Origin of the sequence: Martinezella rhizogenes, assembly GCF_007002745.1 — a bacterium.
In the GTDB taxonomy this organism is placed as follows: domain Bacteria; phylum Pseudomonadota; class Alphaproteobacteria; order Rhizobiales; family Rhizobiaceae; genus Agrobacterium; species Agrobacterium cucumeris.
This window is the reverse complement of sequence record NZ_SGNY01000002.1, coordinates 334959-449280: the sequence shown is the minus strand read 5'-3', so window position 1 is coordinate 449280 and position 114322 is coordinate 334959. Positions and strand designations below refer to the sequence as shown.

Genomic DNA, 114322 nt, shown 5'->3' with positions numbered 1-114322 from the left:
TCACGGCCAGTTTCGCGCCGTTCAGATCGGTATCCTGCATGATAGCGACAGCCGTCTGGCTGATGCGATGCTGGCGGGCGCCGAGGGGTCGGCGCTCACGGTCAAACGCAATGATCCCTATGGCCCGGAAGATGGCGTGACGCATACGCTGAGGCTGCATGCGCTGCCGGACGGGCTTTTGAACGTCATGATCGAGATCCGCAACGATCTTGTCACCAATGAAGGGGAGCAGGCGGCAATTGCCGGGTTCCTCCACGAGCTTATGGGGAAGGCGCTCTCATCAATTGATGAGTGAGGGAGCAAGGGCTGGCCAATGGTGAAAACACCAGGGCCGGCCACCAAACGAGACTGCCGACATTCACGAAAAGCCGGAAAGGCATGAAGCGGCAAGGGAACAGCAAGTGCGTGCGGCACAGCGCGGAAACCTTCCGCAGGTGCTGAAAACTGGGGCACAATCGGCCAATAACGGCTGACTGGCTTGTTTTTTTCTTATTCAGGAGAGAAGGGCATGGACAGTTCATCGTCAGGCGTCAGCTATAAGAAGGCTGATGCATCCTATTTCGAAAAACGCGGACTTTCCCGTTATGCGGGCGTCTGGTCGCTCTGGGCGCTCGGCGTCGGGGCGGTTATTTCAGGGCATTTTTCCGGATGGAATTTCGGCTTTTCCACCGGCGGCTGGGGCGGCATGCTGGTGGCGGGCATCATCATCGCCATCATGTATCTCGGGCTGACATTTTCGATCGCGGAAATGAGCCCGGCCTTGCCGCATACGGGTGCAGCCTATTCCTTCGCCCGCACCGCGATGGGTCCCTGGGGCGGCTTCGTCACCGGACTTTGCGAGAATGTCGAATATGTGCTGACGCCGGCGGTCATCGTCACCTTCATCACGGCCTATATAAATTCCATTCTGGGGCTCGATCCGGCCTATTCGCCATTTGTGTGGATAGGTTTTTATGTGATCTTCCTTGCGCTCAACGTTTTCGGGCTGGAGCTTTCCTTCAAGGTCACATTGGTCATCACGCTGATTTCGCTTGGTGTTCTGGTGTTCTTCTGGATCAGCGCCATTCCGAACATGGATTTCTCGCGTTTTGCGCTGAATATCGGCGTCGGTCCCGACGGCAAGGCCGTGGAACTGCCGGAGGGTGGCGGTTCATTCTTCCCCTTCGGTTTTTCAGGCGTTCTCGCCACGCTGCCTTTTGCGGTCTGGCTGTTCCTTGCCATTGAACAGCTGCCGCTGGCGGCGGAAGAATCGGTCGATCCGAAACGCGATATGCCGAAGGGCATCATTCTCGGTGTCATCACACTGATGGTTTCGGCCTTCATGATCGTGCTGCTCAACCCGTCGCTGCCGGGTGTTGGCGCCTTCCATCTCGGTTCTTCGCTCGAACCGCTGCTGGATGGCTTCAAGGCGATTTACGGTGATGGCGGCGTGGTGCTGCTCGGTCTCGTGGCGCTCACCGGCCTGATCGCCAGCTTCCATACGATCCTCTATGCGCAGGGTCGGCAGATCTATTCGCTGTCGCGTGCGGGCTATTTCCCGACCGTACTGTCGATTACCCATCCGAAATACCGCACGCCTTTTGTGGCCAACATCGCCGGTGCGCTTGTCGGTCTGGCGGTCATGCTGGTCATCTGGTTCTCGCTGGGCGCGGAACAGGGCGGCAGCATCATCGGCAGCGTGCTTTTGAACATGGCCGTTTTCGGTGCGATGTTCTCCTATATCCTGCAGGCGATTTCCTTCATTCTGCTCCGCAGGAACCTGCCGCATATCGAGCGGCCGTTCCGTTCGCCCTTCGGCATTCCGGGTGCGGTGCTGACGATCATCATCGCCATCGTCACGCTGCTTTACCAGATCCAGGATCCCAACTTCAGCAAGGGCGTGCTGTGGGTAGCGGTCTGGTTTGCCGTGGCGATCGCTTATTTCGCCTTTATCGGACGCCATCGCCTCATCCTGTCGCCGGAAGAGGAATTTGCGCTGGAGCACAAGCAGGCTGCCATGGCGGCGGCGGCTGCAAAGGCCTGATGCCCAAACAAACGGGCGGCCGTATCCGGCCGCCCGGCCAAGACAATAAAGGGAACGGACAAAATGACGAGCTACACATTCGACGCGCTTAAGATGGATGTCGCCGAGGGGCGCATCGACACGGTTCTGGCCTGCCTTGTCGACATGCAGGGGCGTCTGATGGGCAAGAGATTTCAGGCCGAATTCTTCGTTGAAAGCGCCTTTGAGGAAACCCATAGCTGTAATTACGTGCTTGCCACCGACATGGAGATGGAGACCGTTCCCGGCTATAAATCCTCCAGCTGGGAAAAGGGTTATGGCGATTATGTGCTGAAACCCGACCTTTCGACGCTGCGGCGCGTGCCGTGGCTGGAAGGCACGGCGCTGGTGCTGTGCGACGTGCTCGATCATCACACCCACGAAGAGGTGCCGCATTCGCCGCGCGCGCTGTTGAAAAAACAGGTGGCGCGGCTGGAGGCCATGGGGCTGAAAGCCTTCATGGCGACCGAGCTGGAATTCTTCCTGTTCGACCAGACCTTCGATGCGGCGCGCGCCAGCGGCTACAAGGGGCTGAATCTCGCCAGCGGTTACAACGAGGATTACCATATCTTCCAGACCACCAAGGAAGAGGACGTCATGCGGGCGCTGCGCAAGGGCCTGCAGGGCGCTGGCATTCCGGTTGAAAACTCCAAGGGTGAGGCGTCTCCCGGCCAGGCGGAAATCAACGTGCGTTATGCCGAAGCGCTGACCATGGCCGACCGGCACGCCATCATCAAGAACGCCACCAAGGAGATCGCCTGGTCCAAGGGCAAGGCGGTGACGTTCCTTGCCAAGTGGAACTATAACTCCGCCGGCAGCTCCTCACACATCCACCAGTCGCTGTGGAGCCTCGATGGCAAGACGCCGGCCTTCCTCGACAAGGATGCCAAGCATGGCATGTCGGAACTGATGCGGCATTATGTTGCCGGGCTTCTGGCCCATGCCAGCGAGATAACCTATTTTCTGGCGCCCTATATCAATTCCTACAAGCGGTTCATGGCCGGCACGTTTGCGCCGACCAAGGCGATCTGGAGCCTCGATAACCGCACGGCCGGATATCGTCTCTGTGGCGAGGGCACTAAGGGCATCCGCATCGAATGCCGCGTCGGTGGATCCGATCTCAATCCCTATCTTGCGATGGCTGCTCTTCTCGCGGCGGGCATTGACGGCATCGAAAATAAACTTGAACTTGAACCCGCTTTTGTCGGTGACGCCTATGGCGGCAAGGATGTGCGCGAGATACCCAAGACCCTGCGTGACGCCACTGCCTTTCTGGACGGATCGAAAATGCTGCGCAACGCCTTTGGCGATGATGTGATCGATCATTATGTCCATGCCGGACGGTGGGAGCAGGAAGAATACGACCGCCGCGTGACCGACTGGGAAGTGGCGCGCGGTTTCGAACGAGCCTAATCATTACGGGAAAATATCATGACCATGATCCAGAATATCTCGCCCATCGATGGCTCGGTTTATGCCGAGCGGGAGGCGATGTCGCTGGAGGCGGCGCGGGCCGCCGTTTCGAAAGCGCGCAAGGCGCAGAAAGACTGGGCTCGACGTCCGCTTGAGGACCGGGTTCAGCTGGTTCTGAAGGGTGTGGCGCGCCTCAACGAAATGGTGGCGGAGGTTGTGCCGGAACTGTCGCATATGATGGGCCGTCCGGTGCGTTACGGCGGCGAGTTCAAGGGCTTCAACGAGCGCTCCAATTATGTCGCGTCGATTGCGGCTGATGCGCTGGCGCCGCTCGTCATCGAGGAAAGCGGCAATTTCGAACGTCGCATCGAGCGCGAGGCGCATGGCGTGGTCTTCGTCATCGCGCCGTGGAACTATCCTTACATGACGGCGATCAACACCGTCGCGCCCGCTTTGATGGCCGGCAATACGGTGGTCATCAAACATGCGGCGCAGACGTTGCTGGTCGGCGAGCGCATGGTGCGGGCTTTTGTCGAGGCTGGGGTGCCTGACGATGTCTTCATCAACGTCTTCCTCGACCATGGCACGACCTCGGCGCTGATTTCCGAGGGCCTGTTCAACTTCGTCAATTTCACCGGTTCGGTGGAAGGCGGCCGTGCCATCGAACGCGCCGCTGCCGGCACCTTCACCGGCCTCGGGCTTGAACTCGGCGGCAAGGACCCCGGTTATGTGATGGAGGATGCCGATCTCGACGCCGCCGTCGATACGCTGATGGATGGCGGCACCTATAATTCCGGGCAATGCTGCTGCGGTATCGAGCGCATCTACGTCAATGAAAACCTCTATGACGAATTCGTCGAGAAGTCCGTGGCGTGGGTTTCGAACTACAAGCTCGGCAATCCGCTCGAGCAGGAAACCACGCTCGGGCCGATGGCCAACAAGCGGTTTGCCAAGGTGGTGCGGGCGCAGATTGCCGACGCCGTTGCCAAGGGCGCCAAGGCGCTGGTCGATCAGACGCTTTTCCCGGCCGATGATGGCGAGAGTGCTTATGTCGCGCCGCAGATCCTCGTCAATGTCGATCATTCCATGGAATTCATGACCGAAGAGACTTTCGGTCCCGCCATCGGCATCATGAAGGTCAAGAACGACGATGAAGCCGTCGCGTTGATGAATGACAGCAAATACGGCCTCACCGCCTCGCTCTGGACGCAGGATGCGACACGAGCCGCGAGGATCGGCCGCGAAATCGAGACCGGAACCGTGTTCATGAACCGCGCCGATTATCTCGACCCGGCGCTTTGCTGGACCGGTGTGAAGGAAACCGGCCGTGGCGGTTCGCTTTCCGTCCTTGGTTTCCAGAACCTGACCCGCCCGAAATCCTACCATCTGAAGAAAGTCACGAAATGAATATCGTCGCCAACTGGAGCTACCCCACCGCCGTCAAGCTTGGCCGTGGCCGGATCAAGGAACTGGCGGAAGCCTGCAAGACGCTCGGCATCAAGAAGCCGCTGCTCGTGACGGATCGCGGCCTTGCCAATATGGCGATCACCGCGCATGCGCTGGATGTGCTGGAAGAGGCAGGCCTCGGCCGGGCGATCTTCGCCGAGGTCGATCCGAACCCCAACGAGATCAACATGGAAGCCGGCGTGAAAGCCTATCGCGATGGCGGTCATGACGGTGTCGTCGCCTTTGGCGGCGGCTCTGGCCTCGATCTCGGCAAGACCATTGCCTTCATGGCCGGGCAGACCCGCCCGGTCTGGGATTTCGAGGATATCGGTGACTGGTGGACCCGGGCGGATGCTTCCAAGATCGCGCCGATCGTCGCCGTTCCGACAACCGCTGGTACGGGTTCGGAAGTCGGCCGCGCCAGCGTCATCACCAATTCGCAGACCCATGTGAAGAAGATCATCTTCCATCCGAAGCTCTTGCCGGGCGTCGTCATCTGCGATCCGGAGCTGACGGTCGGCATGCCGAAGGTCATCACGGCCGGCACGGGCATGGATGCCTTTGCCCATTGCCTTGAAGCCTATTCCTCACCGTTCTATCACCCGATGAGCGCCGGCGTGGCGCTGGAGGGCTTGCGTCTCGTCAAGGAATTCCTGCCGCGCGCCTATAAGGACGGCACGGACATCGAAGCGCGCACCAATATGATGGCAGCGGCAGCGATGGGTGCGGTGGCGTTCCAGAAGGGTCTCGGGGCCATTCACTCGCTCTCGCATCCGATCGGCGCGGTCTACAACACCCATCACGGCATGACCAATGCCGTCGTCATGCCGGCGGTGCTGCGCTTCAACCGCCCTGCCATCGAAGACAAGATTGCCCGCGCGGCCGCCTATCTCGGTATCTCCGGCGGTTTCGACGGTTTTTATGATTACGTGCTGGAACTTCGCAAGGAACTCGGCGTACCGGAAAACCTGACCGCCATGGGCATCAAGCCGGATCGTATCGACGAACTGGCGGCGGAAGCGATCAAGGATCCTAGCTGCGGTGGTAATCCAGTGCCGATGACGCTGGAAAATACCAAGGCGCTTTTTGAGGCTTGCTTTTAAGGAGCTACCTTTATTCATCAGGTTTGTGAGAGGTTGAGAGGGTGCTGCTTGTTTCTTCTCCCCGAGGGGGAGAAGTCCGCGGCAGCGGGATGAGGGGGCAAGCTCTCCGAAATCCGGCAAGGTTGCCCCCTCATCCGACCCTTCGGGCCACCTTCTCCCCGGCGGGGAGAAGAAACAAATGGCAACGTCGTGCCCTGCACCGGGAGCGAGCTACGTACGATCTCTAATCCAGCCCGCGACGACCCGGTCGCGGGCTTTTCGTTGCCCTGCATAACCGTTCTTAGCCTTTTATTAACCCTGTTCGTTAAGATTATGGAAAGCACCATGAGTTGCTTCGGTGCGTGAATGAGCATGAAACGGCTCTGACCAACAGGGGGTATCATGTCAGTCATCACTTTCGCCAATACCAAGGGCGGTGCCGGAAAAACCACGGCCGTGCTGCTTCTGGCAACCGAACTGGCCCGCAGCGGTCACCGCGTGACGGTTCTGGATGCCGATCCGCAATTGTGGATTTCCCGCTGGCACGAATTATCAGGCGATATCGAAAATCTTTCGGTGATTTCGCATGTGACGATGGCATCGCTTGAGGGCCATATTCGCGAGAATAAAACCAGCACCGACTGTTTCATCATCGATCTGCCGGGAGCGAAGACCCCGCTTCTGACCATGGCTCTCGGCATTTCCGATCATGTGCTAATCCCGGTTCAGGGCTGCGCCATGGATGCGCGCGGGGCCGCCGAGGTTCTGGATCATATCGAATTTCTGAACCGAAAGATGGGCAAGGAGATTGCCCATTCCATCGTGCTGACGCGGGTCAACGCCATGGTGGCGACGCGTTCGCTCCTGCTGGTCAAGATGCTGCTGGCCGAGAAAAATGTCTCGGTTCTCAACACCCCGATCGTCGAGAGAGCCGCCTATCGCGATATTTTCGACCTTGGCGGCACGCTTCTCTGTCTCGATAAGACCAAGGTGAGCAATATCGACAAGGCGGTCGAGAATGCCAGAGCATTCGCGGGCGAAGTGCTTGACTTGCTGCCGAAACGCCTGTTGCGGCTCGGTACGCCACCCGCGCGCCTTTTTACTCGTAAAGCCGCCTGAAATATTGCTTTCAATTTTCGATCCGTCTGCGGCGGTCATAACCGCAGACGGATGATGCTGCCTCGGACCATCGGCGGCCGTCAGGCTTACCGGCGTGTCAGTCGTTGCTTTTCAGCGATGGCTTCATTATTCGCTTGATTTGGAAATGATCGTTTCCTATATTTCGGCCATGAGCAATATCAGCCACAACCAGTCCGAGGAACAGCGCCATCGCGGCAGGCCGCGCGAGTTCGATATCGACCGCGCGCTCGATGGTGCGATCCGGGTTTTTTCTAGGCGCGGTTATCACGCCACCTCTGTGGGCGACCTTACCGATGCGATGGAGCTGGCGCAGGGCAGTCTTTACAAGGCCTTCAAGGATAAGAAGGCCATCTTCATCGCCACGATGGAGCGCTACAGGATCGTGCAGACCGAGCGTTTCGAGGCGGCGGTGGCGGGTTACGATACCGGTCGCGAACGCCTGCGGGCAGGGCTGATGTTTTACGCGGAACGGTCGCATGGCGGGGCCGGCTCTGATGGATGTCTGGTTGTTGGTGCCGCTGCCGATCTGGCGGCGCTGGATGACGACATTGCCGTTGTGGTCGAACGGGCCGTGAAGGCGAGGGAGCGGATCGTCGCCCGCCTCGTTGCCGAGGGGCAGAAGGATGGTTCGGTGAATTCCAAGGCCGATCCCGATGATCTTTCCCGGGCGATGCTCTGCATGATGTACGGCATGCGCGTGGTGGGAAAGACAGGGCGCAGCCTCAAGGACATGGTGGCCGTGGTGGATATCGCCATGAAGCTTGCTGAGTGATTTCGTGTCTATTTAGGAAACGTTCGTTTCCATATTGGAGAAAATGATGACGACGCGTGTAATTGAAGGGGAGGATGTTGATGCAACATCCCTTTCTCCGGCTTTGACTTTTCTGCTGGCGACAGCCTGCGGGTTGATTGCCGCCAATCTTTATTATGCCCAGCCGCTTGCCGGCATCATCGGGGCGGAACTTGGTCTCTCCGCCGGCGCTACAGGCTTGATCGTGACCCTGACGCAGATCGGTTACGGTGTCGGCCTGCTGTTCGTCGTGCCGCTCGGCGATCTCGTTGAAAACCGCAAGCTGGTGGTCGGTTCCGTCTCGATGGCGGTGCTTTCCCTTGTGGCAGCGGCATTCGCGCCGCATGCGGCCCCGTTTCTGATTGCGGCCTTCCTGGTCGGCGTCAGTTCGGTGGCAGTGCAGGTCATCGTTCCCTATGCCGCCCACATGGCGCCGCACGCCATTCGTGGCCGGGTGGTCGGCAATGTCATGAGCGGTCTGATGGCCGGCATCATGCTGGCGCGGCCGGTCTCCGGTCTGCTGTCGGAAGTCGTTTCATGGCGCGGCGTCTTTCTGACGTCGGCGGCAGTCATGGCGCTTCTTGCCGTCGTGCTTTTCCGGCTTTTGCCGCCGCGCATGCCGGAGGCAAGGCTGGGTTACGGCTCGCTGATGGCCTCGATGGGCAGACTTGCCCTCCACACGCCGATCCTGCGGCGGCGGGCGATCTACCATGCCTTCCTGTTTGCAGCCTTCAGCCTGTTCTGGACCACGACGCCGCTTTATCTGAGCGGGCCGCATTTCAACCTGAGCCAGGGTGAGATCGCGCTGTTTGCACTTGCCGGGGCTGCGGGCACCGTGGCTGCGCCAATTGCTGGGCGGATGGCCGATCGCGGCTGGACCCGTGCGGCGACTTTCCTTGCATTGGTGGCGGTAGCGCTCTCCTTCGTCGTCACGCATCTCGCGCCCGAAGGCTCGCATCTGGCGCTCGCCATTCTGGTAGTCGCAGCCATCGTTCTGGATTTCGGCGTCACCACCAATCTGGTGCTTGGCCAGCGGGCGATCTTCACGCTTGGGGCGGAATTCCGCAGCCGTCTGAACGGCATCTATATGGCGACGTTTTTCATGGGCGGCGCAATCGGTTCCGCCGTGGGTGGCTGGGCTTATGCTGTCGGCGAATGGCAAGCCGCCTCGTGGATCGGTTTCGCCTTGCCGGTGGCCGCCCTGCTGTATTTCCTGACGGAGAAGCGCGACTGAAACACCACTCAATGAAAAAAGCCCGACGGACCAAACCGCCGGGCTTTTTCTGTTTTATTCCGGTCGATCCTATTCCGCGAATTCGACCACAACGCCGGGACGGACCATCTTTGCCAGTTCGGTCGCATCCCAGTTGGTCAGGCGGATACAGCCATGGCTGTTTGTCTTGCCGATCTTCGAAGGTTCCGGCGTGCCGTGAATGCCGTAGGTCGGCTTCGACAGGGCAATCCAGACCGTGCCGACCGGGCCGTTAGGACCCGGCGGGATCTGCAGGATCTTGTCGTTCTGGCCCTGCTTGAAGTTGATCTTCGGATTATAGGTGTAGCCGGGATTGAGCGCGATCCGCTCCACCGTGTGCGTGCCGCTCGGCGAAGGCGTATCCGTAGAACCGATGGTGGCGGGATAAGCGGCGATCAGATTGCCGTCCTGGCCATAGGCGAAGACCTGCTTGATGCCCTTATGCGCGACGATGCGGGCCACCTGTCCCTTTTTCGTCTCGCCCGGATTGACCACCTTGATGATGGTGCCGGGCACCGTGAAGTCGATGCCGGGGTTCAGTTCCTTCAGATAGTTCTCATCCATATGGAAGCGCTCGGCCAGCGCCTCGGAGGTGGAGGTGAAGGACAGCGCGGGCAGCTGCGACTTCTCGGCATAGTCGTCCGGAATGGAGGCGACATAGGGGCCGGCGGCATCGGCGGCGGTGATGGTGTAGTCGACGATCGGCATGCCGCCGGAAGAGCGCAGGCGTTCCAGTATATCGTCGGAATTGTTCGGGTCCAGCTTTTCGCCGGTCATGTCCTGCCAGGCGGCAATGGCCTTGTTGACGTTGTCACCCATCTTGCCGTCGATAACGCCGGGCGAGATGCCTTCACGGTCAAGGAAAGTCTGCAGTGCGACGATCTCCTGACGGGAACGGTTGACCGGTGTCGTCACCGGTGTGTGGCGTTCGATCAGGTGATCCGGCTGCGGAACGGCGGCGGTGGTGCTTTCGCCGGGCATAGGCTGGCCGAGCGGCCCGCTTTCCACCGCGCCGGGGCCGGGAACGGAGCCGGTATAGACATTGTCATCGGAGCCATCACCGCGATATTCGCGATAATCACGCACGCTGCCATTGTCCTGATAGCCGTAGTCGCGCTGTGGTTCGCGATACTGGCCGCCGGGGGCGGGCGGATAATAGGTGGTGTCGCGCTGCTGGCGCGCCTGCTGCCGCTGCTGATAGCCGGAGGGCATTTCGGTGGCGAGCAGATTGCCGTACTGGTCGTAAAACACCGTGCGACCCATGGTATCGCGGCTGATAACGATATCGCCGCGCTCTGGCATGAAGTCGAGCACGCGACCGTCAGGTGTCACCAGCATCGTCTGCTGGTCGCCATAACGCTGCTGCGCGCCAGCCTGTAGCGGGGCGAAAGCTGCCACTACCGCGACTGTCAGACCCAGAGCTGCGTTAAGAAACTGTTTCACGATTCTGCTATCCTTGCTTCGTTCGCCCATAAACACACCGCAATCTTGACCCTATTGTGAAAAAGGTGAATTCGCGGTTAATGCAATCTTAATTTCCGTCACGACTAGTAGCGTTTCCGTGATTCATGCGTTTTTACTGCCACAGGAGAGGTTGTCTTGCGTTCGTTTCAGGCCGGCAGATCGCCCCGTATTTTCCTCGATGAAACCTCTGTTTTCGATATTGGTTCGTGTATTGTCGATGGCATCGACATCGCGCCCGGCCGCGCCATTCCCGATGATGGCGATGCGCGCATCGACCATTCGCTGGAAGGCTTTCTCTTCACCTGCGGTCCCGATCATATCCGCCATCCCGAACCGATTGATGGTGACGGCGAGGGGCGTCGATATCCGTTGCATGGGTCCTTTTCCTCGCATCCGGCAAAGATAGTCGCCTTCGACGTTCATGAGACCAATGCACTGGCGCGCGTCGAGGTTCCCGTAAAGCTTGCCGATGGCGGCGCTGCACTGCTGGAGCGGACGTGGCGCATTGATGGCGAAAGCGGCGAAGTCAGCCTTGAGGACAAGGTCGTCAATACGTCAGACCGGCCGATGCCGGTGTTTCTGATGTACCACATGAATGTCGGTGCCCGTCTGTTTGACGATGCGGTGCGGCTGGAAGGCGCAATGCTGGATGGCGGCGGCCATGGCTGGCGTTTCGGCGAGGAGCCGGGCAATGTTTTCTGTGTTCCCGCCGGTAATGATGATTGGGCGGAATTGAAGCTTGGTCCCGTCGCGGCCATTGGCGGGAAGACGCTGACCGTGCGTTTTCGCACGGAGACACTGCCCTATCTGCAGATGTGGCGCAACCAGCAGGAGCCCGCCAATGTGCTCGGCATCGAACCGGTTTCGCATCGCTGGGTGGGGCGGAGCGAGCTTGAGGCCGCCGGCGAGTTCAATATTGTCCACCCGGGTGAAAGCCGCTCCTTCGGCCTGCGTTTTTCCATCCTCTGAATGCCGTACCGAATGAGGACACCGCATCATTGACGCATGGGTTTTGAGCCCTTACATCGGATGCGGATTTCTAAGGGTGGCGAGAGCGTGCCAGCGGCGCGGATGCCGATTTCAGCGGAGGCATAAGATGGATATCAGGCGCATAGACGACGAATATTCGGTAACGGGACAGATCAGCGTCGCCGATCTGGATGAGGTCAAGGCACTCGGCTTCAAGTCGATCGTCTGCCACCGCCCTGATGGTGAAGAAGACGGCCAGCCGCTTTTTGCTGATATTGCCGAGCGCGCAGAGCAGCTCGGTATTACCATCATGCATGTGCCTGTCGGCCGTTATGGCGTCGACGCCGATGCCGTTGCCGGCATGGTGGATGCGCTTGACGAATTGCAGCGCCCGATGCTCGGCTATTGCCGTTCCGGCGCGCGCTCCACGGCGATCTACGAAAAGACCCATCACCTGCGCGGCTGATTTTTCGCGCTTCATTTTGTTTTCAAATGCCAATCAACAGGAGTTTTCCATGACCATCAAGCGTATCGAGCCGGGCAAGCGCATGAGTGGCGCCGTCGTTCACGGCAACACCGTTTATCTGGCCGGCCAGGTTGGCGAAGGCACCAGCGTTACGGAACAGAGCAAGTCTGCGCTGGCTGAAGTCGACCGCCTGCTGGCTGCTGCCGGTTCGGACAAGTCGAAGATCCTGCAGACCATCATCTATCTCTCCGACATGTCCACATTCGGCGAAATGAACGCCGTCTGGGAAGGCTGGATCGACCCGGCAAACCCGCCGGCCCGCGCCACCAGCGGTGCACCATTGGCAACGCCGGATTACAAGGTTGAGTTCATCGTGACCGCTGCTCTCTGAGCATCCGTCTGAGTTTTTAAGAAAAGGCCGGGTCGCGGAATGCGGCCCGGCCTTTTTTGATGGGAAATTCGAAACGCTCGTTTCGTCATCCTCGGGCTTGTCCCGAGGATCCACTCACGTATCACAACTGACAGGTGGCAGATGCTCGGGACAGGCCCGAGCATGACGGAAGAGAGACGATTGTCCTAGGTTTGTGAATCGTTTGCGCCATTCATTTCAGAAGCAAAGCAAGCGCCTTCTCAAACTGCTTCAGCGTCTCCACCCGCTCCGCAAACCACAGCCGCGCCAGATCATTTACCGAGGCGAAATCGATACCATCCGGGTCGATGGAGGTGATCGTCCAGCGGCCGGCCTTTGCGCCGGCGAGAACTGCCAACCGCGACGCTTCGCCCTTGATGGCGTTGAGGCGGGCGGCTTCGCTTTCCGTCGCAGCCATCAGTTCCGCCGCGCCTGAGAGATCGGTGCGCAGGTCGGCCGGGGTGATGTTGCTGGCATTGCGGGCCGGGCCGCCATTGATCTGCACACCTTCCGTCTGCAGCCGGTAAAGCCTCGTGTCGGGAAGCGAGAGATAAAGTTTTGCTTTGGGGTAACGGGCAATGTAGCGCCTGATGGCGAGTTGCGTCTCATCCGGGCCGAGTTGTTCCACCTTGCCCACCAGTGTCAGCCGCGGCAGCGTCAGCGCATCGCCCTTGCCGAAGGGCGCGAGCGTCAGCGAGACGCGCGGGTCGGCCTCCATGTTGCGGGCGTGCAGCGTCAGGCCGGCCGCGAAGAAAAACGGCGTACCGTCCGGCTCGATGCCGATATTGGTGGCGGTCGTGTAGGGATAGCCGCTGACCGGATCGAGTGTCGCAAGCGCCGCCGTGCGGGATGTGTGCAGCACATCGCGGGCCACGCGCACCGCCTCGAAAGGTGCGCCGGCCGAGGGCTCGATCTTTGCGCCGCGTGGGGTGATGACGGGAGGGGCAACGTCCGGCATGTCTTATCCTGAGTTAGTGGATGCTGAGAGAAGCGTTAGACTTCTCCACGTCATGCCCGGGCCTGTCCCGGGCATCTGCAACCGATCGATTTAACGCGACGTGGTTGGATCCTCGGGACAAGCCCGAGGATGACGTCAAGCGAGCGTCAGGATTTACACCATGCCGGAGGCATGTCCATGCGGCATGTCAGCTTTTTGTCCTGATCTGTGTCAGCGTGCGCGTTGGCGTGATCGCCTCCGGGTCCAGCTTCACCTCGATGATCGCCGGCTTGCCGCTTGCACGCGCCCGCTCGAAGGCGGCGGCGAAGTCCTGCGTTTTTTCCACCGTTTCACCGTGCCCGCCATAGGCTTTCGCAAAAGCGTTGAAATCCGGATTGACGAGATCGGTGCCGCTCACACGGCCGGGATATTCCCGTTCCTGATGCATGCGGATGGTGCCATAGGTGCCGTTATTCACCAGTACGGTGATGATCGGCAGGCCATAGCGCACGGCGGTGATGAATTCCTGCCCGTGCATCATGAAGCAGCCATCGCCGGCAAAGCAGATCACCTCCCTCTCCGGGAAAAGGTGCTTTGCGGCAACCGCTGCCGGTAGGCCGTAACCCATCGAGCCGGAGGTTGGCGCCGATTGCGTGTTGAAGCGGCGGAAGCGGTGGAAGCGGTGCACCCAGGTGGCATAATTACCCGCACCATTGGTGAAGATCGCATCCTCGGGCACATTGGCTTCGATCCAGTCCATGATCGGACCCATCTGCACCGGGCCAGGGCCGGTCTGCGGTGGGGTGGACCAATTGAGGTAAGCCGCGTGTATGGCGGCCGTGCGATCGGCCCATGCGGCGTTTGCAGGAAGCGAGATGGAGGAGAGGGCGGCGACGAAATCATCCGGCGCGGCGCAGATTGCGAGATCGGGACGGTAAACGCGGCCAAGCTCTTCGGCTTCCGGATAGATGTGGATGAGTTTCTGCGACGGGTAGGGGATGTCGAGCAGCGTATAACCGGAGGAGGGCATTTCGGAGAGGCGGCCGCCCAGCAGGACCACGAGATCGGATTCCTTGATCTCCTTTGCCAGCGCCGGGTTGATGCCGATGCCGACATCGCCCGCATAGGAAGGGCTCAGATGATCGAACAGCATCTGGCGGCGGAAGGAACAGCCGACGGACAGCTTGTGGTTTTCGGCAAATGCCCTGAAGCTCGCCACGCTTTCCTCGGACCAGCGCGTGCCGCCGATAATGAAGATCGGCCGTTTTGCCTCGCCCAGCATTTTTGCGAAGGCCGCGATCTGTGACGGGCCGGGATGCGCTTCGACTGATGTGTAGGGCTTTGCCTCGGGCGCTTCGACCTCTTCCACCAGCATGTCTTCGGGCAGCGTCAGCACCACCGGGCCGGGGCGGCCGGAGGTGGCGACAGTGAAGGCGCGGGTGACGAATTCGGGGATGCGGCGGGCATCATCGATCTCGCCCACCCATTTGGCGAATTCGGTGAAGGCGCGGCGATATTCCACTTCCTGAAAGGCTTCGCGCTCGCGGGCTTCGCGCTGCACCTGGCCGATGAACAGGATCATCGGAATGGAATCCTGCCGCGCAATGTGCAGGCCGGCCGAGGCGTTGGTGGCACCCGGACCGCGGGTCACCATGCAGATGCCGGGTTCACCCGTCAGCCGGCCCCAGGTATCGGCCATCATGGCGGCGCCACCTTCCTGGCGGCAGACCACGGTTTCGATGCCGCTTTCATAAAGCGCGTCCAGCACCGCCAGATAGCTTTCGCCCGGAACGCAGGAAACGCGCGAGACACCATTGGCCTTCAGCGCTTCGACGATCAGTTGCCCACCGGTTCTTTTCATGGCGTCGTGGTCCTTTCGATGTTTTCCAGTTCGGCCAGCACCTGCGCCTGATGTTCGCCGAGCTTCGGGCTCGGGCGTTCATAGTGCAGCGGCGTCTGTGACATTATAATCGGTGTTCGCACACCGGGGATGACCGTGCCATCCTGAGCTTCGAGATCAACACGCAGGCCGCGTGCCTGAACCTGTGGATCGGCGAACATTTCCTCGATGGAGTTGATTGGCCCGGCCGGCACGGCATTCTGCTCGCAAGCGGTCAGAAGATCGCGCTTCTGCCATTTCAGCGTTTCGGTGGAAATGATCTGCCGGACTTCGACCTTGTGCGCCACGCGGGTCTTGTTCGTCGCGTAACGCTCGTCATCCGCTATCGCGCCTATGCCGAGGATATTGCAGAGGCGGCGGAACTGGCCGTCATTGCCGACCGCGAGGATGAGGAAACCATCGGCCGTCGGCACCACCTCATAGGGGGAAATATTCGGATGGGCATTGCCAAGCCGGATGGGCGGCTTGCCGGAAATCAGGTAATTCATATTCTGGTTGGCGAGCACGGCCGATTGCACATCGAGAAGCGCCATGTCGATATGCTGGCCTTCGCCTGACCGTATGGCGTGGATCAGCGCGGCCTGGATGGCTGTCACGGAATAGATGCCGGTGAAGATATCGGCAACAGCCACGCCAGCCTTCATCGGCTGGCCATCCGGTTCGCCTGTTATCGACATGAAGCCCGACATGCCCTGCACGATATAGTCGTATCCGGCGAAATCGGCATAGGGACCGGTCTGGCCGAAGCCGGTGATGGAGCAATAGATCAGCTTCGGATTGAGCACCTTCAGGCTCTCGTAATCGAGGCCGTATTTGGCAAGCCCGCCGCGCTTGAAGTTTTCGATGACGACATCGGCGGTGCGCACCAGCCGGCGCACGAGTTCGCAGCCCTCAGGCGTCTTCAGATCGGCAATGATGGAGCGTTTGCCGCGATTGGTGGCGTGATAATAGGCGGCGGAGAGGTTTTCGCCTTCCGCGCCTTCAACGAAGGGCGGTCCCCATGTGCGGGTGTCGTCACCGCCTTCGGGGTTTTCCACCTTGATGACGTCAGCGCCCATATCGGCCAGCATCTGCCCCGCCCAGGGACCGGCCAGAACACGCGCCAGCTCGATGACGCGGATGCCTGATAGTGGCGGTTTCCTGTTCGGCATGTCGGTCATCTGTCCCCCGGTCTTTTGTGCCTGCCGGTTATAGACCGGGCGTTGCCCCGCCGCATGTGATTTTATCTCATGGACTTATTCCGTTTTGGAACGGCACTAAACTGGGGCTGACACGGCAGCTTAGACATTCGTTGTGTTTTGAGAGTCCCCTAATTCCGTCATTCCGGCTCAAGGCCGGAATGACGGGGAGGGCGTTTTACTGTCATCCACGACGAGGCCGCACCAGGCGGCGAAATCCGCCGCTACCGCCTGCCAGCCGATCTCGTTCAGGGTCTCGTGCCGCATGCCCTTGTAGATGGTGTGTTCGACATGGCTGAAACCTGCCTCCCGAAACCGCTCTGCGAGCCAGACGATCTCCCTGCCATCATTGGTCGCGGCGTCCTGATCGCCGCTGACCAGCAAAAGCGGCAATGTCTTCGGCAGGCGCTCAATGAGTTTCGGGGCGCGATAAGAGAGTTCGAAGACGTCCTGCCACAGGGAAACGCTGGCCTCGAACTGGCAGAGCGGGTCTTGCACATAGGCGTCCACTGGCAGCCTGTCATGGCTCAGCCAGTCGGCATGGGTGCGCTTTTCCGGCATTTTTGCATTCCAGGCGCGAAAGGTTGCTTTCGGCAGGATGGCGCTTGGCACATCGGAGCCTTTCAGCATTTTTTCAAGCCGCAGCACCACCTGCGCGAGGCGGCCCATGACACCGGGATTGAGATTGGAATTCCAGATCGACAGGCCATCGAAGGCATCCGGATTGCTGACGGCGGTGTTGAGCGCCACGAGGCCGCCCATGGAATGGCCGAACAGGATGACCGGCAGGCCGGGATGTCTTTCTCCGACCATGACCCGCATCGCCATGACGTCGGCGACCACTTTTTCGGCGCCATCCTTCCAGGCGAAGCGGCCGATCGGTGCGTCCGCCGCTTTCGTGCGGCCGTGGCCGCGATGGTCGTGGGCATAGACCTCGAAGCCCTGCTGCGACATGACGTCGGCAAAACGCCGGTAACGGCCCGCATGCTCCACCAGGCCATGGCAGATCATCAGCACACCGCGGGCCGGGACAAGGGCGGAAGGCTGGTGGCGAAAGGCGATGGATGCGCCGGAGGGAGCGTCCAGTCTCTGGATCTGGCTGAACGCGAAGTTATCGGTCGTCTCATTCATCATCGCACCCATCGTGTCATCACGCAGCTTGTCATAATCATGGGGTCATAATCGTGCCAGAGGTTGCCCCACGGTCCTATTTACCCTACATAGCGGCAAATTTCCCGATACGTACTCTTAAAAATCCGATGTGGAGCATTCGCTACAATGGCACGTCAATTCATCTATCACATGGCTGGGCTGAACAAGTCCTATGGCGCGAAGAAGGTTCTGGAGAACGTCCATCTCTCCTTCTACCCCGATGCCAAGATCGGTATTCTCGGCCCGAACGGCGCTGGTAAGTCGACCGTTCTGAAAATCATGGCCGGCCTCGACAAGGAATATACCGGTGAGGCCTGGCTCGCCGAAGGTGCGACGCTCGGTTATCTCGAGCAGGAGCCGAAGCTCGACGAAAACAAGACCGTGATGGAAAACGTCATGGAAGGCGTGGCGAGCAAGACGGCGATCGTCGACCGCTACAACGAACTGATGATGAACTATTCCGACGAAACGGCGGATGAGGGCGCAAAGCTCCAGGACATGATCGACAGCCAGAACCTGTGGGATCTGGAAAATCAGGTCGAAATGGCCATGGACGCCCTGCGTTGCCCGCCCGGCGATTCGCCCGTGACCGGCCTTTCGGGTGGTGAGCGCCGCCGCGTGGCGCTTTGCAAGCTGCTGCTTTCGCAGCCCGACCTGCTGCTGCTCGACGAACCGACCAACCATCTGGACGCCGAAACCATCGCGTGGCTGGAAAAGCACCTGCGCGACTATCCCGGCGCCGTGATGATGATCACCCACGATCGCTACTTCCTCGACAACGTGACCGGCTGGATTCTCGAGCTCGACCGCGGTCGCGGCATTCCTTACGAAGGCAACTATTCCGCCTATCTGCAGGCAAAAGCCAAGCGTATGCAGCAGGAAGCCCGCGAAGACGCCTCGCGCCAGAAGGCCATCAGCCGCGAACAGGAGTGGATCGCTTCCAGCCCCAAGGCTCGCCAGACGAAGTCCAAGGCGCGTATCCGCGCTTATGACGAGCTGGTGGAAGCCGCTGAAAACCGTCGTCCCGGCGACGCACAGATCGTCATCCCCGTCGCCGAGCGTCTGGGCCGTGTCGTTATCGAGGCGGAAAACCTCACCAAGTCCTATGGTGACCGGGTGCTGATCGAAAACCTCACCTTCAAGCTGCCTCCGGGCGGCATTGTCGGCGTCATCGGCCCGAACGGTGCGGGCAAGACCACACTGTTTCGCATGATCACCGGTCAGGAACAGCCCGATAGCGGTTCGGTGACTGTCGGTGAAACGGTGCAGCTGGGTTATGTCGACCAAAGCCGCGATACGCTGGCGGGTGACAAGACCGTGTGGGAAGAAATCTCCGGCGGCAACGACATCATCAAGCTCGGCAAGTTCGAAGTGAATTCGCGCGCCTATTGCGGCGCCTTTAACTTCAAGGGCGGCGATCAGCAGCAGAAGGTCGGCAATCTCTCCGGCGGTCAGCGCAACCGCGTTCACCTTGCCAAGATGCTGAAGGCCGGCGGCAACGTGCTACTGCTCGACGAACCGACCAACGACCTTGATACGGAAACGCTGGCGGCGCTTGAAGAAGCGCTGGAAGCCTTCGCCGGTTGCGCCGTTATCATCAGCCACGACCGCATGTTCCTCGACCGTCTGGCCACCCACATCCTCGCTTTTGAGGGTGACAGCCACGTGGAATGGTTCGAAGGCAACTTCGAAGACTATGAAAAGGACAAGGTCCGCCGCCTCGGCCCGGAAAGCATCAAGCCCGGCCGGGTGAGCTACAAGCGCCTGACGCGCTAATCCTTTTCCACATCGCTTCAGAAAGGCCCGCCGCAAAGCGGGCCTTTTCTCATGTAATAAGTGGACTTGATGGCGGCGCACCACAGTTTGCGCTTGCATCCAGCCCCACATCGACATAAAGATATCTTTATATGTTGATTAGCTTGCGAGGCGCGGCAGAGTGGCGTTCGGTTTAGACAAATTGGTGGATCTTTTGAAGGCGGCGGGTGAACCGACGCGCTTTCGGTTGCTGGCGCTTCTGGCTGCCGGCGACTTGACGGTTACCGATCTTACCGAAATCCTTGGCCAGTCGCAGCCGCGCATCTCCCGTCATCTGAAGCTTTTGACGGAAGAGGGGCTGATCGAGCGTTATCAGGAAGGCGCATGGGCCTATTTCCGTCTGCGGCAGGATGGTGAGCCCGCCGTTGTGGTCAGGCAGCTGCTTGGCGCTGCATCGCCCTCCGATGCCGTCCTCCAGCGTGACAACGAGCGGCTTTCTACCGTCAAGCGGGTGCGGGCGGAGCGGGCGCAGGATTACTTCAGCCGCAACGCGTCCGCCTGGGACGAGTTGCGCCGGCTGCATGTGAGCGATGAAGCCGTGGAAGGCGCATTGCTGAAGCTTGTCGGCACCACGCCTGTCGATTCGCTGCTTGATCTCGGCACGGGCACGGGCCGCATTCTCCAGCTTCTGAGCGGCATCTATCGCCGGGCGATCGGCGTTGATGCCAGCCGTGACATGCTGTCTGTGGCGCGCGCCAACCTCGACAAGGCGGGTGTGGTCAATGCGTCCGTCCGCCATGGTGATATTCTCAACCTGCCGCTGGAAGGACAGGATTTCGATCTGATCGTCATCCATCAGGTGCTGCATTTTCTTGACCAGCCGGAGATCGCGCTTTCCGAAGCCGCGCGTATGCTGCGTCCCGGCGGGCGACTGATCGTCATCGATCTTGCGCCGCATTCCTTTGAATATCTGCGTGACGAGCATGCGCATGTGCGGCTCGGCTTTTCGCATCCGTTGATGGAAGAATGGCTGAAAAAGGCCGGGCTTGCGCCTGACCGCGCCGTCGATCTTCATTCTGAAAGGGCGTCCGAGGAGTCTCTGGACGTGACGATATGGGTTGCCCGCGACCAGCGGCTGCTGATGGCAGACGATGTGGTGCAAGAGGCGGTATTACTTGGCTCCCGGAGGGCATGATATGTTGAGGTCGGAAACCGCGCGCCGTGATGGCGATATCCGGTTATCTTTCGAGTTTTTCCCGCCCAAGAATGCCGAGATGGAGACCCATCTCTGGGAAACGGTTGCCGAGCTGAAAAAATGGAACCCGGATTTCGTCTCCGTCACCTATGGCGCGGGCGGTTCCACCAAGGCGCCGACGCTGGATGCGGTGCGCCGGATGATTGGTGACAGCCATCTGCCGACAGCTGCGCATCTGACCTGCGTGGATGCCAGCCGTGACGATGTGCATCAGGTTGTCGAAGAGTTTCGCAATGCCGGCGTTCGCCATTTCGTGGCGCTGCGCGGCGATCCCTCCACCGGCATCGGCACGGCGTACAAGCCGCATCCGGAGGGTTATGAAAACGCCGCCGCACTGGTGAAGGGCCTGCGCGAGATCGGCGATTTCGAGATTTCCGTATCGGCCTATCCGGAGAAGCATCCTGAGAGCGCGAGCGAGGCGGTTGATATCGACATGCTGAAGCGCAAGGCGGATAATGGCGCAACCCGCGCGCTGACACAGTTCTTCTTCGATAATGACGTGTTCGAGCGTTATATGGAGCGGGTGACGGCGGCAGGCATCACCATTCCGGTGGTTCCGGGCATCATGCCGATCCAGAACCTTACCCAGCTCAAGCGTTTTGCCGGTCGTTGCGGCACCAGCGTTCCCGGTTTTCTGGATGAGCGTTTCGAAGGTTACGATGAAGACCTTGAAGGGCGCGCCCGCGTGGCTGCCGAAGTTGCCGCCGAGCAGATCGCCGATCTGCAGCGGCGCGGCGTGAACGAATTCCATCTCTACACCATGAACCGCGCGCCGCTGGTTGAAGCAGTGCTGGAAAATCTCGGGCTGGAACGTCTGCGCCGCAGCGCCGCCTGATTTTTAAAAACTCTATTTTCGACATGAAAAAAGCGCAGACCCGAAAGGATCTGCGCTTTTTAAATTCGTGTCATCTACGGTTCTTATCTGCGTTTGGTCTTCACGTCTCGTCAGATGAAAAGCATCATCGCTACGAACAAAAACGCCAAACCGACTGCCAAGGCATTGAGAGATTTTGTAAGTCCCATGGGTGCCTCCTGTTGTTGACAGGTTCGATAATATGACCGTTTTGTGGCAGTTGAAAAGCGGTTTCTGTGATGCAGTGCAGCACGCTTTGAGGCGGCATAAAAAAGAAGATTCTGTAATTATCTGAAAATAAAAGATTATTTCTCTTTCACGCAGTGCTTCATACGTTTAAAAAAAGTAAATGACCGGGGTGTTATCCCCAGTCATCCAGTCGAGATTAACGATTTCGCCTTGATTCCGTCGGAGAGATTAAAGGCCCGACGGCGTCGTTAAGATTGCTTAAAGCGCCTGCAGAAGTGCAGCTGACGGCCAGCCATCCGCGGGCATGCCGAGGCGCTGCTGTTCCTTCTGGATGGCGACACGGGTGCCGGAACCCAGGATGCCATCGACCTTGCCGACATTGTGCCCGCGCGCCTCAAGCTTGGTCTGAAGTTGCTTCATGGTCGCGTCATCGAAGCCCGGCTCGGGATTGCCCTTGTTGTAGACGGGAGAACCCATCAGGCGGGTGGCGAAATAGGCCGCCGACGTCGTGTAGATGAACGACTGGTTCCATTCCAGATAGATGTTGAAATTCGGATAGGTGATGAAGGTCGGCCCCTTGCGGCCCTGCGGCATGATGAGAGCTGCGGGCAGGGAGGCGAAGTTTTTGTTGCCGTCACGCGGCGTCACGCCAAGAGCGAACCATTCACCGGCGGTGAGCGGACCGCCGAGGCCGGATTTTTCCCATGGCAGGTTTTCCGGCAGGGAGACTTCCTGAATCCACGGCTCGCCCTTCTTGAAGCCGAGATGCTGGATGAATTTCGCAGCCGTCAGGATGGCATCCGGGGCGCTATCCTTGACGTTGATGTGGCCGTTGCCATCACCATCAACGCCGAAAGCAATGATATCCTTGGGCAGCATCTGCACCTGGCCGATTTCACCGGCCCATGCGCCGGTGTTGGCGGCAGGGTCGAGATCGCCATGCTGAACCATTTCAATGAGCGCCAGCAGCTGCGGACGGAAAAGTTCCGGGCGGCGGCAATCATGCGAGAGGGTCACCAGCGCGTTGCGGGTGTTGAAATCACCCTGGACGGCGCCGAAGTCGGTTTCCATGGCCCAGAAGGCGGCGATGACGCCAGCCGGTACGCCATATTCACTTTCTGCGCGGGCGAAGGTGGAGGAGAGCTCCTGCAGCTTCCTGCGGCCTATATCCAGACGGGCCTGGCTGACGGTGCGCTGGGAGAATTCCAGGAAGGTCTGGCGGAAGACGCCCTGTGCCCGGTCACGCGAAAGCACTTTCGGATCGATCTGGGCGCCGGCAAGCGCCTTCTGGATCGCGTCGGCCGGAATGCCCTTGGCCAGCGCATCGGCTTTCACGCCCTCGAGAAATGCCCCGAGATCACCGCCGCAGGCGACCTGCTTGGGATCGTCAGGCGAGGCAACGGGCGGCGTGGCAAGGGCGGAGCCAGTGGAAAGGAGCGACAAAGCGGCGGCAAAAATGATGCTGCGCGACCGGAAGGTAGACATGGGAATTTCCTCAATGGGTTGTAGGCCCGCTTTACCCATATGTTTGCGACAAAAAAACGGGTCTCGCAGCCAGACGACAGGAGAGAACGCGGTTTTTTCGAATGTGTTGCTTCTTGGCCGTGTTTATTTGGCGGAAGCGACCCATTTGCGCCAGTTTTTCTCGCTGCCGGCAAAAACATTGATGTCGGTCGGGCCGTTTACGCCGGGCACAACGCCGGTTGCCGTATATTGCCAGAAGGCCCATTGGCGTTCTTCGTAGATCTTGGCCGGATGGGCTGCGACGGAGCGCACCCAGAAATGGTAGTTCTTGAACTGGCCGACGAGATTGTCGCGGTGGAAATCGACCGACGTGTAGATGATCGGGCGCTTGCCGTAATGCGCCTCCAGGCGGTCGAGGAAACGCTGCATCTCGGCACGCACGATGCCGGGGGCGGGCCTTGTCTTGCAGGTGGGGGAGGCGGGGTTCCATTCGACGTCGAGAACCGGCGGCAGGGTGACGGCTTCCTTCGGCACGTTGCGAATGAACCAGTCGGCCTGGGCATCGGCCGTCGAGCAGAAATAATAGAAGTGATAGGGCGCGTGGAGGATATCCGCCGCTGCGGCGCTGCGCCAATGGTCGCCGAATTTCGGATCGATGCGGTCCGATCCTTCCGTCGCCTTGATGAAGACGAAGGAAACGCCTGACTTGCGGACGGTCTGCCAGTCGACATCGCCATTCCATTTGGACACGTCGATACCGTGCACCTCGTGGCGATGCGGGTTGTTCATACCGAAATCCTGCGGGTCGGTATCGGCGAATTTCGGCTTGGAAACGGACGCGGTTTCAAGCAGGTCGTAACTCGTGGACGTGCAGCCGCCGATCAATAGCAAAGCCGACAATAGTGCCGATAAACGCAGCCGCATTGGAACCCTGATGAAAGTGTTGTTGCCCATCCCGCAGCCGCAACATGGTGCGGCGCATCTCCCGATTTACCCATAACATGGTAAACAAACTGATATGGCAAGGGGCAACGGCCCTTTTAGGCTTCGCAAGTCGCTGTATTCGAAGCGATTTGTGGTGCGGTGGCGGGAATAACGGCAAAGTGCTGCAAAGGGGAAGTCGCGTTGGCGGGGGCCACACCTTCTCTTGCCAAGGTGCCGGAATCTCTTTCGAGAATCAGGCGTCCGCCAGCATCCGGCTGATTTTCGGCTGTACTTCGGCGACCGGAAGCGTGATGACGGCCCGCCACGCGTAACCGCGGGCGATCTCCTCAAACTCCAGATTACCGTCAAAGCGGCCAGCCATATTTGCCAGCACATAACGAAGATTGGCGCGTGGCGTGACGTGGAAACGGGTGAGCCACGCCTGCAGGAGGCTGCGGAACCACTTCGGCAATTGTTCCTGCTGGCCAAAATCGACAATATGCAGGGAGCCGCCGGGTTTGAGCGCCATGAGCGCCTGTTCGATCGCCTTTTCCCACTCCGGTATCATGGAGAGTGCATAGGGGATCATGACGCGATCGAAACCGTCCGGCTGGCCGAATTCAGCGGCGCGGAAGGCGGTGGCATCGGCTACACGCAGAATGGGACGCTCGGCCTTGCCGGCAAAGTTTTCCGATGCGGTCAGCAGCATTTCGGACGAAATATCGAGGCCGAAGAGTTTTGCCTGCGGAAATTTCCGGCTGGCCAAAAGCAGATTACGGCCGGTGCCACAGCCGACTTCGAGCAGCGTGCCGCCATTGGGCACATCGAGACTGGAAATGGTCCTGTCGCGGCCCAGGAGATAATATTTGCGGGTTATATCGTAGATATGCCGCTGGTGGCGATACATGCGGTCCATCAGGCCCGCATGCGCGCTGTCTGCTAGGCCCACATTCTCGCCGATGGTTTTCATGCCATAGCCCTCTGGTAGATATGGAAACCGCCGTAAATGGCCGATCGATCCATGGCGTTCAGCTCTTGCGACCGCTCTTCGAGATAGACCCACTGGTTGCGGATGTCGGTGGAGAGCCGGCCTTCGATAACGCTCTTTTCGGCAGCGGTGCGGAAGATGACGCGTGCGCCGGGAGCGGCGGTGCGACTGATCTGTGACCACAATTCGTTGAGCTGCCCGTCTGTCATCCAATCCTGCGCGTCGAGGAGAATGTATCGATCGACACCGCTTGCCGGCTTTTTGGAAAGAAGCTCGGTATAGGTGGCGTGGTGCACGGCGACGCGCGCGGTATTGTTGCGGATCGTCTCGTAATATTCCGGCTTCAGATAGGCGGGCAGGGCGCCCTCATGCGGCTCGGGATAACGGCGCGCAAAGGCCTGCCAGGCGAAATAATTGTCACTGAGCGGGAAGTTGCAGGCAAGCTTCTCCAGTCTTTCCTTGAGCACGGCGGCAACCGTGCCGTTAGAGGAAAGGCTCGCCAGTTCGTCATATTGACGGGGCGGAATACCGAGGCCGAACAGCGAGCTTTTGCGCTTCGTCAGCCAGCGCACCACCGGCTTGTCGAACAGGGGGGCGACCTTGCTGTCGAAAAACTGGCGTTGTTCGTCCAGCGTGCGGGTCTTGGCCATTTCGGTGAGTTTTACGCCGTGCAGGCGCGCCATCAGATGGCCGGCGCCGATGAAACGGCCGAGCAGGCCGGTGCGATAGATGTTCCGGTCGAACACCGAAATCCGGCGGCGGCCGGAGAGGGTGCGCTTCGACCAGTAGGCCTTGGTCGTATCGTCGAGATGGTCGGCGATGAAGCGATCGTAGCCATGGCTGTTGCTGCGCGTATTGGCGCGGCCGAAGTGACGCACGACGTCCTGATGGGCAGGCAGGTGGCGGAAGGCGGCGAGCTTCAGCTTGTTGAGGGCAATATGATGCGGGTTCAAATCCACGACATCGATGCTGGCAGGGTTGCGGGAGAGATAGGCCAGCATGTTGCAGCCACCCGAACCGATGGTGACGACACGGTGGCCTTCGCCAAGCTCCATCGCTTCCATGTCGATTTCCGGGTCTTCCCAGATTTGCGGATAAACGAGACCGGAAAAAAGAACTCCGAAGAACCGTTCGGAAAGGCCGCTTTTCGAGAGTGCCTTGTGCTGGAGCAATGCGGACTTCAGTTTCGTGTTTTTGCTGAAGCCGGTCTTGGGTGCCGCACTCGTCATATGTTCACCTCTCAGTCGATTGAGAGGCGTCTACAGCCGTGACGCTACAGTTTGATGACAGGGGCTGTGGGTGAAAGCAACGAATCAAAGAGACTGTGGGAAACCATCGGCGTCTAAGTTGCGAGCGGGACCTCGTTACACACGACGTCTTCCTCGGGCTTGACCCGAGCATCCATAATGCATTGCAATCGTGGATCCTCGGGTCAAGCCCGAGGATGACGGAGAGAAAATTTCAGGCGCTTTTGTCGCCGGCCTCGAGAAGCCGAATGAATTCAGACGGCATTCCCAATGCAGCCGGAGCTATTACTTCCGCAGAACGTGCAGCATGCCCTTGCGCTTGGCATCGTAATAATAACCGCGGGCATAAAGACGGACCGCGTTGTCGCGGTTGTTATCGGCCACCACCCATGCGCCGCTCAGATATTTGACGGCGTATTTTAGGTTGGTTTCGGCATCGAACAGACCGGAGGCAGGGCCATCAAAGCCCATGGAGCGGGCCGTGGCGTGCCTGATCTGCATCAGGCCGAAGTTGCCGCTGTTATAAGCGCCGGGATTATACATGCTTTCACGCTGCACCACGCGGTGAACCAGATCTTCCGGCACATTATACATGACGGCATATTTGGAAATCAGCCCGCTCAGCTTTTCGCGCCCGGCCGGTGCCGCTTTAAGCGGCGTCGTCATCGCTTCGTTCTGCCGGATGGCGGCAAGCGCGGCGTTGGTGGGGCCAGAGGCGTAGGCGAGAACCGTGCTGTCGGGCTTCGGCAGCGGAATGACTTTCCGCTCCGCCGTCAATTCGGTGCCGATGGAGGGCGAGCCGGGCGGCGGCGGCGCGGGCGGGAAGCTGCCCTTCACGGCAACGACCTGCGGCAGATCGGCTGCGGCATTGTGGATGGTCGGCTGTGCCGCTGCACCAGCGGTTTCAATCGCGGCTGCTGCTGGCGTGACGCCTGTCGGTGCGAGAGCCGCGACCGTGGTCGGCGCGGATGTCATCACCGCGGCTTGAGCCACTTCATTCTGCTGCGGCTGCATCTGCGCGCTGATCGCGGCCGCCGCTGCAATTTCAGAGGCCGGCGGCAGCGCCACGCGTCCGCCCTTGACGGCGACTGCGGTGGGAAGTGCTGCAGGCTGGGAAGAGGTTGCTGCATCAGCGGTCTGGGTCGCCGGTGTGGCGGCTGTTGCGCCGGGTACCGTTTCGGCTGCTGCCGTCTGCGTCGATGCCTGGGCGGGTGCCGTAGCGGGGCTGACTGTTGCGATTTTCGGGCCGTTCGGACCTTCCTTCGCGGTATATTCGACGCTGGTACAGCCGCTTAATGCCAATGCCAGACCCACGGTGGAAGACAGAAGAAGTGCACTTCTTCCGCGGAATTTGCCCGAATTTCGCATGTTGCCGCCTTCGTTATGCCTGTCTCTCGATACCCCCGCGTCAAGCGAAGCAGGCAGTGTCCCGTCGAGCCTTCATTAACCTATTGTAAGGATAGCGGCAAGCCGGGACGTGGCATCGCGGTTTTTCAGGCTGCAATGCGCCTGTAACCGGCGCTGACGGCGCGGCCGGAAATGAAGTGCGTGCGGTACTTTGGCCGGATTTTTTTCTCGCCCGACATGCGGCGCACCAGCGCCAGTGTGGAGCCGGCAAACAGCGCCTGTGCGGTGAGAACGGCAAGTGCCAGAAGCAGGATTGCGGCCTGCGCCACCGCCAGTGTTTCCATGGCGTTACCGGAGGTGGAAATGAATTGCGGCAACAGCGCCAGAAAGAATGTGAAGTAACGCGGGCGCAACGCGGCAATGGCGTAACAATCGCGGAAAATGCCACTCCATGATTTGCCCGGCAGATTGTCGTTATCGGCATTGGCCGCCTGGGCGGCGGGTGTCGCAAAAGTCCACAACAGGAACAGCATCAGCCAGCCGATGCCGGCCCATTGTACTATGCCTAAGAAGGATTGCGGCAGATAAGCCAGACCGGCCACCGGAATGGCCGAAATCGTCATGGCCGTGACGATGCCGAGCGCCCCGCCGCTGACGGAGGCGAAGATGGTTTTTTTGCCGCGGATGGCGGCATAGGAGGCGACAGAGAATACAAGTGGGGAGGGAAGTGCGAACACAACGGCACATGCTGCACAAAAAATCAGCCAGGCCTGTCCAGACATTCTCTTCCTCCTTGCCCTCCCTGTCACCGCATTAATTAGCCTATCGTAAAATTAGGCCGCTGTGAACGGTTGACCGACGTGTTCCATCACTTCGGTAAACCATTTTGCAGAAAGGTCGAAATGCTTTCCACCCTTGATACGCGGAAACTCGATGGTCCGCAATTTGCCGTTCTGGTCTTCGTCATGGCCGGTGACGCCGGAGACCTTGTTGAGCGCGCTTTCGACGGCGAGATCGACCATGCCCTGGATGAGGCGCAGATCATCGCCATTGGCCGGCGCGGAGCGGGCGAAATAGCCTGACTTCTGCACCATGGAGCGTTCTGCGCCGATGAGGCCGGCGAATTGCTTCTGGAACCAGCCACCGACATTGATGGTGTCGATCTTCACATGGCCGAAGGCGTCGCGCTTGACGGCTTCGCCCGAGGCTTCCCGTTCGGCAACGATGGAATCGAGGCCGGCACCTTCGGAAACAAACAGCGTGACGTAGCCGTGTCTGTCCATGATCGCCTTCAGGCGTTCGGCTTCCGCTTCTATGTCGAAGGCCATTTCCGGCAGGTAGATGCCGTCGATGTTCTTCATCTGCGTGTTCATCATCAGGCCTTCGACATATTCATTGCCGCTGGTCTTCTGGATATAGGCGCGGGCGGTTGCCGCCGTCAGCCAGCCGCAATGGCGGCCCATGACTTCATGGATGACGAAAGTCTTCGGCGCAGCGCTCTGTTCGTTGCTGACATTGTCGAAGAAGGCTGCGCCGACTTCGGCAGCGGTCCATGCGCCGAGAGACTGCTTGATCGGCACCACGTCATTGTCCACGGTCTTCGGCAGGCCGACGACGGTGAGGTCGTAACCATTTGCGCCGAGATAGGCGGCGAGGTCCGCGGCCGTCGTATTGGTGTCGTCTCCGCCGATGGTGTGAAGAATGGTGATGCCGTCAGCGGCCAGCCGTTCGGCGGCGACGCGAAGCGGATTGTCGCCTTCCTTGACCAGGCCGCGCTTGGCGCAATCGGCGGCATTGGTAAGCTTGACGCGGCTGTTGCCGATCGGCGAGCCGCCGTAACGGTGCAGCAACGGGGCCTTTTCACGCATGTCCCTGGTGATCTCGATGCGATCGCCCAGAAGCACGCCCTGATAACCGGAGCGATAGGCCACGATGTCGATTTCAGGCGCAATGTCGCTATAGCGCTCGATCAGGCCGCCGACGGCCGAAGAGAGACAGGGCGCAAGGCCACCCGCGGTCAGCATTGCGACTTTCTGTTTGGCCATCATGGCTCTCCTTTTTGCATAAACTCAAAGACATGTCTGGCAAATGGATGCGACAGCCGCGTGTAGGTGTAAAGTGAATTTATCAAGAAAAACGCCGATTTCTCGCGGCTTTTCAGCGGCTTGAGGAAACTGGCCGAATATAATCGTTTCAATCCGCATCGAGGCCACCGGCTGCCTGTATCCGCTTGCGGCACCTGTGGAAAACCCCGGGCGTGGTGTTTGCCCCGCTCTTGTTCCTGAAGCAAAACTGTCGCAAAGATGAATAAAAGTTAATGCCGCCGCACTGCCGGACATATTGCATTCACGGCAATATCCCGTCATGCTTGACGGCATGATGTTCGATTTTGCCTGTCTGCAAATTTCATCCCTGTGGGAGCGGCTGCTCGGCGCAATCGGCGACGCGGCAGGTAGTGCGCTTGGGCGCGTGGTTGAAGCCATCCGCACCCTTTTTGAGGGAGACCCGGAGACGCGGCGCAAGGTTTCCTTTTCCGTAGCGATTATCGCACTCTCCGCCAAGATGGCGAAGGCTGATGGCGTCGTCAACGACGCGGAGGTGCGCGCCTTCCGGCAAATCTTCGATTTCCCCGAAGAAGAAGCGCGAAACGTTGCCCGTCTTTATAATCTCGCCCGTCAGGACGTTGCCGGTTACGAAGCCTATGCCGAGCGGCTGGCCGGTCTCTGCGGTTCCGGGCACGACAATTGCGAGATGCTGGAAAGCGTCATCGACGGACTGTTCCATATCGCCAAGGCCGATGGGCTGATCCACGAGCGGGAACTGGCCTTCCTTGGCCGTATCGCCGAGATATTCCATATCACCGAAGACCACTTCGAAACGATCATGGCGCGGCATGTCCATATGGACGGGCGCGATCCTTATCGCGTGCTTGGCGTTTCGCCCTCGGACGACTTCCTGGATATTCGCAAGCGTTACCGTTCGCTGGTTGCCGAACACCATCCCGACAAGCTGATTGCACGCGGCGTGCCGATGGAATTGCATGCCGCCGCCAATGAGCGTATGGCGGCTCTCAATGCCGCCTATGCGGCCATCGAGAAAGAACGCCGCGTCGCATGAGTGAATGTCTGCCGGATTTTACCCCGGATTTTCCGGGCGCAGCCGTTGCGCCGTCGCCTAACCATGGCGAAAGACTCGATGTGGCCGGTCCCGATATCATTCTTCTGCATTATACCGGCATGACGACGGCGGACGGCGCGCTGTCGTGGCTCCGCAACCCCGAAAGCCAGGTCTCCAGCCACTACTTTGTCTTCGAGGACGGCCGCGTCATCCAGATGGTGCCGGAAAGCCGTCGCGCCTGGCATGCGGGCAAGAGCACCTGGGCTGGGAATCAAGACATCAATTCCCGCTCCATCGGCATCGAAATCGCCAATCAGGGTCATCCCGGCGGCCTGCCGGAATTCCCTGGAAAACAGGTGGCTGCGGTCATCGAATTGTGTCGCGATTGCGGCCAGCGCTGGAATATCGCGCCTGAACGGGTGCTTGCCCATTCGGACGTAGCGCCTGTCCGCAAGGTCGATCCGGGCGAAAAATTCCCGTGGGACATCCTGTCGCAGAACGGTGTCGGCCACTGGGTGGAGCCTGCGCCGATCCGCGGCGGGCGCTTTTTCCAGCGCGGTGACCACGGGCAGCCGGTGGAAGCACTTCAGTCGATGCTGTCCATTTACGGATATGGCGTTGAAATAACAGGCGCTTATTGTGAAAAGACCGAAGGTGCCGTTGCTGCCTTCCAGCGGCATTTCCGCCCGGCTCTGGTGGATGGCATCGCGGATTTTTCCACCATCGACACGCTTCACCGGTTGATTGCCAGCCTGCCGAAATTTTCGGCCGCCTGAACGCGGATTCTGGAAAATAGTTCCCCGTTTTCCGGGCGTTCAAGTCGCTTTTTTTGATGTGCCACAGTTAATCCGCATTGAGGAAGTTTAAGAACAGCACTGCATGCGGTGTCGTTCTTCAGGGGAACCAGCCGTCAATATCAATCAAGGAGACTGGACTGCGGAAGGTCGAGATCGACTTTCCGGGCGCTGAATATTTGTGTCGCTTCATTGGTTCAGTCATCCGATCTGGAGACTTTTTCTACATATGAACAGGGTTGTTGTTGCTGTTGCGGCGGGCGTTGTTATGCTCGCTTCACAGGCGGGGATTGCTTTTGCCAAAGACGAGGACGTGAAGACCAAAACCGTGACGCTGGAGACCTTCTTCCGCAAGCCCGGTTATCCCATTCCAGAAAAGAGTCTGCCTGCGTCGCTGAAGAACGACTATTCCGATCTGATCGTCAAATATGCCAAGCGTTATGGCGTTCCCACCAATCTGGCGCATGCCGTGGTTTCGGTGGAAAGCAAGTTCAACCCCAAGGCTCGCGGCAGAGCAGGCGAGGTCGGGCTGATGCAGATCAAGCCGGCAACAGCGCGCATGATGGGCTTTCGCGGCACGACAAAAGCGCTCTACGATCCCGAGACCAATATTCGCTGGGGCATGCAATATCTGGCGACCGCCCACCAGCTTGGTGGCGGGCAGGTGTGCAGCACGATCCTGCGTTATAATGCCGGCCATGGCGCCACACGGATGAACCCGGTGTCCAAGCGTTACTGCGGCAAGGTGCAGGCGCTGCTGGCCAGCTGAGGTCTGCGCGGATCTTTTCAGGAAGCATTTCCTGGAAAGGCGAAACCGGTTTTTCCGCCCGGAAATCCGACAACGCCCCCGGCTTTTGCGAAAAGCGATTCCGGTTCGTGCGGGCATGCTGTAGTCAGGGATAAATCTGATACGGAGCATGTCATGCCGGATTTCAAATATATCGTGGTCGGGGCCGGGATGATGGGTGCGGCCGCGGCGCGGCACCTTTCGGCGCAAACGGATGGCGTTGCGCTGATCGGGCCCGCCGAGCCCGCCGATCGCAAGACCCATAAAGGCGTGTTTTCGAGCCACTACGACGAAGCGCGCATCACCCGTGGGTTTGACGGTGATCCGGTCTGGGCGGAACTGGCGCAACGTTCGATCCGCCGTTATGCGGAGATCGAAGCCAAAAGCGGCATCCGTTTCTTTACCGAATCGGGCTGCCTGTTCACCGGGAACGGCAAGGGGCTTGCCGGAGATTATGTGTCGCGGGCGCTCTCCTCTGCCAACCGTCTCGGTCTTGGTGTGGAAACGCTCGGCACCGACGCGCTGGCTGGCCGGTTTCCGATGTTCTCGCTGCCCGCCGATCACGGTGGCAGCTTCGAGGCCCGTAACGCCGGCCATATCAATCCCCGCGCCTTGGTAAAGGCGCAGTGCTCGATTGCCGGGGCGCAGGGTACGCATCTGGTGCGCGAGACCGCAGCGCATGTTCGCGATACCTCCCACAGCGTCGAGGTGGTAACGCGGGAAGGTACTGTTCATACCGCTGAAAAGGTCATCGTGGCCGCAGGCGGTTTCACCAACATGGCTGAGCTTTTGCCTTCCCCGGTCGATATGGCGGCCACCGGTCGCACCATCGTATTTTTCGAACTGGATGAGGCAAGACAGGCGATATTCGGCGCCATGCCGTCGACCATCGTGCTGGCGGAGACGGAGGACGACATCGTCTATATCCTGCCGCCCGTGCGGTATCCCGATGGCAAGGTCTATCTGAAGATCGGCGGCGAAAGCGAGAAGGGCAGGCTTGAGACACTGGCCGAGGCGGTGGACTGGTTCCATTCCGACGGCACGCCGGGTGAGGTGGAATTCCTGACGAGAAAGGCCCTGTCGCTGATGCCCGAACTTGCCGGCTGCCCCGTGACCTCCGGCTCCTGTGTCGCATCCATTACCCGCAGCGGTTATCCCTATATAGGCTATACACAATCCTCCAATATCGCAGTTCTGACGGGTGGCAATTTCGTCTCCGCCAAGTCTTCGGATGAGATCGGGCGGCTCGGCGCAGTGCTGCTTGCGAGTGGTCAACTGACCGAGGATGAATTCGCGGCCGAAATGTCACCGGTTTTCGTCTGACATCCTTCTGTTAAGCGGCTACAAGGTTGCTACTGAACAGGGCGGATGAAGAGGGCAGCATGTCGGGACATTTCAACTATATCGTCGTGGGTCGCGGCATGATGGGTGCCGCCGCCGCCCGCCATCTGGCGGAAACGGTGGATGGCGTGGCGCTGATCGGCCCCGGCGAACCTGCTGATATCAAATCACATCAGGGCGTTTTCGCCAGTCACTATGATGAAGCGCGGATTACCCGCACCATCGATGGTGATGCCGACTGGGCGCTGCTCGCCAACCGCTCGATTGCGCGTTATGCCGATATTGCCGCGAGAAGCGGCGTGGAATTTTACGCGCCGGTCGGTTGCCTGATGGTGGGGCCTCAGCGGGGCGGCGACAATCCCTTTATCGATGATGTTTCCAAAGCGGCGTCGCGGCTCGGTGTTTCGACGGAGTTGCTGGATGGCGAAAACCTGAAAAGCCGGTTTCCCTATTTCTCCTTCGAACCGGGCTGCGAAGGTGTGTTCGAAAGGGACAATGCCGGATACGTCAATCCACGTGCGCTGGTGAAGGCACAGGCGGTTCTGGCGGAAAAGGCCGGCGTCACGCTGATCGACGATATCGTCGTCTCGACGCGGGAAGAGGATGGCCGCGCTTCGGTTCAGACGGCTTCCGGTGCGGTTTACACGGCAGACCGGGTGCTGGTGGCGGCCGGCGGTTTCTCGATCACGAAAGGCCTGCTGCCGCAGCCGGTCGCGCTCAATGTCTATGCGCGGACCGTCGCCTTCTTCGAGATTGATGAAGCTGATCTTGGGCAATATGCGGCCATGCCGTCGCTGATCTACGAGCCGCGCGACACCACGAAACATATCTATCTTTTGCCGCCGGTGCGTTATCCCGATGGCAAATTCTATCTGAAAATCGGCGGCGATCCCGACGACAAGGCGGTCGGCAGCGACCCGGAAATCCGGGAATGGTTCCGGTCAGGCGGACGTGAAAGCGTGCGGGATCATCTGTCGGCCATCGTCGAAACACTGGTGCCTTCCGTTGATCTCTCGCGTGTCTCGATGGCCGCCTGCGTCGTCTCCAAAACCCGGAGTGGTTATCCCGCCATCGGTTTTACCGCCTCACCGCGTATCGCGGTTCTCACCGGCGGCAATGGCACCGCGGCGAAGAGTTCCGACGAGATCGGGCGGCTGGGTGCCACGCTGCTGCGGGATGGAAAAATCGCCGATCGTGCTTTCACAACGGATTTCACGCCGGCATTTCTTTGATCGTTGATTGCGCTTTTCGGTGGCTTTCGCTCCGGAACATGGTTATGCAGCCCATGCCAGTTGGCCGGGCAGCCGCGCTTTACCAATGTCGAAAGACGGTAAGGTGAGGAAAGTCCGGGCTCCACGGAAATACGGTGCCGGATAACGTCCGGCGGGGGTGACCCCAGGGAAAGTGCCACAGAGAGCAAACCGCCATGCTTTGCATGGTAAGGGTGAAAGGGTGGGGTAAGAGCCCACCGCGCCGCTGGTGACAGTGGTGGCAAGGTAAACCCCACCGGGAGCAAGACCGAATAGGGATGACACGGGATGGGCGAAAGCCCGTTTACAGCCGGTTTCCGGGTCCGTCATCCGGGTGGGTTGCGAGAGGCGGCATGCAAATGCCGTCCCAGATGAATGGCTGCCACGTTCCGGGTCAAACCGGGGCCATACAGAACCCGGCTTACAGGCCAACTGGCGAATTTTCCTCAATATATGCAGCGATCCTCTTGGATGCCGGGTCGCTTTGACCAATGCGCGAACGTGTATGATTAAATCACATGCCGTGATATGAAAGGCGTAGGAACGAAAGGCAGAACCATGCGCACTACTCAGGCTTTCAGTATCACTCTTCCTCTGGATATGGCCGAGATGGTCAAGGCAAAAGTAGCCTCTGGTGAATATGCGACGGAAAGCGAAGTTATTCGTGATGGCCTGCGCACCCTAGTCGCACGCGATGCAGCTGTGGAGCGTTGGCTGCAGGAAGAGGTCGCAGCCGCATACGATGCTCACAAAGCCGACCCGAACCGTGCGAAGCCGCTCAATGAAGGTATGGCTGAGGTGAAGGCGCGGATCGCCAAGGGCGAAGGGCGCACGTAGCATATTTCCACTTCAACTCCTTGTTTTTTAAATAATTCATAATGAAAAGCTGCTGCAGATTTTTGCTGGAATTGCTTCAATGAAATATTACGTCGTGCGTTTGTCCCCTGAAGCGCAAACCGATCTGGTGCAAATCCATAGCTATGTTATTCGCAAATCTGGCTCAGCTGTCACGGCGGATCGGTATATTGAACGTGTTGGTGCTTTTCTCGCGTCGCTGAACGTATTCTCCGAGCGTGGCACGGTGCGCAATGAGGTACGATCAGGGCTGCGCATAATCGGTTTTGAGCGAAGTGCCAGCATAGCCTTTGTCGTAGAGCACGATGATGTGGTTGTTCTCCGCGTCTTGGTCAAAGGTCAGGAGTTCGAAGGAGAGGCGCAGAGCTTGTGGCGAGGAGAACCGGTCGCCGCTTCGCCCGATTGATTTTCGGTATTTTCGAATATTGGTGTTTGTTCTATCGCGTGGGAACGCAGAGGCGTTCATTCACACTCTTGTTTCAAAAAAGAAAAACGTCAATTTCACCGCATTTTCATGTGCCGTGAAAGCGCATCTGTGCGCCCGAAGTAAACCATTCGTTAAACTTAACGGCTTATGAATTTCCGATGCGAAGTCGGTATCGTGCCGGCTTCTCCCATTGACGCCCATAGTGTCCCATGATATCCCAAATACACACCACACTGGGTCGTGTTTTTGACCCGCAATCGCTGAAACGAGTGAGGAGCCTGCAAGGGGCTGCTGCAGGGCATGTTGCCCTGGCGCTTGGCGATGTGTCGTGCGTACCGGTGTTGTCTGTGGGGCGGATGGTTCGCCTGGCGGATTGCGGTTTGGGCGAGTTGAGTAATGGACCGCTTTTTATCGAACGTGACGAACAGGATCGACGCCAAGGGGCGCGTTTCGGTTCCGTCTCCGTTTCGTTCGGTGCTGGTGAGGCGCGGTATCCAGGAGCTTTATTGCCTTCAGGATTTCGCTTTCCCGGCAATCAGTATCGGCGGTCCGGATTTGCTGGAGCGCTACGAGCGGCAGATTGCGTCGATGGATGCCTTCTCGCCGCAAGCGAACGCGATGTCGCTGCTGGTTCACGGCGGCGGTGTCTTCATGAAGCTCGACCAGGAAGGTCGGTTGATGGTGACGGATTTCGTGCGGGAATTTACCGGCATATCCACCGAGGTCACCTTCGTCGGACGGGCGGATCATTTTCAGCTTTGGCAACCGCAGGCGTTTTTGGGCGCGCAGGCGGAAGCAAGAGCGGGGCGCGGTTTTTCGGCTGCTCGCCCCGCATAGGACGGGGACACGGAATGGCGGCGAATTCTGGTGGGCGATCTTCTGATGCCGATGGCGGACCTCAGCGTCACATCCCTGTCCTGCTTCGCGAAGTTATCGCCGCGCTTGAACCCGCATCCGGAAAGATCATCCTTGATGGCACTTTTGGTGCCGGCGGCTACACTCAGGCCATTCTCGATCAGGGTGCCAATGTCATCGCGCTCGACCGCGATCCGACCGCGATAGCCGGCGGTCAGGCGATGGTTGCCGCCAATGGCGGCAGGTTAAACCTCATTCAATCACAATTTTCCGATCTGGCGAGGCACGCGCCAGAGGGCGGCCTTGACGGCGTCGTACTTGATATCGGCGTTTCCTCCATGCAGATCGACGAGGCAGAGCGCGGCTTTTCCTTTCAGAAGAACGGTCCCCTTGATATGCGCATGTCCGCCTCCGGCGTTTCGGCGGCGGATGTCGTCAATCGCGCGAAAGTCGGCGATCTGATTCGTATTTTCGGTTTTCTCGGTGAGGAAAAGCAGCCGGGCCGCATTGCCCGCGCCATCGAGAAGAAGAGGGCGGAAGAGCCCTTCCGCACCACGCGTGATCTCGCCGGTCTCATCGAGATCGTCACGCCGCGCAAGGCGAAGGACAAGATCCATCCAGCGACACGGGTGTTTCAGGCGCTTCGGGTTTTCGTCAATGATGAACTCGGCGAGTTGGCGCAGGCGCTTTTCGCTGCAGAGCGGTCCCTGAAGCCCGGTGGTCGCCTGGTCGTCGTTACGTTTCATTCGCTGGAAGACCGCATCGTCAAGAAATTCTTCTCCGACCGTTCCGGCAAGGCTGCCGGTTCCCGGCATCTGCCGATGGTCGAAGACAAGCCGGCCATTTTCGACAATATCGGCAAGCCGATGATCGCCGCCAGCGACGCGGAGGCGGAACTCAATCCGCGTGCCCGGTCAGCCAAGCTGCGGGCCGGTCTGCGCACGACCGCGCCAGCGCGCGCGGCGGATTTTTCGATCTTCGAGCTTCCCGATCTCGCCAGCCTTGAAAAGATGGGAGGCTGATATGCTGCGCACTTTCGATGTTATCTTGATGGGGGTCATGGTTGCTGCGGCCGTTGTGACCTATTCGATCAAGCACAAGGCCGATCTGAAGCTCGAAGAGGTCCGCAAGCTCGAGGCCGAAATCAAGCTCGAGAAGGACACGATCGATCTGTTGCGGGCCGACTGGGCGCTCCTGACGCAGCCGAACCGTCTGCATCGTCTGGTCAATGCCTATCAGGACGAGCTTGGCCTTTCGCCGACGCTGCCGACGCAACTGGCGCAGCCGCGCGAACTGCCCATGCTGCGCTCGCAACTGCCGCAGCCGCCTGAGCCGGAAGGCATGAGCGTCGAGGATGTGATTGCCGCCGCCGTCAACGGTTCCAAGCCGGGCGCGACGCTTGGCGCAGCCACCAAAAAGAAATCGCCGCCGGCCGGCCAGATAGCCGCCAATGGCGCCCCGGTTCCGACGCCGAGGGCCCGCGTTTCCCGTCCCCCAGCGGCTCCGGCCGTCTCCGCCGTCGCCGGTGATGAAACCGATGACATGGATGACACGATAACAGGATCGGTGAACCGCTGATGTCTTTTCTCTCCCGCGTCATGGTTTTGAAGAGCAAGGCTCATTTTTCCGCCAGCACCACCGGTGTTTATACCGATCATGCGGCTTTTGAGGGAGCCCGCAAGAAGCGTGCTGCCCAGGCGAAAAGCCGGGTTGGCCTGATCATTTTTGGCTTCGTGGCCTTTTATGCCGTCGTGGGCGGGCGTCTCGTACAATATGGCATGGCGGAACAGGAAACCGTTTCGAGCATCGCGCCCGCAGACCGGCTGATGGCGTCGCGCCCGGACCTTCTCGACCGCAATGGCGAGGTTCTCGCCACAGACATCCGCACCGTCTCGCTGTTTGCCGAGCCGCATCGCATCGTCGATATCGACGAGGCGATCGAGAAGCTGCGCACCGTTCTGCCTGATCTCGATCAGCGCGGCACCTATCAGAAGCTCACCTCCAATTCCCGTTTCCAGTGGCTGCGCCGTCAGTTGACGCCCAAGCAGCAGAGCCAGATTCTCGCACTCGGCATTCCCGGTGTGGGGTTCCGTCCGGAAAAACGCCGGTTCTATCCGGGCGGGCCAACGGCTGCCCATGTCGTCGGTCATGTGAACATCGACAATCGCGGCGTGGCGGGTATGGAGCGTTATGTCGACAATCAGGGACTTGCCGATCTGACGGCACTTGGCATGACCAGCGATCAACCGCTGGAGCCGGTAAAGCTTTCGATCGATCTGCGCGTGCAGTCCATCGTGCGTGAGGTCGTAACCTCCGCGATCGCCAAGTTCCAGGCAATCGGTGCCGGTGCCGTGGTGCTGGACGTGCATACGGGTGAAGTTCTCGCCATGGCCTCGGTGCCGGATTACGATCCGAATAACCCGGCCGAAGGCGCAAAGGAGGGCTGGCTCAACCGCATGTCGAACGGCACGTTCGAAATGGGATCGACCTTCAAGTCCTTTACCATCGCCATGGGCCTCGATTCGGGTCGTGTGCGTCTGGGTGACAGTTTCGATGCCCGTTATCCGATCCGGATCGGCGGTTTCACCATCAAGGACTTCCATGGCAAGAACCGCGTTTTGTCGGTGCCGGAAATCTTCCAGTTTTCGTCCAACATCGGTACGGCCAAGATCGCCGACACTGTCGGTACCGAAGGCCACAAGGAGTTTCTGACGAAGCTCGGGCTTTTGACCCGCATGCAGACCGAATTGCCGGAGGTGGCGCTGCCATCGCAGCCGCGTGAATGGAAGAAGATCAACTCCATCACCATTTCCTTCGGTCACGGTGTTTCGACGACGCCGCTGCAGACGGCGGTTGCGGGCGCTGCCCTCGTTAATGGCGGCAAGCTGATCGAGCCGACCTTCCTGCCGCGCACCCGCGAACAGGCGGATCTGGTGGCAAAGCAGGTTCTGAAACCCACCACCAGCAAGGACATGCGTTTCCTGTTCGAGTGGAATGGTGTGAACGGATCGGGCCGCAATGCGCGCGTCGACGGTTTCAACGTCGGCGGCAAGACCGGCACGGCGGACAAGGTCGTTAATGGCCGCTATGTCCGCGACAAGAACTTCAACGCCTTCCTGTCAGCTTTCCCGATCGACGACCCGCAATATGTGGTGTTGACCTTCATCGATGAACCGAAAACCGACAAGGGTAATGGCGCAGCACTCGCCGGCACCTCCGCAGCGCCGATGGTGCGCGATATCATCGCCCGCACCGCAGCGGTGCTGGGCGTGAAGCCGAAGTTCGGCAAGGATGGCTCGGCCTTGCTCGTGTCTTATTGATTGTTAGAGCTTATGATGTTCCGGCGATTCGCGCCGGGGGGACAAGACGGACACAGTCGATGAATTTGCGAGATATATCCGGAAACGCGTTTCCGGAATTGAATGAATTGCTCCTGTCTGAGATCGGGGCGATCGAAATCGGGGGAATAACCGCAGACAGCCGCAAGGCTGCGCCAGGCAGCCTGTTCGTGGCGGTGGCGGGAACCAAGGCGGATGGCGCGGCCTATGTGAAGGACGCGGTTGCCAAGGGTGCGGTTGCGATCGTTTCCGCACATGCGGTGGAGGCCGATGTACCGGTTCTCGCTGTCACCGATCCGCGCCTCTATCTCTCCCTTGCCGCCGCCCGGTTCTACGGAAAACAGCCTGAAACCATGGTTGCTGTGACCGGCACGGCTGGAAAGACGTCCGTTGCCTCCTTCGTGCGGCAGATCTGGGCCTTTGCCGGCCATGCCGCCGCACAGATCGGCACGACGGGTGTCATTGCGCCCGGCCGCGAGGATTATGGCGCGCTGACGACACCCGACCCTGTGACATTGCATGCACTTCTGGCCGAGCTTGCCGACGAAGGCGTAACGCATGCGGCGATGGAGGCTTCGAGCCACGGTCTTGACCAGCGTCGCCTCGATGGCGTGAAGCTCGCGGCGGCCGGTTTCACCAATCTCGGCCGCGATCATATGGACTATCATCCGACCGTTGAGGACTATATGGCCGCGAAGATGCGGCTGTTCGATACGCTGATGAAAAAGGGTGCACCGGCAGTGATCTTCGCTGACGATCCCTGGTCGCAGCAGGCCATCCGCGCCGCTGGTGATGCGGGCCTTGATGTTCGCACTGTCGGCCGCAAGGGCGATTACCTGACGCTGAAACGGGTGGAGCATTTCCGTCATAAACAGATGATCGAAGTGCATCATGACGGCGTGATCCACGAGGTGGATATTCCGCTTGCCGGCGATTTTCAGGTGGCCAACGCGCTCGTGGCGGCCGGTCTTGCCATGTCCACGGGCGTTTCCGCCACTGTGGCGATGAAGGCGCTTGAAAAGCTGATCGGTGCGGCCGGTCGTCTGGAACTCGTAGGCCAGACGAAAAACGGTGCGCTTGCCTATGTGGATTATGCCCACAAGCCGGATGCGCTGGAAAATGTGCTGACCTCGGTCAGGCCTTTCACTTCCGGCCGTATCATCACCGTCTTCGGCTGCGGTGGCGACCGTGACAAGGGCAAGCGCCCGATCATGGGTGAGGTGGCGACGCGGCTTTCTGACATCGTCATCGTCACCGATGACAATCCGCGCTCGGAAGATGCCGCAACGATCCGTTCCGAGGTCATGGCGGCGGCGCCGGGTGCAGTGGAAATCGGCGACAGATCGCAGGCGATCCACCATGCGGTGTCGCTGCTTTCAAATGGCGATACGCTGATCGTCGCGGGCAAGGGGCATGAAGAGGGGCAGATCGTCGGTTCCGTGACGCTGCCGTTTTCCGATCATGAACAGGTGCGCGCTGCGCTGGAAGGATTGAAGATTTGAGCTGGTTATGGACAGTCGCCGACATGATCGCCATCACGGCAGGACGCCCGGTGGGCAACCTGCCGACCGGAATCACCGGCATTTCCATCGACAGCCGGACCGTTAAACCCGGAGAGGCCTTCTTCGCCATCAAGGGTGATCGGGTCGACGGCCATGATTATACCAGCTTTGCCGTTGCAAACGGGGCCGGTCTTCTGGTGGTGGCCGAAGGCAAGCTGCCGGCTCTCGGCCGGCTGACTGTGCCGATGATCGTGGTGGAGGATGTTCTCGCCGCACTCGGCAAGCTCGCGATCGCGGCGCGTGAAAGAACCTCGGCGCGCATCATCGCGGTGACCGGCTCGGTCGGCAAGACGACGACGAAGGAGATGCTGCGGCAGGCTCTGGAGCCGTCGGGGCGGGTCCATGCGGCGGTCGCTTCCTTCAACAACCATTGGGGCGTGCCGCTGACGCTGGCGCGCATGCCCGCCGATACCGAATTCGGTGTGTTCGAAATCGGCATGAACCATTCCGGCGAAATCCGGCCGCTGGTGAAGATGGTGCGCCCGCATGTGGCGATTATCACCACCATCGCTGCCGCCCATCTCGGCAATTTCAAGAACATCGAAGAGATCGCTGCCGCCAAGGCGGAGATATTCGAAGGTCTGGAGGAGGGCGGCTCCGTCATCCTCAACCGCGACAATGCCCAGTTCGAGCAGCTTGAAGAGGTCGCACAGGAGCAGGGCATAGAGCATGTTCTGACCTTCGGGCAGCATGCGAAAGCCGATTTCCGGCTTGCCGATTTCGAAAGCACACCGTCGGGTTCAACCATCTGGGCGATCCTGAACGGTGAGACCAGCGAATTGCACCTGAACGTTCCCGGTCGTCACATTGCCGATAATGCCATGGCTGTGCTTGGCGCTGTTGCCGTGACCGGCGCCAATCTCGACAGGGCTTTTGAGGCGCTCGGAACACTCGAAGCGGTGAAGGGGCGTGGCCAGCGCCACCGCCTGACGATCGACGGCGGCTCCTTCCTGCTCATCGACGAGAGCTATAATGCCAATCCGGCTTCGATGCGGGCGGCGATTGCCGTGCTGGCGGAGACCGAAACGCAGGGCCACGGCCGACGCGTTGCAGTTCTCGGCGACATGCTGGAAATGGGTGAATTTTCCGCGCAGCTGCATGAAGAGCTGGCCGGGCCGCTGCTTGCGGCGGGTATCGAACATGTCTGGCTGGCGGGAGAGGCGATGGCCGCTCTTCGCGATGCGTTGCCGGACAGCGTCACCGTCATCTGGTTCCCGACGACGGCGGAACTCACCGATTTCGCCCTGCAATGGGTGCAACCGGGAGACGCGCTCATGGTAAAATCGTCACTGGGGCTTGGTTTCGGCAAGATTGTCGCCGCCCTGCTTGACAAGTATCCGGCATTCCCCGAGACGGAACGCCAAGTCTGAAATAGCCTTTTGAAAGGGCAAATATGCTGATCTGGCTCGTCGAACTGTCGGATAAAGTTCAAGTCTTCAACCTCTTCCGGTACATCACCTTCCGGGCGGGCGCCGCAATGTTCACCTCTGCGTTGATCGTCTTCCTGTTCGGACCGGCAATCATCAACTCGCTGCGCGTTCGCCAGGGCAAAGGCCAGCCGATCCGCGCCGATGGGCCGCAGACCCATTTCAAGAAGGCCGGTACGCCGACCATGGGCGGGCTGATGATCCTTGCCGGTATTCTCGGTGGTTCGCTGCTCTGGGGTGACCTGTCGAATGTCTATGTCGTCGCCGTTTTGATGGTGACGCTCGGTTTCGGCGCAATCGGCTTTTACGACGATTATCTCAAGGTGACGAAGCAGAGCGACAAGGGTTTTTCCGGCAAGGCCCGTCTCGGCATCGAATTCGTGATCGCGGCGATTGCCGTGTTTTTCATGATGAAGATGGCGCTCGCCTCCGCACCGCATGGCGGCACGCTCGGCAGTTCCATCGCCTTTCCTTTCTTTAAGGAATTCGTGATCAATCTGAGCTATTTCTTCGTGCTGTTCGGCGCATTTGTCATCGTCGGTGCCGGCAATGCGGTGAACCTGACGGATGGTCTCGATGGTCTCGCCATCGTGCCGGTCATGATCGCTGCCGCCACCTTCGGCGTGATTGCCTATCTCGCCGGTAACGCGGTGTTTGCCAACTACCTGCAGATCAATTTCGTGCCGGGCACCGGCGAACTTGCGGTCATCGTCGGTGCGGTCATCGGCGCGGGCCTCGGTTTCCTGTGGTTCAATGCGCCGCCCGCCGCCATCTTCATGGGCGATACGGGGTCGCTGGCGCTCGGCGGTCTTATCGGCTCGATCGCAGTTGCCACCAAGCATGAGATCGTCATGGTTATCGTCGGCGGCCTGTTCGTCATGGAGACACTGTCGGTCATCATCCAGGTGTTCTGGTTCAAGCGCACCGGCCGGCGCGTCTTCCTCATGGCGCCGATCCATCACCATTTCGAGAAAAAAGGCTGGACGGAAAGCCAGGTGGTCATCCGTTTCTGGATCATCTCCGTGGGTCTCGCGCTGCTTGGCCTCGCCACCCTGAAGCTGAGGTGAGCGATGATCCCGGTCACGTCGTTCAGAGGTAAGAAAGTCGCCCTTTTCGGGCTTGGCGGTTCAGGTCTTGTCACGGCCCGGGCGCTGGTTGCCGGTGGTGCGGAAGTCGTCGCTTTCGACGACAATCCCGACAGCGTTGCGAAGGCTGAGGCCGAAGGCATCGTGACGGCGGACCTTCGAACGATAGACTGGCCTTCGTTTTCTTCCTTCGTGCTGGCGCCCGGCGTGCCTTTGACACATCCAAAGCCGCACTGGTCTGTGGACCTTGCGAAAGCAGCGGGCGTCGAGGTCATCGGCGATATCGAGCTTTTCATCCGCGAACGTCGTGCCCATGCGCCGGATTGCCCGTTTATCGCGATTACCGGCACCAACGGCAAATCCACGACGACGGCGCTGATCGCCCATATTCTCAAGGCCTCCGGCCGCGATACGCAGCTCGGCGGCAATATCGGCACGGCGGTGCTAAGCCTCGATCCGCCGAAAGCGCAACGTTTTTACGTGGTCGAATGCTCGTCCTACCAGATCGATCTGGCACCGACGATCAATCCGACTGCCGGTATCCTGCTCAATCTGACGCCTGACCATCTCGACCGGCATGGCACCATGCAGCATTATGCCGACGTCAAGGAACGGCTGGTGGCGGGCAGCAACACTGCGATCGTCGGTGTGGATGACAGCCACTCGACGCTGATTGCCGACCGTATCGAGCGCGCCGGCGTCAAGGTGGAGCGCATTTCCAAGCGCAACATCGTTTCCGAAGGTCTTTATGCCGAAGGCAACCACATCCTGCGGGCACATGGCGGTACGTCTTCGCTGCTGGTCGATCTCGACGGTATCCAGACGCTTCGTGGCAGCCACAATGCGCAGAACGCGGCGGCGGCAATCGCTGCCTGCCTTGCGGTCGGGGTTTCCGAAGACGAGGTTCGCGCCGGTCTCAAATCGTTCCCCGGCCTCAAGCACCGCATGCAGCCGGTCGGGAGGCGCGGTAACGTCACCTTCGTCAATGACAGCAAGGCGACCAATGCCGATGCCGCGGCACCTGCGCTTTCCAGCTATGAGCGGATTTATTGGATCGCCGGCGGTCTGCCCAAGGCGGGTGGCATAACCAGCCTGTCGCCGCTGTTTCCTCACATCGCCAAAGCCTATCTGATCGGTGAAGCGGCGGCGGAATTTGCCGCGACGCTTGGCGAGGCGGTGCCTTATGAAATATCCGGCACGCTGGACAAGGCAGTGCAGCATGCGGCAGCCGATGCAGAAAAAGATGCGACGGCCGGCAACGTCGTGATGTTATCCCCGGCTTGCGCAAGCTTCGATCAATATAAGAACTTTGAAATCAGAGGTGATTCGTTCGTCGCACAGGTCGCGGCGCTCGACGGCATGACGATGCTCGTTCACTCTGGAAAAGGGGGCTGAAGGCCATGGTAAGCCGAGTTGATCGCGGTCCGGTCGCAGAGTGGTTCTGGACTATCGACCGTTTCTTTCTGGCGGCGTTCGTCGCACTGATGGGCATCGGCCTGATGCTGTCCTTTGCGGCGTCGCCTGCGGTTGCCGAGCGTATCGGTCTCAACAGCTTCTTCTTCGTCGAACGTCAGGCGATGTTCATGGTGCCGTCGCTGGCGATCATGGTCGGCCTTTCCTTCCTGTCGCCCCGTCAGGTCAGGCGTGTTGCGGTCATCATGCTGATCGCTTCGCTGTTGATGATGATCTTCGCGCTGTTCTTCGGCATCGAGGTCAAGGGTGCGCGGCGGTGGATTTCCATCGGCACCTTCTCGATCCAGCCTTCGGAATTCATGAAGCCTGCCTTCGTGATCGTCTGCGCCTGGCTGTTCGCCGAACGGGCGCGCCATCCTGAAATTCCCGGCAATCTCTTCGCCATCATCACCTTCGGCATCGTGGCAGCACTCCTGATCGCCCAGCCGGACTTCGGTCAGACGATCCTGACCTCGGTTGTCTGGGGCGGCATGTTCTTCATGGCCGGCGTGCCGTGGTTCTGGATCATCATGCTCGGTGGCGTTGGTGTCGGCGGCATCATTTCCGCCTATCTGATGTTGCCACACGTCGCCGGTCGTATCGACCGCTTCTGGACCGGTGAAGGCGATACGTTCCAGGTGGATACGGCGCGTGAGGCGATCATTCGCGGCGACTGGTTCGGGCGCGGCCCGGGCGAGGGCATCGTCAAGCGCATCATTCCCGACAGCCATACCGACTTTATCTTCTCGGTTGCGGCTGAAGAATTCGGCATCGTTTTCTGCATGTTCCTGGTGGCGATCTTCGCCTTTATCGTGCTGCGCGGCCTGTCGCACGCCTTCAAGGAAAAGGATGATTTCTGCCGCTTCGCCGTGGCTGGTCTCGTGCTGCAGATCGGCATGCAGTCGATGATCAATATCGGCGTTAATCTGGAGCTGATGCCCGCCAAGGGCATGACGCTGCCTTTGATTTCCTATGGCGGTTCGTCGATGATGGCGATCTGCGTCACCGCCGGCTTCCTTCTGGCGCTGACACGCCACAGACCTGAAAAGCGGGCGCAGGAGCGCAGCTTCTTCCGCGTCGGTTCCGGCGTTCCAGCGGAGTAAACGATCATGAGCAAGGGTATTGTTCTTCTTGCCGCCGGTGGAACCGGCGGCCATGTGTTTCCGGCAGAGGCCCTGGCACATACGCTGAAGGCGCGCGGTTATCAGGTGCATCTCGTCACCGACAGCCGCGCCGAGCGTTATGCCGGCAAGTTTCCGGCGGATGAAATCCATGTCGTGCCATCCGCCACCATCGGCTCGAAGAACCCGATTTCCGTCGTGCGTTCCCTTTGGAAGCTGTGGGTAGGTCTTCGCGCAGCGCGTCGGCTGGTTACGAAACTGAAGCCGGTCGCGGTTGTCGGTTTTGGCGGATATCCCACCGTGCCGCCGCTTCTGGCATCGACCGGGCTTGGCGTTCCCTCAATCATTCATGAGCAGAATGCGGTGATGGGCCGCGCCAACAAGGCGCTGGCTGCCCGCGTGAAGGCAATTGCCGGCGGTTTCCTGCCGCCCGCCAACGGCCAATATTCCGACAAGACGGTGGCGACCGGCAATCCGGTGCGCCCGGCGGTGCTGGCGGCCTCGGAAATTCCCTATACGCCGTCGCAGACGGGGGAGCCTTTCCAGCTGGTGGTTTTCGGCGGCAGTCAGGGTGCGCAGTTCTTTTCGAGCGCCGTTCCGGCGGCGATCTGCCTGATGAAGGACGAGCAGCGCAAGCGCGTCGTCGTGACCCAGCAGGCCCGACCCGAAGACAAGGACAGCGTGATAGCCTCCTACCAGAAGCTCGGTGTGAAGGCTGACGTTTCGCCCTTCTTCGGTGACATGGCCTCGCGCATCGCTGAGGCCGATCTTGTTATCAGCCGCTCCGGCGCTTCGACGGTGTCGGAGCTTTCGGTGATCGGTCGTCCGTCGATCCTTGTGCCCTATCCGCACGCGCTCGATCACGATCAGGCAGCGAATGCGGCCGCACTTTCGGCCGCCGGGGGCGCAAGCGTCATCAAACAGTCGGAACTGTCGCCGCAAAAACTGTCGAGCCTGCTATCGTCAGCACTTTCGGAGCCGGACAGGCTTTCGACGACGGCAGCGGCTGCCAAGGCAACCGGAAAACCGCATGCGGCGGATGTGCTGGCCGATCTGGTGGAAGCGATTGCCGAAGGCCGGTCCGTACAGGAATTTAAAAAGAAGAATGAAGGAGTTGGGGCATGAAGATGCCGAAAGCCATAGGCCTTGTCCATTTCATCGGCATAGGCGGGATCGGCATGAGCGGCATTGCCGAAGTGCTTCACAATCTCGGTCATCGCGTACAGGGGTCGGATCAGGCTGACAGCGCCAATGTGCAGCGCCTGCGCGACAAGGGCATCGAGGTATTTGTCGGACATACCGCTGACAATCTCGGTGACGCCGAAGTCGTGGTTGTTTCCACCGCCATCAAGAAGAACAATCCGGAGCTGATCTCGGCGCGGGAAAAGCACCTGCCGATCGTTCGCCGTGCCGAAATGCTGGCCGAGCTGATGCGTTTCCGCAATGCCATCGCCATTGGTGGCACCCATGGCAAGACCACGACGACCTCCATGGTCGCGACCCTGCTGGAAGCCGGCAATCTCGATCCGACCGTCATCAATGGCGGCATCATCAATGCCTATGGCACCAATGCCCGCATGGGTGAGGGCGAGTGGATGGTGGTGGAGGCCGACGAGTCCGACGGTACCTTCCTGAAGCTTCCGGCCGATGTGGCCGTCATTACCAATATCGATCCGGAACATCTTGACCATTACGGCAATTTCGATGCCGTGCGCGCCGCGTTCCGGCAGTTCGTCGAGAATGTGCCGTTCTACGGCTTCGGCGTCATGTGTCTCGACCATCCCGAGGTTCAGGCGCTGGTTGGCCGGATCGAGGACCGCAAGGTCATCACCTATGGCGAAAACCCTCAGGCGGATGTGCGGTTTTCGAATGTACGCATTGACGGCACGCGGTCCATTTTCGATGTGGAAATCCGCCGTCGCCGCACCGGCAAGATATTCTCTTTCACGGATCTCGTTCTGCCGATGCCCGGCCGTCACAATGTGTCGAATGCGACGGCGGCGATTGCCGTTGCCAATCGCCTCGGTATTTCGGAAGCCGACATCAAGAAGGGGCTTGCCTCCTTTGCCGGGGTCAAGCGTCGCTTCACGCTGACGGGCGAAGCCAATGGCGTGCAGGTCTTCGACGATTACGGTCATCATCCGGTTGAGATCAAGGCTGTGCTGGCGGCTGCGCGGGAAGCCTGCAAGGGCCGCATCATCGCCGTGCACCAGCCACACCGTTACAGCCGTCTTTCAAGCCTGTTTGACGATTTCGCGCATTGCTTTAACGATGCTGACACGATTATCCTTGCTCCGGTCTATGCCGCGGGCGAAGATCCGATCGAAGGCGCAAGTTCGGAAGCGCTGGTTTCGGCCATCAAGGCCGCCGGCCACCGCGACGCCCGTTTTCTCGAAAAGCGGGAGGACCTTGCGTCACAGGTTGCAGCCATTGCGAAACCGGGTGATTTCGTGGTTCTCTTGGGGGCTGGAAATATCACGCAATGGGCAGCGGTGCTGCCTTCGGAATTGAAGAGCATATCAGGAAAGTCTGAATGAGACAGGTCGATGGGGTAAAATTGCTGGGGAGGCTCGGCGACGGGGTAAAGGAATTGCGGGGACGTCTGACACCGGATGCGCCCATGGACCGCGTGACGTGGTTCAGAGCCGGCGGTCTGGCGGAAGTCATGTTCCAGCCGCACGACACGGATGATCTGATTGCCTTTCTGAAAATTCTGCCGGAAGACGTGCCGTTGACCGTGGTCGGCGTCGGCTCGAACCTTCTGGTGCGTGATGGCGGTATTCCGGGCGTCGTCGTCCGTCTGTCTGCCAAGGGTTTCGGCCAGGTGGAGCTTGCCGGCGAGAACCATATCAAGGCGGGCGCGATCTGCCCGGACAAACATATTGCCGCCATGGCCATGGATAATGGCATCGGTGGGTTCCATTTCTTTTACGGCATTCCCGGTTCCATCGGTGGCGCGCTGCGCATGAATGCCGGCGCCAATGGCGGTGAGACACGCGATCGCGTCGTGGAAGTCTATGCGGTCGACCGTCAAGGCAACCAGCATGTGCTGTCAAACGCGGATATGGGTTATAGCTACCGCCATTCCGGCGCCGATGCCGGCCTGATCTTCACCGGTGCGCTGTTTGAAGGTTATCCGGAAGACAAGGCGAAAATCCGCGCCGATATGGACGCCGTGCGCCATCATCGCGAAACCGTCCAGCCGATACGCGAGCAGACGGGTGGTTCGACCTTCAAGAATCCCGAAGGTCATTCCGCCTGGGAACTGATCGACGAGGCGGGCGGCCGTGGTCTCGTCATCGGCGGGGCGCAGATGTCATCGCTGCATTGCAATTTCATGATCAATACCGGCCACGCGACTGGCTACGATCTGGAATATCTGGGCGAGACCATCCGCAGACGGGTGTTCGAGAAATCGGGCATCCGGCTCGAATGGGAAATCAAGCGCCTTGGCCTGTTCATGCCGGGCCGGGAAGTGGAGCCGTTCCTCGGGGCTTAAGCCTCGGCGAATGCTGTCTATTGCAAGAAAAATCTGCTGTTGATCTGGCCGTTTCGTGTATCGTAACGGTCAATCAACAGTTTTTTCCGATATTATCGGGGTGAGGCGACGTCTCGTCCTTCAATATTAAATTACTTTTTATCAAGAAATACCAACGGCATTACGTGATCTAGGTGCTTTTGAGCATGATGTTGGGTCTTTGGAAAAAACCGATCGAAATGATAAGTTTTTCGGTCGCCACGTCGGAGGGCCGCAGGCGGCTCGAGCCGCTGGAATTCTCCATTCGTATCGCTTGTCTCGTGACGATCATTGTCATTCTGATGTGCATCGGTGGCCTGACGCTCCTCGCACAGTTCGGGCTGGTAACCGATCTCTTCAACGGCATCATGTTGAGTGTGACGCTCGGTGGTACGGTGGCGTTTACGATTACATTGCTGGTCTGCTGGCTGAATGCCAGGGAAGTGAAAATTCTCGTGCAATCCCACGAGCGCTTCCTGCATCTGAGCCATACGGACGCCCTGACCGGCCTCAGCAACCGGCTCGGCCTTTATGCTGCATGCGCTGAACTGGGCAGCGACTATTGTGTTGCCTTTCTCGATATCGATCATTTCAAGTCGGTGAATGACAGATACAGCCACCTTGCCGGTGATCTCGTCATCTCGAACGTCGCTCGCAGGATAAGGGAGCAATTCGATCCTTCTGCGCATGTCGCCCGTCTGGGTGGCGAGGAATTTGTCGTTGTGCAGGAAACTAGTCCGCTCGCCTTTCTGCAGATGTGTGAAAGGGTTCGCGCAGCCATCGAGACCACCCCGGTGGAGTATCTGGATTTACGGATCACGGTGACGATTTCGATTGGCGTGGCCTTTCGCGGTGACGCCGACATTTTCGACAAGGTCATGCACAATGCCGATCTGGCGCTCTATCGGGCAAAGGGAGGAGGGCGCAATCGCGTCTGCATGACCGGTCATGTCGAGCGGCGCCAGGCCGTGGCGTAAGCGTTAAAGCAGGCAAACAAAAGCCCGCGAAACGAAGGTTTCGCGGGCTTTTTAATGTCAGGAAATCCGTTCGGATCAGACTTCGTCCTTGCGGGACAGAAGAATGCAGGCGAGCGTGATGATGGCGGATACGCAGAGGTAATAACCGACGTAACCCATGCCGTAATTCACCTGCAGCCATGTGGCGATATAGGGCGCCAGCGACGCGCCGAAGATGCCGGCCATGTTGAAGGTGATGGACGAGCCGGTGTAACGCACGCGGGTCGGGAAGGGGGCGGCGAGCGCCGTTCCGATCAGGCCATAGGTCATGCCCATCAGCGTCATGGCAAGAGCTGCGAAGATGAAGATCGAGCCTTCGCCACCCGTCATCAGGCTGGGCAGCAGGAAGGAGAACAGGCCGATCAGCACCGTCGTCAGGATCAGGATTTCACGACGGCCGAATTTCTCGGCAAGCTTGCCGGCGATCGGGATGAAGATACCGAAGACGATGGAGCCGAGGATCTGCACTTCCAGCGCGTCGAGGAACGGAATTTTCAGAACCTTGACGTTGTAGGACAGAAGATAGGCAGTGCCGATATAGAACAGCACGAAAGTGGCCAGCGCCACGAAGGTGCCGAGCACGAGGCTGCGCTTGTGGTTGCGGAAGAGTTCGGCGACCGGTACGGCAACACGTTCTTCCTTTTCGATGGCCTTCTGGAAGTCGGGCGTTTCGGTGATCGACAGGCGAACCCACATGCCGACCGCGATCAGGATGATCGAAGCGACGAAGGGAATGCGCCAGCCCCAGCTGAGCAGCGATTCCTGCGACATGAAGTGCAGGAGGATCCAGAACACGCCGGACGAAAGGAACAGGCCGACGGGTGCGCCGAGCTGCGGGAACATGCCGTACCAGCTGCGTTTGCCGGGAGGAGCATTTTCGGTGGCGAGAAGCACGGCACCACCCCATTCTCCGCCAAGACCAAAGCCCTGACCGAAGCGGCAAATCGCCAAAAGCAGCGGCGCAAGAACGCCGGCCGTCTCATAGGAGGGCAGAAGGCCGATGACGACGGTCGAGACACCCATGGTCAGGAGCGCTGCGACGAGGGTCGTCTTGCGGCCAACACGGTCACCATAGTGGCCGAAGACCACCGCGCCGAGCGGGCGGGCGAAAAAGGCGATGGAGAAGGTGGCGAAGGACGCCAGAAGCGCCGTCATCGGGTCGTTGTTCGGGAAGAACAATGCCGGGAACACGAGCACTGCGGCCGTGGCGTAAACGTAAAAATCGAAAAACTCGATGGTCGTGCCGACCAGGCTGGCAGTGAGAACTCGTGCAGGCGAATTTGTCTTTACAGCGTTCGAATTGCCAGCTGTCGACGATACCGGAGATATCGCGTCAGTCATGGTTTGGGTTCCATTTCAGATGATTGGAATGTCATGCCTTGGGAGGCAGGGACTGCGTTAACGCAATTTTTGTTCTTATGGAATGCTAAAAAAGAAATAATGCAAATAATGTGATCTTTGAATGCGAGATCCCGACGGCGAAGCTTTTTCACGCGCTCCAGTGATTGAGAGACTGATTCAGGTCGCGGATTTAAAACGCTGAAACGCCAGATAATTTTCGCTGGGGAAAAACGCCTTTCGTTAACGTTTCGACCTTGCCTTCAGCGGGGCGCCGTTGTCGCGCTGGCGCGGCTTTATTTCCGATCATTGAAAACCTGCATGTTGCAATCGGTGCAACTCTCTGATTCCAAGGAGGGAATCCGGATCGATGCTGATTCTTTAATGGAACTCGGCATGTTGGGCGCGGCGGTTAACGAAAGTAAACGATTCATTAACCTTAATGGCGTTTAACTGATCTCAAGGATCATGTGCCAGAATCACCGTCCGTCAAATTCGGTCGGTTCGGGCGTGGTTCGTAACGGAGAGTTGGTGTCAGAGGGTTCGATGGGCGGCAAGCACGTAGCTGTTCTTTTGGGTGGGTTTTCGTCGGAGCGGCCGGTCAGCCTCTCGTCGGGCAACGCTTGCGCGCTTGCGCTGGAAGGCGAGGGCTACAAGGTCACCCGGGTCGATGTAGGGCGCGATGTCGCTGCCGTGCTCGCGGAACTGCGCCCGGATGTCGCCTTCAATGCGCTGCACGGCCCCTTCGGTGAAGACGGCACCATTCAGGGCATTCTCGAATATCTGGCCATTCCCTATACCCATTCCGGCGTGCTGGCTTCCGCCCTTGCCATGGACAAGGCGCAGGCCAAGAAAGTTGCTGCCGCCGCCGGCGTCCCGGTTGCCGTCGAGCGCGTCATGAACCGCTTCGATTTCACCAGCGAACATCCGCTTGCGCCACCTTATGTGGTGAAGCCGGTACGCGAAGGTTCGAGCTTCGGCGTCGTCATCGTCAAGGAAGACCAGTCGCACCCGCCGCAAATCCTCACCTCGTCGGAATGGCGTTATGGGGATCAGGTCATGGTCGAGCGCTATATTCATGGGCGCGAACTGACCTGTGGCGTGCTTGATGGCGAGGCGCTGGGCGTCACCGAAGTGGTGCCGCTTGGCCACAATTTCTATGATTACGATGCGAAATACGCGGCTGGTGGCTCGAAACATGTCATTCCCGCAGAAATTTCACCGAAAATTTACCAAAAGATTCAAACATTGGCGGTTATGGCGCATCAGGCGATCGGGTGCCGTGGCGTAAGCCGTTCAGACTTTCGTTACGACGACCGTTTCTCAGAAGATGGCGAAGTTATCTGGCTTGAAGTGAATACACAGCCGGGCATGACGCCGACCTCCCTGGTGCCCGAAATGGCGGCCCATGCTGGCCGCTCCTTTGGTAACCTTGTCAGCTGGATGGTGGAGGACGCTTCGTGTTTGCGGTGACCGGCAAAAAGTCGACGGCAAAAAAGCGCGAGCAATATGCGGCGGCAGCCAATGCCGACGATCGCAGGGTGCTGCCGCGTCCGCTGCGTCGCTTCGTGCGTTTCGGTGTCAGCCTTGCGACCGGACGCATTCACATTCCCGCCCATACCGGTACGATTTCGGCCATTGCTTTTTACGCGGTGACCGGGCTTTACGGCATGTCGCTCGGCGGACACACCAACATCGTCACCCAGACCACGACATCTGCCGCGGGCTTTGCGGTTGAGGACGTGAAAGTTTCGGGCAATCGCCAGACGTCGGAAATCGAAGTCTTTCAGCTTCTCGGCCTCGATGGCAGCACCTCGCTCATCGCGCTCGATATCGATGCGGCGCGCCGCAAGCTCGTACAGCTTCCCTGGGTGGAAGATGTCGATATCCGCAAGGTCTATCCGAAGACCGTCGAGGTTCGCCTGAAGGAGCGTGAAGCCTTCGGCATCTGGCAGCACGGAACGGAACTGTCGCTGATCGAAAAAAGCGGCAGCGTGATTGCGCCGCTGCGTGACAATAAATTCGCCGAGTTGCCGCTGTTTGTCGGACGTGACGCGGAAACCGGTGCTGCCGGTTTCGTCGGGCAGCTGGCCGACTGGCCGGAAATCCGCAACCGTGTCCGCGCCTATGTCCGCATTGCCGGCCGTCGCTGGGATCTGCATCTCGATAACGGCATCGTGGTCAAGCTGCCGGAAGAAAACCTGCCGCAGGCGCTGCAATTGCTGGCGCGGCTCGATCTCGAGGAAAAGGTTCTGTCGCGCGATGTCGCCGCGGTTGATCTGAGGCTCGCGGACCGCACCACGATCCAGCTGACCGAGGGTGCCACGGAACGCCGTCAGGCCGCCGTCGATGCGCGCACCAAGGCTCTCAAGAAGGCGGAGAAGAACACATGAGCTTATTCGGTTCTTCCCATTTCGGCCTGCCTCGCCTGAAGCCGCTGTCCTCCAAGCGCAGCCACATCGTATCGGTGCTGGATATCGGCTCGACCAAGGTCGTATGCATGATCGGCCGGCTGACGCCGCGTCAGGAAAGCGAAATTCTGCCGGGCCGCACCCACAAGGTCGAAATCATCGGCATCGGCCACCAGCGCTCGCGCGGCGTGAAGTCAGGCGTGATCGCCGATCTCGACGCGCTGGAAGGCGTCATCCGTCTGTCTGTCGATGCGGCCGAGCGCATGGCGGGTCTCACCGTCGACAGCCTGATCGTCAATGTTTCCGCCGGACGCCTGGCAAGCGATATCTATACCGCGAGCATCGATCTCGGCGGCCAGGAAGTGGAAGCCAGCGACCTGCGCAAGGTTCTGGTGGCGGCAAGCCAGCAGTCCATGCGTCAGGACCGGGCGATCCTGCACTCGCTGCCGACAGGTTATTCGCTGGATGGCGAACGCGGCATTCGTGATCCGCTCTCCATGTATGGCGACCTTCTTGGCGTCGACATGCATGTGGTGACGGTCGAGCGCACGGCGCTGAAGAACCTCGAGCTTTGCGTCAACCGCGCCCATCTTTCGGTCGAAGGCATGGTGGCGACGCCCTATGCCAGCGGTCTTGCAGCGCTGGTGGACGATGAAGTCGAACTTGGCTGCGCGGCCATCGACATGGGCGGCGGCACCACGACGATCTCGGTTTTCGCCGAAGGCCGGCTCATTCACACCGACGCGATCGGCCTTGGCGGCCATCACGTTACGACAGATCTTGCACGTGGCCTCTCGACACGAATCGAAGATGCGGAGAGACTGAAGGTGGTGCATGGTTCGGCTTTGCTGAATGGCGCGGATGAGCGCGACATGATTTCGATCCCGCCGATTGGCGAAGATGATCGCGATCAACCATCGCAAGTTTCAAGAGCCCTTGTAACCCGCATCGTGCGGGCGCGTATCGAAGAGACGCTGGAATTGATCCGTGATCGTATCCAGAAGTCCGGCTTCAGCCCCATTGTCGGCAAGCGCGTGGTCCTGACCGGCGGCGCAAGCCAGCTGACGGGACTGCCGGAAACGGCACGGCGCATTCTCGCCCGCAACGTTCGTATCGGCCGCCCCATGGGCGTGGCCGGTCTTCCGGTAGCGGCGAAGGGACCGGCATTCTCAACCGCCTGCGGACTGATGATCTATCCGCAGGTGGCGGACATCGAAATTCATGCGGCGCAAGGCGGAATGTTCTCGCCGTTTGGTACGGGCAGCGGCCGGATAGCCCGGGTTGGGCAATGGCTGAAAGAGAGTTTTTGAGTGGCCTCGTGGCGTAAGCCGGAGGTTTCAGAGTTGAGTTTTCAAGAATCGGCCAGCGGGGCGATGCGGCCAGAGAAAGAAGGAATGCTAAAATGACGATACAGCTGCAAAAGCCTGATATCACCGAGCTGAAGCCACGCATCACCGTTTTCGGTGTTGGCGGCGGCGGCGGTAACGCTGTCAACAACATGATCACGGCTGGCCTCCAGGGTGTCGATTTCGTTGTCGCCAACACAGATGCGCAGGCACTGACCATGACGAAGGCAGATCGGGTCATCCAGCTCGGCGTCAACGTCACCGAGGGTCTTGGCGCCGGTTCCCAGCCGGAAGTCGGCCGCGCCGCCGCTGAAGAATGCATCGATGAGATCATCGATCACCTGAATGGCACCCATATGTGCTTCGTCACCGCCGGCATGGGCGGCGGCACCGGCACCGGTGCTGCCCCGGTCGTTGCACAGGCTGCCCGCAACAAGGGTATCCTGACGGTCGGCGTCGTCACCAAGCCTTTCCACTTCGAAGGCGGCCGCCGCATGCGTCTTGCCGAACAGGGCATCGAGGAACTGCAGAAGTCCGTCGATACGCTGATCGTCATTCCGAACCAGAACCTCTTCCGCATTGCCAACGACAAGACGACCTTCGCCGACGCCTTCGCCATGGCTGACCAGGTTCTCTACTCCGGCGTTGCCTGCATCACCGATCTGATGGTGAAGGAAGGTCTCATCAACCTCGACTTCGCCGACGTTCGCTCGGTCATGCGCGAAATGGGCCGCGCGATGATGGGTACCGGTGAGGCTTCCGGTCCGGGCCGCGCAATGCAGGCTGCGGAAGCGGCAATCGCCAACCCGCTGCTCGACGAAACCTCGATGAAGGGCGCACAGGGCCTGCTGATCTCCATCACCGGTGGTCGCGACCTTACCCTGTTCGAAGTCGACGAAGCGGCTACCCGCATTCGCGAAGAAGTCGATCCGGATGCCAACATCATCCTCGGCGCCACCTTCGACGAAGCTCTGGAAGGTCTCATCCGCGTCTCCGTCGTTGCCACCGGCATTGACCGTGTTGCCGGCATCGGCGAACAGAATGTTGCCGAAATGCGCGCTGCTGCTGCGAAGCCGCTTATCCGTCCTTCCGCGGCCGTTGCTCCCGCTCCGGCCGCAGTTCAGCCTGCACATGCAGTATCGCAGGCACCAAAGACCGTAGACCAGATCGCCCAGACCATCCGTTCGGCGGAAGCTGAAATGGAACGCGAACTCGGTTTTGCCGCTCACCAGCAGCCGTCTCAGGACTTCCGTCCGCAGAGCAAGCTGTTCGCATCGTCCCCGGCTGAAGCGCCGGCTGCTCTTCGTCCGGCTCAGCCGGTTCAGCAGGTCGCTCCGGCGCCGGTTGCTCCGGCACCCGTCTACCATGCACCGGAACAGGTTGCCGCTCCGGCTCCGCGCATGCAGCAGCCGCAGGCACCGGTCTACCAGGAGCCTGCTCCGGTTGCCCGCCAGCCAGAGCCGGTACGCATGCCGAAGGTCGAGGACTTTCCGCCGGTCGTGAAGGCCGAGATGGAACACCGCGCCCATGCCGCTCCTGCCGCCCAGGAAGAGCGTGGCCCGATGGGTCTTCTGAAGCGCATCACCAACTCGCTTGGTCGCCGCGAAGAAGAAGAAGTTCCCTCCGACATGATGGATGCGCCGAGCATGGCGCCGCAGCGCCGCGCGCCGCTTTCGCCGGAAGCCAGCCTCTACGCACCGCGTCGTGGCCAGCTTGACGACCACGGCCGTGCAACGCCCGCATCGTCCAGCCACCATGATGACGACCAGCTGGAAATCCCGGCGTTCCTGCGCCGCCAGTCCAACTAAAGGCGATTCCATCCGCCTCTTCAAACGCCCGGGTTTCACGACCCGGGCGTTTTGTTTATTTTGCGTGATTAACACTAAATTAATTTGCGTTTTCAATAGTTTATGCGTGTAACAATCCGAAACGAACAGTGATTTGTCGTGGCACCTACATGTGCGTATGTATGAGGCTGGGTAAAGGAAAATACGGACTTGGCCGGTCGCCAAAACCGGCTTTAAAACTTGAACGGCGCTTCACCAAACGGCGCGGTTTGCAAAACAAGGCATATACGCATGACTATCGGACTGCTCGGATTTCAGACAACTATCGCAAATGCTGTTCAGCTTAAAGGCATTGGCGTGCATTCCGGCAATCCGGTCTCTATGACGTTCCAGCCCGCAGAAGCTGGGACGGGCATCGTATTCCATCGCCTTCATGACAATGGCAACGTCACCGAGTTGAAGGCGGTTTCGGCCAATGTCGGCAATACCGACCTGTGCACCGTGCTCGGCCGTTCGCTGTCCCAGTCAGTGGCGACGATCGAGCACGTCATGGCCGCCATCTACGCCATGGGCCTCGACAATCTCGTCGTTGAGGTTGACGGTCCGGAAGCACCGATCATGGATGGCAGCTCTGCTCCCTTCATCGAGGCCATCGAATCGGTCGGCATCAAGAACCTTGGTGCGAAGCGCCGCTATATTCGCGTCACCAAGCCGGTGCGCATCGACTCGGGCGCTTCCTGGGCAGAATTCCGTCCCTATGACGGCACACGCTTTGAAGTCGACATCGATTTCGACACGCCGCTGATCGGCAAGCAGTCCTGGAAGGGCGACCTGACGGCTGAGACGTTCAAGAACGAATTGTCGCGCGCCCGTACCTTCGGTTTCATGCGTGACGTGGAGCGCCTGTGGGCTGCCGGTTATGCGCTCGGCTCCTCGCTTGAGAATTCCGTCGTCATTTCCGACGATAACAGCGTCATCAACATGGAAGGTCTGCGTTACGCCAAGGACGAATTCGTCCGTCACAAGACGCTGGACGCCGTGGGCGACCTGGCGCTTGCCGGCGCGCAGTTCATCGGCTGCTACCGGTCCTATCGCGGCGGCCACAAGGTCAATGCCAATGCGCTGAAGGCTTTGCTGAGCGACCGCACGGCTTACGAGATCGTCGAAGCACCGGCTGCCCGCAACCAGATGGTGCGCGCCCGCGAATTCGTACCGGTCAACATGCCGGAATTTGCGCCCTGGTCTGCTTGAGTTTGTTCGCAGGCTATCGATTGACAGAAAAAGCCGCTCCCCTGGGGGCGGCTTTTTTATGATGCAGGGCAAGATGTTTCGTCATATCGCCTGATATTCATGCGATTGCGCGCGCGGATGCCATAAAAATGCGTTAATGCGTCATCATTGCGTTGCCCTGCGGATGCTTTTATGGCTAGAAACGCCAGTGCAAAGCCGATGCTTATGTATTTGCGCGGGAAGTGGGAACTGTCGAATGAAGCATGTAGGGTCTGGTGCGATGAAGGGTACGATGCGGGGGATCGCCGTTTCGTTGTTGTTGGTCGGTGCAAGTGTCGCCGTCACGGCCTGCCAGTCCGATCCGGATATCGACATTACCAAGCTCGGTTTTGAATCCGATCCGCCTGACGTTCTGTACAAGCAGGGGCTTGCCAACATGAACGCCGGCAACATGACGGAAGCCTCACGCAAGTTCGAGGCGATCGACAAGCAATATCCATTCACCGAATGGGGCCAGAAGGCGCTTGTCATGCAGACGTTCATTGCGACGCGCACCAACAAGAATGATGTGGCCATCACCAATGGCAGCCGCTTCCTGCGGCAATATCCGCGTTCCAAGGATGCGGCTTATGTTCAGTACATGATCGGCCTTGCCTATTCGAAGCAGATTTCCGACGTGACGCAGGACCAGCGCGCAGCACAGCGTACGGTCGAGGCGATGAGCAAGGTCGTCAACGACTATCCCGATTCGGAATATGTCGCCGATGCGCAGGCCAAGATCCGTTTCGCCCGCGACCAGCTCGCCGGCCGCGAAATGCAGGTCGGCCGTTATTACCTTGAGCGCAAGGAATATCTCGCCGCCGTTTCGCGTTTCCGCATCGTCGTCGAGCAGTACCAGAACACCAACCAGATCGAGGAAGCGCTGGCGCGTCTGACGGAGGCCTATTATGCGATGGGCCTGGTGGAAGAAGCGCAGACCGCGGCCGCCGTTCTCGGTAACAACTATCCCGACAGCCAATGGTATGCGGACTCCTACAAGCTGCTGAAAGGCAACGGGCTGGAGCCGCGTGAAAACAAGGGGTCCTGGATTTCGCGCGCCGGCAAGAAGCTTATCGGCGCCTGAGACGGGGCATAGGCCATGCTGGTCCAGCTCTCGATTCGCGATATCGTCCTGATTGAAAGGCTCGACCTCGGTTTTGAGGCGGGCCTTTCCGTGTTGACGGGGGAAACCGGCGCGGGCAAATCGATCCTGCTCGACAGTCTTTCCCTTGCGCTGGGTGGCCGGGGCGATGGCGGCCTTGTACGGCATGGCGAGGACAAGGGGCAGGTGACTGCCACGTTCGAAGTCCCCAACAATCATCCGACACGGCTTCTTCTGCGGGAAAACGGTCTCGATGACGACGGCGACCTGATTTTTCGCCGCGTGCAATCCTCCGACGGACGTACCAAGGCCTATATCAACGATCAGGCCATCAGCGTGCAGATGATGCGGCAGCTCGGGCAATTGCTGGTGGAAATTCACGGCCAGCATGATGACCGTGCGCTTGTCGATACCGATGCCCACCGCACGCTGCTGGATGCCTTTGCCGGGCTGAGCGATGAGGCCCGCGCCGTTCAGGGTTTCTACCGCACCTGGAAAGACGCCGAGCGCGCCCTGAAGACCCACCGCGCCAAGGTGGAGGCCGCCGCCCGCGAGGCGGATTACCTGCGCTCTTCCGTCGAGGAACTCGAAGGGCTTTCGCCGCGTGACGGTGAAGAGGAGGAGCTTGCCGAGCGCCGGGCGGTGATGCAGAAATCCGAACGCATTGCCGGCGATATCGCCGAAGCCAGCGAGTTTCTGAATGGCAATGCTTCGCCCGTGCCTGTCATTGCATCCATGATGCGCCGGCTTGAGCGCAAGAGCCACGAAGCGCCCGGCCTGCTGGAAGACACCGTGCAGTTGCTGGATGCCGCGCTGGACAGCCTTTCCAATGCACAGATGGAAGTGGAGGCGGCGTTGCGCCGCACCGAATTCGATCCGCGTGAACTGGAGCGGGTGGAGGAGCGACTGTTCGCGCTGCGCGCCGCCGGCCGTAAATATAATGTCGCTGTGCCTGACCTGCCGGCTCTAGCCGAAAAAATGGTGGCTGATCTTGCCGATCTCGATGCCGGTGAGGAAAAGCTCGGCAAGTTGGAGGCCAATCTCGGCGTCGTCAAAGCTGATTTCGACCGTGCCGCCCAATCGCTTTCCGACAAACGCCGCCATGCGGCGGATGCGCTTTCCGATGCTGTGATGGCCGAGCTGCCGGCGCTGAAGCTGGAGCGGGCACGGTTTACCGTCGAGGTCACCTCCGATACCGATCAGGCGACGGCCGACGGCATCGATACCGTCGAATTCCACGTTCAGACCAATCCGGGCACACGGCCGGGACCGATCATGAAAGTCGCCTCGGGTGGTGAATTGTCCCGCTTCCTGCTGGCTTTGAAGGTTGCGCTGGCGGATCGTGGTTCGGCGCCGACCCTGGTGTTCGATGAAATCGATACGGGTGTTGGTGGTGCCGTGGCGGATGCTATCGGCCAGCGGTTGCGTCGCCTGTCGAAGACGGTGCAAGTTCTCTCCGTCACCCATGCACCGCAGGTGGCGGCGCGGGCGGCGACCCATCTCTTGATTTCCAAAGGCCCATCCGGCGATGGCAGCGAGCGCATCGCCACCCGCGTGGCGACGATGGAGCCGAAACACCGGACCGAAGAGATCGCCCGCATGCTGGCCGGCGCATCGGTGACCGACGAGGCGAGGGCTGCGGCGGCCCGTCTGCTGGCTGCCAAGGACTGATCGTTCGCCAAAGCGTTGCGAGAGCACGATCGGCATTGTGGGTCTTGTGAGTCTGGCGGCAAAACTGATTTTATTGCTGTTTTATTTCGGCTAAAAGCGTTCGGTAATTCCGAAAAGAGGCCGACATGTCGAAAGACCAGATTCCCGTCGAAAACCTGACTGAACTTGAAGCCTCTTCCGAGCTGGCATTTCTGGCAGCCGAGCTTGCCCGTCATGACGCGCTTTACCACGGTAAGGACGCGCCGGAGATTTCCGATGCTGACTATGATGCGCTGAAGCGGCGCAACGATGCCATCGAGGCGGCTTTCCCGGCATTGGTGCGGGCTGACAGCCCGTCGAAAAAAGTCGGCTTTACACCGCTGCCGACCTTTGCGCCCATCGTGCATGCCCGCCCGATGCTGTCGCTCGACAATACATTTTCGGAAGAGGACCTGCGCGATTTCGTCAGTTCCGTCTACCGTTTTCTCGGGCATCTGCCTGACGATTCCATCGCATTTACCGCCGAGCCGAAGATCGACGGCCTTTCCATGTCCATTCGTTATGAGAAGGGCAAGCTGAAGACGGCGGCGACGCGCGGCGACGGCACGACCGGTGAGAACGTCACCGCCAATATCAGGACCATCAAGGAAATCCCGAACGAATTGCCTTCGGACGCGCCCGATGTGGTGGAGGTGCGTGGCGAGGTCTATATGGCCAAGAGCGACTTCATGGCGCTCAACGCCCAGATGGAGGCCGAAGGCAAGCAGACCTATGTGAACCCGCGCAACACGGCATCCGGTTCGCTGCGCCAGCTCGACGCCAATGTGACCGCGAAACGCAAGCTGCGGTTCTTCGCCTATGCCTTGGGCGAAGTCTCGAATGGCGGCCAGCCGGCGCGGATCGCCGATACGCAATATGGCATCGTCGAGAAATTCCGGGAGTGGGGTTTTCCGGTCAATCCGCTGATGAAGCGATTCACGTCCGCCCAGCAATTGCTTGAGCATTATAATGAAATCGGCGTCGCTCGGCCTGATCTCGATTATGATATCGATGGCGTTGTCTACAAGGTCGACCGGCTTGATCTGCAGGAACGGCTGGGCTTTCGTTCGCGCAGCCCGCGTTGGGCTACGGCGCACAAGTTTCCAGCCGAACAGGCTTTCACCACGGTCGAGAATATCGAAATCCAGGTGGGGCGCACCGGGGCGCTGACGCCTGTGGCGCGCCTGACCCCGATCACCGTCGGCGGCGTCGTCGTCACCAATGCGACGCTGCACAATGCCGATTATATCGAAGGCATCGGCAATAGTGGCGAGCGCATTCGCCCAGAGGATCATGACATTCGCATCGGCGATACGGTCATCGTGCAGCGCGCTGGCGATGTCATTCCGCAGGTGCTGGATGTGCTGCTGGAGAAGCGCCCTGCTGAAGCGGTGAAATATGCGTTTCCGGAAAAATGTCCGGTCTGCGGCAGCCATGCGGTGCGCGAACGTAATGAAAAGACCGGTAAGCTCGATTCGGTCACGCGCTGCACCGGCGGTTTCGTCTGCCGGGCGCAGGCGGTAGAGCACTTAAAACATTTCGTCTCGCGAAATGCCTTCGATATTGAAGGGCTGGGCACCAAGCAGATCGATTTCTTCTTCGAAAGCGATGATCCGGCGCTCTCGATCAAGACTGCGCCCGATATCTTTACGCTGAAGGCGCGGCAGGAAGCATCCCACCTGACCAAGCTCGAGAATATCGACGGTTTTGGCAAGGTCAGCGTCAGGAAGCTGTTCGATGCCATCGATGCCCGCCGCGAGATCGATCTGCATCGGCTGATCTTTGCGCTTGGCATCCGTCATGTCGGCGAGACAACGGCGAAGCTTCTGGCGCGTTCCTATGGCACCTATGAACATTTCGAAGAGGCGATGAAGGCGGCGGCGGATCCGGCAAGTGACGCCTGGGCGGAGCTCAACAGCATCGACGGTATCGGCGAGGTGGTGGCCCGTGCCATCATCGAGTTCTACAAGGAACCGCGCAATCTCGACGTCATCGACCGGCTGATACGGGAGTTGCAGCCGAAGGAGGCCGAGAAGCCGTCCACCGAAGGCAGTCCTGTGGCGGGCAAGACGGTGGTCTTCACCGGCTCGCTGGAAAAATTCACGCGGGACGAGGCAAAAGCCCGGGCCGAAAGCCTCGGCGCGAAAGTGGCTGGTTCCGTTTCGAAAAAGACGGATATTCTGGTGGCCGGGCCGGGGGCGGGCTCCAAGCTTGCCAAGGCGACGGAACTGGGCGTGCAAACCATGGACGAGGATGAGTGGCTGGCGCTGATCGGCGGCTGATATGCCGTCATCGCCGTGTTGTCCTGCATCGCCAGAGGTTTGCGCCTGAAACGGGGAACGCATCATGGATGACCGGATTGTCGTCACCACGCAGCAGGTCCGGGCGCTGATTGCCAGCCAGTTTTCGCAATGGGCGGCGCTCGATGTTCGGCCGGTGGAATTGAGCGGCTGGGACAATCGCAGCTTCCGCCTTGGCGACGACATGCTGATCCGCATGCCAAGTGCTGAGCGCTATGTGGCGCAGGTGGAGAAGGAACATCGGTGGCTGCCGGCCCTTGCGCCGTTCCTGCCGGTTCCGATTCCCGCGCCCTTGGCGCTTGGACAGCCGGGTGAGGATTATCCGTTTTGCTGGTCCGTCTATCGCTGGCTGAAGGGTGAACCTCTCGCCCGGCAGCTGGAAAGCATCAATCTTTCGGCCATCGCCAGCGATGTTGCGGGGTTTTTGAACGCCCTGCATGACATCGATGCTTCGGATGGCCCCCTTGCGGGCGCACATAATTTCCATCGCGGTGGATCGCTGGCAGTCTATGATGGCGAGGCGAGAGCCTCGGTGGCGCGCCTTTCCGATGAGGTGGATCAGGCGCTGGCCATGGAGATATGGCAGCTTGCGCTTTCGAGCCGTTGGCAGGGGCAGGGCGTGTGGGTGCATGGCGATATTGCCGAGGGCAATCTCTTGGTGCTGGACGGGCGCCTGTCGGCCGTCATCGATTTCGGCAGTTCCGGCGTCGGCGATCCGTCGTCCGATCTCATTCTCGCGTGGAATGTGCTTGATGCGGAAAGCCGGGCTGTTTTTCGCCGGGCGCTGGATCTGGATGAGGCCACATGGCAGCGCGGGCGCGGCTGGGCACTGTGGAAGGCGTTGATCGTACTGGATGCCGAGCGCGGGCGGAACGAAGAAATGACCGAATGGTCGCGGCGGACCATTCGGCGCGTGTTTGAGGATCATTGCTTGGCTGTCTGAACCATTACCGCAGACGCGCCATGCAATAGGCATCGATATACTCGCCGTCGCGGAAGGCGAAGGATTTCAGATGGCCCTCGACCTCGAAACCGAATTTACGATAAAGCGCCAGCGCCGGCTCATTGTCGGTGAAAACGGTCAGTTCGATCCTTTTCAGGTCCAGCCAGCGATCCGCAATGGCGAGGATTTCGCCGATCATGGCGCTGCCGATTCCCTGTCCCGTATAGGCATCATGAACACCCATGCCGATGCTGCCCGCATGGGCCCGGCGGTTGGTGTGGCGCGTCAAGCCGATATCGCCGACGATCTTGCCGTCGAGGATGGCGACCAGCGCAAAGCTGTTGGCCGACTGGGTTTCGATCCCTTTGCGAATATCTTCCGGATTCTGATGCGGCCAGCGCAGCGTCCCGTTGCGAAATCCGGCCATGTTGTGCAGTGCCGTTATCCCCGGCGCATCTGCCGGGGTGCGGGCGCGAATACACAGGCCTTCGGGCCAGCGCGCATCGGGGTCCAGGGGTGAGGGTATATCGCTTTCCGGCATGTCTGCTCTCCTTGGATTTTTCAGCCGAGGCAGAGCGGGAACACCAGACCCTGCCAATATGCGGCAGGGTGGTGGACGGATGACCAGTTGACTAACGCACTGACACCGCCACGCGCCCTGCGGGGCGAATGGTCACGGTGAGATGCATGTTGGTGGCAAAGCTGGTCATGGCGGCATAAGGCCAGAGGAGCCGCCGGGCGTCAAGACGGCACGGAAGCGTTCATTGCCGGAAAACATCGGGCTGAGAGGAAAAGAACGAGGCCGTCTCGCAAGTCGGCCTCGATCGTCCGGCCTCATTGCAGCCGCTGGCGCGGCTGGCGCAATCTGGAAAACAATCTGCCATCGATTGCGGCAAGACCGGCAGCGATCATCGCCATGCCGGCGAAATGCTTCATTTCCAGTTGCTCGCCGAGAAGCAGCGAACCGAGCAGGATGGCGCTGACGGGAATGAGGAAGGTGACGAGGGCGAGGTTGGTGGCGCCGGCGCTGGCAAGAATGCGGAAGAAGATGAGGTAGGCGAGGGCCGTCGACAACAGGGCGATGCCGATCAGCGCGCCCCAGGTGCCGAGGCTTGGCATGGTGAGTGTCCATGGCCTGTCGACGAGAAGGGCGACCGGGATCAGCATCAGCGTCGAAGAGGATATCTGGCCGGTGGCGGTCATCAGCGGCGGCACGCCCATGGCCTTGAAGCGGCGGCCGAATATGCCGGCGAAGGAATAGGAGATGGCCGCGCCGAGAATGGCGATCTGGCCCCAGAGGCCGGATGATCCGCCAAAGGCTGCAGGACCTATCATCGTCGCCACGCCGGCAAAACCGATCAGTACGCCGACGAGCTTGTTACCGGTCATCTTTTCGTCAGCGGTCAGGAAATGCGCGACGATGACGGTGAAAAGGGGCGTGGTGGCATTGAGGATCGAGGCAAGCCCGCTGGCAATATGGGTCTGGCCCCAGACGATCAGGCAGAAGGGAATGATGTTGTTGAGCAGCCCCATGCCGAAAAAGGCGCGCCACACCGCCCATTGGCGCGGCAGATGAAGGCCCATGATACGGCAGACGATGAGAAGCGCCGCAGCGGCAAGCGTGACCCGCAACGTGACGATGGTGACGGGCGGCAGTTCCTTGACTGCGACGCCAACGAAAAAGAATGATCCGCCCCAGAGTAGTGAGAGCGCTATGAGCATTGCCCACTCTCGGGCATCCATCTGTTTCTGTATCGCCATAATCGTCTCCCACGCTATATGAATATCGACATGATTGCAGGAAGGCACGCTGCCATCCACCCGATATCGGTTGAGTTTACCTCAAGCCGATATTGCGGCACTTTCTCCGCCCCCATATCCTGTTGCGTCTATTTACTCCCTGCTTTATTGTGTTTTCAAACGATAGTTTCTCTCGCGATAATTGAGCTCAGCTAAATCATGGCAACGGAACTTCCATCGCTTAAAGGGCTGCAGGCCTTTGAAGCCGCGGCGCGGTATCGCAGCGTCACGCTTGCTTCCAACGAGCTGAATGTCACCCCTGGCGCGGTCAGCCTGCAAATCCGGGAGCTGGAGACGCGGCTTGGCGTGCAGCTGTTTTTCCGCAAGCCGCGCAGTATCCAGCTGACGCGGGAGGGGGAGCGTTATTACGGCGCGCTTCGCACCGCCTTCCGGATGATGCGCGAGGCGACGGCGGAACTGACGGCTCGATCCGAGATCACGGTTCTGACCCTCAGCTGTACGCCGACTTTCGCCATACAATGGCTGATGCCGAGATTGCCGGCCTTTCAGCAGCAACACCCCTATGTGGACGTCCGCATCAGCGTGACCAACCGGCTCGTGGATTTTTCGCGGGACGATGTCGATCTGGCGGTGCGGCACGGTTTTGGTCGTTATGAAGGGCTGGAGAGCATCCGTTTCATCGATGACAGCACTCTGCCGGTCTGTTCGCCGCAGCTTCTTGAGAAATACGGACCGCTTCAGGAGGCGGGAGACCTGAAAGCCGTGCCGCTTCTGCATGATGAAAACCGCAATGAGTGGCGGCGCTGGCTGGAGGCGGCCGGAGCATCCGATGTCGATGCCTCCGGCGGCACGGTCTTCATCGACAGCAATGGCGCACTGGATGCGGCGAAAGCCGGGCATGGCATTGCGTTGACGCGACGCTCGCTCGTTTCCCGCGAGCTTGCGGAAGGTGCGTTGATCGCGCCCTTTGGAAAAGACATGGCCAGCACGCTTGCCTATTTTCTGGTTTATCCGCGGCGCATGCTTGATAATCCCGATCTGGTGACGCTCATCGAATGGATGCTTTCGCAAGCGCGTTCAGCCGAGGCCGGTTCTCTTTGATGCCAATCCGGTCTATGCCGGAATGAAACAACGGGAATCACTCTTGAAAACCATCGCCATCGATTTCGAGACCGCCAATGAGGAACGGGGCAGCGCCTGCTCCGTCGGGCTTGCGTGGATAGAAGACGGTAATATCGTTCGTGTCGAGGAACGTCTTATCCGGCCGAAGGACATGCGGTTCTCGCCCTTCAACATTGCCGTGCACGGAATTCGGCCTGCTGATGTCGAGGATGCGCCGGAATTTCCTGAGGTGATGGAAGAGTTCATTGATGACTTCCATGGCGCCACCATGATCGCCCATAATGCCGCTTTCGATTTCAGCGTCATGCGGGCGTCCTTCGACAAATACCGGCAGTCCTATCCTGATCTTTCCTATCTCTGCAGCGTCAAGATCGCCCGGCATGTCTGGCCACATCTGGAATCACACAAGCTGAATGTGATTGCCCATCATCTCCAGCTGCGCTTCGTGCACCACAATGCCGCCGAAGACGCGGTTGTCTGCGCTGCCGCATCGATTGCGGCGGCGAAGGCCTTGCGTGTCACCCATATCCGCGATCTGCCGGAAAAGATCGGCATGGTCGCCGGCCGTCTCACCTCCACCGGCTACCAGCCCTGCAGCATGAAAAAACGCGCCGTCGCCCGGGTTGCTTAATGGTGTCGCCCACCTATGTTTGAAGCAGCGTAACGGAGAAGATGCGATGACGATGAAAACTCTGTCGGGTTTGTTTGCGGGCTTTCTGGCATTGCTTCCGGTGACAGTGGCGCATTCGCAGGTCGTGGGTGAAGTCGGGGTCGACTGGATCGGCAATGATATCGTCATCGAGGCGATCGCCGATCCCAAGATCAAGGGTGTCACCTGCCACGTTACCTATTTCGAGCGTGGCGTCATCGACCGGCTGAAGAACGGCAACTGGTTCGAAGACCCTTCCAACAACGCCATTTCCTGCAGCCAGACGGGGCCGGTCGAGATCGGCGACATCGATCTGTCGAAGGGCGGGGAAGAGGTATTCCGGCAGGGCATGTCGCTGGTCTGGAAGAAGCTCGTCGTCAGCCGCGTCTATGACAAGGCCAATGACACGCTGATCTATCTGGTGCATGCGCGGGAATTGACCGACGGTTCGGCCAAGATGGCGATTTCCACGGTGCCGCTCTATAATCAGCAGGTGACCTGGCAGAAGGGCAAGCCGTGATTGCTTCTATGAAGCTTGGAGTGGTAAATCTCTCGCCGTCATTCTCGGGCTTGTCCCGAGAATCCACGACCTAGCGACTCGACGATGCATTGATGGATCCTCGGCACAAGGCCGAGGATGACGACGTGTGTGGAGACACGTTTCTCTCCATCACTACTCCCCTGCAAACCGTAAGATTTCTCACGCATGCAGCTTGCAGTGATCCACGCTGTCGATCAGGCCGCTTCGCGCGCCAGTTCGTCCGCAATGACGGTGTCGAGGTTGAGGAAGCAGACCATGCTCTTTTCCAGCGCCACGATGCCGCGGCAGAAGCTGCGCTGTTCTTCCGGAATGATATCCGGCGCGGGCTGCAGGTCTTCGGAGCGGATGGTCATCATGTCGGAGACCTGTTCCACCAGCAGGCCCACCAGCTTGCCGCCGATATCGGTGACGATGATGGCGGAGCGTTCGGACGGTTCGGTCATCTTCATGCCGAGGCGGCCGGCCATGTCGATGACGGGAATGACGGCGCCGCGCAGGTTGATGAGGCCGAGAACATAAGGCGGCGTGTGCGGCATCGGGGTAACCGGCGCCCAGCCGCGAATTTCGCGGATCGCCATGATGTCGATGCAGAATTCCTGATCGCCCAGATGGAAGGAAACGATTTCGAGATATGCGCCGGATTGCTTGATGGCGTTGGACATGACGGCAGGTTTCCTCTGATGGCTCTCTAACAGGCCCAAGCAGGATTGAGCTTTATGCGGTGGCCGGCATGCACCGGGAGACATCATGTCGAGGCTTTAAAAACCGCTATGGTCATAATGCACAGCAAGATTTTAAACTTTCCCTAACAATTGCTGCGCTCTCCCACGCAAAACCCGGTATTTTGGCGGTTTTCGCGTCGGTGCAAAAAGGTTATGATGGTGGAATGAACGCACTCGTTTCCAACCCGCTGAAGTTTGTTCTGGCAAGTCTTGCGGTCGTCGCTTCGCTTGCCATCGTGCTTCTTGCCTTCGACGGCTGGGTGCGGCACAGCACGGATATTTTCCTCTCCACCGTGCAGAGCGGTATCGCCTGGTGTCTGTGATCGTTTGGGCCGTCTGCGCTTTGTGACAAATCAGCGCGGTTGCCGCAAATACGTCCAGTTGATTTGCCGTCGCCGTCGCCGTTCGTTATCAGTCTGCCAAGGCCTGCGATATGCTGCGGGCTTTCGGGGTAGGATTGGACAATGAGAAATATTCGCATCGTATTGTGGGCCGTGGTGGTCGTTCTCGCCGGTGTCGTCAGCTGGCTGACGATCGAAATGACGAAGACCCGTGAGGAGATGGTGGAAACGGCCTATGGCGTGCCTTTCGCGCTGACCGCGCAGGACGGCCAGCCTATCACCGAAAAGGCGTTTCAGGGCAAACCGACGGCCTTGTTCTTCGGTTTCACCCATTGCCCGGAAGTCTGCCCGACGACATTGTTCGAGCTGAACGGCTGGATGGAAAAGGTGGACCCGGCCGGCGACAAGATGCAGGCCTATTTCGTTTCCGTCGATCCAGAGCGTGATACGCCCGAGATCATGCAGCAATATGTTTCCAACGTTTCAAAGCGGATTACCGGCATTACCGGTCCGGCCGACAAGATTGCCGAGACGCTGAAAGGCTATCGCATCTATGCCAAGAAGGTGCCGGTGGATGAGAAGGATCCGAATGGCGATTACACCATGGATCATACCGCGTCTGTCATCCTGCTTGATGCCAAGGGCCGTTTTTCAGGCACCATTGCTTATGGCGAAAACCCTGAAGTTGCCGAGCAGAAGCTCCAGAATCTTCTGAAGGGCTGATAGAGCCGGCATAATTGCGCCAGGCTTATTGGACTGGCGCAGCTTTTGTGGCAAAGGCAAGACAACAACCTCAGCCAGAGAAAGCAGCCCGCCGTGAGCGAAATCCGACTTTACGTCACCACGACCGAAATCAAGGCCGGCGAAATCCTCGATCTCATGTCGGATTATTTCGGCGAGGAGGATGTTGCGATCGCCACGACCGAGGTGGATGAGAAGCGCGACATCTGGGAAGCCTCCGTCTATTTGATGGCCGAGCAGGAGGATGAGTTCCGCGAGCGTGTCGGCGCTTTGCTTGCACCTGACTTTCCCGGTCTCGTCATCGAAAAAGAGATCGTTCCCGATGTTGACTGGATCGCCAAGTCGCTCGAGGGGCTGAAGCCGGTCAGGGCAGGGCGGTTCATCGTGCATGGCGCGCATGATCGCGACAAGGTGCAACCGCATGATCTGGCTATCGAGATCGAGGCGGGGCAGGCTTTCGGCACCGGCCATCATGGCACGACGGCGGGTTGCCTTGAAATGATAGAGGATGTTCTGCGGGCACGGACGGTCCGCAACGCGCTCGATCTCGGCACCGGCAGCGGCGTGCTGGCGATCGCCGTGCGCAAGATGCGCCCCATTCCCGTACTGGCGACGGATATCGACCCCATTGCCGTCAAGGTGGCCAAGGAAAATGTACGGCTGAACGGCATCGTGTCTGGAATGGCGCTGGAAACCGCGCCCGGTTTTCACTCCGATGCTTTCCGCAAGCATGGTCCATTTGATCTCATCATCGCCAATATTCTGGCACGGCCGCTGATCAAGATGGCGCCGCAGCTTGTCACGCATCTGGCGCCCGGCGGCACCGTCATCCTGTCGGGTATTCTTGCGTCCCAGCGCTGGAAGGTTCTCGCCGCTTATAATGGCGCGCGGCTTTCTCACATCCGCACCATCTGGCGCAACGGCTGGGTGACGCTGCATCTGCGCAAAGACTGACGCTCTTTCGACCTTGCTTTCGGGCAAAAGAAAAGGCGGCGCTTTCGCGCCGCCTGGAACCCGCGAGCATATGGGAGGAGCTTGCTCAAGCGGGTCGACGTATTCCTGTTCAGACGCGGTGGAGGGAGGATCGCCGCGCCTGACTTGATCAGAATACGTAGCTGGACTTTGCCTTGCGACGCAGATCGGCGCGGTTCATGCCCAGCGCTTCGAGCGACTTGTCGTCAAGGTTCAAAAGTGCTGCGTTGACGTGGCGGCTCACCTGACGCTCGCGTGCTTCAACAACACGATCGAAGGCGGCGCGGAGGAAAGATTTTGCCATTGCTTCAAATCCCTTTTTGCCAGGAGAGTGTTTCTCTCGCTGTGTTGATCTTGATATAAGCGATGTGATTTTGTTTGGTTAGATGGGATATTTCACGGTTGATATGCGTAAAATGCATGCCACTTGTCTTCTAGTATTACTTATTTCGCAAAATATGCACAATTTATCGCCGTAATCGGTTCTGTCATATATGGCTTGAAACCGGGTTTGCCCACGTGGCATTGTCGTTGTGCGCCAATGATTTGACGGCGTGAATGAACCGCTTTCCTCATGACAGTTCCCGAAAGACACCCATGTTCCAGACCTTCGAAAACAAATCCGCGCCGCAATTTGGCAAGGCCCGTGTCGAGGCGCTGCGCGCCGGTTTCGACGCGCTGGCTATCGACGGTTTTCTGGTGCCGCGCGCCGATGAATATCAGGGGGAATATGTGCCGGAATGCGCCGAGCGCCTGTCCTGGCTGACGGGCTTCACCGGTTCGGCCGGCATCGCGCTGGTGACACGCAGCGAGGCCGTGGTTTTTGTCGATGGGCGGTATACGACACAGCTCAAATCGCAGGTCGACCAATCCGTCTTCACGGGCGGTGATCTGGTCGGGGCGCCGCCCTCTGTCTGGTTATCCGAGCATGCGGCACAGGGCTTCCGGCTGGGGATCGATCCGTGGCTGCATACCGGCGCTGAATTGAAGCGGCTGGAAAAGGCGCTTGCGGCCAAAGGCGGATCCGTCGTGCTGCTGGAGCGCAATCCGCTTGACGCCCTGTGGCAGGACCGTCCGTCCGAGCCGCTGGAGCCCGTTATTATCCAGCCGGAAGCCTTTACGGGCAAGCTGGCGAAGGAAAAGATCGCGCTGCTGGCGGAGACGGTTTCGGCCAAGCAGGCAGATGCCCTGCTGGTTACCGATCCGTCTTCCATTGCCTGGATTTTCAATATTCGCGGCAATGACGTGCCGCATACACCGCATCCGCTTGCCCGTGCCATCATCTATGCCGACGGCAGGACGGATATTTTTCTCGACAAGCGCAAGACCGGCATCGAGGTCGAGGCCTATCTGGCGCAACTGGCGACGCAGTTGCCGCCATCGAAAATTGCCGACCGCCTGCATGCGATTGCCAGCGCCAAGGGCCGGGTCATGGTCGATGCCGATCTGACGCCGGTGGTGCTGACGGGCGCAATCACGGCAGCGGGCGGCACATTGGTCGAAACGGCCGATCCCGTCCGCCTGCCGCGCGCCTGCAAGAACAAGGCGGAGCTTGCCGGTTCGGCCGCAGCACACGTGCAGGATGGCGCGGCCATGGTCGAATATCTGAGCTGGCTGGACCGCCAGCAGCCGGGCAGCGTCACCGAAATCGCTGCGGTCAAGGCGCTGGAGGCAGCGCGGGCCAAAGTGGGGCAGGCGATGCAGAACCCGTTGAAGGACGTGTCTTTCGATACGATTTCCGGCGCTGGCGAACATGCCGCCATCATCCACTATCGCGTCACCACCGATACGGATCGTACACTTGCCGATGGCGAAATGTTCCTCGTCGATTCCGGCGCGCAATATGTCAACGGCACTACTGATATTACCCGTACCGTCGCAATCGGCACGGTGCCGGAAGAGCAGAAGCGTTTCTTCACGCTGGTGCTGAAGGGAGTGATCGGCATCAGCACCGCACGGTTTCCGAAGGGAACGCGCGGTTGCGACCTCGATCCCCTGGCGCGCATCGCGCTGTGGAAGGCAGGCGCCGACTATGCCCATGGCACCGGCCACGGTGTCGGTTCCTATCTTTCGGTGCATGAGGGACCGCAGCGTATCGCAAGGCTTTCGACGCAGGAGCTGCTGCCGGGCATGATCCTGTCGAACGAGCCGGGTTACTACCGCCCCGGTGCTTTCGGCATCCGTATCGAGAACCTGATCTATGTGCGTGACGCGCAGGAGGTGGCCGGCGGCGACCAGCCAATGTTCTCCTTCGAGACGCTGACCTGGTGCCCCATCGACAACAGACTTGTCGTCGTGTCGCTGCTGACCGACGAGGAACTCGACTGGCTGAACGCCTACCATGCCGACGTTCTGGAAAAGCTCTCTCCGCTAATCACCGATGAAGAGGTGAAAGCCTGGCTTGTTGCCGCGACCAGGCCACTGGAGAGGGTCGCTTAAAGCAGCCCGAAATGCCTGATGGCGATGACGACGGCCCAGCCGATTGCCAACATCGTCAGACCGGGAAACCGCAGGCAGACCAGAAGGGCTGCCACCATGCCGATCTTCACCTCGTATCCACCTTCGAAAAAGGCGGGTGCGACAAGCGTGGTCAGAACCGCAACGGGCACGGCGTTCAGGCCGGCTTCCATGCGCGGCGGGATGGATTTCATCCGCGTCATCAGCACATAACCGCCGATGCGGGTGAGATAGGTGGCGATGGCGGCGAGCGCGATCAGGATCATCGTGTCGGTATGGAGCATGTCGCTCATGGCGTTTCCACCCTGTTTTCAGGATTGGCCTCGCCGTTGGGTTTGGGCGGATAAAGGACGGCAACGAGAATGCCGGCAATCGCCCCGAGGCTGACATGCCAGGGCGAGCCGACGAAGTGATAGGCGACCGTTGCGCCGGCTGCGCTTGCCAGCATCACGGGGTAGAAATTCTCCCGCTGGCGGAAGCTCAGGACCATGCCCATGAAATAGATCGGCAAAAGCACATCGAGGCCGATGGCCTTGGGATCGCCGACGAGGTTGCCGAGCGAGGCGCCGAGAATGGTCATGGCCAGCCACAGCACATAGACCGGCGCGGCAAAGCCCATATACCAGGAAAAACCGACTGTGCCGGTGTTCTCGTATTTGCGGACCGATTCGGCGAATTGCGGATCCACCAGCACAAAGAAGCCGGCAGCTTTCTGCATCAGCGACCAGCCGGAGATCATTCGGGCGATGGCTGCCGAATAAAGGATATGGCGGAAATTGACGGCGAAGACGGAAAGAACGATCAGCCATGGGGCGACCTTCTGGCCAAACAGTTCGATGCCGACAAGCTGGCTTGCGCCGGCATAGACGGTACCGCTCATGATCGTGGCTTCGGTGACGCTCAGGCCGTTATCGACTGCAACCGCGCCGAACAGCGCGCCAAAGGGGGCGGCGGAAAGGGCGATCGGAAAACCGGTCCTCAGTCCCTCGCGAAAATCTTTATTGAACATTCTCTGGAAACTCCTTGCCGCCGCTCTATCGCCGTCCCGGCCGGCTGGCAAACGAATTGCATGAATGGATCGATTGATTCCCTTGAAGCTTCCGTTACGGTAACGCCGACAGTCAGCGCCGGACGAAAGACCTCATCGGGTTTCGCCGGTGCATCCACACCGTGAAATCATGGAAGATCAATGCTCGAAAAGCAGGAAAAGGCGGTCCTGGCCGCGCGTATCAAGGACTACCTTGCCCGGGAGACCGAAACCGAGATGGGGCTTCTTGAGGCGGAAATCTTCGTGGAGTTTCTGGCCGAGGAGGTCGGATATGTTTTCTATAATCAGGGGCTGAAGGATGCACATGCTGCAATCCTGCGGCGTCTTGAGGACGCGGCGGGTGACATCGATGTGCTGGAAAAACCGCGGCTGCGTTGAAATGGCGGTCAGTCGCGCAATATGTCGCGGCTGTTGACGATTGCTGCGCCCTTTTCCCGCATGGCCGCAATCGCGGCCTTTATGCCCTGCGGATCGATGCCGCGGCTTGCATCCTCGATGAAACGGACCTTGATGCCGGGCAACATGTCGATGGCATCGAGCACCGAAAAACTGACGCAATAATCGGTGGCGAGGCCGCATATATCGAGCTGCGTCACGCCCTGACGGGCCAGATAATCGGCAAGGCCTGTCGTCGCCGACTGGTCATTGTCGCGAAAGGCGGAATAGCTGTCGACGGCGGGGTTTTCACCCTTCTGCTGAATATAGTCGAATGCGTCCGTCTTCAGGTCGGGGTGGAATTCCGCATCCTGCGTGCCCTGCACGCAATGGTCCGGCCACATCATCTGCGGTTTGCCGGAAAGCTCGCCCATGTCGAACGGTTTTCTGCCGGGGTGCTGGGAGGCGAAACTGCCGTGGTTTTCCGGGTGCCAGTCCTGTGAGGCGACGATGAGATCATAACCGCCATTGTCGATGAGGGCATTGGCGGCGGGTACGATCCTGTCCCCTTCGGCAACGGCCAGATTACCGCCGGGGCAAAAGCCGTTCTGGATGTCGATGAGCAGCAGCGCCTTCATGATGTGCCTCCCTTTTGCCAGCAGGATGCCAAGCCGGCTTTGGCTGATCAAGTACCCATTCAACCTTTGTGCGCACGTGGCTGGTTGATGACGACAGCTTGTCCCGTCGCAGTCCTGCCGCATTTACAGCAAATTTCCGGCCAAGTCGGAATTTACCTGACGATGCGGCGACGGAAATTTTAAAGGCCGATGACGCCCCGCGGGGCATTTTTTGGGACGAGCGATGCAGTGTACGCCGTCCCCACAAGGTCATCGTTTCCCCTTCGCCTGACATGCGCAGACCTTAACGAAGTATTTTTGCAGGGACTCGTAAACACTTTGGTTACCATAATTCGTCATGCTTCGAACCAGTCAGTTCCGAAAGCGGCGTGGTGTTCACCCGCTCTTTGGATGCCCCAAAATCCCACCGGCATTGGCCGGGTGTGCGTGAACGGTTCGAGTAACGAGTATCATGGCGTTTTCTGCTGCGGCCTATAATGGCGCCGGTGTTGCCGGGTCGTCCTGCCTCAAGAAAGGCAAATCCTTTTCGCTTGGCCGAATGTCCGCGCTGCTCGGTGGCGGTGCCTTTGCCGGTCTTTTTGCCTTTGCTGCCTTCGCATCGCTGCATAGCATGGCAGCCGCCTCGCATGGCGTCGGGCAATTTGAAAAGACGCTGGTGGCGAGGCTTGATTCTGCCGAGACGGCGATCGGCCACGCGACTGGGCGGGATATTCACGTCCGCAAATTTTCCCGCCTGAGCGATCACAGCCATGGCCCGCAGAAGGCCGTTCGCCTTGCCGGCATCATGCCGGAGATCGGCGCGAAGGAATTTCGCGAGCGCTTTGGCGCGGCGGCAAATGCCAAAGGGCAGGCGTCGGTGAAGGAACTTGCCGCGCTCAGGCCTTCGGCAATCGTCGATTCGGCGCTTGGGCGCACCACCGAGGTCGCCTATCAAAGCGCTGCCTCGCAACATCCGGCATTCGAAGTGGCGCTGGCGCGCCCGCAGATCGAGGAAGAGGCGAGCAGCCTGCTTCCCGATGATGTACCGCTTCCGAGCTTCCGGCCCGAAGTGGCGGCGGCCGAGACGGTGGAGCCGTCGCCGCGTCCCGCCCTTTCCAAGGCTGCGGTTGCGTCAGCCCCCGATTTTGATGCGCCGGTTCCGCTGCGCGCGCCGCAGCAGCCGAAGCAGAGCACCGGCGCCATGCTTGCCTTTGCAAAGCCTGATAATCCGATGCGCGAGCCGAGCAAGATGGATGCGGTTCCGTGGCCGGATCGCGGCAATGGCACGGCGATTTACGATATTTCCTCCGGGACGGTTCACATGCCGAATGGCGAGAAGCTGGAAGCGCATTCCGGCATCGGCAAGATGCGTGACAATCCCGACTTTGTTCACGTCAGAATGCGTGGCTCTACGCCGCCCTCCAGCTATCGCTTGACGATGCGCGAAGCGCGGTTTCATGGCGTAGAAGCCATTCGCCTGACACCGGAAAACGGCGTCAACCCGCATGGCCGCGATGGGCTTCTTGCCCATACCTACATGCTGGCGAAACGCGGTGAATCGAACGGCTGTGTCGTGTTTCGGGATTATTCGCGCTTCCTGGCCGCCTTCAAGCGCGGCGAAGTCAAGCGCATGGTCGTGGTGCCAAAACTGAACGGCAACCGTCCGACGCTTGCCAGCAGCAGCGGGAAAAGTGGCGGCAAGACGCTGCTCAGCATGTTCTCGCGCGGCAACGATTCCTGAGTTTATTTGAATTTCATCAACGGCTGCGCCGTTGCGTCAGCACCATGCCGGCGATGATGAGAAGAATGCCAAGCGCGCTTGCCCAGATTTTCGGCGGATGATCGCCGAAGAGATCGAGCACAACGCCTGACACCATCTGGCCGCTGATGACCAGAAGGGCGGTATTGACCGCGCCGATGCGCGGAATGAGCCAGCTTCCCGAGGCGATGAAGACGACGCCGATCGGGCCGCCGATAAAGGCAAGCCAGGGCGCATCGGCCGCGCCGGGCGGAATGAGGCCGCCGACGATGAGGCCGATGACGGTCAGCACGGCAAAGCCAACGATATGGTTCCAGAATGAAGCGATAAGTGGTGAGTTCGACAGGCTCAAGCGGCCGTTGATCTGACGGCTCAGCGCCACGAAGACGCCGCCGGCAAAAGCCATGGCTATCCAGACGATCATGCCGTTCTCCCGACAAGAATGATGAGCGCGCTGCCGCAAAGGATCAGTGCCACCGCTGCCATGTCCCGCATATCCGGCCGCCGTTTCGGCAGGCCGAAAAGGCCGAAAAGATCGGCCAGCAGGCTGAAAATCACCTGTCCGCCGAGGCCGAGCGCGATGGTGCCGGAAAGCGCCAGCGGCGAATTGACGGCGGTGGAGGTGAGGATGACGATGGCCGCACCCACAACCCCGCCGCAATAGGCCCAGAGCGGTGCCTTCGGTTTTGCCGGTGCCGTGGGGTCGTTCTTCGGGCGCATGATGGCGAGATAGATCAGCGCCGCCACCGTACCTGTGCCATGCGCCGTCCACGAGGAAAACAGCGCGCTGCCGTAATGGGCAAGCTGGCCGTTGAAATGCACCATCAACGTCAAAAGACAACCGCTAGCGAAGGCGGCGGCAAGATGCAGCGGGTTGAGGCGGGGATGCGTCATATCTGTCATGGCGGGTCTGTTGTGGCGTGCCGGGAAAGCTGAAGAAGTATCCGAGCTTTAGCCGATATGTGCCTGAAGCGGAATCGAATTGCGCCGTTTCGCGGCTTCACGTGGCATTATCCTGTGCGCTACGGAACCAGTGACCCTGCCGCGCATTATTCCAGCATGAAGAAAACGACACGCAAGCCATTGAACCGGATGACGATTTTCGTCATTTCGATTTTCATTCTCGCAGCCGTGATCGCTGCGGTTTATCTCATCGGCTTTACGCCCGGCGAGGCATGATCCAGCTTGTTCAATTGCCGGCGGGAGCAGTCTTGCCCTTGCCGCCTTCAAGCGTAACGCTCAGCCTGGCGATGGCGAAGCGCAGGCCGCGCAGAAGAAAGCGGCTGGTTTCCAGGTAGGCGCGATAGGGCAGCACAGTAAAATAACGCCAGCGCGGCAGGCGATAAATGCGCAGGTTGTTCTGAATCTGGCTTTCGCCATCCGCATCCTGCGTGGCGCAGAGCGGATAGATGAAAGCCCCCTTCAGGCCTGCCAGATATTCCAGATCGAATGCGATATCATAGGCCAACCGCATGGGGATCAGTTTCGATATCCATTTTCCGGCGCGACGGTTGACGAGATAGGCGCCTGAGCCTTTTTCCCGCGTCAGGGCAATGGCCAGCGAACGGCCATTGGAAAGCGGGCGAAACGGGAATTTGCGGCCGTTGCTGACCGTCGTCAGCCGTAGCAAATCCCAGTCGCTGCCGTTCAGTACCGCCTCATCGATTGCATTCAGAAAATCATTGTCGAAGACTACGTCGTCTTCAAGGATGAGCGCGATATCGGCATCGCCATCCATGAATTTATTGGCACAGGCGACATGGCTGAGATAACAGCCGATTTCCGGCGGCGAGGTGCGCCGGCCATGCATGAGCATGTAGGAAATCTCGCTGAATTCCGGGATCGGATAATTGAGTTCGCGGCCATTGACGCCGGCGATACGCTCCGCCTGCAGCCCGATGGCGTCGAGCCTGGCGGTCATATCCTCAAGGCGCTTCGTGGCGCTATCCATGTTAATCAGGAAAACGGCAAGCTTGCGCTGGCTTTTCGGTAAAATATGCAAAGCGGTCCTCGCCCGGTTTTCGCTCTCGTGTAGCAATTTCTTTATTGCAACGATGTGACGCGGGCTATGGAAAAAGCTGTCTTGAACCTGTCTTAACCGTTCGAATCAAACCTTTTCCACAAATCCATCCAGCACGCGCTTTTGTCCTGCGCGGTCGAAATCGATGGTCAGCTTGTTGCCCTCGATGGCGGAGATGTTGCCATTCCCGAATTTGAGGTGGAAGACGCGGTCGCCGACCACGAATTTCGACGGTGTGTCGGCAACGGATTTGGCCACCAGCTCGCCATCAATCGTGCGGGTCCGCGGGCCGCTTTCGCCATAACCAATCCGCTCGACCGCATGGCCGGAGCGTGTGCCCCAGTTGTCGCGGGTGGCATCTGATTTGTTGGCCTGTGCCCGTTTCCAGCCGGGAGTGGAATAATTATTGGCGAAGGGTTCCGCCTTGTCGAAGCGCGACTGGCCATAGCCGCCGCGCCCGCCATAACCGCCATAATTGCTGTCGGATGCCGCGACATCCACATGGGCGGGCGGCAGTTCTTCCAGAAAACGTGAGGGCAGGGTGGATTGCCATAAGCCATGGATACGCCGGTTCGATACGAACCAGATATGGCAGAGTTTCTTGGCGCGGGTGATGCCGACATAAGCCAGACGGCGTTCTTCTTCGAGACCGGAGCGGCCGCCTTCGTCCAGCGCCCGCTGGTGCGGGAACAGGCCTTCTTCCCAGCCGGGCAGGAAGACGGTGTCGAATTCCAGACCCTTGGCGGAATGCAGCGTCATGATGGATACGGCATCCAGCTCGGCATTCTGCTCGGCATCCATGACGAGCGCGACGTGTTCGAGAAATCCACGCATGCTTTCGAAGGATTCCATCGACCGGATGAGTTCCTTCAGGTTTTCCAGCCGTCCGGGCGCTTCCGCCGTCTTGTCGGCCTGCCACATGGCGGTGTAGCCGCTTTCGTCGAGGATCTGTTCGGCAAGCGTGGTGTGCTCGGTGTTTTCCAGGAGGCCCTGCCAGCGGCGGAAGTCCTGCACCACGTCGAACAGCGCCTTGCGCGCTTTCGGTTTTAACTCGTCGGTTTCGATAATGTCGGCCGCTGCCGCCAGCATCGGAATATCGCGGGCGCGGGCATAGTCATGCAGGTTGCGGATCGTCGTATCACCAAGACCGCGCTTGGGTGTATTGACGATGCGCTCGAAGGCGAGATCGTCGGCCGGCTGGCAGACCAGCCGGAAATAGGCCATGGCATCGCGGATTTCGAGGCGCTCATAAAAACGCGGACCGCCGATGACGCGGTAATTGAGACCAAGCGTGACAAAACGGTCTTCGAATTCGCGCATCTGGAAGGAGGCGCGAACGAGAATGGCCATGTCGTTCAGCTTGTGGTTCTTGCGCTGGAGCTGCTCGATCTCTTCGCCGACGGCGCGGGCTTCCTCCTCGGAATCCCAGGCGGCATGCACCATGACCTTTTCGTCATCAGGACTGCTGCGTTCGGTGAACAGGGTCTTGCCGAGACGCCCTTCATTATGGGCGATCAGATGGCCGGCCGTGCCGAGAATATGTTCGGTGGAGCGGTAGTTGCGTTCCAGCTTGATGACCTTGGCGCCGGGGAAATCCTTGTCGAAACGCAGGATGTTATCCACTTCGGCCCCGCGCCAGCCATAGATCGACTGGTCGTCGTCACCAACACAACAGACGTTCTGCGGCTCGCCCTTGGCGCGCTGTGCGAGAAGCCTCAGCCACATATATTGCGCCGTGTTGGTGTCCTGATATTCGTCCACCAGAATGTAACGGAACTTCTGGTGATACTCCTTCAGAATATCGGTGTGGCGGCGGAAGATACTGATCGGGTGCATCAGAAGATCACCGAAGTCACAGGCGTTCAGCGTCTTCAGCCGGTTCTGGTAGGCGGTGTAAAGCTCGCGGCCCTTGCCATTGGCGAAGGCGCGGCTGTCGCCTTCCGGAATATCCGGCGGTGTCAGGCCCTTGTTCTTCCAGCCGTCGATCATGCCGGCGAATTGTTTGGCGGGCCAGCGCTTGTCATCAAGACCTTCGGCCTGAATGAGCTGCTTGATCAGCCGGACAACATCGTCCGTATCGAGAATGGTGAAATCCGATTTCAGGCCGACGAGTTCCGCATGGCGGCGCAGGAGCTTGACGCCGATGGAGTGGAAGGTGCCGAGCCAGGGCATGCCCTCGACAGCGCCGCCGACCAGAACGCCGATACGTTCCTTCATCTCGCGGGCAGCCTTGTTGGTAAAGGTCACTGCAAGGATCTGGCTCGGATAGGCACGGCCGGTTGCCAGAATATGGGCGATGCGGGTCGTCAGAACGCGCGTCTTGCCGGTGCCGGCGCCCGCGAGCACGAGAACGGGTCCGTCCAGCGTTTCCACGGCATCGCGCTGTTCCGGGTTGAGGCCGGACAGATAATCGGGCGCGGCACGTGTCTGGTCGCGCGCCGCCATGGCACGGGCGGCAATGCCAAGCCCGCCGCCGTTTTCCGAAGGGGCATTGTTCGTTGCCCTGCGCGGTGCGGCGGGTTCTTCATCGAAGAACGGCATATCGTCAAAACTGTTGCTCATGCGGCCCAATGTAGTGATTCGGGATATAAAGGCCAGAACCGTGTTCTGCTTTTATTCCGGTATCGTCAGTCAAAACGCCTATTCCAAGGCATTTTCTTCGTCTCAAACCCGTCTGTCGGCATCGAAAGCGGCGTCAACGGGCACTTGCAGCGCCACGGCAAGCTGGTTGGTCTTGGCTGCAAGCGCGATGATGCGCAACAGATCGGCATGTTGTTCAGTGGTCATGCCCTTGGCTTTTGCGGCGGCCGTGTGGGAATGGGCGCAATAGGAGCAGCCATTGGTGACGGAAACGGCGATATAGAGCATTTCCTTGACCACGGGATCGAGTGCCGAAGGCGTCGCCATCACCGCCTTGACCTCGGCCCAGGTCTTTTCCAGGAGATCAGGATCAAAGGCGAGGTAGAGCCACATATTATTGATGAAATCCGATTTGCGGGTGGTGCGGATATCATCGAACACGGCTTTGACGCGTGGGTCGGCTTCGGGATTTTCGGCTTTCGTCACGGTGCTCATGGCTTCCTCCGCAAATGGTTTTCGGCTTTTAGAGTAACCGATCGGCGGAGATTTGCGACAGAAACGGTTGCGCCATGCGTCCCGACGAAAATTCATCACAAATTACAATTACGTAAGGAACGGTTTTGTGCGTTGCCTTCGTCAAGGCAAGCGGGAATACTTTGCACGTTCCAACAGGGTTCGGTTTGGAACTCCATTTTACTGCGCGGATCAACCGGAGAAATACATGCGGGTCTGGAAACAGGTGGGTGTCAGTGTTACCGTGGTGGGAGCGGGGCTCTGTCTCTGGGGCTTTTATTCGCCCGACGCCCGCAATGTTCTCGCTGCCATCGGGCTTGGCAAAATGCCGGCCGATGCGATCGAGGTTGCCGCATCCGGCGCCGGAGCCTCCGGCACGCCGGCGGGCCAGAATGCCGGCGGCGCGCGTGGCAACAGCAACGCGACCCTGGTGGTCATGGCTCCCGTCAAGAAAGGTACGGTCAATGACCGGCTGAACGCCATTGGCAATGGTGAGGCGATCCAGTCGGTCGTCGTCATGCCGCAGGCCTCCGGCACCGTTTCGGAAATTCGCACCTCCTCCGGTGCTCGCGTCGTGAAGGGGCAGGTCCTCGCGCGGCTCGATGATGAGGAGCAGGTGATCGAGCGCGACAAGGCGCAGGTCACACTGCGCAGCGCGGTTGAAAAATCCAATTCCTACAAGAACCTGAAATCGGTTTCCCGGCTTGACGTGCTGGATGCGCAGATTGCCGAAGAGGCTGCCAAGCTTGCGCTGAGCACCGCCGAGCTCAATCTCAAGCGCCGCGACATCGTCGCGCCCATCGAAGGCGTGGCCGGTATCGTCGCTGCCAATATCGGCGACAACGTCACCACGCAATCGACCATCGTCAGCATCGACGATCGTTCTGAAATTCTCGTCAATTTCTGGGCTCCCGAGCGCTTCGCAACCGCGATCAAGGTCGGCATGCCGGTGGAGGCGACGTCGATTTCCCGGCCCGGCGAGGCCTTCAAGGGTGAGATCGAGGCCGTCGACAACCGTGTTGACGAGGCAAGCCGGACGATCCGCATCCGGGCGAAGTTCGGCAATGAGAAGGATGAGCTGAGGGCCGGCATGTCTTTTGGTGTCACCATGCGTTTTGCCGGGGAGACCTATGCTTCGGTCGATCCGCTGGCCGTGCAGTGGGATGCGGAAGGCTCCTATGTCTGGCGCGTTATCGACAACAAGTCGAACAAGGTGCGGGTGCAGATCGTGCAGCGCAACCCCGATGCCGTTCTGGTCAAGGCCGAGTTGGCGGAGGGCGAGCCTGTCGTGATCGAGGGTCTGCAGCGTGTGAGAGAAGGCGGCGCGGTCCGCGTCAACAATCAGCCGAAGCCTGAAGAGGTTGCCAGCCAATGACGATGCAGCCACCCTCCGGGCAGGATTCCAAGCTCGCCTTTACTGCCCTGTTCGTGCGCCGGCCCATTCTGGCGGCGGTTCTCAACACGCTGCTGGTCGTCGCCGGCCTTGCCGCACTCGTTGGCGTCGAAGTGCGTGAATTGCCCGATGTCGACCGGCCGACGATCAGCGTCAGGACCACCTATGAAGGTGCCGCGCCGGAAACCATCGACCAGGAAGTGACGCAGACCATTGAAGGTGCTGTCGCCCGTGTCAGTGGCGTCAAGTCCATCTCGTCCAATTCGCAATTCGGCACCAGCCGCGTGACGCTGGAATTCGGCGACAATGTTGATCTCGCCGTTGCCGCCAATGATGTGCGCGATGCCATCGGCCGCGTCACCAATCAGCTGCCTGATGATGCTGACGAACCGCAGATCATCAAGGCGGATTCCGACAGCCAGCCGATCATGCGCCTTGCCGTCACCTCGACCACGCTCAGCATGGAAGACCTGACCAAGCTGGTGGATGACGAGATCATCGACCGTCTGGCCGCCGTTGATGGCGTGGCGGATGTGGAGCTTTACGGCGATCAGGAAAAGGTTTTCCGCGTCGATCTCAATCAGGCGGCACTCGCCAGCCGTGGTCTGACGGTCACCGATGTCTCGAACGCGCTTGCCAGTGCTGCGCTTGACGTGCCGGCGGGGTCGCTGAAAAGCACGACGCAGGACATCGTCGTGCGCGCTACGGCGAGCCTGACGAAGCCCGAAGACTTCTCCAATCTTTTGATCAAGAACAATATTCGTCTCAGGGACGTGGCAACCGTCATGCTCGGGGCGGATGATGAATCCACCTCGCTGCGCTCCAATGGCGTGCAGGGTGTCGGTCTCGGCGTCATCCGCCAGGCGCAGTCGAACACGCTCAGTATTTCCACGGGCGTGAAGGCCGCTGTTGATACCATGTCGGCCAACCTGCCGGAAGGCACGCGTATCGTCGTGACCAGCGATGACGCCGTCTTCATCGAAGGCGCGCTGCACGAGGTTGAACTGGCACTCGGCCTTTCCGCGCTTATCGTCGTCGTGGTGCTTTACCTGTTCCTGCGCGACTGGCGCGCCACTCTCATTCCGGCAATCACCATGCCGGTGGCGCTGATCGGCACCATTGTCGCCATCTATATGGTTGGCTTTTCCATCAATATTCTGACGCTGCTTGCCATCGTTCTCGCGACCGGCCTGGTTGTCGATGACGCCATCGTCGTGCTGGAAAACATCGTGCGCCGCCGCACGGAAGGCATGGGGCCGCGGGCCGCTGCCGTTCTCGGCACGCAGGAAGTCTTCTTCGCGGTCATCGCAACGACGGCGACGCTTGCCGCCGTGTTCATTCCGCTCTCCTTCCTGCCCGGCCAGCTTGGTGGCCTGTTCCGTGAATTCGGCTTCGTGCTGGCCTTCGCGGTGGGCCTGTCCTCGATCGTTGCCTTGACGCTCTGCCCGATGCTCGCCTCGCGCATGCTGAAAGAGGGGCTGAAGGAACCGACGGGGCCGCTCGCCTGGTTCGGCAATGTCTTTGCCTCCACCTATAAGTCAACGCTTTCCGCCTGCCTCAACAATCCGCTGATCGTCATCGTCGTGGCGCTGATCTTCTCCGGCCTGTCGTGGATCGCCTTCGGCATGATCCAGAATGAGCTGACGCCGCGTGAAGACCGCGCCTCGCTCATGATGCGGGTGACTGCGCCGCAGGGCGTCAGCCTCGAATATACCCGTGACCAGTTGCAGCGGATCGAGGAAAACCTGCAGCCGCTGCGCGACAGTGGCGAAATCCGCAATATCTACTCCATCACCGGCATGAACGGTTCGTCCAATACCGGCTTCATGGTGCTGACGCTCGCCCCCTGGGCCGATCGTGAGCGTACGCAGAACCAGATCGCTGCCGACGTCACCTCCGCTGCCAACAGTGTGCCCGCGCTGCGCGGCAATGCGATGCAGCCGAACAGCCTCAGAATTCGCGGCGCCGGCAGCGGGTTGCAGATGGCGATGGTCGGCAGCAATTATCCGGCGCTGACGGCGGCGACGCAGAAGTTGCTGCTTTCCATGGAGGAAAGCGGCCTGTTCGACACGCCGCGCTTCGATAACGAGCCCAATCAGGCGCAGATCTCCGTCTCCATCGACCGCGAACGCGCGTCGGATCTCGGTATCGATATCACCGGCCTGTCGCGTGCCATGCAGTCGCTGCTAGAGGGACGCTCGATTGTTGATGTCTTCGTGGATGGCGATGCGATCCCCGTACGGCTCCTGTCTTCGACCCGGCCGATCAACGATCCGACCGATCTGGAAAACGTCTTCCTGAAAACGGGCGACGGCAAGATCGTGCCGATGTCGGTTATTGCCACGCTCAAGGAAAATGCGGTTGCGCCGCAGCTGAACCGCGAGCAGCAGCTTCCCTCCGTTGGCTTTACCGCCAACCTCAAGGATGGCGTTTCGCTTGGTGAGGCCCTTCAAAAGGTGAATGAGCTTTCGCAATCCGTGCTGCCGCCGGGTGCTCGCCTGCTGCCGCTCGGCGAAGCGGCGACGCTTGAAGAAAATTCGAGCGGCATGTTGCTGACCTTCGGTTTCGCCATCGCCATCATCTTCCTCGTGCTCGCCGCGCAGTTCGAAAGCGTTCTGAGTTCGGTCATCATCATGACCACGGTGCCGCTCGGCCTTGCCTGCGCAGTCATCGCCCTGCTGGTCACCGGGTCCAGCCTCAACGTCTATAGTCAGATCGGTCTCGTGCTGCTGGTCGGCGTCATGGCCAAGAACGGCATCCTCATCGTCGAATTCGCCAATCACCTGCGTGATCAGGGCGCCACCGTGCGCGAAGCCATCGAAAAGGCCACCAGCATCCGTCTGCGCCCCGTCATGATGACGATGATCGCCACCATTCTCGGCGGCGTGCCGCTGGTGCTGGCGCAGGGGGCGGGTGCGGAAGCTCGCATCGCGCTCGGCTGGGTCATCGTCGGCGGTCTCGGTTTTGCGACGCTGGTGACGCTTTACATCACGCCGGTCTCCTATCTGCTGATCGCCCGCTTCGCCAAGCCGCAGGCGGATGAGGAAATCCGCCTCCACCGCGAACTGGAACTTGCCGCCCGCCGCAAGGCGCTGGAGGAAGACAAGCCGCTGCTTGCTGCCGAGTAGGAAGGCGATGGGCAAACCGGTTGCGAGTTTCGCCATAACTTGAGCGGAAGCCTGTTTTCTCAGGCCACCGACAGAATTAAGCAGACCTGCCAGCTGATTAATCCCCGTTCGGGCGATAAATCTGGACACCTTTGTAAGACAGTTCAAAGGCTCCGACGCTGACTCTGCCGTTCGCGTCCGTCTCAATCAGGTTCCCTATTCTGTCATAGCTATTGAACAGGCTGGAAATCGTCCGGTCGAGTTGGTCTTTGGCGCGTTTTTTCCAGTAGTTACTGGTGTCTTCGAGCATTTTACGAGTTGCTCGCTGTTTATCTGTCAGAGTTTCCGAATCTACCTTCTGAATTTCAGTTTTGTGCGTGCTGTTGTAAAAATCGATTGCATTCTGAAGCGTTTGTATGCTTCCGGGAACGCCCATGGCTGCATAGGCCGGGTTGTCTACGCCTGCCACATAGGCGTCGAAATCGCGGCCGTGATATGCCCAACTCTCCCTCTGTTCGCGCTGCGAAGCGTTGTAGTATGCTTTACTTAGCTCAGCTTGATATGCCTCCGGTGTCAGTTCATACACACTCTCTTTGGTCATGCCTTCTGGAACGAAATTGCGAATAATATCTTGAGGCCGTACGCCTAGGATGTGGATAGCCTTATTGAACCGCAATTCCTCTCCCCATATGTCGCGTCTGCTGGAGGCCGGGGAAACATCAAGGCTGGTGGTTCGGATAATTTCTTCCTTCCAATCTGTTTCGCCCTCTGCGCCTGATTTGTCCTTTGCGTTTTCAACATCCGCGCTGCGTTTCTCTGGCATGCTTTCGATCCTGCCTGTCCTGTCGTAGGTGAGGTCGCCGGTTTCATTGTCCAGGTCGGACGCAAGCAGCACGGTAAGAGGATTGACGCCTTTCATGGCGTGTGAGGGGGAGCTTGCCTGGTCTCCGGGGGAAATGTTTTCGGTCAGCGGCCGAAAAGAATTCGATGCGGTGAAGGGCTGACTTGTAATTGTAGTCATCTTGAAACCCTGATGTTTGAACGCGGACATGCTTTTCCAGGATCCGCATTCCGGTTGTAATTCATATGCATTTATGAGTATCGATGAATAAATTCACGTATAAGGTGTATATGGGGCGGAGCTTGCTCGGGGCTGGCAATACGCCGAGCAACGAAGCCGCGGCGGTAGCAGTTCGTTCTTGCCATTCGCGCGGCTGATCGGCTGGACAAAGCGTTAACCTTATCCCATACCACCTGACGGAATTTCGTAATGGATCTGCTCCGTTACGGGCGGATGTTGCGGTGGAGACAGACGATGGCGCTGAAAGATGTGGTGGCGGGAAAGCGGAACGAAGAGGGCATTGCCTCGGTGCTCGCGGTGCTGAAGCAGCAGCTTGGTGAGAAGCTCCAGACCGGGCAGGCGTTTCGCGAACAGCACGGCCACACCACCACCTATCTGACCCTGCAGGCGCCTGACGGCGTTGTCTTTGCCGAAAACGCTGATGATGTGAAGGCCGTGGTGAAGGCTTGTGCACTGTACAAGGTGCCGGTCATTCCGTTCGGAACGGGGTCTTCGCTCGAAGGGCAGGTAAATGCGCCCAACGGTGGAATCTGCATCGATTTCAGCCGGATGAATCGCATCATTGAGGTGAATGCCGAAGATCTTGACGTGACGGTGGAGCCGGGCGTGACGCGCGAGGACCTGAATGTCTACCTGCGCGATACCGGCCTGTTTTTCCCGATCGATCCGGGCGCCAATGCCTCGATCGGCGGCATGGCCTCGACGCGGGCGTCAGGCACCAATGCCGTGCGCTACGGCACGATGAAGGACAATGTGCTGGCCGTCACCGCCATCGTCGCCAATGGTGAGGAAATCCGCACGGCACGCCGCGCCCGCAAGTCGTCTGCGGGTTACGATCTGACACGGCTTTTTGTGGGGGCGGAGGGGACGCTCGGCGTCATCACCTCGGTCACGCTGCGGCTGCAGGGCATACCGGAAAAGATCGCCGGCGGGGTCTGCACCTTCGATAGTATCAAGGCAGCCTGTGATGCCGTCATCATGACGATCCAGATGGGCGTTCCGGTTGCCCGCATCGAACTGCTTGATGAGGTGCAGGTGCGCGCCTGCAACGCCTATTCCGGCCTGAACTACGCGGAAAAGCCGACGCTGTTTGTGGAGTTTCACGGCACGGAAGAAACGGCGGCGCTGCAATCGCAGCAATTTGCCGAGATCGCGGCCGAATGCGGCAGCGTCGATTTCCGCTGGACGGGCGATGCTGCCGAGCGCAACAAGCTGTGGAAGGCACGGCATGACGCCTATTGGGCATCGCGGGCGCTTGCGCCTGACCTCGACGGGCTTTCCACGGACGTCTGCGTGCCGATTTCAAGGCTGGCAGATTGCGTGGTGGAAACGCAGCGGGACATCGAGGAAAACGGTTTTCTGGCGCCAATCGTCGGCCATGCGGGGGACGGAAACTTTCATGTCCTTATTCTGTTCGATGGCAAGGATGCCGAAAGTGTCGCGAAAACCGAAGCTTTCGTCGCCCGCCTCAACCGCCGGGCGATTGCCATGGACGGCACCTGCACCGGCGAGCACGGCATCGGCCAGGGCAAGATGAGTTTTCTGGCCGAAGAGGCTGGAAATGCGCTGGATGTGATGCGTGCCATCAAAACGTCGCTCGATCCGGATAATATTTTCAATCCGGGCAAGCTGTTCCGGCTTGTCTGATCATTCTCACAATTGATTGGTACAAAAGGCTGCTTGCCGTTAAGGCAGAAAAGAATAGGTTTGCAGCGTTCGCGAAGGGAGATGCAGGTCAGTGCTCGGGCGTATTCTGGTTTTTCTGGGCGGACTGCTGGCCTTGGTGCTGTTTTCGGCGCTGCTCATTCCCTATTTCGTCGACTGGACGGATTTCCGCCGCGACTTTGAAGACCAGGCAAGCCGCATTCTGGGCAAGAAGGTGGTGGTGCACGGCCGGGTGGAGGCCCGTATCCTGCCTTTCCCTTCGGTAACCCTGCATGATGTGCGCGCCGGAACGGATGCGGATGGATCGCCGCTCATCCAGGTCGCCCGTTTCTCCATGGATGCCGAGCTTGCCCCTTTCCTTTCCGGCGAGGCGCGTATCTTCGACATGCGCATCGAGGAGCCAAAAGCCAAGATCAGGCTGTTGAAGGACGGCACGCTGGACTGGATGCGTGGCAGCCGGGCGGAAATTCCCGCCCGCACCGTGGTTCTGGAAAGCGTACAGATCGAAGGCGGGCAAATCGAATTCATCGATGAGCAATCCGGCCGCAACCGCGTCGTGACCGGCCTTAACGCCGACATGTCCGCCAATTCGCTGGCCGGGCCGTGGAAGGCGGAAGGGCGTGCTGCCGTTGACGGGCATCCGGGTTCCTTCTCCCTCTCCAGCAGCGAGCCCGATTATGCCGCCGGCCGCATGGGGCTCAGGGTGCGGGTGGTGCCGGATGAACATCCGGTCGAGGTCGATCTTGATGGCGCGATTGCCGCAACGGCGGGCAAGCCTGCCTATATCGGCTCTTTCGCTTTCAGCTTCCGGGAAGACGAAAAGCAGAAACAGGCCGGGCAATCGCTGTTTTCTTCGCCGCGTACACGCGGCAGTTTCGAACTGACCAATGAAAGCGTGCGCATATCGAGCTACCGCATGGAGCTTGGTGGCAGCGAAAACCCCTATGTCGTGACCGGCGAGGCGACACTGGATACCGGTGCGAAACCGGAATTCCTGCTGACGGCGGATGGCCAGCAGATCGATGTCGCCCGCTTTGCGCCACCCGTCGTGCAGACGGGCAAGACCTCGCGCCAGCCCACCGTCTCCGTGCGCCAGCGCATCGAGGCCTTTGCGGCGATGGTGGCGCGTATTCCGGTGCCGCAGGTACCGGGCAAGGCCAGCATCAGCCTTCCGGCGCTGGTTTCCGACGATACGACCATTCGTGACATCAGGCTGGATGTGCGCCCGGAAGGCAGCGGCTGGCAGGTGGTGAATGCGGTTGCGACACTGCCGGGCAGGACGCAGCTGGAAGCCAAGGGATCGTTGACATTGCTTGGCGGCCCGGCCTTCAACGGCAATCTGCTTCTCGCATCCAACCAGCCTTCGGGGCTTGCCAACTGGCTCTCCGGCTCGGTCGATCCGGCGATCCGGCAGCTGAATGCGGCCGGTTTTTCCGCCGATGTTTCGCTGACAACGCTCAACCAGCGTTTCAACAATCTCGAGCTTGCCATTGGCGACGCTTCGCTGAAGGGTGAGCTGGAGCGGCGCTCCGATGGCAAGACGTCCAATCTTTCCATTGATCTGGCCGGCAATGAAATCGATCTTGATGCGCTGAAGGCGCTCGGCAGTCTGGCGCTGGGCGATCAGGTTGGAAGCTCGGTTCTCGATCATCGCATTGACGCCAAGTTCAAGGCCGACCGGTTCAACATGGCCGGCGTAACCGCAAATCATGTCGAAACCGCCTTCACCATGGCCGGCGGTGTTCTGACGCTTGAAAAGATGACGGCTGGCGATATTGCCGGTGCTGAGGTCAAGGCCACGGGGCAGCTGCAGGGTTCGTTGCTGAAATATGCGGGCAAGGGCACGGTAAACCTGCATGCTCCGGATATGCAGCCGTTCTTCACCATGCTGCAGCAGAAATTGCCCAACCACCCCTTCCTCAGCCGCCTGGCCGCCAGCGCGCCGTGGTACGCCAATTCCGACCTTGCCGTCGATGTTTCGGTGAACAGTGAAAATGGCGGGGCCAATGTGGCCGTATCAGGTACCGTCAATGGCAGCCGCCTGTCGGCCGTTGCCAAGATGCCGGATTTCCTGTCGATCACCGATGATACGGCGATGTCGCTGGAAGCGGTGTTGAAAAACCAGTCGACGGCGATCCTGTTCGGGCAGGCGGGGCTTGATCCGCTGCCGTTCGATGCGGATGGCGAGGGGCTTCTTTCCGTCAAGCTCAATGGCACGCTTGGCTCGCCGGTCCAGACCGATATCCGCTTCTCGACGGAGCGTACGCATTTTTCGATGAACGGCTCCTTTGCCGTTGCTGCCGCCAATTTCGGTGAGGGCAGCGCGGATGTGGCGCTCGAAAGTGCTGATATCGAGCCATATCTCATCATGAACGCGGTGGGTTTGCCGCAACTCGGCGGCGGCATGGCCGTGAAGGCCAATGCGAAAGTGGCGGTCGATGCGCAGAAGATCGCTTTTTCCTCCGTTGGCGGGCAAGTGGGCGGCAATCCGTTCTCTGGCAATCTCGCGGTTCAGCGCGCCGCGCCTTATCCTGTCAGCGGTGATCTGTCGGTCAGGACCGCCGATCTCGCCTGGCTGGGCGATGCGATCTACGGGCCGGTGATCGATCCGGAAAGTGGTGCGCTCAACGCCAAGCCGCTGGCCATGGCCGCGTTCCCCCAGCTCAAGGCCTCGGTGTCGCTGAAAGCGGAGAATTTCGAAGCGGGTCCGTTTGGCACGATCACGGGTCTGGCGGCCAAGGTCACGCATGATTCGGGCAGTCTTTCGCTCGATGATGTCACGGGCGGCTTCATGGGCGGCAAACTGGCGGGCCGGCTTGCCATGTCCACGGGTGAAGGGGCGGGGATTTTCCGCACCAAGATCGCGGTGACCGACGCCAATCCGGAGCCTATCCTGTGGGCGAACGCCAATGGCCCGGTGGCGACCGGCCGGGTTGCCATCGACCTGACGGCCGAATCGACGGGCAAGAGTGTCGGTGAAATTCTGAAATCAGCGGGTGGTTCAGGTGAAATCCGCGCTGGCGGGTTGGTGCTGAAGGGGCTCAACCCCGGCGCCCTGTCGCCGATCCTGCAGGCGGCGGATGGTTTGCAGCAGCCGATCGATGCGCCCAAAGTTCGGCCACTGGTGGACCAGAACCTGTGGCAGGGCGAAATCGGGCTTGGCGATGTGGCCCTGCCGTTCTCGCTGAATGGCGGCGCGCTTCATTTCCAGAATCTGCGCGCCGGGATCGATCCGGTGACGCTTGCCGGCGATGCGACGGTGGATATTGCCGCATCGACCGTGAATGGCGATCTCGATCTTCTCTTCAATCCCGGCACCGAAGCGGTTGCCGGAGCCGAACCGTCTCTGCGCCTCAACTATAATGGTCCGCTGGCGGCGCCGGCTTTGACGATCGATGTTTCGACGCTCAGCAATTATCTCTCGCTCAGGGCTTTCGAAAAGGAGCGCCGTCGGGTGGAGGCCATGCAGGCCAGCGTTCTTGAAAAGCAGCGTTTGCGCCGCGAGGTGGCGCTTTATCGCTCCCAGGCGGCCGAGCGGCAGGCTGAAAAGGAACGGGTGGAGGCGGAAGCCAAAGCAAAGGCGGAAGAGGAGGCCCGGCTGAAGGCTGCGGCCGAGGAGCGTCTTCGCCAGGAGAAAGAACAGCAGGAGCGGTTGCAGCAACAGCAGCAGCAGCAACCCGTGCCGGAGCGGCAATCGGCGCCGATTCTGGTCGTGCCGCCGACGGAAAATGCAATCCGGGACCTGGCGCCGGAAAATGCTCCGGTCAATCCATAGCTTGTTTGAAATCTGAGGGTGGATCGCCTTCAGATTTGCAGGATGTCTAGGCCGGCACCCAAAAACGGGGCATTCCTTTTCCCGGGGTCCATGGCCATCGTCGCACCCGGTCGGGCACCCTCAAGTCAAGTGAAAGGAGGGGGTGTCTGGCAACGGCTCATGACATTGCCTCAGAATAATTGTTGGTGCGGTGGTCTGGACAGCTGTGTTTTTTTGGCGGTCTTTCCAGCGTTGCCGGGCAGCCGGTTAAATCCAGCTCTCGCGTTCGCCGAAAGGCGTGTCGGCATCGAAGTTTTTCGTGCCAATCCTGCTGCTCTCTCCCGAGAGGCCGGGCTTATCCGCACTGCTGCCCGACGCTGCCGATTTCTCGGCGCTGTTTTCGAGAGCTTCAAGCTGAGCCTTGAGCGAGGCGATGGCGCTCTTCAGTTCTTCCTGGGCTTTCGCTTCGGTCGTCTGGGCGAGCTCCGACTGCTTTTCGGCAATCTGCGATTTCAGCTCGGAAACGCTTGAAGAAGAGGTGGATGAAGAGGAAAGGACGGAAACAGCGGCGCTTGTTCCCGAAATGGCAGAAACCATGGGTCGCCTCGTGGCGGATGTGGGGATTGGAAAAAACTATGAAACAAAGACTGAAAACAAGGCTACGCAATACGGGAATGCCTTGCAGCGCAGATTAGGCCGCGAATGTTTAATGAATGCTTTCGCGACGTTACGAGTTTTATGGCCGGAATGTTTGTAGTCTGTGGGCTGGAAGATCAGGGCCGGACCATGTCGTGGGCTTGAGGGAAAGATTACCGGGTCTTCAGCCAGTTCAGCACATAAACGCGCAAAGACGAGGACAGATTGCTGTCGGCGGGCCGGTTGTCATCTATTTCCGCGAGCAGGGCGGCGAAGCTGATCTTGCGCCTTTCGGCAATCGTCTTCAGTTCTTCCCAGAAGGCATCTTCAAGTGAAATGCTGGTGCGGTGGCCGTGTAATGTGGCTGAGTGCTTGCGGATCATCAGATCGGCCTCCGGCTGGAAATCTGAATCATGTTTCGCCGGCAAGCCTCTGTTTCGCGATTGGTTTCCGATTTTGCGGGGGAGTTGGCTGCGGCAGGTCCGATCGTCAGTCCCTGTCGGTCCCGCCATCATCCTTTTCGAGTCGTCCCTGATCGAGCGCCTTTTCAGCTTTCTCATTAAGGGCCGATGTCAGGTTTTTTTCGGTCTTGTTGCGGCCGAAGGACAGGCGGTTCTGTTCCGCCTGTTTTTCCTTTTCGCTGCGGGCTTTCTGCTTCCGAAACTGACGCAGATTGACGATATCGGCGGCCATGCGGATATGTCTCCTTGGGTTTCGGGTGGCGGAAGAACGGCCTTACTGCTTCTTGCGGAAGGCATCCAGCGAAACGACGGAGCCTTCCTTCTTTTCCTCGCCGGCCTTGGGGGCCTCGGAGGTGGAAGCGGGCTTTGCCTCGTTGGAAACGGGATAGGCGGTGATTTCGGCCTCTTCAATCTCTTCTTCATCGGCCAGAGGCACATCGAACTCAAGCTCGAAGTTGACGGAAGGATCGTAGAAACCGCGAATGGCGTTGTAAGGGATAACCAGCTTTTCCGGCGTATCGGAGAAGGACAGGCCGATTTCGAAGCCGGTTTCCGTTACCTTCATATCCCAGAACTGGTGCTGGATAACGATGGTCATCTGCTCGGCATATTTCGACTTGAGGTGCTGGGAAATCCGCACGCCCGGCGCGCCGGTCAGGAATGTGATGAAGAAATGATGGTCGCCGGGCAGGCGGCCGGTGGCGGCCACTTCACCCAAAACCTTACGAATAACGCCGCGAAGGGCATCCTGTGCGAGAATGTCGTAACGGATATGATCCTGCCCCATGCGGTCCTGTCTTTCCCTTATTCGAACGTCTTTTAATGCGCTGCGCGCCTTGCGCGCCAAGGACGCTGTAACACTTTGAATCTTTGCGCAATCCTGAACCGAAGATCCAACTTGATCCAGACGGCTGCGCGTTGCCCAAGTATACGCAATGTCCCGAACGGCAGCAACGGAAAAGCCGATGCCGTTCGCAAGTCAGCTATCATATAACCAATTCAGGCAAAATGGAGAAGGTGGAGGTTTCTGTTGCCAGGTACCTCCGAACCCCGCCTTACGGGGCTAACCGTAAGGACTTAGAGCGGAATTCCCGCACCGCCATTAGGCAGCGAGAGCATATTCCTTAGCGTTGTTGTCGTTTGCAACTACACTTGTGACCCGATAACGGCGGTATCATGCCGAGCAAAAGTTCGATCTTTACGCCCTTGTCGATCCTATTTCGCCCCCATCAAAAGCCGGCCTTCCCTTTAAAGAAGTCCGCCGGTTTTTGGTGGAGGCGCCGGGTACCGCCCCCGGGTCCAATAGGTTTATTACACCGACCGTTTATCGCCATAGCCGGGTTGCCCCGGCAAAGCTCATATAGGCGTTTCGCCCGGCGGAGAAAAGGGGGGCTATGACAATTCCATGAAAAGGTTTCGTGTTTGACGTTGACGATTTAGACAATTCTTGACGACGAGAGATTGCTGTCACATTCTCCATGCAACCGGTCACCAGAAGCAACGTGGCGCCGGGGACACACGAAGGAGTTGATATGACCGACTATCTCGCAGATGTGAAGAAATACGATGCGGCAGCCGACGAAGCCATCGTTGGCAAAATCGTCAAGCATCTCGGCATTGCGTTGCGCAACCGGGATTCATCGCTGGTGTCCGCTTCCGATCCGGAAGAGCTTGCGCGCGTCAAGGCAAGCTGGTGCGGCAAGAAGCTCGGCGTGACAGACGACAGCGCCGACAAGGCGATCGACGCCACTGCGAAAGCCATGGCTGCGGATCGCTCCAAGTCGCGCGTGACCTTCTATTATCTGGTGGCCAAGGAACTGGGCAAACTCCAGTCGCTTTGATTTGAGCCGGGGATAGCCCGCATTAGGTGATTGGTTCTGCCGCCCTGTGCTATTATATTCTCCTGATATCAGGGAATCGGCGGCAGAACGCATGAAACAATATCTCGATCTTCTCCGGCATGTGATGGATACCGGCTCCGACCGCGGAGACCGCACCGGCACCGGTACGCGCTCGGTCTTCGGTTACCAGATGCGTTTCGACCTTTCGCAGGGCTTTCCGGTCCTCACCACCAAGAAGCTGCATCTGCGCTCGATCATCCATGAACTGCTGTGGTTCCTGAAGGGCGACACCAATATCGCCTATCTCAAGGACAATGGCGTTTCCATCTGGGATGAGTGGGCCGATGAAAACGGTGATCTCGGCCCGGTCTATGGCGCGCAGTGGCGCTCGTGGCCGGCACCGGATGGTCGTCATATCGACCAGATCGCGCTTTTGATCGAGGCGCTGAAAACCAACCCCAATTCCCGCCGCCACATCGTTTCGGCCTGGAACCCGGCGCTGGTGGACGAAATGGCGCTGCCGCCCTGCCATTGCCTGTTCCAGTTCTATGTGTCGGATGGCAAGCTGTCCTGCCAGCTTTACCAGCGCTCGGCTGATATCTTCCTTGGCGTACCCTTCAACATCGCCTCTTACGCGCTGCTGACGCTGATGGTGGCGCAGGTGACCGGTTTGAAGCCGGGTGATTTTGTCCATACGCTTGGCGACGCGCATATCTATGCCAATCATTTCGAGCAGGCGCGGCTGCAGATGACGCGAACCCCGAAGGCCTTGCCGACAATGCGCCTCAACCCTGATGTGAAGGATCTTTTCGGCTTTAAGTTCGAAGACTTTACGCTGGAGAATTACGAGGCCGATTCAAGCATTAAGGCACCGATCGCAGTATGAGCGAGCCACGCGTCACCATCATCGTCGCCGTCTCGGAAAACGGCGTCATCGGCCGCGACCTCGATATGCCGTGGAAGCTCTCCACTGATCTCAAGCGCTTCAAAGCGATGACGATGGGCAAGCCGCTCATCATGGGCCGCAAGACGTTTCTGTCTGTCGGTGAGCGCCCCTTGCCGGGCCGGCCGCATATCATCGTCAGCCGCAATGCCGATTACAGGCCGGCGGGCGTTGATGTGGTCTCGTCGCTGGACGAGGCTTTGAAGCTTGCCAAAGACAAGGCTGCGGAAATGGGTGTCGATGAGGTTTTCGTGGCCGGCGGCGGCGAGATTTATCGTCAGGCCATGCCATTTGCCGATCAACTTTCCGTCACCCATGTGGCGGTAAAGCTCGATGGCGACACTTTTTTTCCGGAAATCGATCCCGCCGTCTTTGAAAAAATCGAGGAAAGTGCCGCTCCCGCAGGGGAAAGGGACAATTATCCGGTTCTGTTCACCACTTATTTGCGAAGAGCCGCGTCAAAGTGAACTATTTACCCTGATTGGGTATTTAGTTACCACCTCTGCGTTGAAACGGACGCTTCTCCTTCCTATAACGGGTCGATATTCCCGCCGCACGCGAGCAATCGCTTTCGAACGGAACCGGGAGAGGCTTTTATAAAGAGGTATTGATGCCCTGGAGCAATCAGAATGGCGGCGGCGGCCCTTGGGGCGGCGGCGGTGGAGGAAACAACCAGGGTGGCGGTGGCGGCCCGTGGGGACAGGGGCCTAACCGGCCTCGCGGCGGCGGTGGCGGCAACAATGGCGGCCCACCTGATCTGGAAGAGATCATCCGGCGCAGTCAGGACCGTTTCAAGAATGTCCTGCCGGGTGGCTTCAATGGCGGCGCGGTTGCGATCCTCGTTCTTGTCATCCTCGTTTTCCTCGGCATCCAGTCCATCTATACCGTCCAGCCGGACGAGCGTGGCGTTGAGCTGCGTTTCGGACGTCCCAAGGATGAAATCTCGATGCCGGGCCTGCATTTCCATCTGTGGCCGATCGAGACGGTTGAAATCGTCAAGGTCACCGAGCAGCAGCAGAATATCGGTTCGCGCGCCTCGTCTTCGTCGTCGAGCGGCGTGATGCTGACCGGCGACCAGAACATCGTCAACGTGCAGTTCTCGGTGCTCTATACCGTTTCGGATCCGAAATCCTATCTCTTCAATGTCGACAGCCCGGCGGAAACCCTGCAACAGGTTTCTGAAAGCGCCATGCGCGAAGTGGTTGGCCGTCGTCCGGCGCAGGATATTTTCCGCGATAACCGTCAGGCGATTGCCGGCGACGTTCGCACCATCATCCAGTCCACCATGGACGGTTATGGCGCCGGCATTTCCATCAATGCGGTCGCCATCGAAGATGCGGCACCGCCGCGCGAAGTGGCCGATGCCTTTGATGAAGTGCAGCGTGCCGAGCAGGATGAAGACCGTTTCGTTCAGGAAGCCAACCAGTATGCCAACCAGAAACTGGGTGCGGCACGCGGTCAGGCGGCACAGATCGTCGAAGAGGCGAACGCTTACAAGTCGCGTGTCGTCAACGAGGCTGAGGGTGAGGCGCAGCGCTTCATCTCCATCTACGACCAGTATCGCACGGCACCTGATGTGACCCGTCAGCGCATGTTCCTTGAAACCATGGAACAGGTCCTGAAGGGCTCCAACAAGGTCATCATCGACGAAAAGCAGGGCGTGGTGCCTTATCTGCCTCTGAATGAGATCATGCGCGGCAATACGGGCGCAGCACAGCAGGGAGGCAACTGATATGGGTAACCGTCTTACGGCCATTCTCGTCGGTCTCGCCGCCGTGCTTTTCCTCGGCTATTCATCGATCTTCGTCGTCAACGAGCGCCAGCAGGCCATCGTCGTGCGCTTCGGTCAAATCCAGGATGTGAAAACCGCGCCGGGCCTCTATTTCAAGCTGCCCTTCGCCTTCATGGATGCCGACCGGGTGCAATATGTCGAGAACCGGGCGCTGCGCTTTGATCATGACAATATCCGTGTTCAGGTTTCGGGCGGCAAGTTCTATGAAGTAGACGCCTTCGTCGTCTATCGCATCACGGACGCACGCCGGTTCCGCCAGACGGTCTCGGGTGACCAGATGTCGGCCGAATCGCGTCTTCGCACCCGTCTCGACGCATCTTTGCGCCGGGTCTACGGTCTTCGCGGCTTTGAATCGGCGCTTTCGGATGCACGCGCATCGATGATGCAGGAAGTGCGTGACGATCTGCGTCCTGACGCGGAATCGCTCGGCATCAGCATCGTGGATGTCCGCATCCGCCGTACCGATCTGACGCAGGAAGTGTCGCAGCAGACCTTCGAGCGCATGAAGTCGGAACGTCTGGCTGAAGCTGAACTCATCCGCGCCCGCGGTAATGAAGAAGCCCAGCGCCGCCGCGCCATCGCCGACCGTCAGGTCGTCGAGTTCGAGTCCGATGCGCGTCGTCAGTCTGAAGTGCTGCGCGGTGAAGGCGATGCCAACCGTAACCGCATATTCGGCGAGGCGTTCCAGCGCGATCCGAACTTCTTCGAGTTCTATCGCTCGATGGCCGCCTATGCCAATTCGATGACCGGTACCGGCACGACGCTGGTCCTGTCGCCGGATTCGACCTTCTTCCGTTATTTCAACAACATCAACGGCGCGCCGTCTGCGGCTCCTGCCGCACCCGCGGCGCCCGCGCCGGCGAACTGATATCGGATCAAGAGAGTTTGAAAGGGCCGGTTTTACCGGCCCTTTCTTTTTGACAGCCCCCGCACGGCGTCATCCTCAGGCACGACCCGAGGGATGGCCGAGGAGAGGGCTTGGCGGCCGTTGTTGGTAATCTGAGGACTGGTTTTGGCCGGCCCTTTCTTTTCACTCCCGTTTCGTGCCAATGCTGTGGGCAGGGGCAAGGCATCATCCGCCTGTTCACGAAAAGGTATTTTTACACTTCATCATTCCGCCTTATGCTTTGTCGATATATGCAAGGCGAGACTATCTGAAACGCGAGGACGCTTATGGCCGTGACCCTTCTTTCGCCTTTTCGCAACAGCATTGCCGCAGTCGCGGGCATCGCGCTTGTGGCGGGCAGCCTTTCGGCGCCGGTTGCGGCAAGGGCGCAGAGCCATGGGCCGGAGTCTGTGGCCGATCTTGCCGAGCCGCTGCTGGATGCGGTGGTGAATATTTCGACGTCACAGAACGTCAAGACCGAGGGCAAGGGTCCTGTTCCGCCGAAGCTGCCGGAGGGGTCGCCCTTCCAGGAATTCTTCAAGGATTATTTCGACAGCCAGAAGCCGGAGGGCGGTGAAAAGGTCAACTCGCTGGGTTCCGGTTTCGTCATCGATCCCGCTGGCTATGTCGTCACCAACAATCACGTCATCGAGGGTGCTGATGCCATCGAGGTGATTTTCCCGAACGGCTCGAAGCTGAAGGCAACGCTTGTTGGCACCGATACCAAAACCGACCTTTCGGTCTTGAAGGTAGAGCCAAAAACGCCGCTGAAGGCCGTCAAGTTCGGCGATTCGCGCAGCATGCGCATCGGTGACTGGGTAATGGCCATCGGCAACCCCTTCGGCCTTGGCGGTTCGCTGACTGTCGGTGTCATTTCCGCGCGCGGCCGCAACATCAATGCCGGCCCCTATGACAATTTCATCCAGACGGATGCGGCGATCAACAAGGGCAATTCGGGTGGTCCGCTCTTCAACATGAAGGGTGAGGTAATCGGCATCAATACCGCGATCATTTCGCCGAGCGGCGGTTCGATCGGTATCGGTTTTGCCGTTCCGACGGAGCTTGCGCAGAATATCGTGCAGCAGCTGATCGAATTCGGCGAGACCCGTCGCGGCTGGCTCGGCGTTCGTGTTCAGCCGGTCACCGACGATGTGGCGGCAAGCCTCGGCATGGAAAGCGCCAAGGGTGCGCTTATCTCCGGTGTGGCCAAAGGCGGCCCGGTGGAGAACGGCCCTATCCAGGCAGGCGATGTCGTGCTGAAATTCGACGGCAAGGACATTCATGAAATGCGTGATCTCTTGCGAATCGTGGCGGAAAGCCCGGTTGGCAAGGAAGTCGATGTGGTGATCCTGCGTGACGGCAAGGAGGAGACCGTCAAGGTCAAGCTCGGGCAGTTGCAGGATACGACCGACGAAAAGGCCGCGACCGAAGACCCGCAGGCCGAAGACGGCGATGGCGGCGTGGTTGCGCCTGATGATGATGGCGGCGCCGACGATCAGGCGCAGGACCAGACGCCGGAAGTGCGTGAAGCGCCGCAGAGCGTGCTTGGCATGAACCTGGTCGTCCTCAGCAATGAGCTGCGCACGGAAAAGGGCATTGCCGAAAGCGTTGAAGGTGTGCTGGTCGCAAGCGTCGATACGGGTTCGCCGGCCGAACAGAAGGGCATGAAACCGGGCGATATCATCGTCGAAGTCGGTCAGGATTTCATGGAAGTTCCCGGCGACGTGCTGGTTCGCATCAACGGCCTGAAATCCGAAGGCCGCAAGAACGCCCATATGATGGTTGCCGATGCACAGGGCAATCTGCGCGTGGTGGCGCTGCCGCTGGAGTAAAGCGCTTTCCACCCGGTTCGGCAGGAATCGGGTGGTTGTGATCCCGGCCCCTCTCTAATCCTTGGTCTCCATCAATGGAGGTCAAGGATATGAAATTACTCGAAAACAAGGTTGCCATCATCACTGGTGCGTCATCCGGCATCGGCCGGGCGACGGCGAGGCTGTTTGCCTCGCAAGGGGCAGCCGTCGTCATCAATGCGCGGGGTGCTGCGGCACTGGAAGAGGTTGCCGCCGGCATTCGCGAGACCGGTGGCTGTGTCCATGCCGTTGTCGGCGATGTCAATCGTGAGGAAACTCATTCCCGGCTGGCGGATGCGGCCGTAAGCATTTTCGGCGGTCTCGATATCGCCGTCAACAATGCAGGCGCGGTCGGCGCCATGAAGCCGCTGGCGGAGATTTCCGCCGAGGAATGGGATCATGTAATCACAGCCAATCTCACTTCCGCATATCTCGGTGCGCGCCACCAGATTCCGTTGATGCTGAAGCGCGGCGGTGGCTCGATCGTCTTTATCTCCAGCTTCGTCGGCACCAGTGCCGGCATACCGGGCATGGCGGCCTATGGCACGTCGAAGGCGGCGCTGATGGGGCTGGTGAAAGGCATTACCGCCGATTATGCCGTGCAGGGCATTCGCGCCAACGGGCTGCTTCCCGGCGGGGTCGACACACCCATGGCCGGAGATGCGGCCCAGAAGGAATGGGCGGCAGGCCTGCATGCGATGAAACGCATCGCCGAGCCGGAAGAACTGGCGCAGGCAGCCCTTTTCCTCGCCAGCCCGATGTCGAGTTTCGTTGCCGGGGCGGCGCTGTTTGCGGATGGCGGCAATGCGGCGGTGAAGTAAGGTTCCAGACTGGCGGGAAGGGCGTTATTGCGACTGCCGTTCCCGCCATTCCGCCAGCGTCAGCGCATAGGTTACATGCGGACGCAGATGCGGATGCGTGTCATCAGGCACGCGCGGATGATCGAAATCGCGTGACGGGTCACGCTTGAGGCCGATGCGCTCCATCACGCGGGTCGAGCGGTGGTTGTCGTGAACGGCGAAGGAGACGATTTCCGGCGTTTCCTTTTCATCAAAGGCCATGACGAGCAGTGATTGTGCGGCTTCGGTGACGTAGCCGTGGCCCCAGAAGCGGGTGGCGAGCCGCCAGCCGATCTCCATGGTGCCGAGCGGGAAAGGCGGATCGAGGTTCATGACGGGCGATATGCCGCAGAAACCCATGACTTCGCCGGTTTCGCGCAGTTCCATGGCGTAGAAGCCATAACCGCTGCCACGGATCATGCCGTTGATGGTTTCCAGTACGGCGTCCGCTTCCGCGTGGCTGCGACGGAAGGGAAAAAACTCCATGACCTTTTCGTCTGCGTTGATTTCGCGGAACAGGTCGCGGTCGCTCTCCTTCCACTCGCGCAGAATGAGCCTTGGTGTTTCGCGGATGATCATGGAGTGACAAAATCCGTCTTGCGGTAACCCTGAATGTAAAGCAGCGCGGTCAGGTCGCCGTGGTCGATGCGCATCTGCGCTTCAGCCGCGACGGCGGGCTTGGCGTGCAGGGCAACACCCGCGCCGGCCAGATGCAGCATGCCGAGATCGTTGGCGCCATCGCCGACCGCCATCGCCTCTTCCGGCGAGATGCCAAGCTTTGCGGCGATGTCGTTCAGCGCGTCCACCTTGGCCTGCTTGCCGAGGATGGGTTCGGCAACGGTGCCGTCAAGCTCGCCATTGGCTTCGCCGAGCAGATTGGCGCGGTTTTCATCGAAACCGAGCATCGCTGCGACGCGGCCGGTGAAAACCGTGAAGCCACCGGAAACCAGGGCGGTGTAATAGCCTTTCGCCTTCATGGTGGCGATCAGTTCCTTGCCGCCTGATGTCAGCGTAATGTGCTTTTCGATGACGTCGTCGATGACCGAAACCGGCAGGCCTTTCAGCAGCGCCACGCGTTCCCGGAGCGCCGGCTCAAAAGCGATCTCACCATTCATGGCGCGGGCGGTGATGGTGGAGACCTTGTCCTTCAGGCCGACTTCGGCGGCCAGCTCGTCGATGCATTCCTGGCCGATCATGGTCGAATCCATATCGGCGATCAGCAGTTTCTTGCGGCGCTGGTCCTGCTCCTGGATGACGATATCGATTGGCTGGCCAGTCAGCGCGCCGGCAATGGCGTTGCGGGCTTCTTCGGCACTGGTGCCGGAAGGCAAGGCGATATCGCAGGCGACACCATCCGCCAGCCAGTAAAGACCTGACGCATTGACGGCCTTTGCGGCGGCTTCGCCGAGGGCCGGTGTCAGAACAGGATTTGACGGATTGGCGATAAGCGTGGCAACGAGAGCCATGATGAAAAACCTTGATGAGAATTTTGATGCGATCCTGATAACCGGCCCGACGGCAAGCGGCAAGTCCGCGCTTGCGCTTCGTCTGGCGCGGGAGCGGAATGGCGTCGTCATCAATGCCGACAGCATGCAGGTTTACGACACGCTGCGGGTGCTGACCGCCCGGCCTTCAGAAGATGAAATGCAGGGCGTGCCGCATCTGCTTTACGGCCATGTGCCGGCGAGCAGCCTTTATTCCACGGGTGAATGGCTGCGGGATATTTCAATGCTGCTTTCGGATATGAAGGGGCAGAGACGTCTTCCCGTCATCGTCGGTGGCACGGGGCTTTATTTCAAGGCGCTGACCGGGGGACTGTCAGATATGCCTGTCATCCCGGACGAAATCCGCGACAGGCTGCGCGGCCGGCTGATTGAATTGGGCCCGGCGGTTCTCCACACGGAATTGTCGAGCCGCGATCCCGAAATGGCAGAGGCTCTGCAGCCGGGAGACGGCCAGCGTATCGTCCGGGCGCTGGAAGTGATCGAAGCGACCGGAAAATCGATCCGGGATTACCAGAAAGCCAGCGGCCCGGTGATCGTTGACCCCGACCGGGCGCAGAAATTCGTCGTTTTGCCCGACAGGCCGGTGCTGCATGACCGTATCAACCGTCGTTTCGAGGCGATGATGGAAAGTGGCGCGGTGGAGGAGGTCGAGGCGCTTCTGGCTCTCAAGCTCGCGCCCGATGCGACGGCAATGAAGGCGATCGGCGTTTCCCAGATCGCCGAGATGCTGGCCGGAGGCATGAGCGAGGCGGAGGTGATCGAAAAATCGGCCGCTGCGACCCGCCAATATGCCAAACGGCAGATGACTTGGTTCCGCAACCAGATGGGGGAGGACTGGACGCGTATCCAGCCCTGAAGGCTGGCATCAGTCCTTGCGATAGAGGCTGCCGAGCGGCTTTTTCAGGAGGCTTTCGCGCAGCGACGGGCGTGTATCGGCCGGCGGGGGACCATTTTGCGTCTGCATCTGGAAACCGGCCCGGCGCAAGTCGTTGACGGCACCGGAGGCGCTGTCCATCCTCTCCGGGTTTTGTGGCGGTGGCGCTGTGCGTCCGGGCAGCATGTCCGGGCGGTAGGGCTCATAGCCCTCCGCTGCGGGTGTTCCCAATTCTCGCTTCCAGCGATCGATATCGTCCGCTTCTCCGGGCGCCACCAGCGATTCCGGCAGATCGGAAAAGGCCGCTTCGACACTTTGCTGGAAGCCGGTGATGACCGGCCGGGCTGTGGCGCGCATGCGGGTGACAATAGTATTGAGATCGACGGTATCGGGCGTTTCGTGCGGTACGTGGCTGACTGTGCCGCTTGCCTTCGGCAATTTGATTGTCGGCACGCGGTCAAAACGCATGCGCATCGGCACCCCCACGGCTTCGCCGAAAGCGATGGCTTCACCATTGCCGATGGAGGACAGAAAGCTGGTGGTCGAGGCCGAGGCGTTGGGCACGGCCGACAGAATGATCTTCTGGTCAATCTCGTTTGACAGCCGCATGGCGAAAACGGTCGAGCATTGCGACAGGATGGTCTGATCCAGCTCGCTGGGCCGCTGACTGATGACGCCGAGTGAAATTCCGTATTTGCGGCCTTCCTTGGCGATCTGGGCGATCGCCTGCCGGGTCGGGAAAAAGCCGCGCTCGGGATCGGCAGGAACATAACGGTGGGCTTCTTCGCAGACGACAAGCATATGCAGCGAGCCGCGCGCCAGCACCGCCAGCTCAAACGACATGCGGCAGAGAACGGAGACCACCGAGTTTACCACCTCGGAGGGGATGCCCGAGAGCTGGAACACTGAAATGGGCTTGCCTTCCCCGGGAATACGGAAAATATGCGCCACCGTCTCCAGAATGGTGTCGCTGATCGTATTGCTGGAGAACATGAAATTGTAGCGCGGATCGTTGATGGCGGAGAGGATGCGGCTTTTCAGGGAACGGAGCGCCGGCTTTTCACCGCGTCCTTCCAGCCGCCCGATACGCTCGTCGATGGAGGCCAGAAGATCGGCCATGCGGTAGGGCACCGGCGAATCCGGTGTGATCGCGCTCTTGTCGGAGGTGCGGCGGACAGCGGAACCATCCGTGCCGCGAAATGCTTTTTTCGCCTCGGGTATGACGTCACGCAGAACGTCCATCTCTTCCGGCACAGGCTTGCGGCCACGGAAAACCACTTCCGCAAATTCCTCAAGACGCATCAGCCAGAAGGGAAGGTCGAGCGTATCGGTATCGATGACAACCGAATGATCGGGAAAAGCGGCTGCAAATTCGTTGTGCGGATCGAGAATGAGGACGCGCAGTTTCGGGTCCGTCTCGATTGCCTTGTTCAAGAGCAGGGAAACCGCAGTGGTCTTGCCGACCCCGGTCGAACCGACGACGGCGAAATGCTTCGAAAGCATCTGCGGAATATTGATGGCCGCGCCGATCGTATCATCCTGCGTCAGCTTGCCGATGATGCAGCTGTCACGCTTGCCGCTGTCGTAGATCCTGGCAAGGTCGCCGGTGCGGATGCGGTGGGCCACGGCGCCAAGATAGGGATAACGCGAAATACCGCTGGAAAACCGTTCGCTGCCGTCATCGGTGCGGTAAACCTCTCCCATCAGTTCCACGTCGATCAGCAACCTGTTCGACCTGTCCGGGGACCATTGTCTCTCATCGGTGCGCATGGCGAAGACCAGGGCTGCGACACGGCTCGTGCCCATTTCGATGGAGATCAGCCGTCCGACGGACCAGAGTTGTGCAACATCGGTGGAGCCCGGTTCCGTTTCCGCGGCGATGGTGGCATGGGCGCCGTCGCAGGCGATGACGCGGCCAAGCATGCGGTCTGCCGGTTGCAGAGCGGATCGCCGTTCGGTTTCGTCCATGCCGGACGCTTTATGAAACTCGTTATTACTCACATCTTATCCCGGGACATGCGGATGAGCGCGGTGGTTCGGGCAATACCTGCGCCCTCGATAATAAAAGATTATATTTAACAACAGGTGTATCAATTGCGTTCGAAAATTTCGTCGACTTGCGGTTTTAAGTAATAAAAGAAGCGGTCGCCGATTTTTTCCGCAATATGCGTTGACGGCTGGGGCTTTTGTGGCTAACACTCCGGCCCATGAAAAATCTTAACGTACTTATCGTGGTGGGACGGCGCATGGGCAGGATGGTGTAACCATCCGGCGAAAGCACCCATGCGCTGAACGAGGCTCCTTAAGGGGCCTTTTTTTATGTCTTCAAACAGGCCCTCGGGCTCCTCGATATCCAAAGCCAAAGCGGGATGGAAACAGGCAATGACGGATAAGGACAATACGGAAAACAGCAATCGCATGACAGGTGCGGAGATCGTGCTCCAGGCGCTGAAGGACAATGGCGTCGAGCACATCTTCGGTTATCCCGGCGGCGCCGTGCTTCCGATTTATGACGAGATTTTCCAGCAGGAAGACATTCAGCACATTCTCGTGCGTCACGAGCAGGGCGCCGGCCACGCTGCCGAAGGTTATGCCCGCTCCACCGGCAAGGTTGGCGTCATGCTCGTCACCTCGGGTCCCGGCGCCACCAATGCGGTAACGCCGCTGCAGGATGCGCTGATGGATTCCATCCCGCTCGTCTGCCTGTCCGGCCAGGTTCCGACATCGCTGATCGGTTCCGATGCGTTTCAGGAATGCGATACCGTCGGCATCACGCGCCCCTGCACCAAGCACAATTGGCTGGTCAAGGACGTCAACGAGCTGGCGGGCATCATCCATGAAGCCTTCCGCATCGCGCAGACCGGTCGCCCCGGTCCCGTCGTTGTCGATATTCCCAAAGACATCCAGTTCGCCACCGGCACCTACACGCCACCCTCTGCCGCCGTTCAGCAGAAGAGCTACAAGCCGAAGGTCCAGGGCGATCTCAATGCCATTCACGCCGCCATCGACCTGATGTCCAAGGCGAAAAAGCCGGTTTTCTACACTGGCGGCGGCGTTATCAACTCCGGCCCGGAAGCCACCCGTTTGCTGCGCGAACTGGTCGAGCTGACCGGTTTCCCGATCACCTCGACCCTGATGGGTCTCGGCGCCTATCCGGCGTCCGGCAAGAACTGGCTCGGCATGCTGGGCATGCACGGATCCTACGAAGCCAACATGACGATGCATGATTGCGACGTCATGGTCTGCATCGGCGCGCGCTTCGACGACCGGATTACCGGTCGCATCAATGCGTTTTCGCCGAACTCCAAGAAGATCCATATCGATATCGACCCGTCCTCGATCAACAAGACGGTTCGTGTCGATGTGCCTGTTATCGGTGATGTCGGCCATGTCCTGGAAGATATGGTTCGCTTGTGGCGCGCTTTGCCGAAGAAGCCGGAGAAAGCCCAGACGGCCGACTGGTGGTCGCAGATCGAGCGCTGGCGCGCCCGCAATTCCTTCGCCTACAAGAATTCCAAAGACGTCATCATGCCGCAATATGCCTTGCAGCGGCTTTATGAGGCTTCGAAGGGACGCGACACCTACATCACGACCGAAGTCGGCCAGCACCAGATGTGGGCGGCACAGTTCTTCGGCTTCGAGGAGCCGAACCATTGGATGACCTCGGGCGGCCTTGGAACCATGGGTTATGGCCTGCCAGCGGCCATCGGCGTGCAGGTCGCACATCCCGAAGCGCTGGTTATCGACATTGCCGGTGATGCCTCGATCCAGATGTGCATTCAGGAAATGTCCTGCGCCATCCAGTATGGTCTGCCGGTGAAGATTTTCATCCTCAACAACCAGTATATGGGCATGGTGCGGCAATGGCAGCAGCTGCTGCACGGCAACCGCCTGTCGAACTCCTATACCGAAGCCATGCCTGATTTCGTCAAGCTGGCGGAAGCCTATGGCGCGGTTGGCATGTATTGCGACGACCCGAAGGAGCTGGACGACAAGATCGCCGAGATGATTGCCGTCAACAAGCCTGTCATCTTCGATTGCCGCGTTGCCAATCTTGCCAATTGCTTCCCGATGATCCCGTCTGGTAAAGCCCATAACGAGATGCTGTTGCCGGATGAGGCGACGGATGAAGCTGTTGCCAACGCCATCGACGCCAAGGGCCGTCAGCTAGTCTGAGCCGGGAGAGGAAAAGGACATGAACGCACACCTACAACCCACTGGCTCCGCCTATTTCATCCAGAAGGAAACGGCTGCCGTCGAAAATCACACGCTGTCGGTTCTCGTCAGCAACGAGCCGGGCGTTCTCGCCCGGGTCATCGGCCTGTTTTCCGGGCGGGGTTACAACATTGAAAGCCTGACGGTTTCGGAAACGGAACATGAGGCGCATCTCTCGCGTATCACCATCGTCACGCGCGGCACACCGATCGTGTTGGAGCAGATCAAGGCGCAGCTTGAGCGTATCGTGCCGGTGCACCGGGTTCTCGACCTCACCGTTCGCGCCCGCGAGCTGGGACAGGAGCGGCCGATCGAGCGCGAAGTGGCGCTGATCAAGGTTGCCGGTACGGGCGAAGTTCGCGCCGAAGCGCTGCGCCTTGCCGATGCGTTTCAGGCCAAGGTGGTGGATGCGACTGTCGAGCATTTCATCTTCGAAATCACCGGTAAGTCGTCGAAGATCGACCAGTTCGTGGCGATCATCAAGCCGCTCGGCCTGATCGAGATCTGCCGCACGGGTATTGCCGCGATGAACCGTGGCTCGCAGGGGATGTGATCCCCGCACTCGAAGCAAGTGCCTTTGAAATATCAAGCCCGCGGTTCGCCGCGGGTTTTTTTATGGAATTTGCTCTGTGAAGTTATATTCAACCATATGGTTGACTTTCGCGGACGATGATCTATATTCAACAATATGGTTGAATTATCTGCTCCACACCTCGACACTGTCTTTCATGCCCTTGGCGACGCGACGCGGCGCACGATGTTGCGCGAGCTTTCCCGTGGCGAGCGGACGGTCACCCAGTTGGCCGCGCCGTTCGACATCTCGCTTGCGGCAGCCTCCAAGCACATCAAGGCATTGGAGAATGCCGGGCTTATCCGCCGGGAGGTGAGGGGGCGCACCCATATCTGCCACCTAGCGCCAGAACCCCTGGCAAACGCGCAGGAGTGGCTGAATTACTACCGGCAGTTCTGGAACAGCCGCCTCGATATTCTTGAGCAGATGCTCAGGGAGGAAGATCAGGGAAAATCCCCTGCAAATGGAGGAAATGACAATGACTGATATTGCAGTGCCTGACGCCTATGGCCAACTTGTCGAACCCGCGACGCTGAAGATCGAACGGCTGTTGCCGGGGCCGATCGACCGGGTCTGGGCCTTTCTGACACAAAGCGAGCTTCGCCGCCGCTGGCTGGCCTCCGGTGAAATGAAACTTGCGCCCGATGCACCGTTCGAACTGGTCTGGCGCAACGACGAGCTTTCCGATCCGCCCGGCCGGCGGCCGGAGGGCTTTTCCGAAGAGGAAAAGATGGCGTCCCGCATCATTACCGTCGTTCCGCCGCATCGCCTTGTCTTCAGCTGGGGTGAGGGGGCGGAGGTTTCGATCGAGCTTCAGGCTCTGGGCAAGCAGGTGCTCCTGACGCTCATCCACCGCCGGCTGGGGGATCGGAATAGCAAACTCAATATCAGCGCCGGCTGGCACACGCATCTCGATATTCTCGCCGCCCGTCTTCAGGAAAAAGAGCCAGGCCCCTTCTGGGATACATGGCTGGAACTCAAGAAAGACTATGAGCACCGCATACCGTCATAGAACGGGTAGCGCATCTACCGGACGGCGCGGTTTGCCGCGCCGTCATTGCCGGTTTCTGTGCACGCGCGCTATCGATCTGGTTCTCATATTTCGATTCAACCGCTTCAGCACCTGATTCCGGAACGCCTCTTAAGGCCATGTTCTCTCAGAGCATTTCCAAGGCTGTCTTGCGCGTTGGCACCGGGAAGGCGGCGTCGAGGGCGGTCCAGTCTTCGTCGGTTATTTCAAGATCGGTCGCGCCGCGGTTTTCTTCCACACGGGAGGCGCTGGCGGATTTCGGGATGGCGATGACGCCGTCTCTTTCCAGCAGAAAGGCCAGCGCCAGTTGCGCCGGCGTCGCCTGATAGGCCTTGGCGATGCGGATGAGTTCGTGGTTCTTCAGGATGCGGCCCTGCTCGATGGGCGAATAGGCCATCAGCGGCACGCCGTGCTCCTGGCACCATGGCAGCAGCGAAAACTCGGGGCCGCGCCGCGACAGATTGTAAAGTACCTGATTGGCGGCGCAGTTTTTGCCATCGGGAACAGCGAAAAGTTCTTCCATGTCGTCGGTATCGAAATTGGAGACGCCCCAGTCGCCGATCTTGCCGTCGCTCTTCAGTCTTTCGAAAGCCGCCACGGTTTCGTTCAGTGGGTGCTCGCCGCGCCAGTGCAGCAGATAGAGGTCGATATGATCGGTGCCGAGCCTTGCAAGGCTGCGCTCGCAGGCCTCCACCGTTCCTTTGGCGCTAGCGTTCCACGGATAGACCTTGCTGACCAGAAACACGTCGTCACGGCGGCCGGCAATTGCCGTGCCGACCACCTCTTCAGATCGGCCATCGGCATACATTTCGGCCGTATCGACCAGCGTCATGCCAAGATCGATCGCCTTGCGGATGCTCTCGATCTCCTGAGGCGCCGACGATCTGTTTTCTCCCATGTTCCAGGTGCCAAGGCCAAGGGCTGGAACCTCTTTTCCGGATGGCAGGGTAACGGAAGGAATGTCGTCATACATTGTTTCGCTCCAGCGGTTGTCGGGGGAGAATAGCCCTTTGTGCCGACTTCTCAAACCCGGCGCGAGCGGGATCGATCCATCAAAAAAATTGACCCCGGCCATCGGTCTGCCGGGCTGGTTTGATAGTGGTCGTGTGGCTAGGGTCTTTTTCACAGGAGAGATCATGACCGTTGAAACCTTCGCTGCACTGGTGTTGTTTGCCTTCACCACGTCCATCACACCCGGCCCGAACAACATGATGTTGTTTACGTCAGGCGTGAATTTCGGGTTCCGCCGCACCATCCCGCATATGCTGGGTATAGGCGTGGGGTTTCTGTCGCTTTTGATCGGCGTCGGTTTTGGCCTTGGTGCGGTGCTGCATTCCGTGCCGTTGCTCTATACCGGGCTGAAATTCGCCGGCGGGCTATATCTCGTCTGGATCGCCTGGAAGATCGGCACTTCCCGCAGCCTGAATGAAGGAACGGCCGCATCGCGGCCGATGAGCTTCCTTGCTGCCGCAGCCTTTCAGTGGGTCAATCCGAAAGCCTGGGTAATGGCGGTGACGGCGATGGCGACCTACACCAACGAGGCGCAATATTTCGTCACTGTTCTGGTGGTTGGCGTGGCCTTCGCCGCCGTCAATCTTCCCAGCGTGTCCACCTGGGCAGGTTTCGGCTCGGCGCTGCGCGACTGGCTGTCCGTGCCGGTCCGGCTCAAATGGTTCAATATCACCATGGCCGTGCTGCTCGTCATCAGCCTCTGGCCGATGCTGAAATAACAGCCTTTACGTCGGGAATTGCCGGTAACATTCCTCGGCGATTGCCTGCACCTCGTCGCGTGTCAGTTCGGCCGACACCGCGTAACCGAGTTCGTTGTCGATCCAGTAGAAAGTCTCGATGCCGTCGGCGCTCGCCATGCG

The 114322-nt window shown here is 59.5% G+C and carries 104 protein-coding genes and 2 other RNA genes (2 of these 106 only partly in view); 70 read left to right on the top strand and 36 right to left on the bottom strand.

Translation table 11 applies throughout. The features are described from left to right. From EXN68_RS07830 to EXN68_RS07790, 8 genes are all read left to right on the top strand, one after another. Positions 1-295, top strand: partial view of an N-formylglutamate amidohydrolase gene (locus EXN68_RS07830; RefSeq protein WP_142840304.1) — the end only. The gene continues 479 nt to the left of window position 1, outside the view; only the last 295 of its 774 coding nucleotides appear in the window; its start codon lies beyond the left edge, outside the window; it ends in the stop codon at positions 293-295. Between the two features lie 213 nt (positions 296-508). Beyond that, entirely contained in the window at positions 509-2023 is a 1515-nt protein-coding gene (locus EXN68_RS07825) for an amino acid permease (protein ID WP_142840303.1), read from the top strand. A 63-nt stretch (positions 2024-2086) separates the two neighbouring features. After that, positions 2087-3454: a glutamine synthetase family protein gene (locus EXN68_RS07820; protein WP_142840302.1), complete on the top strand. Its 1368-nt coding sequence runs from the start codon at positions 2087-2089 to the stop codon at positions 3452-3454. Between the two features lie 18 nt (positions 3455-3472). Continuing rightward, positions 3473-4861 (top strand): aldehyde dehydrogenase family protein, encoded by a 1389-nt coding sequence (locus EXN68_RS07815; protein WP_142840301.1) that lies wholly within the window; start codon positions 3473-3475, stop codon positions 4859-4861. Continuing rightward, the gene (locus EXN68_RS07810; protein ID WP_034498788.1) at positions 4858-6003 is read left to right on the top strand and encodes an iron-containing alcohol dehydrogenase; all 1146 of its coding nucleotides are present in this window, start codon (positions 4858-4860) and stop codon (positions 6001-6003) included. Before EXN68_RS07815 ends, EXN68_RS07810 begins: the two co-directional genes overlap by 4 nt. A gap of 381 nt (positions 6004-6384) precedes the next feature. Further along, positions 6385-7101, top strand: a complete 717-nt coding sequence (locus EXN68_RS07800; protein ID WP_142840299.1) for a ParA family protein — start codon at positions 6385-6387, stop codon at positions 7099-7101. A gap of 145 nt (positions 7102-7246) precedes the next feature. After that, positions 7247-7894 carry a TetR/AcrR family transcriptional regulator gene (locus EXN68_RS07795; protein ID WP_142840298.1) on the top strand — a complete coding sequence of 216 codons (648 nt, stop codon included), beginning with the start codon at positions 7247-7249 and terminating at the stop codon, positions 7892-7894. A 46-nt stretch (positions 7895-7940) separates the two neighbouring features. Then, the gene (locus tag EXN68_RS07790) at positions 7941-9146 is read left to right on the top strand and encodes an MFS transporter (protein WP_193559509.1); all 1206 of its coding nucleotides are present in this window, start codon (positions 7941-7943) and stop codon (positions 9144-9146) included. 69 nt (positions 9147-9215) lie between these two features. Here EXN68_RS07790 and EXN68_RS07785 read toward each other — a convergent pair whose 3' ends face one another. Continuing rightward, positions 9216-10607 (bottom strand): L,D-transpeptidase family protein, encoded by a 1392-nt coding sequence (locus tag EXN68_RS07785; protein WP_142840296.1) that lies wholly within the window; start codon positions 10605-10607, stop codon positions 9216-9218. A 156-nt stretch (positions 10608-10763) separates the two neighbouring features. Between EXN68_RS07785 and EXN68_RS07780 the strand changes: the two genes are divergently transcribed. The 3 genes from EXN68_RS07780 to EXN68_RS07770 all read left to right on the top strand — a co-directional run bounded on the left by EXN68_RS07780 (position 10764) and on the right by EXN68_RS07770 (position 12454). Further along, a complete protein-coding gene (locus EXN68_RS07780; protein ID WP_142840295.1) occupies positions 10764-11597 on the top strand; it encodes an aldose 1-epimerase family protein in 834 nt (277 codons plus the stop codon). A gap of 127 nt (positions 11598-11724) precedes the next feature. Beyond that, positions 11725-12063, top strand: a complete 339-nt coding sequence (locus EXN68_RS07775) for a protein tyrosine phosphatase family protein (protein WP_065113791.1) — start codon at positions 11725-11727, stop codon at positions 12061-12063. A gap of 49 nt (positions 12064-12112) precedes the next feature. Beyond that, a complete protein-coding gene (locus EXN68_RS07770) occupies positions 12113-12454 on the top strand; it encodes a RidA family protein (RefSeq protein WP_003494829.1) in 342 nt (113 codons plus the stop codon). Positions 12455-12665: 211 nt separating this feature from the next. Here the strand turns inward: EXN68_RS07770 and EXN68_RS07765 are convergent, their stop codons facing one another. From EXN68_RS07765 to EXN68_RS07750, 4 genes are all read right to left on the bottom strand, one after another. After that, positions 12666-13430 carry a HugZ family pyridoxamine 5'-phosphate oxidase gene (locus EXN68_RS07765; RefSeq protein WP_142840294.1) on the bottom strand — a complete coding sequence of 255 codons (765 nt, stop codon included), beginning with the start codon at positions 13428-13430 and terminating at the stop codon, positions 12666-12668. A 187-nt stretch (positions 13431-13617) separates the two neighbouring features. Further along, entirely contained in the window at positions 13618-15270 is a 1653-nt protein-coding gene (locus EXN68_RS07760) for a thiamine pyrophosphate-binding protein (RefSeq protein WP_142840293.1), read from the bottom strand. Then, positions 15267-16469 (bottom strand): succinate--glutarate CoA-transferase, encoded by a 1203-nt coding sequence (gene caiB / locus EXN68_RS07755; RefSeq protein WP_142840292.1) that lies wholly within the window; start codon positions 16467-16469, stop codon positions 15267-15269. Before caiB ends, EXN68_RS07760 begins: the two co-directional genes overlap by 4 nt. Positions 16470-16637: 168 nt before the next feature. Continuing rightward, positions 16638-17618: an alpha/beta fold hydrolase gene (locus tag EXN68_RS07750; protein WP_161991276.1), complete on the bottom strand. Its 981-nt coding sequence runs from the start codon at positions 17616-17618 to the stop codon at positions 16638-16640. Positions 17619-17765: 147 nt separating this feature from the next. Between EXN68_RS07750 and ettA the strand changes: the two genes are divergently transcribed. The 3 genes from ettA to metF all read left to right on the top strand — a co-directional run bounded on the left by ettA (position 17766) and on the right by metF (position 21484). Beyond that, complete coding sequence (gene ettA / locus EXN68_RS07745) at positions 17766-19415, top strand: energy-dependent translational throttle protein EttA (protein WP_046798039.1); 1650 nt, start codon at positions 17766-17768, stop codon at positions 19413-19415. A gap of 160 nt (positions 19416-19575) precedes the next feature. Beyond that, positions 19576-20589: an ArsR/SmtB family transcription factor gene (locus EXN68_RS07740; RefSeq protein WP_142840290.1), complete on the top strand. Its 1014-nt coding sequence runs from the start codon at positions 19576-19578 to the stop codon at positions 20587-20589. 1 nt (position 20590) lies between these two features. After that, positions 20591-21484 (top strand): methylenetetrahydrofolate reductase [NAD(P)H], encoded by an 894-nt coding sequence (gene metF / locus EXN68_RS07735; protein ID WP_161991240.1) that lies wholly within the window; start codon positions 20591-20593, stop codon positions 21482-21484. Positions 21485-21949: 465 nt separating this feature from the next. On the opposite strand, the gene EXN68_RS07730 is transcribed toward metF, so the two are convergent. The 7 genes from EXN68_RS07730 to EXN68_RS07700 form a co-directional block, all read right to left on the bottom strand. Next, positions 21950-23176: a lytic murein transglycosylase gene (locus EXN68_RS07730; protein WP_046798042.1), complete on the bottom strand. Its 1227-nt coding sequence runs from the start codon at positions 23174-23176 to the stop codon at positions 21950-21952. A 123-nt stretch (positions 23177-23299) separates the two neighbouring features. Continuing rightward, positions 23300-24079 carry a glycoside hydrolase family 25 protein gene (locus EXN68_RS07725; protein ID WP_142840289.1) on the bottom strand — a complete coding sequence of 260 codons (780 nt, stop codon included), beginning with the start codon at positions 24077-24079 and terminating at the stop codon, positions 23300-23302. 253 nt (positions 24080-24332) lie between these two features. Next, a complete protein-coding gene (locus EXN68_RS07720) occupies positions 24333-25049 on the bottom strand; it encodes a class I SAM-dependent methyltransferase (protein WP_161991239.1) in 717 nt (238 codons plus the stop codon). Further along, the gene (locus EXN68_RS07715; protein WP_046798044.1) at positions 25046-26296 is read right to left on the bottom strand and encodes a BtaA family protein; all 1251 of its coding nucleotides are present in this window, start codon (positions 26294-26296) and stop codon (positions 25046-25048) included. The genes EXN68_RS07720 and EXN68_RS07715 overlap by 4 nt, the downstream gene beginning before the upstream one ends. 303 nt (positions 26297-26599) lie before the next feature. After that, complete coding sequence (locus EXN68_RS07710) at positions 26600-27682, bottom strand: lytic transglycosylase domain-containing protein (protein WP_142840288.1); 1083 nt, start codon at positions 27680-27682, stop codon at positions 26600-26602. 125 nt (positions 27683-27807) lie between these two features. Further along, complete coding sequence (locus EXN68_RS07705) at positions 27808-28443, bottom strand: LysE family translocator (protein WP_142840287.1); 636 nt, start codon at positions 28441-28443, stop codon at positions 27808-27810. 51 nt (positions 28444-28494) lie between these two features. Further along, positions 28495-29706 carry a pyrophosphate--fructose-6-phosphate 1-phosphotransferase gene (locus EXN68_RS07700; protein ID WP_142840286.1) on the bottom strand — a complete coding sequence of 404 codons (1212 nt, stop codon included), beginning with the start codon at positions 29704-29706 and terminating at the stop codon, positions 28495-28497. Positions 29707-30037: 331 nt separating this feature from the next. On the opposite strand from EXN68_RS07700, the gene EXN68_RS07695 reads away from it, so the two are divergent. The 21 genes from EXN68_RS07695 (at position 30038) to EXN68_RS07595 (ending at position 51566) form a co-directional block, all read left to right on the top strand. Then, positions 30038-30778: a J domain-containing protein gene (locus tag EXN68_RS07695; RefSeq protein WP_161991275.1), complete on the top strand. Its 741-nt coding sequence runs from the start codon at positions 30038-30040 to the stop codon at positions 30776-30778. Beyond that, positions 30775-31554 (top strand): N-acetylmuramoyl-L-alanine amidase, encoded by a 780-nt coding sequence (locus EXN68_RS07690; RefSeq protein WP_142840285.1) that lies wholly within the window; start codon positions 30775-30777, stop codon positions 31552-31554. The genes EXN68_RS07695 and EXN68_RS07690 overlap by 4 nt, the downstream gene beginning before the upstream one ends. A 247-nt stretch (positions 31555-31801) precedes the next feature. Then, complete coding sequence (locus EXN68_RS07685) at positions 31802-32341, top strand: lytic transglycosylase domain-containing protein (RefSeq protein ID WP_142840284.1); 540 nt, start codon at positions 31802-31804, stop codon at positions 32339-32341. Between the two features lie 153 nt (positions 32342-32494). After that, positions 32495-33682, top strand: coding sequence for an NAD(P)/FAD-dependent oxidoreductase (locus EXN68_RS07680; protein ID WP_142840283.1), 1188 nt, complete (start codon positions 32495-32497; stop codon positions 33680-33682). Positions 33683-33741: 59 nt separating this feature from the next. Next, positions 33742-34932 (top strand): NAD(P)/FAD-dependent oxidoreductase, encoded by a 1191-nt coding sequence (locus tag EXN68_RS07675; protein WP_142840282.1) that lies wholly within the window; start codon positions 33742-33744, stop codon positions 34930-34932. A gap of 56 nt (positions 34933-34988) precedes the next feature. Next, positions 34989-35390: RNase P RNA component class A (gene rnpB, locus EXN68_RS07670), an RNA gene on the top strand. 118 nt (positions 35391-35508) lie between these two features. After that, positions 35509-35787 (top strand): ribbon-helix-helix domain-containing protein, encoded by a 279-nt coding sequence (locus tag EXN68_RS07665; protein WP_142840281.1) that lies wholly within the window; start codon positions 35509-35511, stop codon positions 35785-35787. 79 nt (positions 35788-35866) lie between these two features. After that, the gene (locus tag EXN68_RS07660) at positions 35867-36211 is read left to right on the top strand and encodes a type II toxin-antitoxin system RelE/ParE family toxin (RefSeq protein WP_142840280.1); all 345 of its coding nucleotides are present in this window, start codon (positions 35867-35869) and stop codon (positions 36209-36211) included. A gap of 417 nt (positions 36212-36628) precedes the next feature. Beyond that, the gene (gene mraZ, locus EXN68_RS07655) at positions 36629-37069 is read left to right on the top strand and encodes a division/cell wall cluster transcriptional repressor MraZ (protein ID WP_142840279.1); all 441 of its coding nucleotides are present in this window, start codon (positions 36629-36631) and stop codon (positions 37067-37069) included. A 14-nt stretch (positions 37070-37083) separates the two neighbouring features. Next, positions 37084-38109 carry a 16S rRNA (cytosine(1402)-N(4))-methyltransferase RsmH gene (rsmH, locus tag EXN68_RS07650; RefSeq protein ID WP_142840278.1) on the top strand — a complete coding sequence of 342 codons (1026 nt, stop codon included), beginning with the start codon at positions 37084-37086 and terminating at the stop codon, positions 38107-38109. 1 nt (position 38110) lies between these two features. Beyond that, positions 38111-38665, top strand: coding sequence for a cell division protein FtsL (ftsL, locus tag EXN68_RS07645; RefSeq protein WP_046798057.1), 555 nt, complete (start codon positions 38111-38113; stop codon positions 38663-38665). Next, positions 38665-40407: a peptidoglycan D,D-transpeptidase FtsI family protein gene (locus tag EXN68_RS07640; protein WP_142840277.1), complete on the top strand. Its 1743-nt coding sequence runs from the start codon at positions 38665-38667 to the stop codon at positions 40405-40407. The genes ftsL and EXN68_RS07640 overlap by 1 nt, the downstream gene beginning before the upstream one ends. 59 nt (positions 40408-40466) lie before the next feature. Continuing rightward, on the top strand, positions 40467-41927 hold the full coding sequence (locus EXN68_RS07635) for a UDP-N-acetylmuramoyl-L-alanyl-D-glutamate--2,6-diaminopimelate ligase (protein WP_142840276.1): 1461 nt from the start codon (positions 40467-40469) through the stop codon (positions 41925-41927). Further along, entirely contained in the window at positions 41924-43357 is a 1434-nt protein-coding gene (locus tag EXN68_RS07630) for a UDP-N-acetylmuramoylalanyl-D-glutamyl-2,6-diaminopimelate--D-alanyl-D-alanine ligase (protein ID WP_142840275.1), read from the top strand. The genes EXN68_RS07635 and EXN68_RS07630 overlap by 4 nt, the downstream gene beginning before the upstream one ends. 23 nt (positions 43358-43380) lie before the next feature. Then, a complete protein-coding gene (mraY, locus tag EXN68_RS07625) occupies positions 43381-44481 on the top strand; it encodes a phospho-N-acetylmuramoyl-pentapeptide-transferase (RefSeq protein ID WP_046798061.1) in 1101 nt (366 codons plus the stop codon). 3 nt (positions 44482-44484) lie between these two features. Then, the gene (gene murD, locus EXN68_RS07620) at positions 44485-45894 is read left to right on the top strand and encodes a UDP-N-acetylmuramoyl-L-alanine--D-glutamate ligase (protein WP_142840274.1); all 1410 of its coding nucleotides are present in this window, start codon (positions 44485-44487) and stop codon (positions 45892-45894) included. Between the two features lie 5 nt (positions 45895-45899). Continuing rightward, positions 45900-47054, top strand: coding sequence for a putative lipid II flippase FtsW (gene ftsW / locus EXN68_RS07615; RefSeq protein ID WP_142840273.1), 1155 nt, complete (start codon positions 45900-45902; stop codon positions 47052-47054). 6 nt (positions 47055-47060) lie between these two features. After that, entirely contained in the window at positions 47061-48197 is a 1137-nt protein-coding gene (murG, locus tag EXN68_RS07610) for an undecaprenyldiphospho-muramoylpentapeptide beta-N-acetylglucosaminyltransferase (protein ID WP_142840272.1), read from the top strand. After that, a complete protein-coding gene (gene murC, locus EXN68_RS07605) occupies positions 48194-49609 on the top strand; it encodes a UDP-N-acetylmuramate--L-alanine ligase (RefSeq protein ID WP_142840271.1) in 1416 nt (471 codons plus the stop codon). The genes murG and murC overlap by 4 nt, the downstream gene beginning before the upstream one ends. Further along, entirely contained in the window at positions 49606-50571 is a 966-nt protein-coding gene (gene murB, locus EXN68_RS07600) for a UDP-N-acetylmuramate dehydrogenase (RefSeq protein WP_142840270.1), read from the top strand. The genes murC and murB overlap by 4 nt, the downstream gene beginning before the upstream one ends. A 185-nt stretch (positions 50572-50756) precedes the next feature. Then, complete coding sequence (locus EXN68_RS07595; RefSeq protein ID WP_142840269.1) at positions 50757-51566, top strand: GGDEF domain-containing protein; 810 nt, start codon at positions 50757-50759, stop codon at positions 51564-51566. 75 nt (positions 51567-51641) lie between these two features. On the opposite strand, the gene EXN68_RS07590 is transcribed toward EXN68_RS07595, so the two are convergent. After that, positions 51642-52946 (bottom strand): MFS transporter, encoded by a 1305-nt coding sequence (locus EXN68_RS07590; protein ID WP_142840268.1) that lies wholly within the window; start codon positions 52944-52946, stop codon positions 51642-51644. A gap of 543 nt (positions 52947-53489) precedes the next feature. On the opposite strand from EXN68_RS07590, the gene EXN68_RS07585 reads away from it, so the two are divergent. The 9 genes from EXN68_RS07585 to EXN68_RS07545 all read left to right on the top strand — a co-directional run bounded on the left by EXN68_RS07585 (position 53490) and on the right by EXN68_RS07545 (position 65790). Beyond that, on the top strand, positions 53490-54416 hold the full coding sequence (locus EXN68_RS07585) for a D-alanine--D-alanine ligase (protein ID WP_142840676.1): 927 nt from the start codon (positions 53490-53492) through the stop codon (positions 54414-54416). Then, positions 54404-55336 carry a cell division protein FtsQ/DivIB gene (locus EXN68_RS07580; RefSeq protein WP_161991238.1) on the top strand — a complete coding sequence of 311 codons (933 nt, stop codon included), beginning with the start codon at positions 54404-54406 and terminating at the stop codon, positions 55334-55336. The genes EXN68_RS07585 and EXN68_RS07580 overlap by 13 nt, the downstream gene beginning before the upstream one ends. Further along, positions 55333-56664: a cell division protein FtsA gene (gene ftsA / locus EXN68_RS07575; protein WP_003522206.1), complete on the top strand. Its 1332-nt coding sequence runs from the start codon at positions 55333-55335 to the stop codon at positions 56662-56664. The genes EXN68_RS07580 and ftsA overlap by 4 nt, the downstream gene beginning before the upstream one ends. A gap of 92 nt (positions 56665-56756) precedes the next feature. After that, entirely contained in the window at positions 56757-58508 is a 1752-nt protein-coding gene (gene ftsZ, locus EXN68_RS07570) for a cell division protein FtsZ (RefSeq protein WP_142840266.1), read from the top strand. Positions 58509-58778: 270 nt separating this feature from the next. Next, positions 58779-59738 carry a UDP-3-O-acyl-N-acetylglucosamine deacetylase gene (lpxC, locus tag EXN68_RS07565; RefSeq protein ID WP_142840265.1) on the top strand — a complete coding sequence of 320 codons (960 nt, stop codon included), beginning with the start codon at positions 58779-58781 and terminating at the stop codon, positions 59736-59738. Between the two features lie 235 nt (positions 59739-59973). After that, positions 59974-60840, top strand: coding sequence for an outer membrane protein assembly factor BamD (locus EXN68_RS07560; protein ID WP_142840264.1), 867 nt, complete (start codon positions 59974-59976; stop codon positions 60838-60840). Between the two features lie 15 nt (positions 60841-60855). Beyond that, on the top strand, positions 60856-62529 hold the full coding sequence (gene recN / locus EXN68_RS07555; RefSeq protein WP_142840263.1) for a DNA repair protein RecN: 1674 nt from the start codon (positions 60856-60858) through the stop codon (positions 62527-62529). A gap of 125 nt (positions 62530-62654) precedes the next feature. Further along, on the top strand, positions 62655-64829 hold the full coding sequence (gene ligA / locus EXN68_RS07550) for an NAD-dependent DNA ligase LigA (protein WP_142840262.1): 2175 nt from the start codon (positions 62655-62657) through the stop codon (positions 64827-64829). Between the two features lie 64 nt (positions 64830-64893). Beyond that, positions 64894-65790 carry an aminoglycoside phosphotransferase family protein gene (locus EXN68_RS07545; RefSeq protein ID WP_142840261.1) on the top strand — a complete coding sequence of 299 codons (897 nt, stop codon included), beginning with the start codon at positions 64894-64896 and terminating at the stop codon, positions 65788-65790. Between the two features lie 4 nt (positions 65791-65794). On the opposite strand, the gene EXN68_RS07540 is transcribed toward EXN68_RS07545, so the two are convergent. Then, positions 65795-66331 (bottom strand): GNAT family N-acetyltransferase, encoded by a 537-nt coding sequence (locus tag EXN68_RS07540; RefSeq protein ID WP_142840260.1) that lies wholly within the window; start codon positions 66329-66331, stop codon positions 65795-65797. Positions 66332-66624: 293 nt separating this feature from the next. After that, a complete protein-coding gene (locus EXN68_RS07535) occupies positions 66625-67551 on the bottom strand; it encodes a DMT family transporter (protein WP_161991237.1) in 927 nt (308 codons plus the stop codon). Between the two features lie 198 nt (positions 67552-67749). On the opposite strand from EXN68_RS07535, the gene gcvA reads away from it, so the two are divergent. The 3 genes from gcvA to EXN68_RS07520 are packed head-to-tail and all read left to right on the top strand — an operon-like array spanning position 67750 to position 69842. Next, positions 67750-68652 (top strand): transcriptional regulator GcvA, encoded by a 903-nt coding sequence (gene gcvA, locus EXN68_RS07530; RefSeq protein WP_142840259.1) that lies wholly within the window; start codon positions 67750-67752, stop codon positions 68650-68652. Between the two features lie 43 nt (positions 68653-68695). Further along, positions 68696-69304: a 3'-5' exonuclease gene (locus EXN68_RS07525; protein WP_142840258.1), complete on the top strand. Its 609-nt coding sequence runs from the start codon at positions 68696-68698 to the stop codon at positions 69302-69304. 46 nt (positions 69305-69350) lie between these two features. Further along, positions 69351-69842: a CreA family protein gene (locus EXN68_RS07520; protein ID WP_142840257.1), complete on the top strand. Its 492-nt coding sequence runs from the start codon at positions 69351-69353 to the stop codon at positions 69840-69842. A gap of 215 nt (positions 69843-70057) precedes the next feature. On the opposite strand, the gene EXN68_RS07515 is transcribed toward EXN68_RS07520, so the two are convergent. Next, positions 70058-70525: a chemotaxis protein CheW gene (locus EXN68_RS07515; RefSeq protein ID WP_003522339.1), complete on the bottom strand. Its 468-nt coding sequence runs from the start codon at positions 70523-70525 to the stop codon at positions 70058-70060. Between the two features lie 224 nt (positions 70526-70749). On the opposite strand from EXN68_RS07515, the gene EXN68_RS27395 reads away from it, so the two are divergent. The 3 genes from EXN68_RS27395 to EXN68_RS07500 all read left to right on the top strand — a co-directional run bounded on the left by EXN68_RS27395 (position 70750) and on the right by EXN68_RS07500 (position 72621). Further along, positions 70750-70908 (top strand): hypothetical protein, encoded by a 159-nt coding sequence (locus EXN68_RS27395; RefSeq protein WP_237681375.1) that lies wholly within the window; start codon positions 70750-70752, stop codon positions 70906-70908. Positions 70909-71049: 141 nt separating this feature from the next. Then, complete coding sequence (gene sco, locus EXN68_RS07505; RefSeq protein ID WP_046798081.1) at positions 71050-71649, top strand: cytochrome oxidase assembly protein Sco; 600 nt, start codon at positions 71050-71052, stop codon at positions 71647-71649. A gap of 93 nt (positions 71650-71742) precedes the next feature. Next, on the top strand, positions 71743-72621 hold the full coding sequence (locus EXN68_RS07500) for a 50S ribosomal protein L11 methyltransferase (RefSeq protein WP_142840255.1): 879 nt from the start codon (positions 71743-71745) through the stop codon (positions 72619-72621). A gap of 148 nt (positions 72622-72769) precedes the next feature. On the opposite strand, the gene EXN68_RS27640 is transcribed toward EXN68_RS07500, so the two are convergent. Beyond that, entirely contained in the window at positions 72770-72943 is a 174-nt protein-coding gene (locus EXN68_RS27640) for a hypothetical protein (RefSeq protein WP_193559508.1), read from the bottom strand. Positions 72944-73236: 293 nt separating this feature from the next. Here EXN68_RS27640 and EXN68_RS07490 point away from each other — a divergent pair, with 293 nt between their 5' ends. Continuing rightward, a complete protein-coding gene (locus EXN68_RS07490) occupies positions 73237-75078 on the top strand; it encodes an aminopeptidase P family protein (protein ID WP_142840254.1) in 1842 nt (613 codons plus the stop codon). On the opposite strand, the gene EXN68_RS07485 is transcribed toward EXN68_RS07490, so the two are convergent. Together EXN68_RS07485 and EXN68_RS07480 are read right to left on the bottom strand one after the other, a co-directional pair. Further along, positions 75075-75389 (bottom strand): AzlD family protein, encoded by a 315-nt coding sequence (locus tag EXN68_RS07485; protein WP_046798084.1) that lies wholly within the window; start codon positions 75387-75389, stop codon positions 75075-75077. The genes EXN68_RS07490 and EXN68_RS07485 overlap by 4 nt on opposite strands. After that, positions 75386-76105 (bottom strand): AzlC family ABC transporter permease, encoded by a 720-nt coding sequence (locus EXN68_RS07480; RefSeq protein ID WP_142840253.1) that lies wholly within the window; start codon positions 76103-76105, stop codon positions 75386-75388. The genes EXN68_RS07485 and EXN68_RS07480 overlap by 4 nt, the downstream gene beginning before the upstream one ends. Positions 76106-76285: 180 nt before the next feature. On the opposite strand from EXN68_RS07480, the gene EXN68_RS07475 reads away from it, so the two are divergent. Further along, on the top strand, positions 76286-76522 hold the full coding sequence (locus EXN68_RS07475) for a DUF2164 domain-containing protein (protein ID WP_046798086.1): 237 nt from the start codon (positions 76286-76288) through the stop codon (positions 76520-76522). An 8-nt stretch (positions 76523-76530) separates the two neighbouring features. Here the strand turns inward: EXN68_RS07475 and pncA are convergent, their stop codons facing one another. Continuing rightward, positions 76531-77157, bottom strand: coding sequence for a bifunctional nicotinamidase/pyrazinamidase (gene pncA / locus EXN68_RS07470; RefSeq protein ID WP_142840252.1), 627 nt, complete (start codon positions 77155-77157; stop codon positions 76531-76533). Positions 77158-77608: 451 nt separating this feature from the next. Between pncA and EXN68_RS07465 the strand changes: the two genes are divergently transcribed. Further along, complete coding sequence (locus EXN68_RS07465) at positions 77609-78877, top strand: DUF2778 domain-containing protein (RefSeq protein WP_142840251.1); 1269 nt, start codon at positions 77609-77611, stop codon at positions 78875-78877. Positions 78878-78893: 16 nt separating this feature from the next. Here the strand turns inward: EXN68_RS07465 and EXN68_RS07460 are convergent, their stop codons facing one another. From EXN68_RS07460 to EXN68_RS07440, 5 genes are all read right to left on the bottom strand, one after another. After that, positions 78894-79319 (bottom strand): DMT family transporter, encoded by a 426-nt coding sequence (locus EXN68_RS07460; protein WP_142840250.1) that lies wholly within the window; start codon positions 79317-79319, stop codon positions 78894-78896. Beyond that, positions 79316-79798, bottom strand: coding sequence for a DMT family transporter (locus tag EXN68_RS07455; RefSeq protein WP_142840249.1), 483 nt, complete (start codon positions 79796-79798; stop codon positions 79316-79318). The genes EXN68_RS07460 and EXN68_RS07455 overlap by 4 nt, the downstream gene beginning before the upstream one ends. A 286-nt stretch (positions 79799-80084) precedes the next feature. Continuing rightward, a complete protein-coding gene (locus EXN68_RS07450) occupies positions 80085-80897 on the bottom strand; it encodes a glycosyltransferase family 25 protein (RefSeq protein ID WP_142840248.1) in 813 nt (270 codons plus the stop codon). Positions 80898-81002: 105 nt separating this feature from the next. Then, on the bottom strand, positions 81003-83477 hold the full coding sequence (locus EXN68_RS07445) for an ATP-dependent helicase (protein WP_142840247.1): 2475 nt from the start codon (positions 83475-83477) through the stop codon (positions 81003-81005). Between the two features lie 102 nt (positions 83478-83579). Then, positions 83580-83990 carry a carboxymuconolactone decarboxylase family protein gene (locus EXN68_RS07440; protein ID WP_142840246.1) on the bottom strand — a complete coding sequence of 137 codons (411 nt, stop codon included), beginning with the start codon at positions 83988-83990 and terminating at the stop codon, positions 83580-83582. A 226-nt stretch (positions 83991-84216) separates the two neighbouring features. On the opposite strand from EXN68_RS07440, the gene EXN68_RS07435 reads away from it, so the two are divergent. Together EXN68_RS07435 and EXN68_RS07430 are read left to right on the top strand one after the other, a co-directional pair. Beyond that, positions 84217-85383, top strand: a complete 1167-nt coding sequence (locus tag EXN68_RS07435; RefSeq protein WP_142840245.1) for an efflux RND transporter periplasmic adaptor subunit — start codon at positions 84217-84219, stop codon at positions 85381-85383. Further along, on the top strand, positions 85380-88529 hold the full coding sequence (locus tag EXN68_RS07430) for an efflux RND transporter permease subunit (protein WP_142840244.1): 3150 nt from the start codon (positions 85380-85382) through the stop codon (positions 88527-88529). Before EXN68_RS07435 ends, EXN68_RS07430 begins: the two co-directional genes overlap by 4 nt. A gap of 97 nt (positions 88530-88626) precedes the next feature. Here EXN68_RS07430 and EXN68_RS07425 read toward each other — a convergent pair whose 3' ends face one another. After that, positions 88627-89529 (bottom strand): hypothetical protein, encoded by a 903-nt coding sequence (locus EXN68_RS07425; RefSeq protein WP_142840243.1) that lies wholly within the window; start codon positions 89527-89529, stop codon positions 88627-88629. A 294-nt stretch (positions 89530-89823) separates the two neighbouring features. Between EXN68_RS07425 and EXN68_RS07420 the strand changes: the two genes are divergently transcribed. Both EXN68_RS07420 and EXN68_RS07415 read left to right on the top strand, forming a co-directional pair. Beyond that, a complete protein-coding gene (locus EXN68_RS07420) occupies positions 89824-91236 on the top strand; it encodes an FAD-binding oxidoreductase (RefSeq protein ID WP_142840242.1) in 1413 nt (470 codons plus the stop codon). A 91-nt stretch (positions 91237-91327) separates the two neighbouring features. Continuing rightward, a complete protein-coding gene (locus EXN68_RS07415) occupies positions 91328-95029 on the top strand; it encodes an AsmA family protein (RefSeq protein WP_142840241.1) in 3702 nt (1233 codons plus the stop codon). A 246-nt stretch (positions 95030-95275) separates the two neighbouring features. Here the strand turns inward: EXN68_RS07415 and EXN68_RS07410 are convergent, their stop codons facing one another. From EXN68_RS07410 to ssrA, 5 genes are all read right to left on the bottom strand, one after another. Continuing rightward, a complete protein-coding gene (locus tag EXN68_RS07410) occupies positions 95276-95605 on the bottom strand; it encodes a hypothetical protein (protein ID WP_142840240.1) in 330 nt (109 codons plus the stop codon). Between the two features lie 212 nt (positions 95606-95817). Further along, a complete protein-coding gene (locus EXN68_RS07405; RefSeq protein WP_142840239.1) occupies positions 95818-96027 on the bottom strand; it encodes a ribbon-helix-helix domain-containing protein in 210 nt (69 codons plus the stop codon). Positions 96028-96133: 106 nt separating this feature from the next. Further along, a complete protein-coding gene (locus tag EXN68_RS07400; protein ID WP_142840238.1) occupies positions 96134-96337 on the bottom strand; it encodes a DUF4169 family protein in 204 nt (67 codons plus the stop codon). A gap of 42 nt (positions 96338-96379) precedes the next feature. Beyond that, the gene (locus tag EXN68_RS07395) at positions 96380-96892 is read right to left on the bottom strand and encodes an SspB family protein (protein ID WP_142840237.1); all 513 of its coding nucleotides are present in this window, start codon (positions 96890-96892) and stop codon (positions 96380-96382) included. A 229-nt stretch (positions 96893-97121) separates the two neighbouring features. Then, positions 97122-97495: a transfer-messenger RNA gene (ssrA, locus tag EXN68_RS07390) on the bottom strand. A gap of 142 nt (positions 97496-97637) precedes the next feature. On the opposite strand from ssrA, the gene EXN68_RS07385 reads away from it, so the two are divergent. The 7 genes from EXN68_RS07385 to EXN68_RS07355 all read left to right on the top strand — a co-directional run bounded on the left by EXN68_RS07385 (position 97638) and on the right by EXN68_RS07355 (position 104238). Next, on the top strand, positions 97638-97946 hold the full coding sequence (locus tag EXN68_RS07385) for a DUF2853 family protein (RefSeq protein WP_035242256.1): 309 nt from the start codon (positions 97638-97640) through the stop codon (positions 97944-97946). Positions 97947-98037: 91 nt separating this feature from the next. Then, the gene (locus EXN68_RS07380) at positions 98038-98832 is read left to right on the top strand and encodes a thymidylate synthase (protein WP_142840236.1); all 795 of its coding nucleotides are present in this window, start codon (positions 98038-98040) and stop codon (positions 98830-98832) included. Continuing rightward, positions 98829-99356 carry a dihydrofolate reductase gene (locus tag EXN68_RS07375; protein ID WP_142840235.1) on the top strand — a complete coding sequence of 176 codons (528 nt, stop codon included), beginning with the start codon at positions 98829-98831 and terminating at the stop codon, positions 99354-99356. Before EXN68_RS07380 ends, EXN68_RS07375 begins: the two co-directional genes overlap by 4 nt. 143 nt (positions 99357-99499) lie before the next feature. After that, positions 99500-100621 carry an FtsH protease activity modulator HflK gene (gene hflK / locus EXN68_RS07370; RefSeq protein WP_142840234.1) on the top strand — a complete coding sequence of 374 codons (1122 nt, stop codon included), beginning with the start codon at positions 99500-99502 and terminating at the stop codon, positions 100619-100621. A gap of 1 nt (position 100622) precedes the next feature. Next, positions 100623-101549, top strand: a complete 927-nt coding sequence (hflC, locus tag EXN68_RS07365; RefSeq protein ID WP_142840233.1) for a protease modulator HflC — start codon at positions 100623-100625, stop codon at positions 101547-101549. Between the two features lie 305 nt (positions 101550-101854). After that, entirely contained in the window at positions 101855-103399 is a 1545-nt protein-coding gene (locus tag EXN68_RS07360) for a Do family serine endopeptidase (protein WP_142840232.1), read from the top strand. Between the two features lie 89 nt (positions 103400-103488). After that, the gene (locus EXN68_RS07355) at positions 103489-104238 is read left to right on the top strand and encodes an SDR family oxidoreductase (RefSeq protein ID WP_142840231.1); all 750 of its coding nucleotides are present in this window, start codon (positions 103489-103491) and stop codon (positions 104236-104238) included. Positions 104239-104262: 24 nt separating this feature from the next. Here the strand turns inward: EXN68_RS07355 and EXN68_RS07350 are convergent, their stop codons facing one another. Next, complete coding sequence (locus tag EXN68_RS07350) at positions 104263-104835, bottom strand: GNAT family N-acetyltransferase (RefSeq protein WP_142840230.1); 573 nt, start codon at positions 104833-104835, stop codon at positions 104263-104265. Continuing rightward, positions 104832-105722 carry a phosphoserine phosphatase SerB gene (gene serB / locus EXN68_RS07345; RefSeq protein WP_142840229.1) on the bottom strand — a complete coding sequence of 297 codons (891 nt, stop codon included), beginning with the start codon at positions 105720-105722 and terminating at the stop codon, positions 104832-104834. The genes EXN68_RS07350 and serB overlap by 4 nt, the downstream gene beginning before the upstream one ends. Between serB and miaA the strand changes: the two genes are divergently transcribed. Continuing rightward, positions 105721-106617 (top strand): tRNA (adenosine(37)-N6)-dimethylallyltransferase MiaA, encoded by an 897-nt coding sequence (gene miaA / locus EXN68_RS07340; protein WP_142840228.1) that lies wholly within the window; start codon positions 105721-105723, stop codon positions 106615-106617. The two genes, serB and miaA, sit on opposite strands and share 2 nt — an antisense overlap. Positions 106618-106626: 9 nt before the next feature. Here miaA and EXN68_RS07335 read toward each other — a convergent pair whose 3' ends face one another. Next, the gene (locus EXN68_RS07335) at positions 106627-108636 is read right to left on the bottom strand and encodes an ATP-binding protein (RefSeq protein ID WP_142840227.1); all 2010 of its coding nucleotides are present in this window, start codon (positions 108634-108636) and stop codon (positions 106627-106629) included. A gap of 381 nt (positions 108637-109017) precedes the next feature. Between EXN68_RS07335 and EXN68_RS07330 the strand changes: the two genes are divergently transcribed. The 4 genes from EXN68_RS07330 (at position 109018) to EXN68_RS07315 (ending at position 112433) form a co-directional block, all read left to right on the top strand. After that, the gene (locus tag EXN68_RS07330; RefSeq protein WP_142840226.1) at positions 109018-110811 is read left to right on the top strand and encodes an acetolactate synthase 3 large subunit; all 1794 of its coding nucleotides are present in this window, start codon (positions 109018-109020) and stop codon (positions 110809-110811) included. Positions 110812-110830: 19 nt separating this feature from the next. Next, the gene (gene ilvN / locus EXN68_RS07325) at positions 110831-111403 is read left to right on the top strand and encodes an acetolactate synthase small subunit (RefSeq protein WP_003507555.1); all 573 of its coding nucleotides are present in this window, start codon (positions 110831-110833) and stop codon (positions 111401-111403) included. Positions 111404-111538: 135 nt separating this feature from the next. Beyond that, positions 111539-111907, top strand: a complete 369-nt coding sequence (locus EXN68_RS07320) for an ArsR/SmtB family transcription factor (RefSeq protein WP_142840225.1) — start codon at positions 111539-111541, stop codon at positions 111905-111907. Further along, positions 111900-112433 carry an SRPBCC family protein gene (locus tag EXN68_RS07315; protein WP_142840224.1) on the top strand — a complete coding sequence of 178 codons (534 nt, stop codon included), beginning with the start codon at positions 111900-111902 and terminating at the stop codon, positions 112431-112433. Before EXN68_RS07320 ends, EXN68_RS07315 begins: the two co-directional genes overlap by 8 nt. A gap of 145 nt (positions 112434-112578) precedes the next feature. On the opposite strand, the gene EXN68_RS07310 is transcribed toward EXN68_RS07315, so the two are convergent. Next, complete coding sequence (locus EXN68_RS07310) at positions 112579-113424, bottom strand: aldo/keto reductase (RefSeq protein WP_142840223.1); 846 nt, start codon at positions 113422-113424, stop codon at positions 112579-112581. Between the two features lie 163 nt (positions 113425-113587). On the opposite strand from EXN68_RS07310, the gene EXN68_RS07305 reads away from it, so the two are divergent. Further along, a complete protein-coding gene (locus tag EXN68_RS07305) occupies positions 113588-114181 on the top strand; it encodes a LysE family translocator (RefSeq protein ID WP_142840222.1) in 594 nt (197 codons plus the stop codon). Positions 114182-114187: 6 nt separating this feature from the next. On the opposite strand, the gene EXN68_RS07300 is transcribed toward EXN68_RS07305, so the two are convergent. Further along, positions 114188-114322: the 3' portion of an anti-sigma factor family protein gene (locus EXN68_RS07300; protein WP_142840221.1), read on the bottom strand. Its footprint extends 654 nt past the window's final position; 135 of the gene's 789 nt are visible here — the last part of the coding sequence; the start codon falls outside the window, past its right edge — the gene reads right to left on this strand; its stop codon occupies positions 114188-114190.

Bases quoted from the DNA above. Each gene is read 5' to 3' on its own strand.
- EXN68_RS07520 (WP_142840257.1), top strand. From the start codon at position 69,351: ATGACGATGAAAACTCTGTCGGGTTTGTTTGCGGGCTTTCTGGCATTG.
- EXN68_RS07750 (WP_161991276.1), bottom strand. From the start codon at position 17,618: ATGAATGAGACGACCGATAACTTCGCGTTCAGCCAGATCCAGAGACTG.
- EXN68_RS07765 (WP_142840294.1), bottom strand. From the start codon at position 13,430: ATGCCGGACGTTGCCCCTCCCGTCATCACCCCACGCGGCGCAAAGATC.
- EXN68_RS07770 (WP_003494829.1), top strand. From the start codon at position 12,113: ATGACCATCAAGCGTATCGAGCCGGGCAAGCGCATGAGTGGCGCCGTC.
- EXN68_RS07355 (WP_142840231.1), top strand. From the start codon at position 103,489: ATGAAATTACTCGAAAACAAGGTTGCCATCATCACTGGTGCGTCATCC.
- EXN68_RS07680 (WP_142840283.1), top strand. From the start codon at position 32,495: ATGCCGGATTTCAAATATATCGTGGTCGGGGCCGGGATGATGGGTGCG.
- EXN68_RS27640 (WP_193559508.1), bottom strand. From the start codon at position 72,943: ATGGCAAAATCTTTCCTCCGCGCCGCCTTCGATCGTGTTGTTGAAGCA.
- EXN68_RS27395 (WP_237681375.1), top strand. From the start codon at position 70,750: ATGAACGCACTCGTTTCCAACCCGCTGAAGTTTGTTCTGGCAAGTCTT.
- rsmH (WP_142840278.1), top strand. From the start codon at position 37,084: ATGGCGGCGAATTCTGGTGGGCGATCTTCTGATGCCGATGGCGGACCT.
- EXN68_RS07685 (WP_142840284.1), top strand. From the start codon at position 31,802: ATGAACAGGGTTGTTGTTGCTGTTGCGGCGGGCGTTGTTATGCTCGCT.
- sco (WP_046798081.1), top strand. From the start codon at position 71,050: ATGAGAAATATTCGCATCGTATTGTGGGCCGTGGTGGTCGTTCTCGCC.
- EXN68_RS07480 (WP_142840253.1), bottom strand. From the start codon at position 76,105: ATGTTCAATAAAGATTTTCGCGAGGGACTGAGGACCGGTTTTCCGATC.
- EXN68_RS07490 (WP_142840254.1), top strand. From the start codon at position 73,237: ATGTTCCAGACCTTCGAAAACAAATCCGCGCCGCAATTTGGCAAGGCC.
- EXN68_RS07660 (WP_142840280.1), top strand. From the start codon at position 35,867: ATGAAATATTACGTCGTGCGTTTGTCCCCTGAAGCGCAAACCGATCTG.
- murD (WP_142840274.1), top strand. From the start codon at position 44,485: ATGATCCCGGTCACGTCGTTCAGAGGTAAGAAAGTCGCCCTTTTCGGG.
- EXN68_RS07375 (WP_142840235.1), top strand. From the start codon at position 98,829: ATGAGCGAGCCACGCGTCACCATCATCGTCGCCGTCTCGGAAAACGGC.
- EXN68_RS07560 (WP_142840264.1), top strand. From the start codon at position 59,974: ATGAAGCATGTAGGGTCTGGTGCGATGAAGGGTACGATGCGGGGGATC.
- ettA (WP_046798039.1), top strand. From the start codon at position 17,766: ATGGCACGTCAATTCATCTATCACATGGCTGGGCTGAACAAGTCCTAT.
- EXN68_RS07725 (WP_142840289.1), bottom strand. From the start codon at position 24,079: ATGCGGCTGCGTTTATCGGCACTATTGTCGGCTTTGCTATTGATCGGC.
- murG (WP_142840272.1), top strand. From the start codon at position 47,061: ATGAGCAAGGGTATTGTTCTTCTTGCCGCCGGTGGAACCGGCGGCCAT.
- EXN68_RS07585 (WP_142840676.1), top strand. From the start codon at position 53,490: ATGGGCGGCAAGCACGTAGCTGTTCTTTTGGGTGGGTTTTCGTCGGAG.
- EXN68_RS07545 (WP_142840261.1), top strand. From the start codon at position 64,894: ATGGATGACCGGATTGTCGTCACCACGCAGCAGGTCCGGGCGCTGATT.
- EXN68_RS07825 (WP_142840303.1), top strand. From the start codon at position 509: ATGGACAGTTCATCGTCAGGCGTCAGCTATAAGAAGGCTGATGCATCC.
- EXN68_RS07305 (WP_142840222.1), top strand. From the start codon at position 113,588: ATGACCGTTGAAACCTTCGCTGCACTGGTGTTGTTTGCCTTCACCACG.
- metF (WP_161991240.1), top strand. From the start codon at position 20,591: ATGTTGAGGTCGGAAACCGCGCGCCGTGATGGCGATATCCGGTTATCT.
- recN (WP_142840263.1), top strand. From the start codon at position 60,856: ATGCTGGTCCAGCTCTCGATTCGCGATATCGTCCTGATTGAAAGGCTC.
- miaA (WP_142840228.1), top strand. From the start codon at position 105,721: ATGATGAAAAACCTTGATGAGAATTTTGATGCGATCCTGATAACCGGC.
- EXN68_RS07435 (WP_142840245.1), top strand. From the start codon at position 84,217: ATGCGGGTCTGGAAACAGGTGGGTGTCAGTGTTACCGTGGTGGGAGCG.
- EXN68_RS07455 (WP_142840249.1), bottom strand. From the start codon at position 79,798: ATGACAGATATGACGCATCCCCGCCTCAACCCGCTGCATCTTGCCGCC.
- ftsL (WP_046798057.1), top strand. From the start codon at position 38,111: ATGCTGCGCACTTTCGATGTTATCTTGATGGGGGTCATGGTTGCTGCG.
- EXN68_RS07705 (WP_142840287.1), bottom strand. From the start codon at position 28,443: ATGTCTGGACAGGCCTGGCTGATTTTTTGTGCAGCATGTGCCGTTGTG.
- EXN68_RS07810 (WP_034498788.1), top strand. From the start codon at position 4,858: ATGAATATCGTCGCCAACTGGAGCTACCCCACCGCCGTCAAGCTTGGC.
- EXN68_RS07820 (WP_142840302.1), top strand. From the start codon at position 2,087: ATGACGAGCTACACATTCGACGCGCTTAAGATGGATGTCGCCGAGGGG.
- EXN68_RS07485 (WP_046798084.1), bottom strand. From the start codon at position 75,389: ATGAGCGACATGCTCCATACCGACACGATGATCCTGATCGCGCTCGCC.
- EXN68_RS07665 (WP_142840281.1), top strand. From the start codon at position 35,509: ATGCGCACTACTCAGGCTTTCAGTATCACTCTTCCTCTGGATATGGCC.
- ftsA (WP_003522206.1), top strand. From the start codon at position 55,333: ATGAGCTTATTCGGTTCTTCCCATTTCGGCCTGCCTCGCCTGAAGCCG.
- EXN68_RS07540 (WP_142840260.1), bottom strand. From the start codon at position 66,331: ATGCCGGAAAGCGATATACCCTCACCCCTGGACCCCGATGCGCGCTGG.
- murB (WP_142840270.1), top strand. From the start codon at position 49,606: ATGAGACAGGTCGATGGGGTAAAATTGCTGGGGAGGCTCGGCGACGGG.
- caiB (WP_142840292.1), bottom strand. From the start codon at position 16,469: ATGACCGACATGCCGAACAGGAAACCGCCACTATCAGGCATCCGCGTC.
- EXN68_RS07405 (WP_142840239.1), bottom strand. From the start codon at position 96,027: ATGATCCGCAAGCACTCAGCCACATTACACGGCCACCGCACCAGCATT.
- EXN68_RS07330 (WP_142840226.1), top strand. From the start codon at position 109,018: ATGACGGATAAGGACAATACGGAAAACAGCAATCGCATGACAGGTGCG.
- EXN68_RS07710 (WP_142840288.1), bottom strand. From the start codon at position 27,682: ATGCGAAATTCGGGCAAATTCCGCGGAAGAAGTGCACTTCTTCTGTCT.
- EXN68_RS07640 (WP_142840277.1), top strand. From the start codon at position 38,665: ATGTCTTTTCTCTCCCGCGTCATGGTTTTGAAGAGCAAGGCTCATTTT.
- mraZ (WP_142840279.1), top strand. From the start codon at position 36,629: ATGGACCGCTTTTTATCGAACGTGACGAACAGGATCGACGCCAAGGGG.
- EXN68_RS07590 (WP_142840268.1), bottom strand. From the start codon at position 52,946: ATGACTGACGCGATATCTCCGGTATCGTCGACAGCTGGCAATTCGAAC.
- EXN68_RS07475 (WP_046798086.1), top strand. From the start codon at position 76,286: ATGCTCGAAAAGCAGGAAAAGGCGGTCCTGGCCGCGCGTATCAAGGAC.
- ftsW (WP_142840273.1), top strand. From the start codon at position 45,900: ATGGTAAGCCGAGTTGATCGCGGTCCGGTCGCAGAGTGGTTCTGGACT.
- EXN68_RS07795 (WP_142840298.1), top strand. From the start codon at position 7,247: ATGATCGTTTCCTATATTTCGGCCATGAGCAATATCAGCCACAACCAG.
- EXN68_RS07715 (WP_046798044.1), bottom strand. From the start codon at position 26,296: ATGACGAGTGCGGCACCCAAGACCGGCTTCAGCAAAAACACGAAACTG.
- EXN68_RS07465 (WP_142840251.1), top strand. From the start codon at position 77,609: ATGGCGTTTTCTGCTGCGGCCTATAATGGCGCCGGTGTTGCCGGGTCG.
- EXN68_RS07425 (WP_142840243.1), bottom strand. From the start codon at position 89,529: ATGACTACAATTACAAGTCAGCCCTTCACCGCATCGAATTCTTTTCGG.
- ilvN (WP_003507555.1), top strand. From the start codon at position 110,831: ATGAACGCACACCTACAACCCACTGGCTCCGCCTATTTCATCCAGAAG.
- EXN68_RS07700 (WP_142840286.1), bottom strand. From the start codon at position 29,706: ATGGCCAAACAGAAAGTCGCAATGCTGACCGCGGGTGGCCTTGCGCCC.
- EXN68_RS07690 (WP_142840285.1), top strand. From the start codon at position 30,775: ATGAGTGAATGTCTGCCGGATTTTACCCCGGATTTTCCGGGCGCAGCC.
- EXN68_RS07395 (WP_142840237.1), bottom strand. From the start codon at position 96,892: ATGGGGCAGGATCATATCCGTTACGACATTCTCGCACAGGATGCCCTT.
- EXN68_RS07635 (WP_142840276.1), top strand. From the start codon at position 40,467: ATGAATTTGCGAGATATATCCGGAAACGCGTTTCCGGAATTGAATGAA.
- EXN68_RS07360 (WP_142840232.1), top strand. From the start codon at position 101,855: ATGGCCGTGACCCTTCTTTCGCCTTTTCGCAACAGCATTGCCGCAGTC.
- EXN68_RS07675 (WP_142840282.1), top strand. From the start codon at position 33,742: ATGTCGGGACATTTCAACTATATCGTCGTGGGTCGCGGCATGATGGGT.
- gcvA (WP_142840259.1), top strand. From the start codon at position 67,750: ATGGCAACGGAACTTCCATCGCTTAAAGGGCTGCAGGCCTTTGAAGCC.
- EXN68_RS07720 (WP_161991239.1), bottom strand. From the start codon at position 25,049: ATGAAAACCATCGGCGAGAATGTGGGCCTAGCAGACAGCGCGCATGCG.
- EXN68_RS07515 (WP_003522339.1), bottom strand. From the start codon at position 70,525: ATGTCCAACGCCATCAAGCAATCCGGCGCATATCTCGAAATCGTTTCC.
- mraY (WP_046798061.1), top strand. From the start codon at position 43,381: ATGCTGATCTGGCTCGTCGAACTGTCGGATAAAGTTCAAGTCTTCAAC.
- EXN68_RS07385 (WP_035242256.1), top strand. From the start codon at position 97,638: ATGACCGACTATCTCGCAGATGTGAAGAAATACGATGCGGCAGCCGAC.
- EXN68_RS07350 (WP_142840230.1), bottom strand. From the start codon at position 104,835: ATGATCATCCGCGAAACACCAAGGCTCATTCTGCGCGAGTGGAAGGAG.
- murC (WP_142840271.1), top strand. From the start codon at position 48,194: ATGAAGATGCCGAAAGCCATAGGCCTTGTCCATTTCATCGGCATAGGC.
- EXN68_RS07310 (WP_142840223.1), bottom strand. From the start codon at position 113,424: ATGTATGACGACATTCCTTCCGTTACCCTGCCATCCGGAAAAGAGGTT.
- EXN68_RS07760 (WP_142840293.1), bottom strand. From the start codon at position 15,270: ATGAAAAGAACCGGTGGGCAACTGATCGTCGAAGCGCTGAAGGCCAAT.
- ftsZ (WP_142840266.1), top strand. From the start codon at position 56,757: ATGACGATACAGCTGCAAAAGCCTGATATCACCGAGCTGAAGCCACGC.
- EXN68_RS07320 (WP_142840225.1), top strand. From the start codon at position 111,539: ATGGTTGAATTATCTGCTCCACACCTCGACACTGTCTTTCATGCCCTT.
- lpxC (WP_142840265.1), top strand. From the start codon at position 58,779: ATGACTATCGGACTGCTCGGATTTCAGACAACTATCGCAAATGCTGTT.
- EXN68_RS07410 (WP_142840240.1), bottom strand. From the start codon at position 95,605: ATGGTTTCTGCCATTTCGGGAACAAGCGCCGCTGTTTCCGTCCTTTCC.
- EXN68_RS07430 (WP_142840244.1), top strand. From the start codon at position 85,380: ATGACGATGCAGCCACCCTCCGGGCAGGATTCCAAGCTCGCCTTTACT.
- EXN68_RS07775 (WP_065113791.1), top strand. From the start codon at position 11,725: ATGGATATCAGGCGCATAGACGACGAATATTCGGTAACGGGACAGATC.
- EXN68_RS07790 (WP_193559509.1), top strand. From the start codon at position 7,941: ATGACGACGCGTGTAATTGAAGGGGAGGATGTTGATGCAACATCCCTT.
- ligA (WP_142840262.1), top strand. From the start codon at position 62,655: ATGTCGAAAGACCAGATTCCCGTCGAAAACCTGACTGAACTTGAAGCC.
- EXN68_RS07595 (WP_142840269.1), top strand. From the start codon at position 50,757: ATGATGTTGGGTCTTTGGAAAAAACCGATCGAAATGATAAGTTTTTCG.
- EXN68_RS07815 (WP_142840301.1), top strand. From the start codon at position 3,473: ATGACCATGATCCAGAATATCTCGCCCATCGATGGCTCGGTTTATGCC.
- serB (WP_142840229.1), bottom strand. From the start codon at position 105,722: ATGGCTCTCGTTGCCACGCTTATCGCCAATCCGTCAAATCCTGTTCTG.
- EXN68_RS07535 (WP_161991237.1), bottom strand. From the start codon at position 67,551: ATGGCGATACAGAAACAGATGGATGCCCGAGAGTGGGCAATGCTCATA.
- EXN68_RS07695 (WP_161991275.1), top strand. From the start codon at position 30,038: ATGATGTTCGATTTTGCCTGTCTGCAAATTTCATCCCTGTGGGAGCGG.
- EXN68_RS07800 (WP_142840299.1), top strand. From the start codon at position 6,385: ATGTCAGTCATCACTTTCGCCAATACCAAGGGCGGTGCCGGAAAAACC.
- EXN68_RS07420 (WP_142840242.1), top strand. From the start codon at position 89,824: ATGGCGCTGAAAGATGTGGTGGCGGGAAAGCGGAACGAAGAGGGCATT.
- EXN68_RS07460 (WP_142840250.1), bottom strand. From the start codon at position 79,319: ATGATCGTCTGGATAGCCATGGCTTTTGCCGGCGGCGTCTTCGTGGCG.
- EXN68_RS07440 (WP_142840246.1), bottom strand. From the start codon at position 83,990: ATGAGCACCGTGACGAAAGCCGAAAATCCCGAAGCCGACCCACGCGTC.
- EXN68_RS07315 (WP_142840224.1), top strand. From the start codon at position 111,900: ATGACTGATATTGCAGTGCCTGACGCCTATGGCCAACTTGTCGAACCC.
- EXN68_RS07730 (WP_046798042.1), bottom strand. From the start codon at position 23,176: ATGTCTACCTTCCGGTCGCGCAGCATCATTTTTGCCGCCGCTTTGTCG.
- EXN68_RS07400 (WP_142840238.1), bottom strand. From the start codon at position 96,337: ATGGCCGCCGATATCGTCAATCTGCGTCAGTTTCGGAAGCAGAAAGCC.
- hflC (WP_142840233.1), top strand. From the start codon at position 100,623: ATGGGTAACCGTCTTACGGCCATTCTCGTCGGTCTCGCCGCCGTGCTT.
- hflK (WP_142840234.1), top strand. From the start codon at position 99,500: ATGCCCTGGAGCAATCAGAATGGCGGCGGCGGCCCTTGGGGCGGCGGC.
- pncA (WP_142840252.1), bottom strand. From the start codon at position 77,157: ATGAAGGCGCTGCTGCTCATCGACATCCAGAACGGCTTTTGCCCCGGC.
- EXN68_RS07445 (WP_142840247.1), bottom strand. From the start codon at position 83,477: ATGAGCAACAGTTTTGACGATATGCCGTTCTTCGATGAAGAACCCGCC.
- EXN68_RS07380 (WP_142840236.1), top strand. From the start codon at position 98,038: ATGAAACAATATCTCGATCTTCTCCGGCATGTGATGGATACCGGCTCC.